We start from the raw sequence: 86,821 nt of genomic DNA, 5'->3' as shown, positions 1-86,821 counted from the left end.
CATATATGCACCTCTTACTCATGTTATGCCCGAACACAAAATTTCTGACACCCTCGACCGTTTCTTCGCAGTAAGTGCGAAAGGTTTCCCGTCTGACGCCGGAGTTCGCAAGAATATTCACGCCTGGCCCTCGTATCATTCCCCCAGTAAACGCCGAGAGCTTTCCAATGAACCCAATAAAAACGTGGTGGGACATCAGCCCGCCCTTGAGCACTGCCACCCCGACCTGGCCCGGGGACACGCCGTTCCAGGAAGAACGCGTGTGGCAGTTGGGCCCGCAGTGCCCGGTGAATGTCGGGCGCATTACCTTGTCGCCGCACACCGGTGCCCACGTGGATGCGCCGCTGCACTACAGCGCCGACGGCGCGCCCATTGGTGAAGTGCCGTTGGATGTGTACATGGGCCCTTGCCGGGTGATCCATTGCCTGGGCAGCGGCGCGCTGGTGCAGCCGCAGCAGTTGGAAGGCCACCTGCACCACCTGCCGGAGCGCGTGTTGCTGCGCACTTATCAACAGGCCCCGCTGACCACCTGGGACCCGAACTTCACCGCCATCGCCCCGCAGACCATCGAGTTGCTGGCCAGCCTTGGCGTGCGCCTGATCGGCATCGACACACCGTCCCTGGACCCGCAGCAGTCCAAGACCATGGCGTCGCACAACGCCGTGGCCCGCCATGGCATGGCGATCCTGGAAGGCATCGTCCTCGACGACGTGCCCCAAGGCGATTACGAGTTGATCGCGCTGCCCCTGCGTTTTGCCCACCTCGATGCCAGCCCGGTCCGGGCCATCCTCCGCTCGCTCAAGGAGCCCACGCGATGAGCCAGTGCCCTTTTTCCCCCGATTACTCGCCGCCGGAAGAGTGGCATGACGCCGAGCTGAATTTTTCCGAGGCCATGAGCTACGGCGACTATCTGGACCTGGGAAAAGTCCTCAGCGCCCAGCACCCGCTGTCACCGGACCACAACGAAATGCTCTTTATCATCCAGCACCAGACCTCGGAGCTGTGGATGAAACTGATGCTGCACGAACTCAAGGCCGCCCGCGAACACGTGCGTCTGGGCGAGCTGCCACCGGCGTTCAAGATGCTGGCGCGGGTGTCGCGCATCTTCGATCAACTGGTGCATGCCTGGGCCGTGCTGGCGACCATGACGCCGTCGGAGTACAAGGCGATTCGCCCGTTCCTTGGCCAGTCCTCGGGCTTCCAGTCGTTTCAGTACCGTGAGATCGAATTCATCCTTGGCAACAAGAATCCGGCGCTGTTGCGGCCCCATGCTCATCGGCCGCAATCGCTCGAAGAGTTGCAGGTGGCCATCGCCACGCCGTCGCTGTACGACGAGGCGATCAACCTGATGGCCAAGGCGGGCCTGAGCATCGACCCGCAGCGCGCCGCGCGCGACCCCAAGGCGCCCACCGTTCACGATGACTCGGTGGAAGCCGCGTGGCGCGAGGTGTATCGCGACCCGGGCCGCTATTGGGATTTGTACCAGTTGGCCGAAAAATTCATCGACCTGGAAGACTCGTTCCGCCAATGGCGCTTTCGCCATGTGACCACGGTGGAGCGCATCATTGGCTTCCAGCCCGGCACCGGCGGCACCGAGGGCGTGGGTTACCTGCGCAAGATGCTCGACACCGTGCTGTTCCCTGAACTGTGGCGCGTGCGCTCATCGCTCTGAGCGCGGCCTTGCTCGTTCCCAGGCCAGGCGTGGGAACGAGCGAAACGGCGTCAGGCTTTTTTGCGGCGTAGCCCGTACGCCACAAAAATGATCAGCAGCCACACGGGGATCGCATACACCGACTTGTTGATGCCGGGAATCGCCAGCATCACGCCGATGATCATCACCATGAACGCCAGGCACAGGTAGTTGCTGAACGGAAACCAGAACGTCTTGAACGACGGCGTCACGCCTTGCTCACCCATGGCCTTGCGAAACTTGATGTGCGTCAGGCTGATCAACGCCCAGTTGATCATCAACGAAGCCACCACCAGCGCGAACAGCAACTCCAGCGCGTCATGCGGCGCGACGTAGTTGATCACCACGCACAGCAGCGTCACCAGTGCCGAAATCCCCAGCGCCCGCAGCGGTACGCCTTGCTTGTTGAGTTTCATCAGCGCCTTGGGCGCGTCGCCCTGCTCGGCCAGGCCGTAGAGCATGCGGCTGTTGCAGTACACGCCGCTGTTGTACACCGACAGCGCCGCGGTCAGCACCACGAAGTTGAGGATGTGCGCGGCGGCGTCGTTGCCGATCAGCGAGAAGATCTGCACGAACGGGCTGCCGCTGTAGGCATCGCCGGACGCGCCAAGGGTTTGCAGCATCTGGTCCCACGGGTACAGCGACAGCAGCACGGTCAGTGCGCCCACGTAGAAAATCAGGATGCGGTACACCACCTGGTTGATCGCCTTGGGGATCACCTTGCGCGGCTCGCTCGCTTCGGCTGCGGTAATGCCCACCAGCTCCAGGCCACCAAAGGAGAACATGATGAACGCCATGGCCATCAACAGCCCGGTGCCACCGTTGGGGAAGAACCCGCCGTGGTCCCACAGGTTGCTCACCGAGGCCTGCGGGCCGGCGGCGCCGCTGAACAGCAGGTAGCAGCCGAGCACGATCATGCCGACAATCGCCACCACCTTGATGATCGCGAACCAGAACTCCGTCTCGCCAAAGAATTTCACGTTGAAGGTGTTGATCAGGTTGACCAGCACAAAGAACACCACAGCGCTGACCCAGGTCGGCACCTCGGGCCACCAGAACTGGATGTACTTGCCCACCGCCGTCAACTCGGCCATGCCCACCAGCACGTACAGCACCCAGTAGTTCCAGCCCGCGAGAAACCCCGCATAACCGTTCCAGTACTTGTGCGCGAAGTGGCTGAAAGAGCCCGCCACCGGCTCCTCCACGATCATCTCGCCGAGCTGGCGCATGATCAAAAAGGCGATGAACCCCGCGATCGCGTAGCCCAGGATCATCGACGGCCCCGCCGACTTGAGCACGCCTGCCGAGCCCAGGAACAGCCCCGTGCCAATCGCCCCTCCCAAGGCGATCAGCTGAATATGCCGGTTCTTCAGGCCTCGCTTGAGGCCCACCGGGTTAACCATGTCATCCGCCATTAACAGTCCCTTCTACTGGTTGTTGTCAGGGTTGATTGCACGCCGCACCAGCCCCTCACACTTGCCGAGGGCTCAGATAGTACTCTCGGTGAACTTTTCGTAATACAGCTGAACGCCATCAAGTGCCTGATTCAGCAGCCATTGCTTGATGGATTCGACCATCGCAGGCGGCCCGCACACGTACATATCCGCCGAACTGTCCCGCAATTCGGCCAGGTCGAAATGCTCGGTGAGGTAGCCGCGCTTGCCCGGCCAGTCGGGTGGCGGGTCGCTCAGCACCTGGGTGTAGCGAAAACCCGCGATCGTTTGCCCATAGGCTGCGATGCGCTCGGCCTCGCACAGGTCCGCCGCGCCCCGCACGCCGTAATACAAATGCACCGGCTGATCACAGCCGTTCGCCGCCAGCCCGTCGAGCATGCCCAGCAGCGCCGACAACCCGGTGCCGCCCGCCACCAGCACCAACGGGCGGCTCACGTGCCGCAGGTAGAACGCTCCCAGCGGCGCCTCCAGCAATACCGCGTCGCCGACCTGGCAGCGTTCGCGCAGGTAGTCGCTCATCACGCCGCCGGGCAGCAGGCGGATCAAAAACTGCACACGCTGGCCGGGCAGGTTGGCAAACGAGTACGCGCGCCAGCTGTCCGTGCCCGGCACCGCCACGCGGGCGTATTGGCCGGGCAAAAAGTCCAGCGGCTGCGCCAGTTGCAGGTAGAGCATCGCCGTGCTGTCCGACACCTGCCGCACCTGGCTGACCGTGCCGCGCACCTGCACCGGCCCCGGGGCGTTGCACTGGCTGGAGTCGAAGTCGAAGTAAAACGCCGCGTCGGACTGTACCCGCGTCTGGCAACTGAGCATCTTGCGTTGCTGCAAGTCGAGGCGGGAGAGGGCCTCGTCATCGACATAATCCTGGGTGTAGTCGCCCGACTCGCAGCGGCCCTGGCACGTGCCGCACACGCCTTCGCGGCAATCCAGCGGGATCTTGATGCCGTTGCGCAGCGCCGCATCCAGCAGGATCTCGCCCGCGCCCACGGGGAAAAACAGGGTCTTGCCGTCGGCAAAACTGAAAGCCACTTTGTGATTCATGTGAGGGTCCCGCTTATTCAACCAGAGTGTTTTCCCGAAAGCGGGGGTCAGAGGTGATAGAAATCCAGCACCGAATTGATGGTGTCGTTGAGCAGCAGCACGTGCTTGCGGGTGATCACCCAACTGTCCCCCGACGGCTTCAACGCGTACGTGGCATGGCCGTAGAACTGCTCTGACGTGGCCAGGCGGTAATACAGCGTGTGCCAGTTGAGCTTGACCTCAAGCGTGCCGTCGGCCTGCTCGGCGATGCGCACGTTGTTGATCTGATGCAGCGTGCGCGGCATCGGCGTGGCGGAGGCGGCCTTGCCGGTGCGCAGGCGGAAGACGCGGTCTTCCAGGCCCGAACGGTTGGCGTAGTAGATCAGCGACATCTCGCGCTTGGGATCGCGGGTGTAGACGTGTTCGGCGTCCCATTGCGGCAGGTGGAATTCGCTGTGGGGGTCGAACAGCTGCACATAGGCGTCCCAGTCCTGGGCGTCGCACAGCGCGGACTTGCGGTAAAAGAATTGCTCGATCCGATACTGCAGTTGCGCGTCCATTACTCCACCTCCCGCAGGGCCAGGGCCTGGCGGTTCAGACCATCGAGCAGGCATTTTTGCCAGTGGCGGTGCTGGTTCACATAGAGGCCTTCGTGGGTGAACTCGGTGCCGGTCATGGCCGGTGCAATGCCCAGAGTTTCGCTGTTGCGGGTGGGGCCGGTGGCCCAGCGGTGGCTGCCCCGGGAGATGTCGCTCCAGCGCTCCAGGCGGCCCTGAAAACCCCGCTGGGCTTCGCGAAACTCCACTAGGTCATCAGGGGTGCCCATGCCGGACACGTTGAAGAAGTCCTCGAACTGGCGGATGCGGTTTTCGCGGTCGGCGTCGGACTCGTTTTTCACCCCCAGGCACTGGCTGATGATCTCGGTCTTGTTCCACGCCAGCGGGCGGATGATGCGCAGTTGGGAGCTGATCTGGTCGAGAAAAAACAGGCTGGGGTACACGTTGAGGTTGCGCAGTCGGTGCATCATCCATTCGGCCTTTGGCTGGCCGTGCTCGGCCACCAGGCGCGGCATGATGGTGGCGTAGCCCGAGCGGACGGCGGGGTTGGGCATGTCGCTGAACAACAAGCTGTGGCCGTTGTTAAAGGCAAACCAGCCGTCATCGGTGTCGGCATCACCGGCGCCGAGCTTGCTGTAGTCCAGGGTCGAGCTGGAGGCGCTGCCGTTTTCGCTGTTGACCTGTTGGCGATGCTGCACCGTGGCCACGTAGTTGTAGTGCACGGTGCTCACGTGATAACCGTCCAGGCCGTTTTCGTTCTGCAGTTTCCAGTTGCCGTCGTAGGTGTAGGCGGACTTGCCCGGCAGCACCTCCAGCTCGCCGGTGGCGGACTGGGCCACCATCATGTCGAAAAACACTTTGGCGTCGCCCAGGAAGTCTTCCAGGTGATCGGTGCCGTGCACGTCCAGGCTGATGAACACAAAGCCCTTGTAGCTCTCGATGCGCGCCTTTTTCAGGCCGCGCGTGGCCTTGTCGAACCCTTCGGGGTATTCCCCCGGCGCCTTGACCTTCACCAGCCGCCCATCGCTCTTGTAGCACCAGGCGTGGAAGGGGCAGGTGAAGGTGGACTGGTTGCCCTTGCCCACGCGGGTCAGGGTGGTGCCGCGGTGTTGGCAGGCGTTGATCAACGCGTTGAGCCGGCCCTCGCCGTCACGGGTGATGATCATCGGCTGGCGCCCGGCGCGCATCGTTACAAAGTCATGGGGGTTGGCCAGCTCGCTTTCGTGGCAGGCGTAGATCCAGTTCTTTTCAAAGATCAGTTCCATCTCCAGGTCGAACAGCTGCGGTTGCGTGAACATGTCCCGGGCGATGCGGAACACTGCGTCTGCCGGGCGAAAATCCAGGCAGCCTTCGATAAAGCTTTTCCACTGCTCGACGCTTCTTGCACCACTCATGGGAGGCACCTTGTGTTGTGGCTAATCGGTGCCTCATTAGAGGCGGTGCGGCGGGCGGCGGGCTATCCGCTTAGTGGGGCAATACGGGCCGCAAAGTTGGGCAGGAAATACCCACGCCGGTGCGCGGTGGGCTACTGTCTTGCACGGCAGGCAGGGCCACGGCTACGGGTTTATCCACTTAATCGACGGTTGTTATCCACCCAGTGGCATTGCGGTGGGCGTGGCGTAAAACTTGCCTTGTTCTACCGCACGCGCCGCCAGAGCGCGCTGGTCATAACCGCCGTGGGTGCCCCTGATGAGTAGCCAAACACGCGACATCCGGATCGACCGTTTCGACCTTGAAGGCGCCCGCAGCTGGATGTCCGGCATCTGCGGGCCCCATAGCCTGACCACCGCCACGCCTGAGCGCATTCGCTTTCATCACAGCGCCAATGTGTTCAAGTCCCGGGCGACCACGCTGGGCGTCATCGAGTACGGCACCGAGGTGACCATCGACATCGAAGACGCCGAGCACTTCAGCAGCTACAGCCTGAGCCTGCCCCTGGTGGGCGAGCAGGAGCTGAACAGGGGCGGCGAACGCCTGAGCTCCAATCGCGACCAGGGCGTGATCATTTCACCCCACGAAAACCAGTTGCTGGCGATCTCCGCAGACTGTCGCAAATTGCAGGTGGTGATCACGGCAGCGGCGATGAGCGAATCGCTCGAAGGCCTGTTGCAACGGCCCTTCGACGCGCCGCTGCGTTTCGAGGCGGTGATGGACGCCGTGGACGGCGCCTCTGCGTCGTGGTGGCGCATGGCGCGTTATTTCATCGCAGAGCTGGCGTGCGGCAGCGAGCTGTACGAGCAGGCGGCGTTTACCCGCGACCTTGAAGGCGCGTTGATCAAGGGGCTGATCCTGGCCCAGCCCAACAACTACTCCGAAGAACTGCGCGGCGTGCTGGGAGTGAAGTTGCCGCATTACCTGATCCGCGCGCGGCAGTACCTGCACGAACATGCACGCGAGGCCGTGCACCTGGAAGACCTGGAAGCGGCGGCGGGGGTGTCGCGGTTCAAGCTGTTTGATGCGTTCAGGAAGTACTTTGCGTTGTCGCCAATGGCGTATTTGAAGAAGCACCGCTTGAGTGCCGTGCGCCAGGCGATCCTGGAGCAGGGCACCACCCGCACCATTTCCGAGATCGCCCTGGCGTGGGGCTTTACCCACCTGGGGCGGTTTTCGGCGCAGTACCGCCAACTGTTCGACGAGTCCCCCAGCCAGACCTTGCAGCGCCACGACGCCCGGCGCAGGCGCAGTGGCTGACCCTATGCCTGTGCGATCAGCGCGTCGACCAGTTGCAGGCAATGGCTGAGGCCCGGCGATTGGTCGTGCACGCGTCGGCTCAGGATGATCGGCGAGGTCGCAGTGGTTTCCACCACTGGCGTGTAACCGATGTCGGCCCGGTGCAGCACTTGCACCGAGGCGGGCACCAGCGTCACGCCCATCCCGGCGCCCACCAGCCCGATGGCGGTCTGCAGTTCGTTGGTCCATTGCGCCACGTTAAGGCTCAGCCCGTGGGCATCGAACAGCGCGATCACATGGTCGGCATAACTGGGCCGTGGGTTGCCGGGGTACAGCACAAACGGCTGCGCGGCCAATTGCGCGAGCGTCGCCGGGGCGCCGAGCAACGCATGGCCAGCGGGCAACACAGCCACCAGCCGGTCTTGCACCAATACCCGCTGCACGATGGCCGGGTCGTCGATGCGAATGCGCCCGAAGCCCACGTCGATCCGCCCGGCCTTGAGCGCGTCCACCTGCTGCAAGGTGGTCATTTCCGACAAGCCCAACTCCAGTTCCAGCGACTCATGGCTGCGCAGGCGGCGGATCAGCTCCGGCAACACGCCATACAAGGTCGACGGCGCAAAGCCGATGCCCAGCCAGGTCTTTTGCCCCAGGCCGATGCGGCGGGTGTTGTCACAGGCCTTGCCCAGTTGTTCGAGCAACACAGTGGCGTGCTCATAAAAAAATCGCCCGGCTTCGGTGAGCCGCAACGGGCGACCGCGTTCAAGCAACAGCACCCCCAGCTCGTCTTCCAGTTGCTGGATCTGGCGACTCAACGGCGGCTGGGCGATGTGCAGGCGCTCGGCGGCGCGGGTGAAGTTGAGGGTTTGAGCCAGCACTTGGAAATACCGCAGGTGACGCAACTCCATGAAACCTCCCTTGATACCTTACAGGTATTGTTCAAGACCCATTCTATATTGGTAGCGCAAAAGCAGGGGGAGCAGAATCGGCCAAACCCTACAAAGAACCCAGCGGGTATCACCATGCCGATTTGCGCCATCGAGTCGATCGACACCGTCATTGTCGACCTCCCCACCATTCGCCCGCACACGCTGGCGATGCACACCTTGCAAAAGCAGACGCTGGTGATCATCCGCATCCGCTGCGCCGACGGTATCGAAGGCATTGGCGAGGCCACCACCATCGGCGGGCTGAGCTACGGCAACGAAAGCCCCGACAGCATCAAGGTCAACATCGACCGGCACGTTGCACCGCTGCTCATCGGCCAGGACGCCAGCAACATCAACGCCGCCATGCGGCGCCTGGAGCGCAGTATTCGCGGCAATACGTTCGCCAAGTCGGGCGTGGAAACCGCCTTGCTCGACGCCCTGGGCAAACGCCTCAACCTGCCAGTGAGCGAACTGCTCGGCGGGCGCGTGCGTGACGCGTTGCCGGTGGCCTGGACCCTGGCCAGCGGCAACACCGGAAAAGACATCGCCGAGGCCGAACAGATGCTCGACCTGCGCCGCCACCGCGTCTTCAAACTGAAGATCGGCGCCGGTGAAGCCGAGCGCGACCTGGCCCACGTCATCGCCATCAAAAAAGCCCTGGGCGAGCGCGCCAGCGTGCGGGTGGACGTTAACCAGGCGTGGGACGAAGCCGTGGCACTGCGTGCCTGCAAGGTGCTGGGCGAGCAGGGCGTCGACCTGATCGAGCAGCCCATCTCGCGCCACAACCGCGCAGGCATGGCGCGGCTCAACCTGGCCAGCCCGGCACCGATCATGGCGGACGAGTCCATCGAATGTGTCGAAGACGCCTTCAACCTGGCCCGCGAAGGCGCGGCCTCGGTGTTTGCCCTCAAGATCGCCAAGAACGGCGGCCCGCGCGCGGTCCTGCGTACGGCGGCGATTGCGCAGGCGGCGGGCATCGGCCTGTACGGCGGCACCATGCTGGAGGGCGGGATCGGCACGCTGGCGTCGGCCCATGCGTTCCTCACGCTGGACACCCTGGCGTGGGGCACCGAGCTGTTCGGCCCGCTGCTGCTGACCGAAGACATCCTGGCCGAGCCGCCGCTGTACCGCGATTTTGAATTGCACCTCTCCCATGCGCCGGGCCTGGGCCTGGCGATCGATGAAGAGCGCCTGGCGTTCTTCAGCCGTGACCAATGACCCGAGGACGCCTGCGATGTTGTTCCACGTAAAAATGACCGTGAACCTGCCCGTCGACATGGACCCCGAGCGCGCCGCAGCCCTCAAGGCCGAGGAAAAAGCCCTGGCGCACCACCTGCAGGCGCAGGGCAAATGGCGCCACCTGTGGCGCATCGCCGGGCACTACGCCAACTACAGCGTGTTTGACGTGGGCAGCGTGCAGGAACTGCACGATGTGCTGATGCAATTGCCGCTGTTCCCCTACATGACCCTCGAAGTGGATGCCCTGTGCCGACACCCTTCGTCGATCCATGCCGACGATCGCTGAGCCTGATTCCAGCCCCATAACGACAAGATGAGGAATGCCCCATGTCCATCCGACTTTCCCAGACAGCCCATGCCCAGCGGTTTCTCGAACAAGCCAGCGGCCATTTCAATGACGGCGGCAACCCACGGGCCAAGGCGCTGATCTACCGGATCCTGCGGGACACGGTCAACCTCATCGAAGATTTGGAGGTGACCCCCGAAGAGTTCTGGAAGGCGGTCAACTACCTCAACGAGCTGGGCAAGAACCAGGAAGCCGGGCTGCTCGCCGCAGGCCTGGGCCTTGAGCATTACCTGGACATGTTGATGGACGCCGCCGACGCGCAGGCCGGCAAGACCGGCGGCACGCCGCGCACCATCGAGGGCCCGTTGTATGTGGCGGGTGCGCCGCTGTCCCGGTTTGAGGCGCGGCTGGACGACGGGCAGGACGCAGCGCTGCCGCTGTTCATGCGCGGTCAGGTGCGGGGCCCCGATGGCACGCCGTTGGCGGGGGCGATTGTGGACGTGTGGCAGGCCAACAGTGGCGGCACCTATTCGTGGTTCGACAGCACGCAGTCCGCATTCAACCTGCGCCGGCGCATCGAAACCGACGCCCAGGGCAACTACCGCTTTCGCAGTATCGTGCCGTCGGGCTACGGCTGCCCGCCGACCGGCTCCACCCAGCAACTGCTCGACCAGTTGGGCCGCCACGGGCAGCGGCCGGCGCACATTCACTTCTTTATTTCGGCGCCGGGGTATCGGCACCTGACCACGCAAATCAACCTGTCGGACGACCCCTACCTGCATGACGATTTTGCCTATGCCACGCGTGACGAATTGATCGCGCAGATTCGCTTCAGCGACGACCCGCAACTGGCGCGGGAATTTGGCGTGGAAGGCCGGTTTGCGCAGATCGACTTTGACTTCGAGCTGCAATCGGCCGCAGCGCCCGTGGAGCAAACACGCCAGCCGCGCGTGCGCGCCCTCGAAGGCTGACCCGCACCTGGCGCGGGGTTATTTGCGGATGACCAGGTCCAGCACTTCGTCGCGGTCCTTGATCTTTTGCAGCACGATCTCCGAGCGGATATCCATGACCCCCGCCGTGCGGTTGAGGTGGTTCACGATGAAGTCAGAAAAATGCTTCAAGTTGCGCGCCTGCACCCGCAACACGTAATTGCTCGCGCCGGTGATCACGTAGGCGCTGGCCACCTCCGGCCAGCCCTGCACCTTCTTGATAAACGTCTCGTGCCAGTCCTCCACGTCCTGCCTCAGTGACAGGTGCACGATGGCCTCAAGCTCGATCCCCAACTGTTCGGCATTGAGCACCGCGCGGTAGCCGCTGATGATGCCTTCGCTCTCCAACAGGCGCAGGCGGCGCAGGCAGGCCGAGGGGGACAGGGCGACTTTTTCGGCGAGTTCCTGGTTGCTGATGCGGCCGTCCTGTTGCAAGAAATGCAGGAGGCGCAGGTCCGTGGCGTCGAGAATCATGCTTAGAACAAATCCCTGTTTTTGGAAGGTAACGTCGAATTTTCTACGGCTTAATTAGCCTTTTGCGCGGCACTTTGCACGAAAATTCTCTAAAGCTTCGTTCATTATTGAGGCCATCGTCACGCATAAAAACAGGACCGACATGACCTCTCGCCCCCACTGCCAAGCCCTCGACGCCCAGGATCCGCTGGCGCCGTTGCGCGCACAATTCGCCTTGCCCGACGGCGTGATCTACCTCGACGGCAACTCCCTGGGGGCCCGCCCGGTGGCGGCGCTGGCGCGGGCGCAGGCGGTCATTGCGCAGGAGTGGGGCAACGGCCTGATTCGCAGTTGGAACAGCGCCGGCTGGGCCGACCTGTCGCAACGGCTGGGTGACCGCCTGGCCCCGCTGATCGGCGCGGGCGAAGGGGAAGTGGTGATCACCGACACCACCTCCATCAACCTGTTCAAGGTGCTCAGCGCCGCGTTGACCGTGCAGCGCCAACGCCAGCCGCAGCGCAAGGTGATCGTCAGCGAGGCGAGTAATTTCCCCACCGACCTGTACATCGCCGAGGGCCTGGCCGAGTTGCTGCAACAGGGCTATGCCCTGCGCCTGGTGAACAGCCCGGACGAGGTGGTGCAAGCGATCGACGCTGACACGGCGGTGGTGATGCTCACCCACGTCAACTACAAGACCGGCTACCTGCACGACATGCAGGCCGTCACTGCGTTGAGCCATGAATGCGGCGCGCTGGTGATCTGGGACCTGGCACATTCGGCGGGCGCGGTGCCGATCGACCTGCATCAGGCGGGCGCCGACTACGCCGTCGGTTGCACCTACAAATACCTCAATGGCGGCCCCGGTTCGCAGGCGTTCGTGTGGGTCAACCCGGCGCTGGTGGACGTGGCGCGCCAGCCGTTGTCGGGCTGGTTCGGCCACCGCCGCCCGTTTGAGATGCAGCCCCACTATGCGCCGGGTCAAGGCATTGCCCGCTACCTGTGCGGTACGCAGCCGATCACCTCGCTGGCGATGGTGGAGTGCGGCCTGGAGATTTTTGCCCAGACCGACATGGCCGCCCTGCGCAAAAAATCCCTGGCGCTGACCGACCTGTTCATCGCGCAGGTGGCGTCGCGCTGCGCCGCCCACGGCCTGGTCCTGATCACCCCGCGTGAGCATGCCCGGCGGGGCAGCCATGTGAGCTTTGAACACCCGCACGGGTATGCGGTTATCCAGGCCTTGATCGCCCGGGGCGTGATCGGTGACTACCGCGAGCCGCGCATCATGCGCTTTGGTTTTACCCCGCTGTACACGCGCTTTACCGAGGTGTGGGACGCCGTGGAGATCCTGGCCGAGATCCTCGACCAGAACACTTGGGACCAGCCGCAATTCAAGGTGCGCAACAGCGTCACCTGAGCCTTCGCGTTACGCGGTTTTCGCCGGAGGCATCGCCAAGGCGTCGACCAAGGCGTTGGCATACCCGGGCAGTTGGTCGAACGCCCGTGCGCACAGCAGCAGCGTGCGCCGGGCCCAGTCCTCGCTCAGCGGGTGGGCGTGAAGGCTGTGCGCCAACGGCCCGCGGTCCAGGGCGGCCTGCGGCACGATCCCCAGCCCGGCGCCGCGGGCGACCATGCGGATCACGCCGTCAAAGCCGTGTGCGCGGATGCGCGTCTGCAAACGAAAACCTGCGTGCAGCGCCTGTTCCTCCAGGTACACCGCCAGCGCGCTGTTGGCCGCCAGGCCCACGAAGTCGTACTGCAAACTGTGGATAAAACTGGCCGGGCCGCTTGCCAGCGGGTGGTCGCGTGGCGCGATCAGCACCAGTGGGTCGTCGCGAAAGGGCAGGGTTTGCAGGCCGTGGGTGTCTACCGCGTCAGAGATAATGCCCAGGTCCGCCGTGCCCTGGCGCAAGGCATGGGTGATGCGCAGGCTGGGCAGTTCCAACAGGTCGATGTCGAGGTGGGGGTGCCCGTGCAGAAAGTCCGCCAGCAACTCGGGCAGGTATTCGCTCAGTGCGGTGGTGTTGCACAACAGGCGCACCTGGCCTTTGACGCCGTGGGCGTATTCGGCGAGGTCGTGTTGCAGGCGTTCGGTCTGCTGCAACAACAACCGCGCATGGCGGGCCAGGGCCTTGCCCGCGACGGTGGGCGTGACGCCCCGGCGGCCACGCTCGAGAAAGGCCGTGCCCAGCGAGGCCTCCATCGCCCGGATGCGCGCACTGGCGGCGGCCAGGGACAAATGGCTGCGCGCGGCGCCTGCGGTGATGTTGCCGCTGTCGAGAATGTGCAGGTACAGGCGCAGGTCGGTCAGGTCGAAGTGCATGGCGGTTACCCAAGGTTTTAAGGTGTGACACACCCACGGCAGGGCGCGGGCGTACTCGCGATGACGGTGACAGCCTCTTGCTAGACAAGAGGCTGGCTCAGTATATGGCGAATGTTCAACCCTGGAGCAAACCCGCAGAATCACCCCATGACGACCTTACTTGGCTTTTACCACCACCTCGGACCTGTCCTGACCCTGCTGGTGATCGGCACCTTTGTGCTGGCTGGCGCGGTCAAGGGCGTGATCGGCCTGGGCCTGCCCACCGTCGCCATGGGCCTGCTCGGTCTGGCTATGCTACCGGCGCAGGCTGCGGCGTTATTGATCATTCCGTCCACCGTCACCAACCTGTGGCAACTGGCATTCGGCGGCCACTTGAGGCTGTTGGCCCGGCGCCTGTGGCCGATGCTGGTGCTGATTTTTCTCGGCACGGGCCTGGGCAGCCTGTGGCTGGGCATGGAGGGCGGGGCGTGGGTGGTTCACGCGCTGGGCGCCGCGTTGTTGCTGTATGCCTTGACCGGGTTGCTACTGCCCACCTTTACGGTGGCCCCGGCCACCGAGCGTTGGCTGGGCCCGTTGTGCGGCCTGGTCACGGGGCTCGTCACCTCGGCCACCGGCGTGTTCGTGATTCCGGCGGTGCCGTACCTGCAAGCACTGGGGCTCAATCGCGATCAACTGGTGCAGGCGCTGGGCCTGTCTTTTACCGTGTCCACCCTGGCCCTGGCGGCGGGCCTGTTCTGGCGCGGCAACCTGGGCGGCGGCGAGCTCAATGCCTCGCTGCTGGCGCTGATCCCGGCGCTGCTGGGGATGTGGCTGGGCCAGGTGCTGCGCCAGCGCATCAGCGCCGCGGTGTTCAAGCGCGTGTTTTTTATCGGCATGGCCTCGCTCGGCGGCCATTTGCTGATCAGCGGCTAGCCGACGACGGGCTGAGCATCTCGATGGCACGAATGTCGAAATCCCGCTCCAGGTACGTCATGCGCTGGTCATGGAACTGCTTCATGTGCGCCAGGCCGGAATGCTCGTCCAGCGCGGCCTGCGAAGCCCAGATCTCATAAAAGATAAACAGCGTGGGGTCTTGCTGGTCGCGCAGCATGTGGTACTCGATGCAGCCCGGTTCCTGTCGGCTGGGCTCGACGTAGGCACGAAACAGCGCCTCGAAGTCGGCGGCCTTTTCGGGACGGGTCTTGGCGTGGAGGATGAAGCCTACGGGTGCGGTCATGGGCGGGATCTCAAAAAGGTGATCGAAAAGTCTATTGCAACAATCGAGAGGGGATTCGTGCGTTTTGCTCAAATGTATTTTGCCGCCCGCCTACTTATTGTCGCGCGGGCGGGCCCGTACCGTGGCGGCAATTTCCCACCTTGAGGCCCTGCCCATGAAAAAAGTCCTGCTGCTCAACGGCGCCAAACAATTTGCCCATTCCGACGGTCGCTACAACGCCACCCTGCACGAGGCGGCCGTGGCGGTGCTGGACCGTGGCGGCGTGGACGTCAAAGTCACCCACATCGACCAGGGGTATGACGTGGCCGAAGAAGTCGCCAAGTTTCTGTGGGCCGATGTGATCGTGTACCAGATGCCCGGCTGGTGGATGGGCGCCCCGTGGATCGTCAAGAAGTACATCGACGAAGTCTTCACCGAAGGCCACGGCAGCCTCTACGCCAGCGATGGCCGGACCCGCTCCGATGCGTCACAAACCTACGGCAGCGGCGGGCTGATCCAGGGCAAGCAGTACATGTTGTCGCTGACCTGGAACGCCCCGCAGCAAGCGTTCGACGACCCGGCCGACTTCTTTGAAGCCAAGGGCGTGGACGCCGTGTACTTCCCGTTCCACAAGGCCAACGCGTTTCTGGGGATGACCGCGCTGCCCACCTTCCTGTGTGTGGACGTGATGAAGCGCCCGGCCATCGAAGCCGATGTGGCGCGTTATGAGCAGCACCTGGCGCAGGTGTTCCAGCTCTCGGTGTAAGCTTGCGCGACCCCCACGAGAGAGGACTGTGTGTGAAAGCCCGATCCGATGAGCTACAGGTGTTTGTCTGCGTGATCGAATGCGGCTCGATTTCCGCCGCCGCCGAGCAACTGGGCCAGACCCCCTCGGCGGTCAGTCGCACGCTGTCGCGCCTGGAGGCCAAGCTCGACACCACGCTGATCAACCGCACCACAAGGCGCATGGACCTGACCGAAGAGGGCAAGTATTTCTTCGGCCAGGCCAAGGTGATTCTGGAGCAGATGGAGGAGCTGGAAGAGCGCCTGTCGTCCCGCCAGAAAAACCCGGCAGGCCGCTTGCGCATCAACGCAGCCGTGCCGTTCATGCTGCACGGGATCGTGCCGCACATCGCCGAGTTTCGCCGGTTGTACCCCGACATCCAGCTGGAGCTCAACAGCGACGACCTGATCATCGACCTGCTGGAGCAGAGCACCGACATTGCCATCCGTATCGGCACGCTGGCCGACTCCACGCTGCACGCCCGCGCCTTGGGCTGCACGCCGCTGCACATCCTCGCCAGCCCCGACTACCTCAAGCAGCACGGCACCCCGGCCACGGTAGCCGAGTTGGCGGGCCACACGCTGCTGGGGTTTTCCCAGACCGACACCCTCAACCATTGGCCGCTGCGCCATGTGGAAGGCGACCGCTGGCTGATCCAGCCAAGCATCGCCGCGTCCAGCGGGGAAACCGTGCGCCACCTGGCGCTGGAGGGGCAGGGGATTGCCTGCCTGTCGAACTTCATGACGATTGCCGACATGGACGCCGGGCGTCTGGTGCCGATTCTCGAAACGTTCAACAGCGGTTACCGCCAGCCGATCCACGCGGTGTTTTACCGCAACTCCCAGCTGGCGCTGCGCATCCAGTGCTTCCTGGATTTCATCCAGCACAAATTGGCGCGGTATGCCTGCTGATTCGTGATCCCGGCGCAAGAGTGAATTGGGCAAGACGGGCTTATTCAGCGGGCAGGTGTCCGCAATACTGGGCCCATCACTTACCCATTCAGGAGCGACTTTCATGCACGTATTCGTTACCGGCGCCGCCGGTTTTATCGGCGGCTCCATTGCCACGGGCCTGGTCAAAGCAGGCCACCGCGTCACCGGCCTGGTGCGCAGCGCCGAACAGGCCCAGGAAATGACGGCACTGGGCATCACCCCGGTGATCGGCACCCTGGACGACAGCGCCGTGCTCAGCGAGCAGGCCCGGCAGGCCGATGCGGTGATCAACGCGGCGAGCAGCGACCACCGGGGCGCCGTCGAAACCCTGCTGGCGGCCTTGCGCGGTTCCAACAAGGTGTTTTTGCACACCAGCGGTTCGAGCATCGTTGGCGATGCGTCCGGCGGTAAAGGCAGTGACGTCATCTACTTCGAAGACAACCTGCCCGAGCCAACCGTGGACAAGGCCGCCCGCGTGGCCATCGACAACCTGATTCTGGCGGCTGGCCAGGAGGGTGTGAATTCGGCGGTGATCTGCAACACGCTGATCTACGGCCACAGCCTGGGCGTGAAGCGCGACAGCGTGCAATTGCCGCGTCTGCTCAAGCAGGCGCGCAAGAGCGGCGTGGTGCGGCACGTGGGCCCGGGGCAAAACATCTGGTCCAACGTACACATTGAAGACGTGGTGGCCCTGTACCTGCTGGCCCTTGAAAAGAACGTGCCGGGCACCTTCTATTTCGTCGAAAGCGGTGAAGCGGCGTTTGTGGACATGACCACCGCGATTGCCCAGGCACTGAACCTGGACGCACCGCAGGACTGGCCGCTGGCCGACGCCGAAGCCGAGTGGGGCTATGAAATGGCCAACTACGGCCTGGGCTCCAACAGCCGGGTACGCGGCAAGCATGCTCGCGAGCAATTGGGATGGGCGCCCCAGCGCACCAGTGTGGTGGAGTGGATCCGCCACGAGATGGTGTAAGGCGCGCTTGAAACCGCGTTGAAATGATCGCGGGCCAGCCCGCTCCCACAGCTGTTGAGCCGCGAATACGCTCACGGGTGGGGGCAGGCTGACCTGCAATAGCGCAGCCCCTACTGGCCCCCCCTCGCGCATTTTCGTACCATCCCCCGCCTTATCCTCGCAATTCCCCGGTACTTCGATGAACCTCACCCGTCTGCGCGCCGACACCCTGGCCGGCCTCACCACGTCGTTTGCCTTGCTGCCCGAGTGCATCGCCTTCGCCCTGGTGGCCCACCTCAACCCGCTGATGGGCCTGTACGGCGCGTTCATTATTTGCACCCTCACCGCCCTGTTCGGCGGGCGGCCGGGCATGGTGTCGGGTGCGGCGGGTTCGATGGCGGTGGTGATCGTCGCGCTGGTGGTGCAACACGGTGTGCAGTACTTGCTGGCCACGGTGCTGCTGGGCGGGCTGATCATGGTCGCCTTCGGCCTACTGCGCTTGGGCAAGCTGGTGCGCATGGTGCCGCACCCGGTGATGCTCGGCTTCGTCAACGGCCTGGCGATCATCATTGCGCTGGCGCAACTGGAACACTTCAAAAGCGGCGACACCTGGCTGAGCGGCACGCCGCTGTACGTGATGACCGGCCTTGTCGTCGCGACCATGGCCATCGTCTACCTGCTGCCGCGCCTCACCCGCGCCGTGCCGCCCGCACTGGTGGCCATCCTTGGCGTGGGCCTGGCCGTGTACCTGCTGGGCCTGCCCACCCGCACGCTGGGTGACATGGCCCACATCGCCGGCAGCCTGCCGACGTTCGCGCTGCCGCAGGTGCCCTTCACCCTGGACACGCTGCACATCATCGCGCCCTATGCCTTTTTGATGGCGATGGTCGGCTTGCTGGAAACCCTGCTGACCCTGAACCTCACCGACGAAATCACCGAAACCCGTGGCTACCCCGACCGCGAAAGCGTGGCGTTGGGCGCGGCGAACATGGTGTCTGGCCTGTTTGGCGGCATGGGCGGCTGCGCGATGATCGGGCAGACCGTGATCAACCTCAGTTCCGGCGGGCGCGGGCGGTTGTCCGGGGTGGTGGCGGGGGTGTTGATCCTGCTGTTCATTCTGTTTTTGTCACCCTTGATCGAGCGGATCCCGCTGGCGGCGCTGGTGGGGGTGATGTTTGTGGTGTCGCAGCAAACGTTCGCGTGGGCCTCCTTGCGGGTGATCAACAAGGTGCCGCTCAACGATGTGCTGGTGATTGTGGCGGTGACGGTGATCACGGTGTTCACCGACCTGGCCACGGCGGTGCTCTGCGGCATCGTGATTGCCGCGCTCAATTTTGCCTGGCAACAGGCGCGCGAGCTGTACGCCGATGAGCACCTGGAAGCCGATGGCAGCAAATTGTACCGGGCTCACGGCACGTTGTTTTTCGCCTCGACCACGCCGTTTCTCAACCGCTTCGACCCGGCTAACGACCCGGCCCAAGTGACGCTGGACTGTCGTCACCTGAGTTTTGTCGATTATTCGGCGATTGCCGCCTTGATGACCCTGCGCGAGCGTTACGCCAAGGCCGGCAAGCACCTGCGCGTGCTGCATTTGTCGGAGCGCTGCAAAAAACTGCTCAAGCGCGCCCGGGTGCAGCACGACTGATCAGAGCGGCAACAGGCTTTCCAGTTCGTCGGCGCGGGTCTGGGTCATGCTGAGCACGCAGCTGATACCGTTGACCTGGTCGATGCTGCCACCGGTGGCCGAGCCCATGAAGCCGCAGTTGGCGTCGCGGTATTTGATCCACAGCCGCTGCACGTCCTGCAGTTGGTCCTTCTGCTTGCCTTGCTGGATTTTGATCGCGGCCTGGTAGGCCTTGTTCAGGCGGGCGTCCTGGATCTTGGCTTCGGTGGCGTTGCACGCCACCATCGCGGCGTTGGTGCTGGCGCCATCCAGGCATTTCTTCAGCGCCGGGCTGTCCTCGGCCGACGCGGTGCCGCACACGCCCAGGAGCAGGGCGCTGGCGGCGAAAGGAACAAGCAGGGATAGACGATTCATGGTGATTTTTCCTGGTTGGGGGTCAGACGGTGTGTCGTCCGGTTTTTAAGACTGGAGCTGTCGTTTCTAGTTTCCGGCCCTGCACAAATTTCATGTAAGAACGCCCCCCGGATTTTCATGCGCGACGCACGGGCATATCCCTGAGCGACAGCGCTTGCCTGTGGGCGAAAGTTACTTTCATAAAAATTGAAAAATACCCTCGGTAATGATTTATGAGTTTCACCTATAACGCGACGTGACCCTTTTTGAGGAGTACCGCATGGCAACATCACCGGGGTTCTGGCTGTTGGCGTACGCCGCCATCGCCATCATTGCATTGATCGTGCTGATCGCACGTTACCGGCTCAACCCGTTCATCGTCATCACCCTGGTGTCCATTGGCCTTGCGCTGATGGCCGGGATGCCCGCGGACACCATCATGGGGTCCTACGAGGCGGGCGTGGGCAAGACCCTGGGGCACATTGCCCTGGTGGTGGCGCTGGGCACCATGCTGGGCAAGATGATGGCCGAGTCGGGCGGCGCCGAGCAGGTGGCGCGTACCTTGATTGCCCGTTTTGGCGAGCGCAACGCGCACTGGGCGATGGTGTGCATTGCGTTCCTGGTGGGGTTGCCGCTGTTTTTCGAGGTCGGGTTTGTATTGCTGGTGCCCATCGCGTTTACCGTGGCCCGGCGGGTGGGGGTGTCGATCCTGATGGTCGGCCTGCCCATGGTCGCCGGGTTGTCGGTGGTGCATGCGCTGGTGCCGCCGCACCCGGCGGCGATGATGGCGGTGCTGGCGTATAACGCCTCGGTGGGGCAGACCGTGCTGTACGCGATTCTGATCGGTATCCCCACCGCCATCATCGCCGGCCCGGTGTACGCCAAGTTCATCGTGCCGCACATTCACCTGCCAGCCGAAAACCCGCTGGAGCGCCAGTTCATCGACCGTGAACCGCGCACCCGCCTGCCCAGCTTCGCGTTGACCATGGGCACCATTCTGTTACCGGTGGTGCTGATGATGATCGGCGGCTGGGCCAACCTGATCGCCACGCCCGGCACGGCGTTCAACCAGTTCCTGCTGTTTATCGGCAACTCGGTGATCGCCCTATTGCTGGCCACGCTGGTGAGCTTCTGGACGCTGGGCCTGGCGCAAGGGTTTAACCGCGAGTCGATCCTCAAGTTCACCAACGAATGCCTGGCGCCGACCGCCAGCATCACCTTGCTGGTGGGCGCAGGTGGCGGCCTCAACCGCATTCTGGTGGACGCCGGGGTGACCAACGAGATCCTGAGCCTGGCCCATGCTTTTCACCTGTCGCCCTTGGTGATGGGCTGGTTGTTCGCCGCGCTGATGCGCATCGCCACCGGCTCCGCCACCGTGGCAATGACCACTGCCTCGGGGGTGGTGGCGCCCGTGGCCATGGGCCTGGGTTATCCACACCCGGAATTGCTGGTGCTGGCCACTGGGGCGGGTTCGGTGATCTTTTCCCACGTCAATGACGGCGGCTTCTGGCTGATCAAGGAATACTTCAATATGACGGTGATCCAGACCTTCAAGACCTGGACCGTACTGGAGACGTTGATTTCTCTGGTGGCGTTCGGTCTGACCTACGGTCTGTCCTGCCTTTTGTAACCGGAGTGTTCATGGACATCCTCTACCAGATCCGCGCCCGCCAGGGCTCGTTCAGCGCCGGCGAAGGGCGTATCGCCAAGCTGATGCTCGACGACGTGGGCTTTGCCGCGTCGGCCAGCCTGGAGGCGTTGTCCCAGCGGGCCGAAGTGAGCACCGCCACCCTGTCGCGGTTCGCCCGCAGCGTGGGTTGCCGCGACCTGCGCGACCTGCGCCTGCAACTGGCGCAGGCCAGCGGCGTGGGCAGCCGGTTTCTCGACCCGGGCGGGTTGCCTGAACAGTCGGCGTTTCACCGGCAGATCCTGGGCGACATCGAGACGACCTTGCGCCAGCACCTGTCGGGCTTTGATCAGCGCTGTTTTGCCGACGCGGTCAAGCTGCTGGGCCAGGCCCGCATGATCCACGCGTTCGGTATGGGCGGTCCGTCGAGCCTGTGCAGTGACGAGTTGCAGGTGCGCCTGGTGCGCCTGGGCTACCCGATTGCGGCCTGTCACGACCCGGTGATGATGCGCGTCACGGCGGCCACCCTGGGCCCGGAGCAGGCGCTGATCGTGTGCTCGCTCACCGGCATCACCCCCGAATTGCTTGACGCCGTGGCCCTGGCTCGCGGCTACGACGCCCGCGTCATCGCCATCACCCTGGCCGACTCGCCACTGGCGCAGCTGGCAGACGTGGTGCTGGCGCTGCAACCGGCCGAAACCAGTTTTATCTACAAGCCAACGGCGGCGCGGTACGGAATGCTGCTGGCCATCGACCTGCTCGCCACCGAACTGGCCCTGGCCAGCCCGGACGACAACCAGGAGCGCCTGCGAAGGATCAAGCTGGCCCTGGACGATTATCGCGGCGGCGCCGATGCCCTGCCGCTGGGAGACTGACATGACGTTCCACACGCTGATCCGCAACGCCCTGGTCATCGACGGCAGCAACACACCCGGCTACCTCGCCGATGTGGGGGTGAGCGAGGGGCGTATCGAGAAGATCGGCGACTTGTCCACAGCCCGCGCCGAGCACCTGATCGACGCGGCCGGGCGGGTGCTGGCGCCGGGGTTTATCGATGTGCACACCCACGACGACACGGTAGTGATCCGTTATCCACAGATGCTGCCCAAGCTCAGCCAGGGCGTGACCACGGTGATCGTCGGCAACTGCGGCATCAGCGCCTCGCCGGTCAACCTGCGCGGCAACCCGCCGGACCCGATGAACCTGCTGGGCACTGCCGAAGCCTTCGCCTACCCCCGTTTTTGCGATTACCGCGCCGCCGTGGACGACGCCCGGCCTGCGGTGAACGTGGCGGCGCTGATCGGCCACACGGCGCTGCGCAGTAACCACATGGAAGACCTGCACCGCACCGCCACTGCGTGCGAGATCACCGCGATGCGCGAGCAATTGCGTGAAAGCCTGGAACACGGCGCCCTCGGCTTATCCACAGGCCTGGCATACGCCAGCGCATTCAGCGCCGAAACCGATGAAGTGCTGCAACTGAGCGAAGAACTCACGGCGTTTGGCGCGGTGTACACCACTCATTTGCGCAGCGAATTCGAGCCGGTGCTGCACGCCATGGACGAGGCATTCCAGATCGGCCGACACGCCCGCGTGCCGGTCATCATTTCGCACCTCAAATGCGCCGGGGCCGGTAACTGGGGGCGCAGCCCGCACTTGCTCGCGTCCCTGGAGCAGGCGGCGAAGAGCCATCCGGTGGGCTGCGATTGCTACCCGTACGCAGCCAGTTCTTCCACGCTGGACCTCAAGCAAGTCACCGACGCCTTTCGCATCACCATCACCTGGTCCACGCCGCACCCGCAAATGGGCGGGCGCGATTTGCAGGACATCGCCGCCGAGTGGGACGTTTCGCTGATGGACGCGGCCCGTCGCCTGCAACCGGCGGGGGCGGTGTATTACGGCATGGACGAAGCGGACGTGCGGCGCATCCTGGCGCACCCGCTGTCGATGGTGGGGTCGGACGGGCTGCCCGAAGACCCGTTCCCCCACCCGCGTTTGTGGGGCGCATTTCCCCGGGTGCTGGGGCATTTCAGCCGTGACGTCGGGCTGTTCCCGCTGCACACCGCCGTGCACAAGATGACCGGCTTGTCGGCGGCGCGTTTCGGGCTGGCCGGGCGTGGCGAGATCCGCGAAGGGCATTGGGCGGACCTGGTGTTGTTCGACCCTGCGCGGGTGCGTGATGTCGCCGACTTCAAGGACCCCCAACGCGCGGCCGAAGGGATTGACGCGGTGTGGGTCAACGGCGTGCTGAGCTACCGTGACGGGCAGGCGAACGGTGAGCGGCCGGGGCGGTTTCTGGCGCGCAACGGGGATTTGCGCAAGGGGTTTGGCGGGGTGTGAGGGCTGTCATTTATCCACAGGTGGCCCTTATCATGGCCACCTTCAGACAAGGAGTCCGCCATGCAGCTAGGTCACGTCACGCCCATCCTGCGCAGCTTCAATGAAGCCAAGACCCTGGAGTTCTACGTGGACTTCCTCGGCTTCAAGGTCGATTGGCAACACCGCTTCGAGGCCAACTTTCCGCTGTACCTGCAACTGTCCCTGGGCGAGTGCGTGTTGCACGTGTCCGAGCATCACGGCGACGGTTCGCCCGGCGCCGCGGTGCGTATCCAGGCGGTCGGGCTGGCCGATTACCAGCAACGACTGCTCGCCAAGGACTACCGCTACGCCAAGCCCGGGCTTGAAGAAACGGCCTGGGGCACGCGGGAAATGAGCCTCAGCGATCCGTCGGGAAACCGCTTGGTGTTTGTCGAGGACCTGGCGGGCTAAGGCGTTTTCAGGGGCGCTAAAAAACCGCCAGGATCAGGCGGTTTTTTAGCCGCGTTTTACACCCGAAAGTGGCTGACCATCTGTTGCAACTGGCCGCCCAGGCGCGCCAGTTCCACGCTCGACCTGGCGGTTTCGTGGCTGGCGGTGGCGGTCTGTTCCGACACGTCGCGCACGTTGACGATGCTGCGGCTGATTTCTTCGGCCACCGCACTTTGCTGGTCGGCCGCGGCGGCGATCTGCTGGTTCATCGACTGGATATTGGACACCGTGCGGGTGATGTTTTCCAGGGACACCCCAGCCTTGCGCGTAAGCTCCACGCTGCTGTCGGTGAGGCTGCGGCTGTTGTTCATCACCTGGGCCACCTGCTGGGTGCCGCTCTGCAAGCCGGCCACCAGTTCTTCGATTTCCTCGGTGGACTTCTGAGTGCGCTGGGCCAAACCGCGCACTTCGTCGGCGACCACCGCGAACCCGCGTCCGGCTTCACCGGCGCGTGCCGCTTCGATGGCCGCGTTGAGCGCAAGCAGGTTGGTCTGCTCGGCCACGGCCTTGATCACGTCCATCACGCTGCCGATCTTGTGGCTCTCTTGTTGCAGGTGCGCCATGGCGTCGGTGGAGCGGGCCACTTCGTTTGCCAGGCGTTCGATCTGGGCGATGGCTTCGGCCACCACCTTGTCACCGGCGCGGGCTTCGCCGTCGGCGGCAGCGGCGGCCTGGGAGGCTTGTTCGGCATTGCGCGCCACTTCCTGCACGGTGGCGGTCATCTCGTGCATGGCGGTGGCCACCTGGTCGGTTTCGACTTTCTGGCTGTTGACCCCGGCGCTGGTCTGTTCGGTGACGGCCGAGAGTTCTTCTGCCGCGCTGGCGATCTGGGTGACGCCGTCGCGAATGCCGCTGATCAGGTCACGCAGGGTGGCGCCCATGCGCTGGATGCCTTGTTGCAACACGCCCAGTTCATCGCGGCGGGTCACTTGCAGGTTATGGCTCAAATCGCCGGAGGCGATGCGTTCCACCACGGCCAGGGTTTGTTGCAGCGGGCGGGTGATCTGGCGGGTGATGACCAGGGCGGCCATGATGCCCACCAGCAGGGCCAGCGCAGTGCTGATCAATTGCAGGGTGCGTGCCTGGGCGCTTTCGAGGTCGCGGCGTTGCAGTTGCAGGTCGTACAGGGCTTCGCTGCGCGAGACGATGTCGGTGCCTTGGACCGTCAACTCCTGACGGGCCTGCGCGATGTTGGCGTTGGCGGTTTTGTAGGCCTGCACCGCGCTGCGGTAGGCGCCAAAACTGCTTTGCAAGGAGGCCACTGCACTTTGCTGGCTGGCGCCCAGGACCTGGCCCAGCGTATTCAGGCTCTGGATGGCGGCTTCGATCTGCTTGAAAGCACGCGTTTCGGTATCGGCGTTGACGTTGCCGGTGTAGCCGCGCACGTCATAGCGGGCCAGTTGCAGTTGTTCCCTGGCGTGGCTGACGGCGTCGAACTGCGCGAAGCGTTCGGGGCCGTCGGGCATGTCGCGCACACTTTTGTCCAGGGCATCAATCACCTGCGCGGCCGCGTGGGCGCGGTCGGTCATGGTCTGGCGGGCGGCGTTGCCGGTGCGGTAGGCCTCGCGCATTTTGTTCAGTGACAGTTGGTAGGCCCCGATGATCGCCTTCTGCTCGTTGAGCAACTTGAGGTTTTCCGGGCTCTTGAGGGTGTCCAGCAGCTTTTGTTGCTGTGCGGCAAACGCGTCGAGGTTGGTCTGTACGTTTTGCGCGGTGGTTTCGTCGCCGTTGGCCAGCATGTATTGCAGGCGGGCCACGCGCAGCTTGGTCAGGGACGCATTGAGCTGGGTGATGTCACTCATCCAGTTACTGCGGTCGATGAGGCTGCCCAGGCTGGTCCAGCCGGTGAGGGCCAGAAGGGAGGTGAGGACCAAGACCAGGCCGAAACCCAAGCCCAGTTTGAGGTTGACGCTGATGTTACCGAACCAGCTATTCATCGAAAGCTCCGCAAAAATGATGGGTGTGCTGGGTGGTGTTGTTCTTGAAGCCAGCTGAAAAGGTGCAGGGTTATATCGGCGGCAACCCTGGAAGCTGAAATACCTTTTGTCAGACAGGATCCAATGCTGCCCCGCCCGCGGTGCGGGCAGGGTAGCGGTGGACGGTTACAGGACCGGTGTCAGGTGGATCTGGACCCTGAGCGCCTCGAGCAGCTGGGACTGAAACATGAAACGCTTGTCGCGGATCTTCTCCCAGCGGTCGATGAAGAACTGGCCCTGGTCATCGACTTGAATCGGCGTGACCACGATCTCTCCGCTGTTGGACCGGTGCACCAGGTTCGTCTCGGCCGAAGACGGGCGTTCGATCAAGAAGAACCCTTTGGTGGTCAACCGCGCGCGGCTTGGCGAGGTTGGAGGCGGGATCGCCCGTCGACCGCTCACGCCTACTTCAAGGACAAAGTCGCTGCGCAGGGCCGGGTGATTGAATTCATCGACTTCCCAGCCGCCCACCCTGAGCTTGCGGCCACTGGAGGCGGCTGCATCGCGCACATGCAGGCTGGCGGCGTCCTGTAGCTGCACAAGGCCGGGCACTCGCATGTTGAGGTCGGTGTGGCTGCTGCCCACAAAGGCCACCCATTTGTGCGGCCCGTAGGCGGCCTGGTCGGCCTTGATCACCTGATTGGCGAAGTAACTGAACAACGTGTTGCGCGGGGTATCGGCGCGTAGGCCCTTGACGTGATAGCTGGCCGTGCAGTCCAGCGCCCGGACCCGAATCCCGTACTTGTTGGCCGCCTTGACCACGTTGGTGTAGGTATTGGGCCCTTGATAATCGAACATCTGGCCACGGTCCTGGCGCTTGAGGTAGTCCTTGAGTTCGCCTGGCATGTTCAGCGTGTCATGGAAAAGATCCAGCTCGCGCTGATGCAGGTCGGTGAGCAGGTGCTCGATGTAGAGGGTTTTGACCCCTTGTTTTTTCAACAGCTTCATGTGGTTGATCAGGAACTGTTTGCTCGACTGCGCACTGTGCGCCTCGCCCACCACCAGCCCGGTTTTTTGCCGGTAAAGCCACTCGATGAACACCACCTCGTCGCTGAGGGTGGTCAGTGCGTGCAGTGGCGGGCGCGGAGTGGCCGTGTAGGTGTTAAAAAATGCGGCGGCGCGCTCTTGTAAGCGCTGACGAATACGCACGAACTCGATAAACGCGTTATTGCGCGGGTCGCCGTACCGCAGTGAATAGCGGGTGTCCAGGCCTCGGTGCGAGTACGTCAGTTGCCGGGCATGGCTGCGCAAGGCGGCGGGCATGTCGAACTCGTCAAAGTGAGCCGCTGCCGCCACCGGGGCGGTGCCGGGTTGGGGGCGGGCCTGGGAGCGGGTGGCCATGGCGAGTGTGTAGTGCCCTCGCGACTGGCTGGCGGCGAGTGTGTCGGGCCAGATGCCCTGCGGTTGCTCGGGCGTCACATCTTCGACGCGCAACGCCTGGGCGTTTTGCAGGTCGGCCAGGCCAGGGATGCGTTCATAGGTGCCCACGCGGTCTTTTTCCACCAGCGCCATCCAGCCCGCATCCGTGTGCTTGGCCGCGTTGCGCTCGATCATTTTATGGGAGTAGAAGTTTCTCAAGCGGCTGTTGCGCGGGATAAAACGTTCGCCGTCGCTCAGCTCCAGCAGGTGTTCCATGTGGTAGGAGGCGGTGACATCCAACCCGTCGATGGCCACGTTGTGCCGGTGGGCCTGCAGTACCAGCTGGCGAAACGTGAACGGGGCGTCGGGCGCGTAGCCCAGCGCATGGTCGACGTTGGCAAAGTGTTTTTCGATGCGTTGCAAGGCCACGGTGAGGTTGCCTTCGGCCTCGCGGTTGATGATTTTCAAGGTTTTGGCAAACAGGTCGACGGGCAGGTTCTCCAGGTACAGGCGCTTGTAGCCCAGGTCGGCGAGGGTCTGCATGTTTTCGATCAACAATTGCTTGCTGGCGATGGAGGCATTTTGCGCGCCGACGATCAGTGGCTTGCCCTGGCCGCGCAGAGCGGTGAACACCTCGCCAGGCCGGGCATGTACGTCGATGTGCGGCAGCGGTGGCCGAACCGGCAGCGGTGGCGGGGCATTGAAAAACGCGGCGGCGTCCTGGGTCAGCTTCTCCACCTGGGCGGTGTACGCGTCGTGCAGGGGGCGCAATTGCCGTATGGCGTTGTCCTGGAAAACGTCTACGACGCCCACTTCCCAGTCTTGGGTCAGCTTTTGCTTGAAGGTCGGGTCGAGTACGGCGCGAAAATTCTTGCTGTGCGTGGCCGGTATTTCGTAGGCCGCCAGCGCGTCGTCGACCTCTTCTGTGAGCACCTGGTAACTGTCGCGCCCGCCACCGGCGAGCCCCGAGCGTACCCAGTGGCCTTGGGCGTTCTGGTTCACCAGGCGGCCTGTGGACAGCATTTGCCCGCTGGCCAAGTCTTGGCGGTAGAGCAAGTGCCTGCCCAGGGCATCCGGTGCCGGGGTTGTCCACAGCGTGCGGCCTTCGAATATCACCGGCTGCCAGGCGTGGGGCGGGGTGGCGTGCAGTTGAAGGAGCGGCGCGGTGTCGGCGGTGTTTTTCGCGCTTTTGAGCAGCGGGCGCACCGGCGACAAGGTATTGAACGGCCCGACGAGGGCCGGGCGCAGGTCAAACAACAGGGCGCCGCCCAGGTTCGCCAGGTAGCCGATGAAGTGTTGCAGGGCCGCGTTTTTGTCGCCCTGCTGGTAGGCGCTGAGCGCGAGCATGGCGTCCTTGAACGCCAGCAAGCCGCCCAGGCTCAGGCTCAGGATTGGGAAGGGAATGGTGGCGATCGCGGTGACCCATTCCACGCAGCTCCACACAATGGCGCTGATCATTTGCAGGCGATGGGTCGTGGTGGCGTGCACGTCGTCGATCTTGCGTTGCAGGGCCATGTTGTAGAACTCATGGCGCAAGTCGGTCAAGGGGCGGGTGAGGGGGGCGTAGCGGGCGGGGCTCGGCGCGCTGCGATCGAGGTGCTGCGGCAGGCCTTTTTGCACGTCGATCAAAAACTGTTTGACGCGCACCTGGGCCTGCACGCCGACCCGGTCGCTGAAGTAGGCCTGCAGGCCGTTGTCTTGCTTGACCAGGTAGTTGAACAGGCGGGCCTCGCGAAAGCCGATCCCGTCTGGCGCGTTAGGGGTGTAGAGCAGCACGGGATCATCGCCGTGCCGGAACAGGTAACAGCCGATCACCCAGTCGCCATCGATGGACAATCGGTGCACCGCATAGGTCGTGCGGGCCGCGCCCGAGGTGTCGGGCAGGCTGTCGATGGCGCGGTCCAGCCAGGCCAGGTCGGCGCTGGCGATATGGCCTTGCAGGCGCGCCTCCAGCGCCGCGCTCTTCATCTGCAAGCCAATGATTGCCAGGGTCGCGTCGCGCCGTGAGGTATAGCCCGGGCTGTCGGCGGCGAGCAGCCGTCGGCGGACTTCGTCGGTGTAGCGCTGGCCGATCCACACGCCGGTGACCGAGCGGGCGACCTTCTGTGGCGTCAGCGCACTCAGGTCGACACCCGGTGGGCCACGAAAGGTGGCGGAGGCGGAGAATTTCTCATCGAGAAAACCGATGCCGTCTTCGTAGCCGTCGCGGTACAGCTTCGTGTAGGACAGCGGCGCCGGGCCCTTGCCCAGCAACGGTTTGGCGGCGTAGGCAAAAACGCTGTCGGGGTCGATATCGGCGCTACGTCGGCCCAGCAGGGCGTTGAGGCTGAGCCGGGCCTGATCATGCAGGTAGGCGTCGAATGTCGGGAAACGCGCTTCGGCGTCCGGCCGGTCGTTGTAGCTGTGCAGGGCACCGGCGGCATGGTTGCTCAAGGTGGTCAGGCGCGTGCGGTCCGCCGACGACGCCGAGCGATACCAGAGCGGCGTGCCGTGTTCGTAGTCGTCCACCTGTTGCCCGTCGAGCAAATGCGAGGCCATCGCGTCGAGGCATTCGGTGTGGTTGCACGGTTTGCCGAAGGTCACGTCCAGGTGTTCGCCCGCGTCGGGCTTGAACCCCAGCGACTGCAGCAGGGTGGCCATGCTGGGACGAAAGCGCAGCGGGAGCTGTTCGAGCAAGTAATCGCTCATGGTGCGCCCCGCGTAGCGCTGGGGGTCGTCAGCCCAGCCGATGAGGTGGGTCTGGCATTCGCGCACGCTGGTGAAGGCGGTGAATGAGCGGCCGCGGGGCGATTGCGGGGTGCACAGGAGCAGGCGTTTGACTTGGCCCCCGGCGTCTTCCTCGCGCAGCAGCCAGAGGTCGCGCAATTGCGCGCCGTGCAGCGAAACGCTCTGGGCACACAGGTGGGGTTGCGGGTGTTCACGCAGGTGCTCGAACAACTGATGATCGGCTTCGCTCAGGTGCCCTTGCAGCCTGGCGATGAAGGCCAGCATCACCAGCCGTTGATCGAGCATGGCACGGGCGGCCTGGCGCGTGTCTGGCCAGGCTTTTTGCACCCGGGCAAAGTCCAGGCGCGGTTGCAGGTCGTGCAACAGCGTCAGCACGCTGGCCGGGGTAAGGGCGGCATGCGCAGGGCCTAGCGGCGCGGCGGCATAGGTGAGGCGGGTGTGTTGCAGGAACGTCGAACCGGGTTTTTCATCGTCGGTGTGCAGGCCGCGCAGGCTCAGTTCCACCAGGCTCTGGCGCTGCGCGTAGGTGCCCACATTGGGGGCTGAGCGTTGGGTGGTGACGGTCAGTTGGGCGGGGTCCAGGTCGTGGATGTCCAGGGTTTCGGCCAGCCGCTCCACCAGGTGCGCATGCGCCAGGGTGGCCGGTGTGGCGGCGGGGCCGAGCAGGTCGAGAAAGGCCTGGCGGGCGGCGTTGTAGTGCTGCACGTGCTGGTTCAGCGTGTGTTGATGCGCGGCCGAGGCGCTGCGATACCAGTCGGGCAGGCTGTGGTAGAGGTTCAGTTCCAGCAGGCGTTGGGCGCGCAGGTCCAGGCGCGGGGTGAGGTCGGGCAGCGAGTCGGCCAGGGCCTGGTCCAGGCGCTGGGTGCGCTGTTGTACATCGCCGCGCACGGCGTCTTCTACGTCCTGGCGACGTTTGTCGAGCACTGCATTCCAGGTGTGTTCAAACAGCGGTTCGGCGTCGATCGGTTGCAGTTCCAGCGGCCAGATCCCTGCCACATCCAGCGCCTGATAGCGCACGGGTAGGTGGCGGATAAATTCCCGGTGCCCGGCTGGCTGCGTCATGGCCGCGAGCAGGGCCTGGTCCAGTTCGGCCAGCGAGGCAAACGCCTCCAGCCCCCGGGAGGGGGTGAACAGCAAGACTGCGCCAACGTCTTCGCCGCCGGTAAGCTCGCTGATTATCGGGCTGGCCTTGCGCGTGAGTACGAACGCGCCGGCAAATTCCACCTGTTGTTCCTGATACGTGAAGGTCAGCGCATACAGCCCCGGGCGCAGGCCGGGGCCCAGGCGTGTGTCTTCGACCATTTGTTGATCCGAGGGCGCCAGCAGGCCGTCGGCGACGTTCAGGCGGGCCTCGTGCTCCACGGCGGTGCTGCCCGCGGTGAAGGCCATGAAGGTTTTGCGGCCCTGGCCGTCGATGCCGGTGATGTCGTCCAGGTGCTGCAAGGCGCTGTTCAAGTCGGGCTGTTGATACAGGGCGCGGGCCTTGGCGAGCCAGTCGGTGTTGGCCTGCTGGAGGGTGGCGTTGAGCGTTTCCAGCGCCAACAAGGGGGCGGGCAGCGCGACAGGGCGTGGGAGGCGCGTGCGCAGCGTTGGGTCGATCTCCAGCAAATGGTGTTCTATGGCCTTGAAAGGCGCGTGGTCTGGTGTGCTCATTGGCACAGCCCCCTGGTGATGAAGTGGATCACCAGCATGGCGCGAGGGTGGCAAACGGCGGCGGTAGATAGGTATGGGCGGGCGGCGGTGCGGGCTGATCACAGCCAGGTGTTCTGTGCTAGTCTGCTGGCCCTTTTAGTTCAGGCGGCTGGCGAACGGACGGCACCCGTGTCGGTTTTTCAGCGCAGCCCTACAGCGGAGCTTTTTTGCATGTCCGAAGTCAATTTGTCCACCGACGAAACCCGCGTCAGCTACGGTATTGGCCGTCAATTGGGCGACCAACTGCGCGACAACCCGCCACCGGGCGTAAGCCTGGACGCGATCCTGGCGGGCCTGACCGACGCGTTCGGCAACAAGCCAAGCCGTGTTGACCAAGAGCAAATGGCGGCGAGCTTCAAGGTGATCCGCGAAGTGATGCAAGCAGAAGCCGCAGCCAAGGCCGAAGCGGCCGCAGGCGCAGGCCTGGCCTTCCTGGCTGAAAACGCCAAGCGCGATGGCATCACCACCCTGGCATCGGGCCTGCAATTTGAAGTGCTGACCCAGGGCGAAGGCGCCAAGCCGACCCGTGAAGACCAGGTGCGTACCCACTACCACGGCACTCTGATCGACGGCACGGTGTTCGACAGCTCCTACGAGCGTGGCCAGCCAGCCGAATTCCCGGTGGGCGGCGTGATCGCCGGTTGGACCGAAGCGCTGCAACTGATGAATGCCGGCAGCAAATGGCGCCTGTACGTGCCGAGCGAGCTGGCTTACGGCGCTCAAGGCGTTGGCAGCATCCCGCCGCACAGCGTGCTGGTGTTTGACGTCGAGCTGCTCGACGTTCTGTAAGACCCGGTGGCACAAGCACAGGCTTTATGTGGGGCAGCATCACCTCGGTAGCAGGGTTGGCCGGGGTGTTTGCGTCGCGGGCGAGCCCGGCGACTGCATAAAGCCTGTGTGCCCAGGGTTCAGGCGGTGGTTCATGGGTGGAACTTGCCCTGCAGGTCCGGCACCGGGCGCAACGCTCGTGCATAGCAAAACAGAAACAGGTTTCGCACCACTTCCTTCAGCACCCCAGGCTCGCTGGAACTCAAGCCATTGACGTCCAGGTCGCCCTGGTCTTGCAGTTCATGCAGCGCTTCTTCTTCCAGTACCGCACACACCTCGCCGGTTTCGCGATGCAGGATGCGCAGGTAAGGGTGCGGGCGGTCCAGCCAGGCATCAATCAAATAAGTCATGGGTCGCATCTCCTTGATGGGTTTCAATGAGAATAATTCTTATTCGCTGAATAGCAAGTGCCTATTGGCGGATTTGTGATTTTTCTGCGGGGAGGGGCGGGTGCCATCCCGTGTCGGGCACGAGATGGCGGCGGGCGGGTCAGACCTTGCGCACGAACTCGGACTTGAGTTTCATCGGGCCGATGCCGTCGATCTTGCAGTCGATGTCGTGGTCGCCATCGCACAGGCGGATGTTCTTGACCTTGGTGCCGACCTTGACCACCAGCGAGGTGCCCTTGACCTTGAGGTCTTTGATCACGGTGATGGTGTCGCCGTCTTGCAGCACGTTGCCCACGGCGTCTTTCTTCACGGTTTCATCGCCCGTGGCCTGGGCTTCGCCGGTGGCGGACCACTCGTGGGCGCATTCCGGGCAGACCAGCTGGGCGCCGTCTTCGTAGGTGTATTCAGAGTTGCATTGGGGGCAGGGTGGCAGCGTGCTCACTAAGGCTCCTAGTGGGTCAGGATGGCTAAAGGGCGCACATTGTATAGGGTTTTAGGCGGGAGAGGGGGATGCGGGCCAGCGTGCTGGCCCGGCAGGCGGTCATCAGTGGGTGCGGGCGACCGCAAATTCGCTCAGTTCAACCAGCGCGTCGCGGTATTCGCTGGCGGGCAGGGCTTCCAGGCACTGGATGGCGCGGGCCACGTAATCGCGGGCCAGTTGGGCGGTGTAGTTGAGCGAGCCCGAGGCTTCCACGGCTTCGCGGATGCTTTCCAGGTCTTCGATGCCGCCTTTCTGGATGGCCTTGCGCACCAGGGCGGCCTGTTCCGGCGTGCCTTCGCGCATGGTGTAGATCAGCGGCAGGGTCGGCTTGCCTTCGGCCAGGTCGTCACCCACGTTCTTGCCCAGGGTCTGGGCGTCGCCGCGGTAGTCGAGCAGGTCGTCCACCAGTTGGAAGGCCACGCCCAGGTGGTCGCCAAAGGTGCGCAGCGCCTGGGCCTGCTCGTCGGTGGCGCCACACAGGGCGGCGGCGCTGTGGGTCGAGGCCTCGAAGAGCATCGCGGTCTTGCCGCGAATCACTTCCATATAGGTTTCTTCGGTGGTGCTGGCGTCGCGCACCTTTGACAGCTGCAACACTTCGCCTTCGGCAATGATGCGGGTGGCTTGTGAAAGAATCTTCATCACCGGCATCGAGCCCAGTTCGACCATCATTTCGAACGAGCGCGAGTACAGGAAGTCGCCCACCAGCACGCTTGGCGCGTTGCCCCACATGGCGTTGGCGGTTTCGCGGCCACGGCGCATGCCGGACATGTCGACCACGTCGTCATGCAGCAGGGTGGCGGTGTGCAGGAACTCGATGGTGGCGGCCAGCAGGCGCAGGTTGTCGCCTTCCTGGCCCAGGGCCTTGCCGCACAGCAGCACTAATAAAGGACGCAGTCGCTTACCGCCTGCCGAGGTGATGTAGTCGCCAATTTTGGAGACCAGCGGCACTTTGGAAGTCAGCTGCTTCTTGATGATGCCGTCAACGGCGCTAAAATCGTCCGCGACCGCGCGGTAGAAGGCTTGGGGTTGCATCAGCGACAGTCGCTCCAGAAGGGTTGCGCGGCATGCTAGGACCCTCACCCCCGGGTGTCAAGGCGCGATAGACGGCCCCTTGCAACGCATCCAAGGCTTGCGTACAATCGCGCACCCTGAACTTCCTGGGCAGCACCTGCCTTACGCAATTGCATTCGGGACGTCCATCCCATGCAGCCATGCCAGCCAATACCTTTTCTTATAAAGCGCTGGGTGAGCAGGATTATCGGAGAAATACCATGTCGTACGCAGTAATCGTTACTGGTGGCAAGCAATACAAGGTCGCCCCGGGTGAATACCTGAAGATCGAAAAACTGGAAGTCGCTACCGGCGAATCCGTTACCTTTGATCGCGTTCTGTTGGTCGCCAATGGCGATGACGTGAACATCGGCGCTCCAGTTGTTGCTGGCGCCACTGTTGTGGCTGAAGTGATCTCCCAAGGTCGTCACGATAAAGTCCGCATCATCAAGTTCCGTCGTCGTAAGCACCACATGAAGCGTATGGGCCACCGCCAGTGGTACACCGAGATCAAAATCACCGGTATTCAGGCTTAATTTCAGCCTAATTCCTCACTAGGAGAATTGACTCATGGCACACAAAAAAGCTGGTGGTAGTACCCGTAACGGTCGCGACTCAGAAGCCAAACGCCTTGGCGTGAAGATGTACGGCGGCCAGAAAATCATCGCGGGCAACATCATCGTGCGTCAGCGCGGTACCCAATTCCACGCTGGCTACGGCGTTGGCATGGGTAAAGATCACACCCTCTTCGCGAAAATCGAAGGCGTGATCAAGTTTGAAGTAAAAGGCGCGTTCAACCGCCGTTACGTGAGCGTTGTCGCAGCTTAATTGCGAGATCGCTGGAAAAGCCCTGTCTTGCGACGGGGCTTTTTCGTTTATGGAGTGAGTCTCTTGCAAAGCTGTCTGTAATGAGCTCAAGCGCTGTACGTGCGGTCGTTGATTGAGGTCGCTGCGCTCATTTTTGCAAGAGTCTTATGTCTTGGTTTCTTAAGCTCGTCCGTGCGGCGAGAGGCGTTTTGTTATGAAGTTCGTTGATGAAGTTTCCATCCGAGTAAAAGCTGGCGACGGCGGTAACGGTTGCATGAGTTTCCGTCGCGAAAAGTTCATCGAAAACGGTGGCCCCAACGGCGGTGACGGCGGTGACGGCGGTTCCATCTACATGATGGCCGACGAAAACCTCAACACCCTGGTGGACTACCGCTACACCCGTCACTTCGACGCCGAGCGCGGCTCCAACGGTGGCAGCACCGACTGCACCGGCAAGAAGGGCGAAGACCTGATCCTGCGCGTGCCGGTCGGCACCACAGTGATCGACTCCGCCACCCAGGAAGTCATCGGCGACCTGACCAAGGCTGGTCAGAAGCTGATGGTGGTACAGGGCGGCTGGCACGGCCTGGGCAACACCCGTTTCAAGTCCAGCACCAACCGTGCGCCACGCCAGACCACGCCGGGCAAGCCGGGCGAGCAGCGTGACCTGAAGCTGGAAATGAAAGTACTGGCCGACGTGGGCCTGCTGGGCTTGCCGAACGCGGGCAAAAGTACGTTTATCCGTTCGGTATCGGCCGCCAAGCCGAAAGTGGCCGACTACCCGTTCACCACCCTGGTGCCTAACCTGGGCGTGGTCAGCGTGGACCGCTGGAAAAGCTTTGTGATCGCCGACATTCCCGGCCTGATCGAAGGGGCTTCGGACGGCGCAGGCCTGGGGATTCGCTTCCTCAAGCACTTGGCCCGTACCCGTTTGCTGCTGCACCTGGTGGATATGGCGCCGCTGGACGACAGCAGTGCACCGGACGCGGCTGAAGTGATCGTCAACGAGCTGGCCAAGTTCAGCCCGTCGTTGGCCGAGCGTGACCGCTGGCTGGTGCTGAACAAGTGCGACCAGATCCTGGAAGAAGAGCACGAGGCCCGTGTCAAGGAAGTGGTGGAGCGCCTGGAGTGGACCGGCCCGGTCTACGTGATCTCGGCCATCGCCAAAGACGGCACCGAACGCCTGACCCGCGACATCATGCGCTACCTCGAAGACCGCGCCGACCGCCTGGCGGCCGACCCGGTGTTCAAGGCCGAGCTTGCCGACCTCGACCAGCGTATCGAAGACGAAGCCCGTGCCCAGTTGCAAGCGCTGGATGACCAGCGTGCCCTGCGTCGCAGCGGCGTGAAGTCGGTGCATGACATCGGCGACGACGATTGGGACGAAGAAGACGTGGATGATGAAGATGGCCCGGAAATCATTTACGTGCGCGACTGATTCGTTGCAGTAGACTTAAGCGCCGCTCACTCGAGCGGCGTTTTGGTATCTGGAAATCGGTAGTCACGAATAACGTTATGGGCGGCGCTGGGTCGCGCGGCCCTCACTCTAAGGTTGAAGATGATGCGGAGCAAAGTGACGGGTGCGCAGCGCTGGGTCGTAAAGATCGGCAGTGCGCTGCTGACGGGCGACGGCAAGGGGCTGGACCGTGCCGCCATGGGCGTGTGGGTCGAGCAGATGGTGGCCTTGCACGAGGCCGGTGTGGAGTTGGTGCTGGTATCGTCCGGGGCGGTTGCCGCCGGGATGAGCCGCCTGGGCTGGACCGCGCGACCCAGCGCGATGCACGAGCTGCAGGCGGCCGCTGCGATCGGCCAGATGGGGCTGGTGCAGGCCTGGGAGTCGAGCTTTGCCCAGCATGGCCGCCACACCGCGCAGATCCTGCTGACTCACGACGACCTGTCCGACCGCAAGCGCTACCTCAATGCCCGCAGCACGTTGCGCGCGCTGGTGGAACTCAAGGTGATCCCGGTGATCAACGAGAATGACACTGTGGTGACCGACGAAATCCGGTTTGGCGACAACGACACCCTGGCCGCGCTGGTGGCCAACCTGGTGGAAGCCGACTTGCTGGTGATCCTCACCGATCGCGACGGCATGTTCGACGCTGACCCGCGCAATAACCCCGATGCGCAACTGATTTACGAAGCCCGTGCCGATGACCCGGCGCTGGATGCGGTGGCCGGCAGCGTCGGCGGTGCGCTGGGGCGTGGCGGCATGCAGACCAAACTGCGTGCGGCCCGGCTGGCGGCCCGCTCGGGGGCGCACACCATTATTGTCGGCGGGCGCCTTGAGCGTGTGCTGGACCGCCTCAAGGCCGGCGAGCGCCTGGGCACGTTGCTGTCGCCGGAGCGCGGCATGCTGGCGGCGCGCAAGCAGTGGCTGGCGGGGCATTTGCAGACCCGTGGCACGCTGGTGCTGGATGACGGTGCGGTGTCGGCGTTGTCCCAGGGCAACAAGAGTTTGCTGCCGGTGGGCGTAAAGCAGGTGCAGGGCGGCTTCCGTCGCGGCGAGATGGTGGTGTGCGTGGCGCCGGACGGTCGGGAAATCGCCCGCGGCCTGGCCAACTACAGCGCGCTGGAAGCGCAGAAAATCATCGGGCAATCGTCGGATGCGATTGTGGGACTGTTGGGCTACATGGCCGAACCTGAGCTGGTTCACCGCGATAACTTGATCCTGGTTTAAACGAAGGGAGTACACGATGCGCATCATGAAAGGATTGCTCGGCCTGCTGCTGACCCTGCCGCTGTTGGCGTCGGCCGAAGAGATTGGCCAGGTGTCGACGGTGTTCAAGTTTGTCGGGCCCAATGACCGCATCGTGGTCGAGGCATTTGACGACCCCAAGGTGGACGGCGTGACCTGCTACCTGTCCCGCGCCAAGACTGGCGGTGTCAAAGGCGGGTTGGGCCTGGCCGAAGACCGCGCCGAAGCCTCGATTGCCTGCCGCCAGGTGGGGCCGATCCGCTTCAAGGGCGAGCTCAAGGATGGCGACGAGGTGTTCAAGGAGCGCACCTCGCTGGTGTTCAAGACCATGCAGGTGGTGCGCTTTCTCGACAAGAAGCGCAACACCCTGGTGTACCTGGTGTACAGCGATCGCCTGATCGAAGGCAGCCCGCAGAACGCGGTAACGGCCATTCCGATTCTGCCGTGGCCGACGGCGCAATAAGCGCACGCGACTTTTTTAACCGGCATCTATGATTGCAGGCCTCGCGGCGCTACTCTCGGACGGCCGTTTTGCAAAAACATGGGATATCTGGAGTTTGTGATGAGCGCTTTCCACGACCTGAAACTTAAAGCCCTGGATGGTCAGGAACTGCCGCTGGCGCCCTTCAAGGGCCACGTGGTGTTGGTGGTCAACGTGGCCTCCAAATGTGGCTTGACCCCGCAATACGCAGCACTCGAAAACCTCTACCAGCAGTACAAGAACCAGGGGTTCACCGTACTCGGGTTGCCGTGCAATCAGTTCGCGGGGCAGGAACCCGGCACGCAAGAGGAGATTCGCGAGTTCTGCAGCCTCAACTACGGCGTGACCTTCCCGCTGGGCAGCAAGCTTGAAGTCAACGGGCCCGATCGTCATCAGCTCTACCGCCTCTTGGCGGGCGAGGGTGCCGAGTTTCCCGGGGACATCACCTGGAATTTCGAGAAGTTCCTGCTGGGCAAAGACGGCCGCGTCCTGGCCCGCTTCTCGCCGCGTACCCCGCCGGAAGACCCTTCGATTGTTTCGGCCATCGAAAAAGCCCTGGGCTGATACCGGGCTCCACGGGGGCGGGCCTGCTCGCCCCCGTGGAGATCGTTGCCCTTTTACCGCTTAATCACCCAGATCAATAGTGCTATCGCGTAACGGGCACGTTTAATATTATCCACGTCATAAATCCTGCCTGTCGTGGAGTGCCCTTATGCCCGTCCAAGCGTTGTTCAAGCCGTTTCAGCTCGGCACCTTGCAATTGCCCACCCGTGTGGTCATGGCCCCCATGACCCGTTCGTTTTCCCCGGGTGGCGTTCCCAATTCAAGCGTCATTGAGTACTACCGCCGCCGCGCCGCGGCCGGTGTGGGTTTGATCATCACCGAAGGCACGGTGGTCGGGCACCCGGCTTCCAACGGTTATCCGAATGTGCCGCACTTTTACGGCAAGGCGGCGTTGGCCGGCTGGAAAAAAGTGGTAAAGGCGGTGCACGCCGAGGGCGGCAAGATCGTCCCGCAGCTGTGGCATGTGGGTAACGTGCGGCGCCCGGGCACCGAGCCAGATGCCAGCGTGCCGGCCTATGGCCCGGTCGAGAAACTCAAGGACGGTGAGGTCGTGGTGCATGGCATGACCACCGAAGACATCCAGGCGGTCATCGCCGCGTTCGCCCAAGCCGCCAAGGATGCCCAGCGCATCGGCATGGACGGCGTGGAGATCCACGGCGCCCACGGTTACCTGGTGGACCAGTTCTTCTGGGAAGGCAGCAACCCGCGCACCGACGAATACGGCGGCGACCTGGCCCAGCGCTCGCGCTTCGCCATCGAGCTGATCCAGGCCGTGCGTGCGGCGGTCGGCCCGGACTTTCCGATCATCTTGCGGTTCTCCCAGTGGAAGCAGCAGGACTACACCGCGCGCCTGGTGCACACCCCGCAAGCCTTGGGTGAATTCCTGCAACCGCTTTGCGACGCGGGCGTGGATATTTTCCACTGCTCCACCCGTCGTTTCTGGGAGCCGGAGTTCGAAGGTTCCGACCTGAACCTGGCTGGCTGGACACGCAAGCTGACCGGCAAGCCGACCATCACCGTGGGCAGCGTGGGCCTGGACGATGAGTTCCTGCAGTTCATGGTCAAGACCGACAAGGTCGCTCAGCCAGCGAGCCTGGAAAACCTGCTGGAGCGCCTGAACAACGAAGAGTTCGACCTGGTGGCGGTAGGCCGTGCGCTGCTGGTGGACCCGGATTGGGCGGTGAAGGTGCGTGACGGGCGTGAAGGCGACATCCTGCCGTTCAGTCGTGAGGCATTGACGACTCTGGTGTAAACGCCAGCAGGGCGGGCGTTGGTAGCTCGCTCTCGCACACCACGCGCAGTTGATGTTCAAACGCCTCGATAATCGCCGGCCACCCTTGGCGGCTGGCGTGCTGCCGGGCATTGAGGCGCACCCTGCGCAGGCTTTCGCTGTCTTCGAGCAGCCAGTTGGCCGCATCGCAAAATGCTTCTTCGTCGCCCGGCATCGCCAGCACGCCGTTGTAGCCGTGGCGAATGTGCTGGGTCGCGGCCGCCTGGTCGTAAGCCACCACGCCCAAGCCTGAAGCCATGGCTTCAAGCACGACGTTGCCGAAGGTTTCGGTGAGGCTGGGAAACAGGAACAGATCGCCCGAGGCGTAATGCCGGGCCAGGTCTTCACCGCGCAGGGTGCCGCAGAAAATCGCGTCTGGCAGTTGGTGCTCCAGTATCGAGCGCTGCGGCCCGTCGCCGACGATGATCAGTTTCATCGGGCGCAGCGGGTAAGTGTCTTGCAGCACGTCAAAGCAACGTTTGATCAGCCCGAGGTTTTTCTCTTGAGCCAGACGGCCCACGTGCAGCACCGCCGTTTGATCGTCGGCCAACCCCCAGCGTTCGCGCAGGCGCGCGTCCCGCTTGGCGGGGTGAAACAGTTGGCTGTCGACACCGCGTGCCAACAGCCCCAGGCGCTCGAAATGCCGACGCTCCAACTCCATATGCTGACTGGCGCTGGGCACCAGGGTCAGGCTTGAGCGGTTGTGAAACCAGCGTAGGTAGTGAGTGAGCAACCGGCTCAACAGGCTCAGGCCGTACTGGTTGGAGTACTGCTGGAAGTTGGTGTGAAAACCGCTGACCACCCGAATGCCCAGGCGCCGCGCCGCCCGCAAGGCCGACAGCCCCAGCGGCCCTTCGGTGGCGATGTACAGCACGTCGGGACGGTGACGTTTCCAGCGGCGCAGCAATTTGTGCATCGACGACTGGCCCCATTGCAAACCCGGGTAGCCCGGCAGCGGCCAGCCCCGGCACAGCAGCAACCCGTCATCGCTGGGCCGGGTCTGGTCGGCACCCTGGCGCGGCCGAACCAATTCCACCTGGTGCCCGCGTGCGCGCAACCCGTCACACAGGCGGCCAAGGGTATTGGCCACCCCGTTGATCTCTGGCGGGAAGGTTTCGGTGATGAGGGTGATGTGAAGCGAGGCGGTCGTCATGCCCTACAGTGTGGCTGTGGGGCATGTCGTCATTGTGTCGCCAGGATGATGGATTTATGACGTGGCGACGTTTTTGAGGGCGTCGCTACCCTGCTCGCGCACCCAGAACAGCGTGGCCCCGGCCACGGCGGCGGGCATCATCAACAGGTTGACCACCGGCACCAGCAACACCAGGTAAACAATCGCGCCAAAGCTCATGCTCTGCCAGCGCTTTTGCCGCAGCCAGGCGAGCATTTCGTTCCAGCCCAGCTTGTGGTTGTCGGCGGGGTAGTCGATGTACTGAATGGCCATCATCCACACCCCGAACAGCAGCCACAGCGGCGCCGCCACCAGGTTGACCACGGGAATGAACGACAGGATGAACAGGCCGATGGCCCGTGGCAGAAAGTAGCCCAGCTTGCGCATTTCCCGGGCCAGGGTGCGGGGCACCATGGCCACCAGTTCACCCCAGCTGAACGCCGGGAAATCATCGGTGCCGCGTACCACCACTTCGACCTTTTCCGATAAAAACCCGTTGAACGGCGCGGCGATGATGTTGGCGAGCATCGTGAAAGTAAAAAACACCATCAGCACCACCAGCACCACGAACAGCGGCCACAGGATGTAACTGAGAAACCCCAGCCAGCTGGGCAGGGTGGGCATCAGCGCATCGACCCACAGGTGGAACTGGTGGCCAGCGAAGTAGATCAATCCGACGAACAGCACCAGGTTGATCAACAAGGGCAGCAGCACAAACAAACGCAAACCGGGGCTCAGGACCAGTTTGAGTCCTTCGCGCAGGTACTGTGGGCCTGAGAGAACAGGGGCGGGCATGGATAACTCCGGGCTGTGGGACGAACGCGCCGACCTTACCGGCTTTGCCGACGGGACGAAAGCGCGGCGGATAACGCGACATTAACGGTAACAAACCTGTCGATTAATAAGCAGGGCAGCATAGAGACCTCCTATGAGCTGGATTGTTATTGCGTATTTCCTTAATCTTGCGTCCCTCGATACGCTGCACCCCATTATTTTCAGGGCCTGCGAGTTCAAGCCTTCCCCAAGTGCTTCGCGGTCCTTTTTTATTCCAGCCGCTCTGTTTTCCGGGCGGTCGACAGGAGTGAGTCATGACTGATACCCGTCATTCGCGCGTGATTATTCTCGGTTCCGGCCCTGCCGGTTACAGCGCTGCGGTCTACGCTGCCCGGGCCAACCTCAAGCCACTGCTGATCACCGGCATGCAGGCGGGCGGTCAGTTGACCACCACCACGGAAGTCGACAACTGGCCGGGCGACGTCCACGGCCTGACCGGCCCGGTGCTGATGGAGCGCATGAAAGAACACGCCGAACGTTTTGAAACCGAAATCGTGTTTGACCACATCAATGCCGTCGACTTCTCGAAAAAGCCCTACAGCCTGACCGGCGACAGCGGCGTGTACACCTGTGACGCGCTGATCATCGCCACCGGCGCCAGCGCCCGTTACCTGGGCTTGCCGTCGGAAGAAACCTTCATGGGCAAGGGCGTTTCCGCTTGCGCGACCTGCGACGGTTTCTTCTACCGCAACAAGCCGGTGGCCGTGGTCGGCGGCGGCAACACCGCCGTCGAAGAAGCCCTGTACCTGGCCAACATCGCCAGCACCGTGACCCTGGTGCACCGCCGCGAGACGTTCCGCGCCGAAAAAATCCTGATCGACAAACTGCACGCCCGTGTGGCCGAAGGCAAGATCATCCTCAAGCTCAACGCCACCCTGGACGAAGTCCTGGGCGACAACATGGGCGTGACCGGTGCTCGCCTGAAAAACAACGACGGCAGCTTTGACGAGCTGAAAGTCGACGGCGTGTTCATCGCCATCGGCCACACCCCGAACACCTCGCTGTTCGAAGGCAAGCTGACCTTGAAAGACGGCTACCTGGTGGTGCAGGGCGGCCGTGAAGGCAACGCGACGGCCACCAGCGTCGAGGGCATCTTTGCGGCTGGCGACGTGGCCGACCATGTTTACCGCCAGGCGATCACCTCGGCCGGTGCAGGCTGCATGGCGGCACTGGACACCGAGCGTTACCTGGACGGTTTGAAAGACGCTTCGTTCTAAACCCGTTGCGATAAAAAAACCGGCTTAAAGGCCGGTTTTTTTGTGCGCACGTTCCAGCCAACAGCCTGGTTTTTACAACGCTCAGCGACGCGTCAGTGGTTGCGAAGTGAACGTCACCCCTGCCAACCCATGGGCGATCAACGCACGGATGTTGCCATGGTCACTGCCTTCTGGCGTGGCCAGCACCGAGCGGTAATGTTCGCCAAACGCCAACAGCGTTTCCTGGTCGCTCAAGCCTTCCAGCAACGCCAGGCCCAAGGTCTTGCACGAGCCTTCATTTTGCCCGGCGGCGTTTTCCACGCTGCCGTTGGTGAAGGCCTGCGGCTGGTAGTCGTAACCTGCGGCAATAAACGCCAGGGTGTCGGCAAAAACGTGTTCGCCGCTGGTGAGGCGGGTGCGCAGGGTATTCAGATCGGTCATCGGGTGTGGCCCTTTATGGCGGTGACAAGTGAGGTTCAACAACGAACCTGCAGGCGTGCCCATGGTAAAGGTTTTTGACGCCGTTTTGAGCCGTGTGCACCTGCACGTGAGTGGCTAAGGGACGATCAACACCCGCCCGAATGCCTGACGCGATTGCACGTACGCATGCGCCAAGTGCGCTTCACTCAGCGCAAAGACGCGATCGAGCACCACCTCCAGTTCACCGGCGGCCACACGGTCGATCAAGCTGTTGACCATGGCATGCACCCGGGCATGCTCGGTGTCGAGGCGCGTGGGAAAGAACACGCCATGCAGGCTCTGGTTGCCGCGCCACAGTGTCACCGGGTCCAACTGGTTTGCTTCCCGGCCTGACACCCCGACCGTGACTATCCGACCGCCATACGCCAGGGCCTGGACACCGCGTGCCAGGGTGCTGCCGCCGATGCTGTCGATGATCAGGTCCACCCCGTTCGCGTTGGTGAGCGCCCGGGTGCGTGCCACGAAATCGCTGTCGACATAGTTGATGCCCGCCGTCATGCCGTAGGCCTGCAAGCGCGACAGGCGCTCATCGCTCGACGCGGTCGCGTACACCGTTGCCCCGGCGGCTGCCGCCAATTGAATCGCGGCCAGCCCAAGGGCCCCGGAGCCTGCGTGTACCAATACGGTTTGCCCGCTCTGCAGGCCACCCGTGTGAAACAGGCACTCGTGCGCGGTGCCCCAGGCCACGGGCACGGCGGCGGCGTGGGTGAGGGCCAGCGCGTCGGGGACGGGCCAGGTGTCGACCGCAGGCGCCGCTACCCGCTCGGCATGTGAGCCCCAGGCCAAAATGGCGACGACGCGGTCACCCACCTGCCGGTCGTGGACGTGCGCGCCTACCGCGCTGATCACGCCGGCGCATTGGTAGCCGACGATATGGGGCACGCGTGCCAGCGGGCGTATTTCCCGGTTGATCAGGTCGCCGCCCTCCAGGGAAATCGCTTTGATGTCTATCACCACTTCGTCGGGGCCGCAGACGGGATCCTCCACGGTTTCGTAACGGAAGACGTCAGGCCCACCGTTGGTGTAATACACAGCAGCTTTCATCTTGGGTTCTCCCACTCGGGTGTGTGTTATTGAGCGGCAACAGGAATGATCGAGCTGATGCGCCAACCCTGGGGCGTGCGCACCGCGACTTCATAGATGTGGTAAAGGGCGGTGCGTGCATCGGCCGGGGTGTGTCCCAAGGTGATGTGGGTCGGCGCGTACAGTTGGGCCACGTCAGGCGTCAGCGGCACGATGCGCAGCTGAGTCAGGTCGGGCTCGAACGTCCAGACGCCTTTGAACGTCTCCTTAAAGTGCGCCATCAACGCAGGCTTGCCCCAGAACTGATAGGCCCGCGCCACAAAGACAACAGGGTCGGGCGAGCCCTCGGGTGGCGCCAGGAAAACGCTGCTGAAGGCCTCCAGGTCATGGGCGGTCGCCGCTTGCGCCTGCTTGACGAAAACGGCCTGCACGTTTGCCCGGTCCTGTTCACTGAACGCATCGGCGGCCGGGCTTGGCGTGGCATACAAAAAGCCCAGGCACATCAGGCTCATCAAGGTGCAACAGGTTTTACGCGTCATGCGAACACCCCTTTTACTCGGCAGGAACGGGAATGATGGCGGTGAATTTCCAGCCCTTGTCCGTTCGGACCGCGAACTGATTGATCAGGTACTTGCCCGTCACCGCGGGTTTGCCCGGGCCGCCGAGCGTCACGGTGGTGGGGGCATAGAGTTGGGCGGTGTCGTCACTGAGTGCGATCACCTGGATCTGATCGAGCTGCGGGTCAAGGTGCCAGGTGCCGGCGAACGCTTCCTGGAAATGCTTCCTCACGGCGTCCTTGCCCCAAAACCGATAGGCCCGCGCGACGAACGACACCGGCGAGGGGCGATTGCCCGGGGTGTCCGCCAGCACCGTGTCCAGGGTGGCGATGTCATGGGCGTTTTCTGCCGCGACCTGTTTTAGAAAGAGTTCGCGTACCGCCAGTGCGTCGGAAGAGGGCTGGGTTTGGGCAAGCAACGCCTGGGGTTGAAGCAAGGCCAGTGCGGTGAGTGTCGCCAGGAGTGTTTTTGGGTAAATAGACATAAATAGCCTCATATGCCCCTATGGAGTGGAAAAAATCGCCTGTGCACCCCGCTGTGCTGGGGGATGCGACGGGCGGCGGGTTAAAGGTCCAGGCTGGCGATGCGGCTCATGATTCGGCGCATGGCCAGCGCGTCCTCTTTGCCAAAGGCCGACTCGAACCGGCGTTGTGCGTGTTCCCAGGCCACTTTGCCCTTTGCCTCCAGCTCAATGCCTTTTTTGGACAGGATCACCGCCCGTTCTCGGCGGTCACGCTGCCCGACGCGCATTTCCAGCAGCCCGTCCCGTTCCAGGGGGCGCAGGTTGTGCCCCATGGTGGCGCGGTCCATCACGAGTGTTTCGGCCAGCTCCGCAATGGTGGCGCTGCCGCGGGAGGCCAATAAGCTGAGGATGGCGTATTGGGTGCCGCGCAAGCCGCTTTCGGCCAGGCACGTGTCGTAGTAACGCGTTACATACCGCGCCGCTTTGCGCAGCGCGGTGTTGTTGCAAACGCCGGGGGTTGCTTGTGCGCCAGTCATGGAAAGCCCACTGCTTGGGAGGTTCTTCCAGAATATAGGGGCATATGCCCTTATGTCAACGCCAGCGCAGCCGCAGGCTGTAAAGCGCTCGATCAGCGCTTAGGCGTGGGGTTTCCCTTGGGCAAATGCGGCTTGTTGTTCGGCGCTGGCTTCTTGCTGGTAGCGGGCTTTCCAGTCGGCGTACGGCATGCCGTAGACCACTTCGCGGGCGTCATCGAGGCTGATGTCGACCTGGCGCTCGTCGGCCTCGGCCTTGTACCACTTGGACAGGCAGTTGCGGCAGAAGCCGGCGAGGTTCATCAGGTCGATGTTCTGGACATCCTTGCGGCTGTCCAGGTGGGCCACCAGGCGACGAAAGGCAGCGGCTTCAAGTTCAAGGCGTTGTTGATCAGTCATAAAAAGGCTCTTGAGGCAGCGTTGCGCGACAGGCTCACGCTGCACGTTGGAATCAGTAGGGGCTGGTTGACCGCTAGCGGCTTGCCGCCAGTGTAATCGAGACCGATTCGGCAAAGCGCAGCGCGTGAGGTTTGTCTACTTCGACTTCGGCATGCAGCACCGACGGGTGGGTCATCACCAGGTCCAGCAGTTCCTGGGTCAGGCGCTCCAGCAGGGCAAAACGGTTGCCCTCCACGTGGGCAATGATTGCCTTGGTGAGGGTGCGGTAGTTCAGCGCGTGGTCGATGTCATTATCGCGCACGGCTTCACGGGCGGCATACAGCACCGTCAGGTTGATCCGCACATCCTGTTTGTTGAGGATCTCGTCTTCGTTGATCCCGATAAACGTGCGCAGGCAAAGATCCTTGACCCGGATGCGTGCCATGCCTGGTTGAAGTTGTGGCATCTATTGGCTCCCTCCCATTGATTGCAGGGACGTGCGGTGACGCTGTAAGCCCCCTGCACTGAAATATAGACAGCGCCCGCACAAACGGCCTACCGGATATGCCGGCCGCCATTAACGGTCAGCGTGGTTCCGGTCACATACGGGTTGTCGAGCAAGTAACGTACGCTCTGGTAGATCACCTCGGGCCCGGGTTCCAGGCCCAGGGCCGATTTGGCCAGCACCCGGGCGCGGTACGCGGCATCGTCGCCCTCGTTGAACATCACCATGGCCGGGGCAATGCCGTTGACCTTGATGGCCGGTGCGTACCGGGCGGCGAACGACAGGGTCAGGCTGTCGAGCCCGGCCTTGGTGGCGCAGTAGGCCATGTGGTGCTGGCTGCCCTGGCGCGTGACGTCATCGCTGATGTGGATGATATCGGCGGGGGACGTGCGGTGTAGCAGCTCGGCACAGTGCAGGTTGATCAGGTAGGGCGCGAGCATGTGCACGCTGAACAGGTCAATAAACGCGTTGCTTTCATTGCCCGGCGTGTCGGCTTGCCAGGTCGAGGCGTTGTGGATGATCGCTCGCAGGTGGTGGGTGTGGGTTTTCAAGTCGGTGATGAACGCGAGGATGCCTGCCTCAGAGGAAAAGTCGGCAAACAACCCGATCGCGCCCCGCTCGCGCAGGGCCTGCACGCCTTGGCGTTCGCTGCGGTAGCTGAAGATCACCGGTTGCCCCTCGTCCAGCAAACGCTGCGCGCAGTGCAGGCCGACACGCTGGCCGGCACCGGTGATCAGGATCGGAGCGGGGGTAGGCTTCATGAGCGGCTCGAGTCGCTGGCAGATGGAGACTATACCAGCGAGTGGCCACCCCTGTACTTAGGCGGTCGCTTCGTCAGACTTCAGCCGCGCCGGTGGCGGATTCAGCCAGTTGGCCAGCAGGTGTGTGGACAGCGGAATGAAGAAAAACACCATCAACGGTGTCAGCACCAGGGTGCTGCAAAACACGCGGCTGAGCAGGCTTAACTCGCCCAGCAACGGCCCCAATATGAAGTTGAACAGCAGCGACACCGGAAAAAACGCCAGCCAGATGGCCACGCTCTGTTTCCAGCGTGGCGGGCGGGCATGTGCGGCGCCGAACCAGCCGTCGATGCCGCGCACGCGACGTTCGCAAGGGTGGGCAAACAGCTCGCTGCCCCGGCTCAGCCAGGCGCTGCGCGAGTTGGAAAATTCCCAGGCCTGCAGCGTCTGCTCGTCGGCGAAGCGGAAAATAATCTGAAATTCATCATCCAGAGGGGGCGGCGCCAGTACGCCGGAGCCCAGGTAACCGGGAAAGTCCGTGGCCAGTTGCTCGCCTTCGCGCAGCCAGGCCATCAGTTCTTCATAACGCCCGTGGGCCACGCGGCGCGCAACCATCAGGGTAACGGGGGAGGTAGACATTGTGTATCTCCATAATGAATCGGTACGCCGAGCCGGGTAGGTGGCGCACAAACGTTGCCGCGGGTAGGGCGGCAGCGTAGACAAGCAAGGGTTGTGCCCGGAGGGGCAAAACAGGCCAACGGCGTTGACCCTATCAGCGGGCGCTTGAAAAGGACAGATCGAAACGCGTTAAATGGGATCCAAATTTTAGCGAGTGTTTGCGCCACGATGCCAGTGATAACGCTTCCTTTTCACGCGCAAACGCCTGTCGGCCCGGCTGATGGCGATGAGCTGTTTCCCATTCGTGAAGTGGCAAGATTGACAGGTGTCAACCCGGTGACATTGCGGGCCTGGGAGCGCCGCTACGGGTTGATCCAGCCCGTGCGCACCGACAGTGGGCATCGTTTGTACTCGTGCGCCAATATCGACACTGTGCATCGGATCCTCGAGTGGATCGAACGCGGCGTGTCGGTGAGTAAAGTGGGCAAGATCCTCGCCCGCGACGCCGGTCAGGCCGAGGGCGTGCGCAGGGTTCAGGACCCCTCAGGCAACGTCCCCTGGCCGCAGTGGCAGGCCCGGTTGCTGCAGGCCATCAACGCCTTTGATGAGCGCCAACTGGGCCATCTCTACGGCCAGATCGTGGACGCGTATCCCGCAGGTGTGGTGTTTCAAGACATCCTCGTGCCGCTGTGGTCCGAGTTGTCTCGCCACCAGGGCCATTTTGGCCAGGCCAGTGAATGGCTGTTCTTTGACGAGTTCCTGCGGGCCCAAGCCCTGCAACAGCTGCGCACGGCCCGCACGCCTGCCGCGCCGCGTGTGGTGCTGGCGGCGATCCCCGGGGAGTGTCGCAAGCTGGAACTGCTGGTGGCGGGCCTGTTGATGGGCGGCGATGCACTGGCGGTGCAGGTGCTCGGCATGGGGCAGCCCCTCGATGAGTTGACGCTGGTCTGCGAAAAAATCCAGCCGCAGGCACTGGTGGTGTTTTCCAATCATTGCCAGGGGCAGGATTTATCCCGGCGGTTGAATCGCCTGGCGCTCACGCTCGATTGCCCATTGTTGCTGGCGGGCGAAGCCTGTGAGCTGGCCCAGGAACAACTCGAGGGCTCGGCCATCGGGTGCCTGGGAAACGACGGGGGCTTGATGCAGCAACGGCTCCAGCAGTTTCTTGGCGGGAACCTGGATACCTGAGCTCAGGCGTGGACTTCGGGGTGAAACAGGCGATGCTGCTGCAAGATGAACTGGCGCAGACGCTCGGTTTCATCCACATCGCTCTGGCTCAGGCGATACGCGAATAACCCGCGGGCGGTTTCACGCTCCAGCGTACCGCGCACGGCAATGCGTTCGTAGCCCGACGGGCTGAACCACAGGGAGAACGTCTTGGGCGGCTTGATCCGGCCGCGAACGTCCACCAGCAACCCCTTGAACGACACTTCGTGCACCCACAAGGCGCCGGGTTGCCCCTTGATGTTTTCCAGGGCCACCGGCTCTTCGAGCGCCAGGCGCCACGGGCGAATCATGGGGCCGTCTTCAAAAATGCTCGGCACGCCCAGGCGCAGGTGCACGGCGTGGAATTCGTCTTCCACCAGTTGCAGCGGGAACGTCATCTGCTGGTTGTCGAACTGCGCTTGCAGGGTCACGTGGTCGTGGGCGGCGAGGCGGGTGAGCAAGTCGCGGATCTGCGCCCCGCCATTGACGGTCAAGCTCGACGTCACATCCCGCACATTCAACTGCGGGTTGTGGTGCATGGTCTGAATAAAATCCAGCTCGTCTTGCGTCAACAGCGTGTCGCGGTGCATTGAGGGTGCTCAACAAAAGGGGTGTTAAAGTGCCATTATCTCCTCTAAAGACCGCGTTTTCTAAGCTTTGTTAGATCCGCTCGTCGCCTTGACGGCGGCGAGTTCGGCCTTTAATTCGGCCACCTGCGCTTCCAGTTGCGTAACCCGTTGTTGTGCCTTGATTTGAACCGTGACGTCCTTTTGCACGCCCACAAAATAAGTCTGCTTGTCGGCGGGGTTGTAGACCGATGACAGCGAGAGCTCATTCCAGAAGTGCGTGCCGTCCTTGCGGTAATTGCGCAGCACTTCGCGGCAGGCGCCGCCGCTGTCCAGGGCTTCGCGGATGGCCATCAGCCCCGGCTGGTCGCGGTCGCCCGCCTGCAAGAAGCGGCAATCCTGGTAGAGGATTTCGTCGAGGGTGTAGCCGGTCAGGCGCTCAAAGGCCGGGTTCACGTAAATCAGCGGTTTGTCCTTGCCTTCGCGTTCTGCAACCACGATGCCGTCATTGGAAGCGTTCACCACCATTTGCAGCAGTTTGGCGTTGATCATTGGGCGGAGTTCCTGCGTGTTTCTGAAAGTTTCAGTTTAAAACAGGTAGGACGGGTTGCAGGGCGAGCGCGGAAATATTCTCGCCAGCTGTTAATATCCCAGGCTTTCAGTCAACTACAGGATCAGATTGATGAAAGTCGCCATCCTTTCGGGCTCGGTGTACGGCACGGCGGAAGAAGTCGCCCGGCATGCCGCCAAAATCCTCAACGCCGCAGGGTTTGAAACCTCGTACAACACCCGGGCCACCTTGGCGGACATCCAGGCCTTCGGCCCTCAAGTGTTGCTGGCCGTGACCTCGACCACCGGCATGGGGGAGTTGCCGGACAATCTCCAACCGCTGTATTCGACCCTTCGCGACCAGTTGCCCGCCGCCTTGCGGGGCCTGCCCGGTGCAGTGATCGGCCTGGGGGATGCCAGCTATGGCGACACGTTCTGTGGCGGCGGTGAGCAAATGCGCGAACTGTTTGGCGAGCTGGGCGTGCGCGAAGTGCTGCCGATGCTTCGCCTGGACGCCAGTGAAAGCGTCACCCCCGAAGCCGACGCCGAGCCCTGGCTGGCCGAATTGATCAGCGCACTGCGCGCTTGACCGGGTACTCGCGCAGCAACGCCAGCCAGGCCTGGGCGGCCTTGGACAGGTAAGCGCCCTCACGCCAGATAAACGCGATGTCCCAGCGCAGGTACTCCGGGGCCTTGAGCGTCAGGCGGACCACGCCGGGGCGCACAAGGCCCCGCGCCACGATGCTGGGCAGCAACACCACGCCTTGCCCGGCCGCCACCAGGGCCGCCAGAAAATCCGCCTGGCCACTGCGCCCGCTTTCCTTGGGCGTAAACCCCAGTTGCTGGCACGCCTTTAACAGAAGGTCGTTGAGCACAAAGCTGCGCTGGTACATCAAGAACGGGGTGTCTGCCAATTCCTCCAGGCGGATCTGCGCGTTGTCGGCCAGCGGGTGGTCCATGGGCAGCAAGGCGTCCAGCGGCTCGTCGCAGAACGGCTGCCAGGCGAACGCCGGGTTGCTGGGCATCAGGCAGCCGCCCACTTCCAGTTCGCCGGTGAGGATGGCGTGTTCGATGCTACGGCTGCCACCTTCCAGCAACTGGATGGTGATGTTGGGGTAGCGGCGGCGGTATTCCGCGAACAGCCCGGCAAACAGCGCTTCGCCGCCCAATTGCGGCAGGCCCATGCGCAGTTCGCCCCGGGTGAGTTGTTCCAGGTCATCGAGTTCGCTGTGCAGCTCGCTTTGCATGCGCAGCATGGCCTCGGCGCGTTGCAAGACCACCTGGCCCGCCGCGGTCAGGCGAACCTGAGAGCCCAGCCGGTCCAGCAACGGTGTGGCCAGGCTTTGCTCCAGCTGCGCCACCTGTTTGCTCACGGCGGACTGGCTGATGTGCAAGGTTTTGGCGGCTTGGGTAAAACCGCCCCGGTGGATCACTTCGACAAAGCTGCGCAGCTGTTTGAATTCCATGGGCCCGATTCCAGTTTGGAATGAGGGGGAGTCTAACAATTCGCTGTGGGGATGCGGGAGCGCTCTTTAAACTGAATGCCCTGCGAGGACCCAAAGCTCATGAAACGTTTCAACTTCAAACGCGTCGGTCGGTTCGTTGTTGAACTGAGCGTGTTGTTGGCTATTTATTTTCTCGGCTGCCAATTAGCCGTTTGGCTGCCGTGGCCGATCCCCGGTGGCGTGGTGGGGCTGGGGCTGTTGTTGTTTACCTTTGCCACCGGCCTGGTCAAACCCGCCGCCCTGCAATTGGGTGCCGGGGTGTTGATGGCGGAGATGCTGTTGTTCTTTATTCCCGCCTTGATGAGCCTTCTGGACTACGGCGGCCTGGTGCGGCATGAAGGCTGGCGAATCATGCTGGTGATCTGTTTAAGCACCCTGACGGTGATGCTGGTGACCGCCTTCACCGTGGAAGCGGTGTGCCGCTGGAAGCTGCGTCATGAAGCTTGAGCTGATGCCGCTGTTCTGGCTGGCATTGACCCTGGGCGCCTACGGTGTGAGCCGCCTACTCTACCGGCGCACCGGGCGCTATGTGTTTTCACCGCTGATCCTGGCCCCGGCGCTGTTGCTGGCGGTGGCCGTGCCCCTGAAGACGGGCTACGCCGAATACGCCACCGACACCCACTGGCTGATGCTGGTGCTGGGCCCGGTGACGGTGGCGTTCGCGATTCCTATCTGGCAGCAGCGGGCCTTGCTCATGCGCCATTGGTCGGCCTTGTTGCTGGGTATGGTGGCGGGCAGCCTGGCGTCCATCGGCACCTCGTTTGGCCTGGCCCGGGCGCTGGCGCTGGACACGTCGGTGACGCTGTCGCTGGTGCCACGCTCCATCACCACACCGTTCGCTATGCCGGTGTCGTCCGACTTGGGCGGCGTGCCCGAACTGACCGCCGTCTTTGTGATGTTCACCGGCGTGTTCGGCGCAATGCTGGGCGGCATCCTGCTCAAGTGGCTGCCCTTGCGCACACCGCTGGCGCGCGGCGCGCTGTTTGGCGTGGGGGCCCACGGGGCGGGCGTCAGCCGGGCTCGCGAGGTGGGCGGCGAGGAAGGCTCAGTGGCCGGCCTGGTGATGGTGCTCACAGGCTTGCTCAACCTGTTTGCCGCGCCTTTATTGGCGTCGCTTATCTGACACCTTTTGTGCCAATTGTAACTATGCTCAGGACTGACCCGCTCGGTCATCAAGCTGGCTGCCAAGGCAACTACGGCATCCTCGTGGTCTGATTAGACTGGCTCCCCCTAGCCCCGAATAATCAGTAAAAAGCCCCAGGAGGTCGTTGCCATGAGCCAGGCCACCCTTCAAGCGATGCCCCCCAAAGGGAACGAGCACTGATGCCGATTGCCGAGATCCCGTTGCGCGTGTGGCGCAAACGCGCCCGCAGCTTCGTCTTTCGTGGCCAGACCATTCGCTATTGGGTGGCCGGGCAGGGCGAGCCCCTGCTGTTGATTCACGGTTTTCCTACGGCCAGTTGGGACTGGCACTACCTCTGGCAACCCCTGGCCCAGCGTTACCAGGTGATCGCTTGCGACATGCTCGGCTTTGGCGACTCGGCCAAGCCGCTGGCCCACCGTTACTGCCTGCTGGAACAGGCAGACCTGCAACAAGCCTTGCTGGAGCACCTGTGGGTGGAACAGCCGGTGCATGTGCTGGCTCATGATTACGGCGACAGCGTTGCCCAGGAACTGCTCGCCCGGCATCACGAGGGCCGATTCCAGATGGGCAGTGCGGTGTTTCTCAATGGCGGCCTGTTTCCTGAAACCCATCGCCCGGCGCTGGTGCAAAAACTGTTGCTCAGCCCGCTGGGCTGGATGATTGGCCGCACGTTCGGGCGCAACGCGCTGGCCAACAGTTTCCAGCAGATTTTTGGCCCCCAGACCCGGCCCAGTGAAAGCGCCCTGGACGACTTCTGGAGCCTGATCGAGAGCCAGGACGGCCCGCGTATCCTGCACAAACTGATCGCCTACATCCCCCAGCGGCGGCATCAGCGTGAGCGCTGGGTGGCCGCCCTGCAGCGCGGCGGGGTGCCGTTGCGGGTGATCGACGGCGCGGTGGACCCGATTTCCGGTGCCCACATGGTGGCGCGTTACCGCGAGCTGGTGCCCCACGCCGACACGGTCTTGCTGAGCAACATCGGCCACTACCCGCAGATCGAAGCGCCGGTGCAGGTGCTCAAGCACTACTTTGCGTTCCGCGACGGTATTGCACCTGTGGTGACGCACGTCGCCTGTTCCTGATTATCCCCGCGCCTTATTGCGCACCATTCAGACCTCGCCGTGTTGATTGTGACCGCCTGCCCCGTGTCTGACACTCCACGCATCGCCCCTTTTGCCCCTGGAGTTTCAAATGAGTGAGCCTGTGCAGTGCCAAGACAAAGTCGTGATCGTCACCGGGGCCGGCGGTGGCCTGGGCCGGGCGCACGCGCTGCTGTTCGCCCGGCATGGCGCCAAAGTATTGGTGAACGACCTGGGCGGCTCGGCCCAGGGTGAAGGCGCCAACGCGTCGGCGGCGAACCGCGTGGTGGCCGAGATTCGTGAGGCGGGCGGCATTGCCGAGGCCAATCATGACTCGGTGACCGAGGGCGAAAAAATTGTGCAAAACGCACTCGAGGCGTTTGGCCGGGTGGACGTGGTGGTGAACAACGCGGGGATCCTGCGCGACAAAACCTTCCACAAAATGGACGACAGTGACTGGGACCTGGTGTACCGCGTGCACGTCGAAGGGGCTTATAAAATCACGCGCGCGGCCTGGCCTCATCTGCGGGAGCAGGCGTATGGCCGGGTGATCTTTACCGCCTCCACCTCGGGTATCTACGGCAATTTTGGCCAGTCCAACTACGGCATGGCCAAGCTGGGCCTGTACGGTTTGACCCGCACCCTGGCGCTGGAGGGGCGCAAGAGCAATATTTTGGTCAATACCATCGCGCCCACGGGGGGCACGCGCATGACAGAAGGCTTGATTGCGCCGCAGGTGTTCGAGCAACTCAAGCCGGAACTGGTCAGCCCGCTGGTGGTGTACCTGGGCAGCGAGGCGTGCCAGGAAACGTCCGGGTTGTTTGAAGTGGGCGGCGGCTGGATCGGCAAGACCCGCTGGGAGCGCAGCCTGGGGGTGGGGTTTGACCCGCGCGCGGGGTTCTCGCCCGAGGACGTGGCCGCGCACTGGCAGCAGATTTGCGACTTTGACGGCGCGGTTCACCCCGCGGACAACCTTGAAGCCTTGAAACAAATGATGGCCAACCTGCAGCGCTACAGCCTTTGATCGTTGCATAAGGCTATTTAATCAAGGTGCGATGCCCCGGCGCGATGCGTTATTGGAAGCATAAAAAAAGCCGCTGCAAGGGCAGCGGCCGAAGTCAGACGTTGGGTTGAGGAGCGACAAATCAACGTCGGTTTGCACGGGTAATAGATTGAAAATAAAAAACAATCTATTGAAAACGGGCTTTGCTTCACGCTTTTGGGAAGCGGGCGGTGTGCCCTGAAAGCCCAGCCAGCATAGATCTTTGTAACAAATTGAAAAATAGCGATTCACGACAAGGACTGTTACGGAAGTGGCAACAGTCGTTGTGACGCGTTTTAGCCCAGGAACGCCTGCCGATAGTCCCCGGGCGTTGCGCCCATGGCCTGGCGGAAGCGGTGGGTAAAGTGGCTGGCGCTGGAGAACCCGCACATCAACCCAATCTCGCCCAGTGGCAGGGCCCCGGTGCGCAGCAACACCTGCGCGCGCGCCAGGCGGCGGGCCAGCACGTACTGGTGGGGCGGCAGGCCGAAGCTTTCGCGAAACATGCGGGCAAAGTGGTATTCGGACAGCGCGCACAGGCCGGCCAGTTGGCCGAGGCTGATCGGGGTGTCCAGGTACTGATCGATGTATTCCGCCAGTTGCCGACGCTGGTGCGCTGCCAGCCCGCCTTTGAGCCGCAGGCCTTGGCGCAGGCCCACCTGGTTGAGCAAGGTGTGGCTGAGCACGTCATGGGCCAGGCTGCTGGTGAGCAGGCGCTCGGCCGGTTCGCTCCAGTCCAGGCGGATCAGTTGATGAAAGCGCCGGGCCTGTTGTTCATCGTCCAAAAAGGTGCTTTCGCGCAGTTGCAGCTCGCGGGGCTCGCGGTCCAGCAGGGTGACGCAGCCAAGGGCGAACTGCTCCGGGCTGAAATACACATGGGCCAGGCGGATCTCGCCGTTGATCACCCAGGCCGACTGATGGTCGGCGGGCAGCACGCACAGTTTGTCGGGGCCGCCCTTGGTGTGGGGCCGGTCGCGGCGAAACGTGCCGGTGCCGCCGCCCACATAACAGGACAAGGTGTGATGGCTGGGCGCTTCGTAGTCCTGGGCATCGTGATGGTTGCTCCACAGGGCCGCAGACAAGCCGTCACCGAGCTCGGCACTGCGCTCCAGGCGAGCGTTGGGCGAGCGGTTGAGGGCTTGAAAGACGTGCAGCGATTCCAGTGGGGACATGTTCGTACTCTCCGACGGCTTGCATCCTACTCCCGGCGCGGCCTCAAGTGAGCCCCGAGGCGACAAAAGCGCAAGAATCTGCAAGCGCGGTACACGGTGTTGGCGTGACACTGGGGTTCAACCTGTGGGAGCCCGTCATGAACCTGTCTTTGTACCTACTCACCGTGCTGATCTGGGGCACCACCTGGATTGCCCTCAAATGGCAGTTGGGCGTGGTGGCCATTCCCGTGTCCATCGTCTATCGCTTCGGGCTGGCGGCGCTGGTGCTGTTTGGCGTGCTGTTGCTCAGCCGCAAATTGCAGATGATGAACCGGCGTGGGCACCTGATCTGCCTGGCCCAGGGCTTTTGCCTGTTTTGCGTGAACTTCATGTGTTTTTTGCACGCCAGCCAGTGGTTGCCCAGCGGCCTGGTGGCGGTGGTGTTTTCCACGGCAACCTTGTGGAACGCGCTGAATGCCCGGGTGTTTTTTGGCCAGAAGGTCGCCCGCAACGTGTTGATGGGCGGTGGCCTGGGCCTGCTGGGGCTGGCGCTGTTGTTCTGGCCGGAACTGGTGGGGCATACCGCCAGCCCTGAAACCTGGCTGGGCCTTGGCTTGGCGCTGCTGGGCACCCTGTGCTTCTCGGCGGGCAATATGCTGTCCAGCCTGCAACAGCGCGCGGGGCTCAAGCCGTTGACCACCAACGCCTGGGGCATGGCGTACGGCTCGGCGATGCTTGCGATGTATTGCGTGGTGCAAGGTATTCCTTTTGAGATGGACTGGAGCACGCGTTACGTCGGCGCGTTGTTGTACCTGGTGATCCCGGGGTCGGTGATCGGCTTTACCGCCTACCTCACCCTGGTGGGCCGCATGGGGCCGGAGCGGGCGGCGTATTGCACCGTGCTGTTTCCGGTGGTGGCGCTGAATGTGTCGGCCTTTGCCGAGGGCTATCAATGGACGGCGCCTGCGCTGGCCGGCCTGGTGCTGGTGATGGCGGGCAACGTGCTGGTGTTTCGCAAACCCAAGCCCGCCCCGCCGGTGAGCGCCCCCTTGAAGGCAACGTGAACCCCTGGGGGTTACTTAAGGCCCAGGCGTTTGGCCATGCGCCCCAGGTTGGCCCGGTCCAGCCCCAACTCGCGGGCAGCGCTCGCCCAATTGTGCTGCTGGCGCTCCAGGCACGCGCTGATGACCTGGCGTTGGTAGTGTTCGGTGGCCTGGCGCAGGTCGCCGGTGACGGGCGCCGCGTCGGGTTGATGGTCAATCAGCGGTGCCGAAACGTCGGGCAAGTCCAGGTCTGGGGCGCTCAGGCTGAGAATTTTTGGCCGCTCGGGGCAGTTGCCCAGAGCCTTCAGCGCGCTGCGGCCAATCAAGTGTTCCAGCTCACGCACATTGCCCGGCCAGGCATAGGCCAGCAGCGCGGCTTGCGCGTCGCTGGTCAGGCGCAGGCTGCCCAGGCCCATGCGTGAGCGGTTTTGCTCCAGGAAAAACCCCGCCAGCAGCAACACATCGCGCCCGCGTTCGCGCAGGGCCGGGACTTGCAGCGGGTACACGCTCAGGCGGTGATAGAAGTCGGCCCGGTAGCGCCCCTCACGCACTTCGGTGGCCAGGTCGCGGTTGGTGGCGGCGATCAGGCGCACGTCCACCCGGTGTTCGCGGTCCGAGCCCAGGCGCTGCAACTGGCCGCTTTGCAGCACCCGCAACAGCTTGGCCTGCACGGTCAGCGACAACTCGCCCACTTCATCGAGAAACAGCGTGCCGCCGTTGGCCAGTTCAAACTTACCCCGGCGTTCGTTCACCGCGCCGGTAAAGGCGCCGCGCACATGGCCGAACAGTTCGCTTTCCACCAGCGTGTCGGGCAGGGCGGCGCAGTTGAGGCTGATCAACGGTTTGTCGGCACGCGGCGATGCAGCGTGCAGGGCTTGGGCCACCAGTTCCTTGCCCACGCCGGTTTCGCCGGTGATCAATACGGTGAGGTCGCTGCCGCCCACCAGCTGGATCTCTTCCACCAGGCGCTTGTGGGCCTTGCTCTGGCCGATCATTTCATTGTGCTGCTGGCCGCTGGCCTGACGGTAGATTTCGGCCCGCTGATGCTCGTCTTCAGCGCGCAAGGCCAGGCGCTCGATGCGTTCGGCGACCTTGACGGTGGCGGCGGCGAGGCTTGCAAAGGCTTGCAGGGCGTCCAGTTCGACGCGCTCGAAACGTTCGTTGTCGAGCGCGTCGAGCGTCAGCAAACCCCAGGGGCGGTCATCGATAAAGAGCGGGCAGCCCATGCAGTCGTGGACTTCCAGGTGACCGTGCACGCCGTCGACCAGGCCGTCGTAGGGGTCGGGCAATTGGCTGTCGCTGTCGAACCGCGTGGGGCCGGGGCTGGCGAGCAGCACGCCGAAGCGGGGGTGTTCGCTGACGTTGAAACGCCGCCCCAGGGTGTCGGGGCGCAGGCCGTCCACCGCCAGCGGGACCAGCCATTCACCGTCCAGGCGCAGCAGTGCGGCGGCGTCGCAGGGCAGCAAGGCGCGCATGGCCTGGAGCAGGCGGCGGTAACGTTCGCCTTCGGGCAATTCGCGGGACAGGTCGGCGACCAGGGGCAGCAGGGTGGTGAGCAGGGGTTGCGCAGTCATAATGACTCCTTGTAGTCCTTATGACTATAAGGTGTAGGAGGTTAAACTGACTACACATAAAATAACTTATTGAATTTAAAGGGTTTATTAGTTGGCATGAATGATGAGTACACCAGGGTCATGAATCAAACGACCCAGGAGTCTCCCATGCTGAGTGCCCAAGACCGTGCCATCGTCAAATCCACCGTTCCCCTGCTGGAAAGCGGCGGCGAAGCGCTGATCACCCATTTTTACCGGATGATGCTGGCGGACTATCCCGAGGTTCGCCCGTTGTTCAACCAGGCCCACCAGGTCAGCGGCGACCAGCCTCGGGCGCTGGCCAACGGCGTGCTGATGTACGCCCGGCATATCGACCAGTTGGACCAACTGGGCGACCTGGTGGCCAAGATCATCAACAAGCACGTGGCCTTGCAGATCCTGCCGGAGCATTACCCGATCGTCGGCAAATGCCTGTTGCAGGCGATTGCCGAAGTGCTGGGCAGTGAAATCGCCACCCCCGAGGTACTGAGTGCCTGGGGCGCGGCGTATGGCCAGCTGGCCGATATTCTGATCGGCGCGGAAGCGGCCATTTACACCGAAAAAGCCCAGGCCCCGGGCGGCTGGCGCGGCGCACGGGCGTTTACGCTGGTGAAACGGGTGGAGGAAAGTGCGGAAATCACCTCGTTTTATTTCGAGCCTGTGGATAAAGGCGCGATCCTGGTCGCCGAGCCCGGCCAGTACATCGGCATGAAACTGCGGGTGGACGGCGAGGAAGTGCGCCGCAACTATTCCCTGTCGGCCCTCAGCGATGCTGGCCAGTACCGCATCAGCGTCAAGCGTGAAGCGGGCGGGCGGGTGTCCAACTTCCTGCATGACCAGTTCCCGGTCGGCGCGACCCTCGACCTGTTTCCGCCTTCGGGCGAATTCACCCTGGCGGCCGGTGACAAGCCCCTGGTGCTGATCAGCGGCGGGGTGGGCATCACCCCCACGCTGCCAATGCTGGAAGCGGCCCTGGCCAGCCAACGCCCGGTGCATTTTATCCACTGCGCCCGTAACGGTTCGGTACACGCGTTCCGCGACTGGGTCGACACCCTGGCGGCCCAACACCCGCAGCTCAAGCGCTTTTACTGCTACGCCGAAGATGACGGCGTGAGCGCGGCAGCGGACAAGATCGGCCAACTGAGCCAGGAACAACTGGCCGCGTGGTTGCCGCCCCAGCGCGACGTGGACGCTTACTTTTTGGGCCCCAAGGGCTTCATGGCCGCAATCAAGCACCACCTCAAGGCCCTGGGCGTTCCGGAGCAGCAAAGCCGGTACGAATTCTTCGGCCCGGCCTCGGCACTGGAATAGGCTTGCCTTCCCATTAATCCGCCGTTAACGCTGTTCTGTTTAAACCCTGTGACGGGCTGCGTGTAGACTTGCAGCCCTTGGCACATACCGAAACGGGTAAAGGGATACGGGGATGAGTGACGAATTGCGGTTGGGCAGGGAGCGGCGCTTTCTGGTGTTGCTGGGCATTATCTGCCTGGCGCTGATTGGCGGGGCGCTGTACATGCAGGTGGTGCTGGGCGAGGCGCCGTGCCCGCTGTGCATCCTGCAGCGTTATGCCTTGCTGTTGATCGCCGTCTTCGCCTTTATCGGTGCGGCGTTGCGCACACGGCGCGGTGTGACGATTTTTGAAGGGCTGGTGGTGCTCAGTGCCCTGGGCGGCGTGGCGGCGGCTGGTCACCATGTGTTCATCCAGTTCTTTCCAAAAGTCAGCTGCGGCATTGATGTGCTGCAGCCGATTGTCGATGACCTGCCGCTGGCCAAGCTGTTCCCGCTGGGGTTCCAGGTGGATGGTTTCTGCGAGACGCCGTACCCGCCGGTCCTCGGGTTGTCGCTGGCGCAGTGGGCGCTGGTGGCGTTCGTGCTGACGGTGATTTTGGTGCCGCTGGGCATCTATCGGAATCGCCAACGCGCCGCCTGATCGGTTTTAACCAGACGCCCCGACCCTCTTCGATGTAGGGCGGGGCGTTTTCGTTTGTAGGCATTTTGTGAAGGGCCTGTGACGAACGGCAAATTTTGCGGTGCGCACCGTGCGACATGTTGTCACACAGATGCTGTCGCAGGAGATTTCTGACACCCGAGCACGCGCCATAAATTTGCACAAACCGCCCGAATGTGGCTGTCAGTTCGTGGTTTGGCCAACGCCACGCGCTGCGTGAGGTGGGTGCGTTTGCGTGCTGTCGCAATGCCTTGTTTTTAGGGGGCTTGGATCCGTTTCTGATGACCTTACGGGCTGTAAGGGCAGCGGTGCGGCGTCCAATAGCACGGCATTTTTTGTGGTTTTTGTTGAGAATCAAACGCGATAGGATCGCGAACCGTTGCAATAATGGTGAAGGATTATTGCTGGCTACGATAAAAATTATTTCTCGATAAGACATGGTTTCTACATCGTTAGCTCACTACAATCGCCCGCACTGAATGTCCGGTGCTGTTCAAACTTTGAGCATGTGGGCGGTCGAGAGGCAGAAGGAACGGCTTCATGCGACCCCAGGTTCCGGCAGCCTTTCAACTATCCGCACCAAATGGAATTGGTCTGTAACAAGGCCTTTAACCACGAAATCGAATAAGAACTCACCGCAGGTCCGTGACATGCCCCGTTTGCCGGCATGGCGGGCAGGCTCTTATTCAGTCGAAGAGAAATGCCAACCCTTGGCAGGGTGAAGTGTTGGCGATCAAAACCCAACTGCATTGCGCAAGCTGCTTTAGAGGTCGTGAGATGAGTAAAAACAGGTACCCCCGATTACTAGGCTTTTTGCCGCTGCTTGGCATGTTGTTAATGCTGGGAGGCTGCAAGTGGACCTTGCTCGACCCAAAAGGACAGGTCGGTCTGGATGAACGAAACCTGATCATCACCGCCACCCTGCTGATGCTGCTGGTCGTGGTCCCTGTGATCATCATGACCTTCGCCTTCGCCTGGAAATACCGCGCGTCCAACACCAGCGCGACCTACGCGCCGAAGTGGTCGCACTCCACCAAGATCGAAGTCGCGGTGTGGCTGGTCCCGATTCTCATCATCATTGCCCTGGGTTATGTGACCTACAAGTCCACCCACGCGCTGGACCCTTACCGTCCGCTGGAATCGGACGTCAAGCCGATTACCATCGAAGTGGTCGCGCTGGACTGGAAATGGCTCTTCATCTACCCGGACCAGGGCATCGCGACCGTGAACAAGATCGTGTTCCCGGAGCACACCCCGGTTAACTTCAAGATCACCTCTGACGCTGTGATGAACTCGTTCTTCATCCCTGCGCTGGGCGGCCAGATCTACGCGATGGCGGGCATGCAGACCAAACTGCACCTTATCGCGAACCAGAAAGCTGAAATGGAAGGCATCTCCGCCAACTACAGCGGCGCTGGCTTCACCGGCATGAAATTCAAAGCGATCTCGACGAGCCAGGCAGATTTCGACGCCTGGGTAGCCGACGTCAAGGCCGCACCTAAACAGCTTGACCAAGCTGAATACGAAGCGCTTGCCAAACCGAGCCAAAACAACCCTGTCGCGCTGTACTCCACGTACACGCCGGACCTGTTCCAGAAGATTCTCGACAAGTATGAAGGGATGAAACCAGGCAAGCCGGTCAAGCACGAGAAGAAAGAAGTGGCCGCGGTTGAAGGTACTGACATGAGCTCGCATTCAGCTGCTGGGGCAGAGGAGTAAACGATGTTTGGTAAATTAAGTCTGGACGCGATACCGTTCCACGAGCCGATCGTCATGGTGACCGTTGCCATGATTCTGCTCGGTGGTCTGGCGCTTGTCGCGGGTATCACCTACTTCAAGAAGTGGTCCTACCTGTGGACCGAGTGGCTGACGTCGGTCGACCACAAGAAAATCGGCGTCATGTACGTTGTTGTTGCCATGGTCATGCTGCTGCGTGGCTTTGCCGACGCCATCATGATGCGTACCCAGTTGGCCATGGCCACCGAGGGTTCGCCTGGCTACCTGCCACCTGAACACTATGACCAGATCTTCACCGCGCACGGTGTGATCATGATCATCTTCATGGCGATGCCTTTCTTCACCGGCCTCATGAACCTTGCGCTGCCGCTGCAGATCGGCGCACGTGACGTGGCGTTCCCGTTCCTGAACTCCCTGAGCTTCTGGCTGCTGGTGTCTGGCGTGGTGCTGATCAACCTGTCCCTGGGCGTCGGCGAATTCGCCAAGACCGGCTGGGTTGCGTATCCACCGTTGTCGGGCCTGCAGTACAGTCCGGGCGTGGGTGTGGACTACTACATCTGGGCGCTACAGCTATCAGGGCTTGGGACGACGCTGACGGGGGTCAACTTCCTGGCCACCGTCCTGAAAATGCGCGCCCCTGGCATGAAGCTGATGGACATGCCGATCTTCACCTGGACCTGCACCTGGGCAAACGTGCTGATCGTGGCTTCGTTCCCGATCCTGGCCGCTACCATGGCGCTGCTGTCGCTTGACCGTTACCTGGATTTCCACATTTTCACCAACGAACTTGGTGGCAATCCAATGATGTACGTGAACCTGTTCTGGGCATGGGGTCACCCTGAGGTGTACATCCTGATCCTGCCAGCGTTCGGTATCTTCTCCGAAGTGATCTCGACCTTTACCGGCAAGCGCCTGTTCGGTCACCACTCGATGGTCTACGCCTCTGGCGCGATCTCGGTACTGGGCTTCATGGTGTGGCTGCACCACTTCTTCACCATGGGTTCGGGCGCCAGCGTCAACGCCTTCTTCGGTCTGGCGACGATGCTGATCTCCATCCCGACGGGGGTGAAGCTCTTCAACTGGCTATTCACGATCTACCACGGCCGTTTGCGCATCACCAGCCAGGTTCTGTGGACCCTGGGCTTCATGGTGACCTTCGCCATCGGCGGCATGACCGGCGTACTGCTGGCCATCCCGGGTGCTGACTTCGTGTTGCACAACAGCCTGTTCGTGATCGCGCACTTCCACAACGTGATCATCGGCGGTGCGGTATTCGGTTACATCGCAGGTTTCAGCTTCTACTTCCCGAAAGCGTTCGGCTTCAAGCTGCACGAAGGCTGGGGCAAGGCTGCTTTCTGGTTCTGGATCTCGGGCTTCTTCGTCGCGTTCATGCCGCTCTATGCACTGGGCTTCATGGGCATGACCCGTCGTCTGAACGCCACCACCAACCCTGAGTGGGTGCCGTACCTGTACGTCGCCATGTTCGGTGCGGTGATGATCGCGGTGGGTATCGCCTGCCAGCTGATCCAGCTGTACGTCAGTGTGCGTGACCGCAAGCAGAACGAATGCGTGTCGGGCGACCCATGGAATGGCCATACCCTGGAATGGTCGACCTCTTCGCCACCACCGTTCTACAACTTCGCCGTGATCCCTACCGCGAACACCATTGATGCGTTCACCGAAGCCAAGGAAGACGGTACTGCGTACCAGAAGCCCAAGCACTACGAACCGATCCACATGCCCAACAACACCGCCACTGGCGTGGTGATGGGCGCGCTGTTGACCGTGTTCGGTTTCGCGATGATCTGGCACATCTGGTGGCTGGCGATCGTGAGCCTGGTGGGCACCATCGGTTACTTCATCGTTCACGCTGCCCGTGACGATCAAGGCTACATGGTGCCGGTCGACGTGATCGAACGCATCGAAGCCGAGCAACACGCTCGCCTGGTAGCCGAGAAGAAGATTCCGGCCAACCGTGTTGAAACCTCGTTGGAACAGGCTTAAACCATGTCGAACTTAGTGACCAATGCTGGACACGCCCATGTCGATGACCATGGGCACGATGACCATCACCACGACTCGGGGCCAATGACCGTTTTCGGTTTCTGGCTCTACCTGATGACCGACTGCATCCTGTTTGCGTCGATCTTCGCGGTGTACGCGGTACTGGTAAACAACGTAGCGGGTGGCCCGTCGGGCCACGACATCTTCGAACTGCCTTACGTGCTCGGCGAAACCGCCTTGCTGTTGTTCAGCTCGATCACCTACGGCTTCGCCATGTTGGCCTTCTACAAGGGCAACAAGAAAGGCGTACTGAGCTGGTTGGCCCTGACCTTCCTGTTCGGCCTGGGCTTTATCGGCATGGAGGTCAACGAGTTCCACCTGCTGATCTCCGAAGGTTACGGCCCGCACCGTAGCGGCTTCCTGTCGGCGTTCTTCACGCTGGTCGGGACCCACGGTCTGCACGTAACCGCCGGTCTGATCTGGATGGCGACCATGATGTATCAGGTCAACAAACACGGCCTGACCAACACCAACAAGACCCGCCTGAGCTGCCTGAGCCTGTTCTGGCACTTCCTGGACGTGGTCTGGATCTGCGTCTTCACCGTTGTCTACCTGATGGGGACCCTGTAATGGCTAATTCGCACTCCCATGACAGCCATGATGCGAGCCACGGTAGCGTCAAGTCCTACGCGATCGGCTTCATCCTGTCGGTCATCCTGACGCTGATTCCGTTCGGCCTGGTGATGTACCCGACCCTGCCTAAGTCGATCACGCTGATGATCGTGCTGGCCTTCGCGATCATCCAGGTGCTGGTTCACCTGGTGTACTTCCTGCACCTGGACCGCTCCGAGGCCCAACGCGAGAACGTGATTGCGTTCGTGTTCGCAGGTCTGGTGATCGTTCTGCTGGTTGGCCTGTCGCTGTGGATCATGTTCAGCATCCACACGTTCATGATGGCGAAGTGAGGTAAGACCCGATGTCGCTTAAGCACTTTATCCAAATCACCAAACCGGGGATCATTTTCGGTAACGTGCTTTCTGTGGCAGGCGGCTTCTTCCTGGCCTCCAAAGGGCATGTCGATCTGGCCATTTTCCTGGCCGCCATGATCGGCACGTCCCTGGTGGTTGCTTCCGGTTGCGTGTTCAACAACTGCATCGACCGCGACATCGACTTCAAGATGGAGCGCACCAAGAATCGCGTGCTGGTCCAGGGCCTCATCTCCCTGAAACTGGCACTGATCTACGCGACTGTCCTGGGTGTCGCTGGCGTGGCGTTGTTGTACAAAGTGGCCAATCCCTTGGCGGCGCTGTTTGCCGTGATCGGCTTTGTCATCTACGTCGGCTTCTACAGCCTGTACCTCAAGCGCAAGTCGGTTCACGGCACGCTGGTGGGCAGTCTGTCGGGGGCGATGCCGCCGGTGATTGGTTACGTTGCCGTGACCAACAGCTTCGACATGGCCGCGCTGACGCTACTGGTGATGTTCAGCCTGTGGCAGATGCCGCACTCCTATGCCATTGCGATCTTCCGCTTCAATGACTACCTGGCTGCCTCGATTCCGGTCCTGCCGGTCAAGCGGGGCATCCGCGTGGCCAAGAAACACATCTTGCTCTACATCCTGGCCTTCCTCGTGGCGACCTTGATGTTGACCTTCAGTGGCTACGCCGGCATGAGCTACCTGGCCGTTGCGGCCGCCATGGGCATGTACTGGCTGTACATGGCCTGGACCGGCTACAAGGCGGTGGACGACACCGTCTGGGCTCGCAAGCTGTTTGTGTTCTCGATCTTCACCATCACCGCGCTCAGCGTGATGATGTCGGTGGATTTCCAAGTGCCCAAAGAGCTGTTGCTGACCTACGCCCACTAAAGGCCCATGCTGTTGAAAAACCCCGCCTTCGAGAGAAACGCGGGGTTTTTTATTGGGCGTTGTCCGGCGGGATGTTTAAAATGCGCCACTTATCAAACCGAGTGCAGGAAGCAGCATGTCGAAGAAAAAAGCCGTTGTGGTGTTCAGTGGCGGGCAGGACTCAACCACGTGCCTGATCCGCGCGCTGGGCCAGTACGACGAAGTGCATTGCATCACGTTTGATTACGGCCAGCGCCACCGTGCAGAAATCGAAGTGGCCCAGCAGTTGGCCAAGCAATTGGGCGCCACCGTGCACAAGGTCATGGACACGTCCCTGCTCAACGAACTGGCCATCAGCAGCCTCACCCGGGACAACATCCCGGTGCCGGCGGTGAACAGTTCCGGCGAAAGCCTGCCCAGCACTTTTGTGCCCGGGCGCAACATTCTGTTTTTAACCCTGGCGTCGATCTATGCCTACCAGGTCCAGGCCGAGACGGTGATTACCGGGGTGTGCGAAACCGACTTCTCCGGCTACCCCGATTGCCGCGACGAATTCGTCAAAGCCTTGAACCAGGCACTCAAGCTGGGCATGGAATATGACGTGCGCCTGGAAACGCCGCTGATGTGGCTCAACAAGGCCGAGACGTGGGCCATGGCCGATTACCACCAACAGCTGGACCTTGTCCGTGAGCAGACCCTGTCGTGCTACAACGGCATCGTCGGCAGTGGTTGCGGCAACTGTGACGCCTGCAACCTGCGCGCACGGGGCCTGGCGGATTACCTGGGCAACAAGGCCCAAGTGATGAGCAGCCTGAAAAGCAAACTGCACCTGAGCTGATGCACGGGCCGACCAGGCGCATTGCCTGGTCGGCGCCACGCCCCGCTTACGTGGGCTGGGTGCTGGGGATATAACGCTTGAACAACGAGCGTGCGCCGTAGGCCGGCAGGATGTTGAAAAACGCGAAGCAGACTTTGATCGCGATCTGGACGTAGATCATGGTGAGGATGTCGCTGTTTTGCATGCTGCCGTAAAAGGCGATGTAGCAGAACAGGAAACTGTCGATGATCACGGCAAACAGCGTGCTCAAAAAGATGCGCAGGAACAGGAACCGGGAGTTGGTCAGTTCTTTGATCTTGCACAGCAAGTACGAGTTGATGTTTTCCGAGAACAGGAACGACACCGAGGACGCGACCAGCACCGACGACACCTGACGGATCACATCGTTATAAGGCCCGTCGAGTTTCCAGCCCGGCAACCCCGGCAGAAAGGTCGAGGCCTGGAGCAGGATGATAATCATCGCGTTGCTCAGGAACGCGAACAGGATGGCCCTCCTGGCCAGCCTGAGGCCGAAGTTTTCATTGAGCAAGTCAACGATCAAAAACGTCAGCGGGTACAGGAACGTGCCCGGGGTCACGATGATGTCCAGGCTTTCCAAATAAATCGGTTTGGTCGCGGCGATGCTGGTGAAGATATAAAAAGTGAACAACAGCAGGTTCAAGATGATGTAAATCATCCATGAGTTTTCATGCCGGTCGCTGAGGTCGTAGGCGGTGAGCGCGCCGCCTTGGGAATAGAACTTTTTGTACACGCTCTTGATTTCCATTTTGTTCAAGTTGTCCATGATTTCGCTGTTCAGCACTTCATTGAGTTTGATCTTGATGACCTTGCCGGTGGCAATGATCATGATCACCGCCAGGCTTTTATCATTCTCAAACCCCAGCAATTTGTACTTGCTGTTCTCCAGTTCGCTTTCATGCGCGGTCATTGAAGCGCTCCTCGATGATATCGCCCACGACACACAGTCGTTCGTTGCTGGAGCAGGGGTCACGGGTGATGAACAGCGCTTGGGTGGTTCGGTCGTACACGAGCTTTTCCTTGTCGTCGCTCGATGAGCCTTTTTGCACGATCAACAGATCGCCCGGCTCATTCATGCCTTTGATTTCACGTTCCAGACGCACCGCGATCAAGTTGTACGAGGTGCCAAAGTAGTAAGTCAGCGGGAAGAGGGTGGCCAACTCACCGATGCGTTTTTGCAGGTTGGGGATGACCTGGCTTTCCTGGATGATCGGCACGGCGGCCGGGTTCATGTTGCCTTGCGGCGAGATACTGCTGTCGATCGTTTCTTTTTCTTCAAAGTCCAGCGTCTCCATTTCTTCATAGGACACGCCAAAGAAGTCGCAGATTTTGCGCACGGTGGAATGTTGTACATTCACCACCTTGCCTTCCAGGATGTTGTAGATCGTGGTGCGCGTCAGGCCACTGGCCGCGCACAACGACAGTTGTGTTTCACCCCGGCTTTTTATCAAGTACTTGATGTTGCTCTTCAAATACTCGGTTCGTTCTTTTCTGTGTATCAAATGCCCACCACTTCCTTATAGCTGCACCCGGATAAAAGTCGTTTATGCCCGCCCGCTCATAGGCGCGCCACACCTATTGGCGAGGCACGGTCGATGCGAACAGTTAGGTGAGGTGTTAGCCCAACGTCTACCACGCGCTAGTGCTCCTTTAGCCAGCCTACATCCGTCCTGTGATGTGTCGCTGCGGGTAGAGGGATCAAATTGCTGACGGTGCCCGGTCGGCGGCACTACAGGCCCGCCCGGCGCGCAAGTGTTGCATGCCGCCGGTAGAAGAATAAAGCCCCGACCCGTGAAAGCGTCGGGGTTAAATCAGACGTACGGCCCAAAAAAGAATCATTTAATTTGGAAAATGTTTAATTTTCTGATTAATTGCCAGGTGCCTCACGACATCCGGACCACGGTCGACGGGGAAAACCTACAGACGAACGTCGGGCGAACCAGGGAAGGGGCACCGAAACATGGCAGTCAGCACTCAATCACTTTCACGTCAGGCCGATTTGCTCAGGCATGGTCTGGCGGACCTGCGCGCCGAAGACCCCGAGCTTGCGAACATCCTGGACGCCGAAGTGCTGCGCCAACACCGCACGCTGTCGCTGGTGGCGTCCTCCAGCGCAGTGGCGCCGCGCACCCTGGCGGCCTCGGCCTCGACGCTGGTCAACGTGACCGCCGAAGGCGCGCCCGGCAAGCGTTATCAGGCCGGTTGCGAGAACGTCGATCGGGTCGAGTCCCTGGCCATCCGCCGCGCGTGTGAGCTGTTTGGCGCCCAATACGCCGGGGTGCAACCCCATTCCGCGTCCACCGCCAACTACCAGGTACTCTCGGCGCTCATGGAGCCTGGGGACACGGTGCTCGGCATGGCCCTCGACCACGGCGGCCACCTCACGCACGGCAGCCCTGTCTCCTTCACCGGCGCCAACTACAAGGCGCTCCGCTACGGCACCACCGCCCAGGGCCTGATCGATTACAAACAAGTGCACGCGCTGGCGATGGCGCACCGCCCGCGCATGATTCTCTGCGGTGCCACGGCTTACTCGCGTGTCATCGACTTCGAACAGCTGCGCCGGATTGCCGATGAGGCTGGCGCCATCCTGCTTGCCGATATTTCCCATATCGCAGGGCTGGTGGCCACGGGTCGGCACCCCAGCCCCATCGACGCCGCGCACGTCACCACCCTGTGCACGCACAAACAGCTCGCAGGCCCGCGTGGCGGGCTGATTCTGTCGGGACGCGACGCCGACGAAAAAGTGCCGGGCCTCAAGGCCAGTTTCAGCCGGGTGTTGGACCAGGCGGTGTTTCCGCACATGCAGGGCGCGCCCGCGGTCAACATGATCGCCGCCAAAGCCGCCGCGCTGGGTTATGCGATGTCGCCCGCGTTCGATGCGTGCATGCAACGCGTGCGCAGTTGCGCCGATGAAATCAGCCAGGCGTTCATGGCCCATGACTACGAGTTGATGGGCGGGCGCAGCGAGAACCACACAGTCTTGATTCGCCTGCGTTCGGGCATCACCGGGTCCATTGCGGAGTCGGCGCTGGAGCGTTGCGGGATTATCGTGAGCAAGCACCGCGCGCCGGGGGAAACGCGCCCGTCGTTTATCGCCAACGGGTTGTGCATTGGCACCGGCTCGCTGGCACAACGTCGTTTTGACGCCAAAGGTTGCAGGCAAGTGGTGGGGCTGGTCTGCCGGATCCTTGATCAGGTCACGCCGCTCGGCGGGCTGAAGTACCGGCTGGAGCCCGACCTTCAGGAGCAGTTGCGCCTAGAGGTCGAGGCCTTGTGTGCCAGGTATCCGCTCGAGGACTACCGCGAGCGTTGAGGCGGGTTATTGCTGCGTGATGCTGTAGCCATCAAACGCGGTCTGCTGTTGCAGGGCGGTAATGATGCTCTTGCGGGTCAGGGGCTGCTCGAGGCCTGCGTTGTCCAGGAACGTCTCGCTTTGCAGCTCGGCCTCATCACCTTCGCCCACAAAACTGAACCCCAGGAACTCGAACGCTTCGCGGTCCATGTTCGGCTTGGAGCGTGGGGTGCGCAGTGGCAGGGTGACGCTGATGCCGTCCTTGCTGATCGCAAACACTTCGGCGTCCTTTTTCACCCGTGCCGCCTTGCCCTTGCTGGCGTTCGGGTTGCTGATGGCCTGGTGGGTCTGGTTGAGCACTTTAAGGGCCAGGCCGTAGACCAGCTCCTGGAACTGCGGATCGTCCTTGAAGCTGGACAGGATACGGCTGATGGAAAACTGGCTGCTCAAGTTTTCGAGCGCGGCGCTGTCGGCGGCTTCGGCATCTTTGAGTTGCTTGAGCTGGCCCATCAGCTCATAGGCCTGGTCGTCGTCGAAGGCGTCATGGGCGCGACGCACGGCGGCACGCAGCTCGCGGATCTGGTCGCTCTCTTTGGAGGTGTGAAAGGCGTCCAGCACCATTTCACTGATGCTCTTGGCCGCCGGCACGTGCTGTGAAAGATGGATGGCGTTTTCGTACTCGGCCTTGGCGGCCAAGGCGACTACGGAGTCTTCGAGGGGGGAATCAGACATTGAAATTTCACTACTTTTTGTAAACGGGAAGACGGGAAAAGCGTCGGGCATTTTCAGCGGGGAGGGGGGCAAGGTCAAGGCAGCACAATGCCTGCCTGTGCCTGGCGCGTCGCCTGAAGCCCTTCGACAAACCCGGCAATCCGGCGGCAGGCGTCCTTGAGGGTATGATCGGCGACGGTGAAGGACACCCGCACAAACCCCTCGGCACTGCGGCCAAAGGCCCTTGCGTCGAGCACCGAGACGCCGGTGGCGCGAAACAACTGCCAGGCGAAGTCCATGCCCGACAGCCCGGTGCGGCGCACATCCACCAGCATGAACATGCCCGCCTGGGGCACGCGGCATTCCAGCCCGGCGATGCCGCTCAAGCCTTCCACCACCAGGTCCCGCCGCCGCCGGTACACCGCCCGTGCCTCCTCGACCAGCGTGTCGTCCATTTCCAGCGCCTTGATCGCCGCCTCCTGGATAAACCCCGGCAAGCCATAAATCATGCACAACAGCAGGTTATCCAGATGGCCGATCAAGGCCGTTGGCCCCACCACCCAGCCCACGCGCCAGCCGGTCATGGCGTGGCTTTTGGACAGGCTGTTGAGCACCACGGTGCGCTCGGCCATGCCCGGCAGCGAGGCGATGCTCTGGTGAGCGTGGTCATAGGTGATCTGCCCGTAGACCTCATCGCAAATCACCCACAGGTCATGTTGACGCGCAAGCTCGGCCACCTGCTCCAACTCTTCACGGCTGTAGACATTCCCGGTGGGGTTGCACGGCGTGGCCAGGGCGATGCCACGGGTCTTGTTGGTGATCGCCGCTTGCAGCGCCGCGCGGGTCAGGCGAAAGCCTGTGGCCGCCGGTTGCTCGACGGTCGTGATGCGCGCGCCAGTGGCATGGATACAGGCTTCGTAGGTGAGGTACATCGGCTCCGGCACCAGCACTTCATCACCGTGGCCGAACAGGCACAGCGCGGTGGCGAACAGGCCGTTTTGCGCGCCGGCCACCAGGGCAATGTTGTCGGCGTGAACGGCATTGCCTTGCAGGCGAGTTTGCTTGGCGGCGATGGCTTCGCGCAGTGCCGGGCGACCGAGCACGTGGGTGTAGTGGGTGTCACCGGCACGCAGCGCGTCCACGGCGGTTTGGCAGATGGCCTGGTCGGTGGCGAAGTCCGGGTCGCCCACACTCAGCAGGATCACGTCCTCACCCCGGTGCTGGGCCTCCACGGCGTTGTAGTGAATATCCCAGGCAGTGACCGAGTCGCCACCAATGCGCTCGACAAAAGGGGAATAACGCATCCTTGTTCTCCTGAATCCAGAGGGGCCGGCGCAGTGTCGCTCGAAGGTTCTGACACTGTAGATCAATGAGGGGGGATTGTATCGATGCAATCGGGGGCGAGGGTCGAGCGGCCTGCATTCGGCAGCCCGTACCGACTCACGTCAACTGCGCCAGGCACGCCTGCAGAATGTCCAGCCCTTCTTCCAGCACGGCAGGCTCGATGGTCAGCGGGGCCAGCAGCCGAATGATGTGCCGCGATTTGCCGCTGGGCATCAGCAGCAAGCCGGCATCGCGGGCCAGGCTCAGCAGTTGGGTCAATTGTTGCGGCGCCGGGGTGCCGTCGGGGTGGGCCAGTTCCAGGCCACGCATGGCGCCCACGCCGGTCAGGCGCCCGAGGAAAGGCGACAGTGATTGCGCTTGCCAGGCGGCGTAGCGGCGGGTGATGGCTTCTGCCTGCTGCGCGCCCCAGGCGTGCACGTGCGCGTCGGTCATCAGGTCCAGCGTGGCCAGTGCGGCGGCGCAGGCGATAGGGTTGCCCGAATACGTGCCGCCCAGCCCGCCCTTGGGCAGGTTGTCGAGCAGTGCCTGGCGGCCCACCACCGCGCCCAGCGGCATGCCGCCAGCGATGCTTTTGGCCAGCAGGATCAGGTCGGGCTCTATGCCCAGGCGAGAGAAGGCGAAACGCTGGCCGGTGCGGCCAAAGCCGGACTGGATCTCATCGGCGATCAGCAGGATCTGGTGGGCGTCGCAGAAACGGCGCAGGGCCTGGGCGAATGCCACGTCCAGGGCGAGGAAGCCGCCTTCACCTTGCACCGGTTCGATGATGAAACAGGCGACGTCATTCACATCGATTTCTACGCTGAACAAGCGCTCCATCGCCTTGAGTGCGTCCTCGCACGTCACGCCGTTATCAGCGCTGGGGTAGGGCAAGTGGTACACGGGGCCTGGTAGCACGCCGACCTTTTGCTTGTAGGGCGCTACCTTGCCGTTGAGGTTCAATGTGGCCAGGGTGCGGCCGTGAAAGGCGCCGTCAAAGGCAATCACCGCGCTGCGGCCGGTGGCGCCGCGCACGATCTTCAGGGCGTTTTCCGCCGCTTCTGCGCCGCTGTTGGTGAGCATGCCGCTCACCGGGTAGTCCACTGGAATAAACGCGGTCAGGCGGTCCATCAGTTCGAGGTAGGGCGTATGCGGTACGGCGTTAAACGCGTAGTGGGTGAGTTGCGTCGCCTGGTGTTGAATCGCCGCGACGATCTGCGGGTGGCAATGGCCCAGGTTGAGCACGCCGATGCCGCCGACAAAGTCGATGTAACGCTTGCCGGTGGTGTCCCACACTTCGGCATTTTTGCCGTGGCTGAGGTGAATGGGGTGAACGGTGGAAATCGACTGGCTGATGGTTTGGCGGCGCATAAAACCTGGGCTCGAAAAGGGGAGGCGTGCGCGTATCTAAGCCGTGCGCCGCACACCGCCGCAAACGAAATAAAGTCGCCGGGTCATTATTAAAAATCGCGATGTGCCGCGACGTACGCCACCATCCAGGCAAGGAACGCCTTCACTTTGGGGATCTCGCCGGCGTGTTCGGCATGGGCGATAAAGTGCGCGCCCGCGCTGGGCATGCGGTACTCCCAAGGGATCATCAAACTGCCGCCGGCGAGTTCTTCGGCCACCAGGTAGTGCGGCACCAGCGCGACGCCATAACCCGATTGCGCCGCACGGATGCACATGTAAAACGTGTCGAACCGGGGCCCGTGGTAGCTGTTTTGCGAGTGCAGGCCCTGCTCCAGAAACCAGGCGTGCCAGGCCTCGGGGCGGGAGGTGCATTGCAGCAGGGTGTGTTGGGACGAGGCATCGCTGCCGTTGGCGACAAACCCCGGCGCGCAGACCGGCACCACCGCCTCACGAAACAGCTCGGTGCACACAGCCCCTGGCCACGTGCCCTGGCCGAAGAAAAACGCGATGTCCGCCTTGGCCTGCAACAGGTCGAAGGGCTCCAGGGCGTTGCGCACATCCAGGTGAATATTGGGATGCTTTGCCGCGAAGTCCTTGAGTTTGGGCACCAGCCAGCGGTCGCCGAAGGTCGGCTGGGTGGCGATGCGCAGCACTTCGGTTTCACCGCCGTAGGTCAGGATGTAGCGGCTGGAAATGTCCACCTGGTTGAGGATCTTGCGCACCTCCTCCAGGTACAGCGCACCGGCGGGCGACAGGTACAGACGCTGGCGCACGCGCTCGAACAGGTTGTGGCAGAGCATTTCTTCCAACTGCGCCACCTGCTTGCTCACCGCACTTTGGGTCAGGTGCAGCTCTTGGGCGGCGCGGGTGAAACTCAGGTGGCGGGCGGCGGCTTCAAAGCATTGCAGGGCGGTCATCGAAGGCGTCAGGCGTTTGGAGATCACGGGGTGGGCAATCCTTATCAAGGCCCAGTTCATTCCAAATCGGAAGGAGCCCAAGCTTAAACGTCGTTTGTGGCACAGCTTGAAAACCGCTGATACTGGCCGGCAACACTATAAACCGGCGCGGGTTGGCAGCGCCGAATAATAAAGATCGACAGGGAGTGCCTCGCATGAAAAACGTGACATCCATTCTGGCTGCATTCACCGCCGCCGCCCTCGTGGGCTTGAGCGCCACCGCGCACGCGGGCGCCACGCTGGACGCCATCCAGAAGAAAGGGTTTATCCAGTGCGGCGTCAGCGACGGGTTACCCGGTTTTGGTGTGCCGGACAGCAAGGGCAAGATGACCGGCATCGACGTGGACGTGTGCCACGCGGTGGCCGCCGCCCTGTTCGGCGACGCCTCGAAAGTGAAGTTCAGCCAACTGACCGCCAAGGAGCGTTTTACCGCGTTGCAGTCGGGCGAGATCGACCTGATTTCGCGCAACACCACCTGGACCAGCTCCCGTGACGCGGGCATGGGCCTGGTGTTCACCGGCGTGACGTACTACGACGGCATCGGTTTTCTGGTGAGCACCAAGCTTGGCGTGACCAGCGCCAAACAACTGGACGGCGCGACCGTCTGCATCCAGGCCGGCACCACCACCGAACTGAACGTGTCGGACTATTTCCGCGCCAACAGCCTCAAATACACCCCCATCACGTTTGACACCGCCGATGAAAGCGCCAAGGGCCTGGAGGCCGGGCGCTGCGACGTGCTCACCACCGACCAGTCGGGCCTGTATGCGCAGCGGATCAAAATGGCTCACCCGGACGAATTCGTCGTGCTGCCGGAAGTGATCTCCAAGGAGCCCCTGGGCCCGTTGGTGCGCAAGGGCGACGATGAGTGGTTCAGCATCGTCAGGTGGACCCTGTTTGCCATGCTCAACGCCGAAGAAATGGGCATCACCTCGCAAAACGTCGAAGAGCAGGCCGCGTCCAGCAAAAGTCCCGACGTGGCGCGCCTGCTGGGGGCCGACGGTGAATATGGCAAGGACCTGAAGCTGCGCAAGGACTGGGTGGTGCAGATCGTCAAGCAGGTGGGCAACTACGGCGAAGTGTTCGAGCGCAACATCGGCCAGGGCAGCGTGCTGAAGATCAAGCGCGGCCTCAATGCCTTGTGGAGCGACGGCGGTATCCAATACGCGCCGCCGGTGCGCTGAGCGCTACTCGGACACCGCGTCCTTGCCCATCGCCTTGGCGCGGTACAACGCCTGATCGGCCCTGGCCATCAGGCTGGCGGGCGACTCGTCGTGGCGCCGCTCCACCACGCCCTGGCTGAGGGTGACCTTGAAGTCGCCCACCGCAGGCATGGCCTTGAGTTCATCGCGCATGCGCCCGGCCAATGCCCGGGCGCTGTCCAGCGGGCTCTTGGGCAGGATCACCATGAACTCGTCGCCGCCCCAACGTGCCAGCAGGTCATCGTGACGCAGGCAGGCTTCCAGGCATTCCACGATGCGCACCAGGGTTTGATCGCCGACGGCATGCCCGTGTTGGTCGTTGATCGGCTTGAAGTCATCCACGTCCATGGCGATCAACGACAGCGGCACGCGAAAACGCTGGGCGCGCTCGCATTCTTCCAGCAGGGTTTTTTCCAGGCGATAGCGGTTGGCGATCCGGGTCAACGCGTCGCGCTCGGCCAGCGAGCGGTTTTCGTCCAGTTGCAGCTGTAATTGTTGATTGACCCGGCGCAGCTCCCGCGTGCGCTCGGCCACCAGCGCTTCCAGGGACTGATTACGCTGTTCAAGCCGCTCCATCGAATGCTTGCGCGCCTGAATACTGCGATGGGCGCCCAGCATGCGGGCCACCGACCCGTCCTCGTTGCGGGCGATGACGTAGCCACGGTCTTCGATCCACAGGTAGGAACCGTCCTGTTTGCGGCAGCGATATTCGGCTTGATAGTGCGGGGCACGGCGGTTGATGTAGGCATCGAACAATGCCATCACCTGCGGGTAGTCCTCGGGGTGAATCACGTTTTCCCAGGTGAAGACGCTGTTTTCCAGGGAGTGCGGCGTGTACCCGAGCATCTCGTACCAGCCGGGGTTGCGGTAGACAAAGCCGGTGTTGGCGTTCCAGTCCCAGATCCCGTCGCTGACCAACTCCATGATGGCGTGGAGCATGTCGACGTTGAAGTCGGAAAAGTCGTTGCGCAACGGTTCTGTGGCGGACGTATCGTTCATGGCGCGCTCCCTGCGTGGCCTGGCGCAAGGGCCAGCCGAAAGTTATCGCCGATACTCCGTGGCTGGGCGGTACTGTACAACGGGGCTTTGGCGGTTAGATAGGGGGGCTTGGGTCGAAGAGGGCTTACAAGCTATTGATCAGTTGAGTGCTTGATGATCGGCGCGTTATAAACGCCTTGCGTCAAACCATTACCCCAACCCTGCAAGGTCCGGATCCCCATGAGAGCACCCAACCACCTCAACGCCCTGCGTGCGTTTGAATCCGCCGCGCGGCATTTGAGTTATGTCGGGGCGGCGCAGGAGTTGAATGTTACGCCCGCGGCCATTGGCCAACTGGTGCGTGGGCTGGAGGACACCCATGGCGTGGTTCTTTTCCATCGGGCACGTACGGGGCCGGCCCGGCTGGAGTTGACCGACGCGGCGCAGGCCGTGCTGGCAGACCTGCAGACCGGCTTTGATTTTTTGGCCTCGGCGGTGGAAAAACTCAAACGTTCGCGGGACACCGCCAGTATCACCGTGACCGTGCCGCCCGCGTTTGCCGACAAATGGCTGCTGGCGCGAATCGAGGCTTTCCAGGCATTGCACCCCCATGTCGAGTTGCGCCTGGACACCAATGGCAGCCTGGTGGATTTCACCGCCCAGCGGATCGACGTGGGGATTCGTTTCGGCAGCGGCCAATGGCCGGGGCTGAGCAGTACGTTTTTGATGGGCGAGACGTTTTTTCCGGTGTGCAGCCCGTCATTGCTCACCGGCGCCCATCCGTTGACTGACATCGATGCGCTTAAACATCACCCGCTGATCCACGACGTTTCCATGCGTGACAGCCGTGCTTTTCCTACCTGGAAACACTGGTTGCAAGCGGTCGGCTATGATGCGAGTGCGGCGGGGCGAGGGTTGCAGATCAACGATTCGGCGGCGGTGATGCAGGCGGCCATCGCTGGCAATGGCGTGGCGTTGGGACGCAGCAGCCTGGTAGCGGGGGATCTTGCGGCGGGGCGTCTGGTGCGGCCGTTCGGCGCGGCGCAACCGTGTGAGCTGGCGTATTACCTGGTGCAGCGCGAGGGTGTGGCCCCGACGCCCGCGGTCGAAGCCTTCAAGGCCTGGGCGTTGACCCAGGCCCATTGAAGCGGCGGGTTAAAAGTGCGACAAGCCGCCGTCCACGATCACTTCTGAACCTGTCATGAACGATGAGTCGTCACTGGCCAGGAACACCACGGTGCGGGCCACTTCGGCCGCTTCGCCAAACCGGCCCAGCGGTATCTGGCTTTCGATACTGGCGGCCACGGCCGACAGGTCGGTTTCAGACAACCCCAGCTTGCTGTGAAACGGCGTGCTGATGGGCCCCGGGCTCACGGCGTTGACGCGAATCCCGCGCGGCGCCAGTTCTGCTCCCACGGTCAGGGCCAATGAGCGCACGGCGGCCTTGCTTGCCGACAGAATCGACATCCCCGGCGCCCCCACCCGGTTCAAAAACGAGGTGGTCAGGATCACGCTGCTGCCCTTGACCAGCAGCGGCGAAGCTTTTTGCAGGGTGAAAAATACCCCGCTGAAGTTCAGCGAAAACTGCTCGTCGATCTGCGCCTGGGTCACCGCCTCCAGCGGCGCCGCAGTACCAGCACCGGCGTTGGCGAACAACACGTCTAGACGGGCGTAGCGGCTGCTGATGGTCGACATAACCCGGTCCAGGTCGTGCGGGTTACGTAGGTCGGCACGGATGACCAGGGCCTTTGGCCCCAGCTCCCGGGTGGCGGCCTCCAGGCGTTCGGGGTTGAGGCCGGTGACGATGACGTTCGCGCCTTCGGCAACGAATTGGCGAGCGGTTTCCAGGCCGATGCCGGAGGTGCCGCCGGTAACCAGTGCCACTTTATCGCGCAGTTTCATGGGTGTTCTCCAAGGGTTGCCCCGACGACTGCCGGGGCCTTGGAGTGACTATCGCGGATGACGCTCACGCGTGCGACGCACAAGAAATCAGCTGGTGGGATAGAAAATCTATCCCGCCGCCGCGCTATGGCAACCGATGCTCAGGTGGGCGATTCTTCTGCCGCCTTGGGCACGGTGAAACGGAACTCGCTGCCCCGGCCCAATTCGCTCTGCGCCTCGATCCGCCCGCCATGGGCCTGGACAATCCCCTGGGTGATGTACAGCCCCAGGCCGCTGCCGGTGGGGTTGTTTTCCGTTTGGGTCCAGTAGCGGTCAAACACGTGGGGCAGTTGATCGGGCGCGATGCCTTCGCCGGAGTCGCGCACGCAAAACACGATCTCTTCGCCGTTGGTCATGGCGCTGATGCCGATATTGCCCTGGCGCGGGGTGAACTTGATGGCGTTGCCGATCAGGTTCGACAGCACCTGAAACAACCGCTCGGGGTCGGCCTGGATGTGCAGCCCGGGTTCGGCGTTGAACGACAGGTCGATCCCTTTTTCCATCGCCAGCGGCGCCAGCAGCGAATAGGCCTCTTCGAAAATCTGGCCCACGTCCAGCGGCACCGGCTTGACGGTGTAGCGCCCGGCTTCGATTTTCGAGGTGTCCAGCAGGTCTTCCAGTAACACGTTCATGCGCCCGGCGGCTTGTTGCATGGTGTCGATCGCCGAGGAAATCCGCCGCGAGGTGTGGGGGCCGTCGGAGCTGAAGGCCTTTTGCATCATGCCGCAGAGCATCGAGATGACGGTCATCGGGTTGCGCAAATCGTGGGACACCACCGCCACCAGTTCGTCCCGCGCCCGCACGGCCTGTTGCTCGCGCAGCACTTGGCGGGCCAGGTCGTTTTCCAGTGCGGAGCGGCGCAGGTCATCGGCGGCGAAGCGGTCACCGTGGCTCCATTTGGTGGAAATGCCGGCCATTTCCACCTTCCAGATTTCAAACGAAGTGCGTGGGCGAAGGCGCAGGCCGGTGTCGGATTTTTCCAGGTTCAGCGGCTTGCTCGGGTCGCCGCTCCAGCTGATGTTTTCTTTGACCTCGGGGCGAAACCACAACACACCGTTATCCACAGGCTTGGGCAGGCTCATGGCCAACAGCCCGCTGGCGACCTGTTGATAATCGGCGGCTGGCGGGTACACCGAGGCCAGGTTGTGGCTGGCAAACACCGCTTGCCCGCCTTCTTGCAACCATTTGTGCAGGGCACGGATTTGCGCGGGCTCCGGGCAGTCGCCGTAGCGGTGCAGTTGCTTGTCTTCGATGATTGCCACACCGCCAGCCTGGGTCAGCTCCATGAGCAATTGCGGGCGCTGCGCCAGGCCGTCAAAGACGTTTTCGGTGGAGGCCTGCATGGCGTGTTTGAGCAGCGCCAGGGCGTCGAGTTTCTCGTCGCGCTGCTGGCTTAGCTCCAACGCTTCCATCGCGCTGATCTGCAAAGACAGCACCTGGCCGATGGTCTGGCAGGCGATCCGCAGGTCGTTGGGCACCTGCAGCGGTTGCCGATTGCCGCAACTGATCAGGCCCCACAGCTTGTCGCCCTTCATCAGGGAAATGCTCATGGACGACAGCACCCCCATGTTCTGCATGTACTGGCAGTGAATCGGCGACACACTGCGCAGGGTGGCAAAGCTCAAGTCCAGCGGCTGGCCGGTGTCGGGACGCAGCTTGGGGACCAGTGGCACCGGTTCATAGGCCGCGTTCGGGATGATGCGCAGCCAATTGGTGCGGTACAGCTCCCGGGCTTGTTCGGGGATGTCGGACGCGGGGAAGAACAGCCCGTTGAACAGTTCCATCGACGGGGCAGACGCTTCGGCGATGACCTGACCGTGCCCCTCGTCTTCAAAGCGGTAGATCAGGACCCGGTCGTAGCCGGTCATGGCCTGGATCTCGTTGACGCTGGTTTCGTACAGGGCCTGCAAGGTTTTTGCCGACTGCAAACGGTGCAGCATCTTGCTCAAGTCACTGGTGCGGCCGTTGAGCACCTTGGGGGTGAATGCCTTGAGGCGGGGCTCGAATTCCAGTACCAGCACGTCCTGATGACGGTGCAGCAGCGCTTCGAATTCGGCGCCGTTGAAGCTGACATACAGCGGGGCGGCGTCAAAGAAATTGTCCTGTTCCACCATCGCCTGGATGGCCTTGACAGGGCCTTCGCCGAGCAAGCGGATGAGTGGCTGGCCCAGCCAGGACTCAACCGGGGAGCCGAACAGTTCGCCCACATTCGCGCTCACTTGTTGCACCTGCAAATCTGCCCCGGCCAGTGTCATCAACACGCCGTGGGGCTGGATGGCGCCCGGGAAGCGGATGGGTTCGTCGGCGCAATTGGCCAGCAGTTCTTCGAAGTCTTCAGGGTTCATAGCAATACCTCCTGGCTGTCGAGCCATTGCTCAAAGCAACTGAACGTCGAGCGAGCGGCATCCACGGCCCATTGTCTGGCGTGTGCGTGCAGCGGCACGGCGTTCAGGTAGTCGAGGAAATCTTTCCAGCGCCGGCCGGTTTCAGCGCCGTATACGCTCAGAAACGCAGCGCCGGTGTGGGCGTCCAGGCCCAATGTGCGGCCTATTTCCCGGCGCAAGATCTGGCCGCCCAATGTCGCGCCCTCCAGCACATAAAGCGTGCCGAGGCAGGCGGCGGGTGTGTCCAGTGCCGGCAGCGACCGGCAGCGGGGCAGTGCGGCAATCGCCAGATCATCCAGGCCCAGTGCGCGCAGGTCCTGCACCAGAGTGGGTGTTTTCAGACGCAGCGCTGGGTCAAGTCCGTCAGGGATCAAGCCGTTTTCATACAACTGTGTTTCCAGTGGGTGGTAGAAGCCGTAGTAGGCCTGGAGCAGGCGCCGGTAGCTGCCAGCGTCCAGGCCCGGAGAGAAAAACGGCAGGCGTTTTTCCAGGGCAACGTGTAATTCAGCTGTACCGCAGCGCAGTGCTTCAAGTACAGAGGGCGCACCGACGTCATGGGCCTGTGAATGCATTCAGTCAACTCGAACGGGGGCCTGCCAGCCATGGATGACCCGGGGTAGAAAAATTACCAATGGGAAACAATTGACCGCAGGAGGCGCGCTGAAGTTCGCGTGAAGTGATATCGCGAGGCTATCGTGGCATCGACGTACCTTGTGTTAATGCGGCCTGTACGCACTCGACCAGGCCCTCGTTACTCCACGGCTTGGGCAAAAAGCGCACGCTTGTGCCCAGTTGCGCAGCCATGGCCGTGTTGCCGGATGTCAGCACCACCGGCAGCGACGGCCAGCGGTGGGCCACCACCTTGCTCAAGTCAAAGCCGTTGAGCAGGCCGGGCATCTGGATGTCACTGACAATCAGGTCTACAGGGTCGCTCGTGCGTTCCAGGTAAATCATGCCTTCATCGGCTGAGGGAAACGACGTCACCAGGGCGCCGAAGTCTTGCAGTACGTCCACCATCAACGCGCGAATGATCTCGTCGTCTTCCAATACCAGAATCGATGGCTGAGCCATGATTACTACTCCTCCATCAGGGTTCAGATAGATGGAGTAGGGGCGGTAGGAAATGGTTCGATTGGATGTGTATTTTGTAAACATTCCTGCGTCAACCGCGCTTTCTTCCGCGGCGGGGCGTGTCCGTTGCCGGTGTGGCTGAGCGCCTGGCAGCGGGCGCGTGCGAGGAGTATGGTTTCGGTTTTGCGCCGGACAGAGAGCGTGTATGAAACCGATCGCCGTATTGACCCTGGCGCTGATCTTTAATGCCGCCCCCGCACTGGCGGCGGGTGATGCGCAGGCCGGTGGCCAGTTGTTCACCAAGACCTGTGGCGGGTGCCACAGCATCGGCGAAAACGCCCGGCCGGGTTTTGGGCCGCAGCTCAACGGCATCATCGGCAGGCCCGCGGGGACGTCCGAGAATTATCAGTATTCGGACGCGATGAAAAACTCCGGCGTGACCTGGACCCGTGAAACCCTGGCCGCGTACATCGAGGCGCCAAAGAAGGTGGTGAGCGGTACGCGGATGATTTTCTGGGGCATCAGCGATCAGCAAAAGATTGATGATTTGCTGGCGTACCTGGCGACGTTCAGCGCGCCGTAGCGCAGGCTCACCCAGTACCGGTGAGCCTGCGCCTTTCAAGCCGGGTTGCGTCTCAGTGCTTTGCCACGCTGAACCCGGAAAACAGGCTAACTGCCGGTTTGTGGTCGCCTTCGTTGCGGTATTGACCAAATTTGGCGTAGGAATCGCTGCTGTGCGTGTTGAACATGGTCGAGATGTTCTTATCGTTGAACAGCTTTTGGCCGTTTTTACTCACGGTAATTTCACCGTTGCCCACCCCGCGTTTGAAGTCGATCTGGAAGTCGGCCCACTTGCCGACGTCTTTCGCCGCATCCCCGGGCTTGCCGATGTTGATGACTTTTGAGGGCGCGTTGCTGTCGTCGCTGGTCTTGAGGTGCAACTGGTACTGCCCATCTTTGGTGGCCAGCCAGGCGCGCGGGCTGGGTTTAGCGTTGTTGTGGTCGAGCACCTGAAAGAACGTGCCGTCGTTGTTGGACTCACGCTTCATGCCGAACTTGAAACTGTACGGTTGGCCTTCTTTGAGCGGGGTGCCGTCCTTGATCTCGGCCCGCGGGCTGGTGGAGTGCTCGGTGTAGAGGCCTTTTTGGAAGTCCACCTTGATCACATTGCCGCGCTCAGGGTCATTGACCATGCCGACGTTGTCCTGCGGTGACTTTTGCACGCTCAACTGATTGCCCAGTGAGTGCTCGTTGAAGTTGCCATTGACTGGTGGCGCATTGTCGACCTTGCCGGGTGACTGAGCCCCCGTCGCGCCGCCGGGTTTGTTGGCAGCGGAGTGGCCTGCACTTGCACCTGCCCCCCCGACCTTCCCGCCGCCGGACTCGCCAGGGCCCTGCGCGCCCCCCGTGTTGCCCTGCAACATGGCTTGCAGACGCTGCATGAGCTCCTGAATCAGCGTCATCAATTGCGCCATCGGGTCCGCCGAGTCGCTGGCACCGGCCGGTGTACTGCTTTGCGGCGCGTGGTGGGCATTGCCCGGCCCGCCGAAATTGACCGGGGACGCCTCTGCGCCGCACTTGAACGACACGTGCGAATGCCCACCGCCAGCGGGTGCGGCGTTGCCGTTTTGCGAATCGGAGGGGGAAAAAGGCTGGAAATGCGACGGGTCAATCGTCGGGGTGCGGGGCAGTGAGTGAATGGGGGTCATGGTCGTATCCTGTCCTGGGAAGCACGAGGGTGAAAGCTCGGGGTAAGGTGTGAGTGGTTACAGGTCGGTGGGTGGTTCCCATTGGGGGGATTGGTGGGGATTGGCGGGGGATTGATGCGATCAGTGGCTGAACCCCAGCGCATTGATATCGTTGACAAAAAAGACAAACCTCCCGCGTTACGGCTGCTGGTGGACATTCCAGGGACGTTGGCCAACGAGAGCGCCGTGAAGGTTGTGACCGTGCATGCAGAGCGGAGCTCGCAAGAGACTGCTGGCCCAGTCAGTTTTTTGAGCCCGCATTCGGGCCAAGAGGCGGGGGGAGGTTGGCGCTGCGTTTACCCAGGCCGGGTTGAACGGCGTGGTGAGCAGAACCAGAAGGCCGTTCTAGTGGCGTACCTGTGAATGGGCGTTGCCGTGGAGGCTCATCACAGGCGGTCCCGTTTCCATGCGCGGCGTACTAAAGAATGGCTTTCAAATAATGCTTGAGTGCATCAACAGCCGGTTCAAGCTGCTCAAGGCTTCGTGCGTTTTGCACCTCGACAGCCAAGCGCTGGAGCTCGCGGCCCATGACGGTGGTGGGGCCGCCCAGGGCTGTCAGCGCCTGCGTCACGCACTCATCTATTTTGCGCTGCAGGGCGAGTACGTCGCCCTGGCGCACCAGCAGGCCGAAGACTTCGCGGTCGTAGCCGTCCATCACCGGGTCATCGCGCAATACCGGGCTGCCATCGTCTGTTTCGTGCACCAGCTTGAGTGCGAAAAGTGCCACAGCTTCCAGCGTCAATTCCACGGTTCCGGCTCCTCTGCGCGGCGCTTGCGACTTTTTTTCGGGCGAAAAAAAGACCTTGGATTTTAAGGTCTTTTTTTAAGATGGTGCCCCGAGAGAGATTCGTGCGTTCCATATAATTCGTGCCTTGCGAGCGGATTATAGGGGTAGGGGTACGTTCGGGGATACGGGCTTTTGATGAGCCCCGGGGGTCGTAGTCACCTTACGACTGTTTCGTGACGGGAAGCAGTCTCTGGCTGAACGTCAGAGCTAATGGATGGTTGCTGACTGTCGAGAACTGCAGCAACTGGCAGTGTCAGCTAAACAGCTGATCGGGAAGATGAAACCCATCACCGGATAGTAAACGCCCGCCTATTGGCGGGTTGTGAGTTCAAGCAGTTGAATCGAGCGCTGACTCTCTATTACTGCCGTACTGGGCAGCTTGTTGATGCATCCTGAAGTGCCCGGTTGTAGTCAACATAGGTAGCGGGATCATACGGCTGCGTCGTCACGGTGAAGACGGATTTCCCATCGTGTCGAATCCACTGGTTAACCCTCAGCGCCCAAGACCGATTGGCATATTTAGCAATCAAATCGAACGTGTGCGCGCGCAAATCGCTTGAGTCATCCAAGCCCGAATAAAGGTAACGAAGACCACGATACCAATCACGATCACCCGTGATCGCACGCAGAGCCTCCCGCGCTGGCTGTTCATCCTCTTCCTTCAGATAGGCATTACCAATGGTGAGTTTACCGGTCGTCTCCAGCTCAGCAAACGGCACTGGCAGCGGCTTACGATTGATCAGCCGTGAATTACGGCAGTCGAAAACCCATTGACCCGTTTTCACGTAGTCATCGGCATAGACAACGACACCGTTGCCATCATCCTGTTTGTAAACACTCGTCATGACCTTGAACCCATAATTGCCAACGACCAACAGCACACCAAACGCAATAATCAGGGCAAACAACCGCCCTTTATTTTGGCGAAAATTCAAAGAAACCTCCGGGCACAGCTAAGGATGGTCTGAAGTAGGCCACTATGTTTCGACAGCCGAGCCATAGACGCTT

88 protein-coding genes and 1 pseudogene are annotated in these 86,821 nt (G+C 62.4%); 44 read left to right on the top strand and 45 right to left on the bottom strand.

Going from position 1 to position 86,821, the window contains the following annotated elements:
- The first annotated feature begins 167 nt into the window (after positions 1-167).
- Together kynB and kynA are read left to right on the top strand one after the other, a co-directional pair.
- On the top strand, positions 168-818 hold the full coding sequence (kynB, locus tag ACW9H9_RS12985) for an arylformamidase (RefSeq protein WP_457343599.1): 651 nt from the start codon (positions 168-170) through the stop codon (positions 816-818).
- A complete protein-coding gene (kynA, locus tag ACW9H9_RS12980) occupies positions 815-1,672 on the top strand; it encodes a tryptophan 2,3-dioxygenase (RefSeq protein WP_457343598.1) in 858 nt (285 codons plus the stop codon). The genes kynB and kynA overlap by 4 nt, the downstream gene beginning before the upstream one ends.
- 50 nt (positions 1,673-1,722) lie before the next feature.
- Here kynA and ACW9H9_RS12975 read toward each other — a convergent pair whose 3' ends face one another.
- From ACW9H9_RS12975 to antA, 4 genes are all read right to left on the bottom strand, one after another.
- Complete coding sequence (locus ACW9H9_RS12975; RefSeq protein ID WP_457343597.1) at positions 1,723-3,105, bottom strand: amino acid permease; 1,383 nt, start codon at positions 3,103-3,105, stop codon at positions 1,723-1,725.
- Between the two features lie 72 nt (positions 3,106-3,177).
- Positions 3,178-4,185, bottom strand: a complete 1,008-nt coding sequence (gene antC, locus ACW9H9_RS12970; protein ID WP_457343596.1) for an anthranilate 1,2-dioxygenase electron transfer component AntC — start codon at positions 4,183-4,185, stop codon at positions 3,178-3,180.
- Positions 4,186-4,232: 47 nt separating this feature from the next.
- Positions 4,233-4,724 (bottom strand): anthranilate 1,2-dioxygenase small subunit, encoded by a 492-nt coding sequence (gene antB, locus ACW9H9_RS12965; protein ID WP_457343595.1) that lies wholly within the window; start codon positions 4,722-4,724, stop codon positions 4,233-4,235.
- Entirely contained in the window at positions 4,724-6,115 is a 1,392-nt protein-coding gene (gene antA / locus ACW9H9_RS12960; RefSeq protein WP_457343594.1) for an anthranilate 1,2-dioxygenase large subunit, read from the bottom strand. The genes antB and antA overlap by 1 nt, the downstream gene beginning before the upstream one ends.
- Positions 6,116-6,410: 295 nt before the next feature.
- On the opposite strand from antA, the gene ACW9H9_RS12955 reads away from it, so the two are divergent.
- Positions 6,411-7,412, top strand: a complete 1,002-nt coding sequence (locus ACW9H9_RS12955) for an AraC family transcriptional regulator (protein ID WP_457343593.1) — start codon at positions 6,411-6,413, stop codon at positions 7,410-7,412.
- A gap of 2 nt (positions 7,413-7,414) precedes the next feature.
- Here ACW9H9_RS12955 and ACW9H9_RS12950 read toward each other — a convergent pair whose 3' ends face one another.
- A complete protein-coding gene (locus ACW9H9_RS12950) occupies positions 7,415-8,299 on the bottom strand; it encodes a LysR family transcriptional regulator (protein WP_457343592.1) in 885 nt (294 codons plus the stop codon).
- Positions 8,300-8,413: 114 nt separating this feature from the next.
- Between ACW9H9_RS12950 and ACW9H9_RS12945 the strand changes: the two genes are divergently transcribed.
- The 3 genes from ACW9H9_RS12945 to catA are packed head-to-tail and all read left to right on the top strand — an operon-like array spanning position 8,414 to position 10,816.
- Complete coding sequence (locus ACW9H9_RS12945; RefSeq protein WP_457343591.1) at positions 8,414-9,538, top strand: muconate cycloisomerase family protein; 1,125 nt, start codon at positions 8,414-8,416, stop codon at positions 9,536-9,538.
- A 16-nt stretch (positions 9,539-9,554) separates the two neighbouring features.
- On the top strand, positions 9,555-9,845 hold the full coding sequence (gene catC, locus ACW9H9_RS12940; RefSeq protein ID WP_457343590.1) for a muconolactone Delta-isomerase: 291 nt from the start codon (positions 9,555-9,557) through the stop codon (positions 9,843-9,845).
- A 41-nt stretch (positions 9,846-9,886) separates the two neighbouring features.
- Positions 9,887-10,816, top strand: coding sequence for a catechol 1,2-dioxygenase (gene catA / locus ACW9H9_RS12935; protein WP_457343589.1), 930 nt, complete (start codon positions 9,887-9,889; stop codon positions 10,814-10,816).
- 18 nt (positions 10,817-10,834) lie between these two features.
- Here the strand turns inward: catA and ACW9H9_RS12930 are convergent, their stop codons facing one another.
- Positions 10,835-11,308 carry an Lrp/AsnC family transcriptional regulator gene (locus ACW9H9_RS12930; protein WP_016974903.1) on the bottom strand — a complete coding sequence of 158 codons (474 nt, stop codon included), beginning with the start codon at positions 11,306-11,308 and terminating at the stop codon, positions 10,835-10,837.
- A 142-nt stretch (positions 11,309-11,450) separates the two neighbouring features.
- Here ACW9H9_RS12930 and kynU point away from each other — a divergent pair, with 142 nt between their 5' ends.
- Entirely contained in the window at positions 11,451-12,701 is a 1,251-nt protein-coding gene (kynU, locus tag ACW9H9_RS12925; protein WP_457343588.1) for a kynureninase, read from the top strand.
- Between the two features lie 9 nt (positions 12,702-12,710).
- Here the strand turns inward: kynU and ACW9H9_RS12920 are convergent, their stop codons facing one another.
- Complete coding sequence (locus tag ACW9H9_RS12920; RefSeq protein ID WP_457343587.1) at positions 12,711-13,607, bottom strand: LysR substrate-binding domain-containing protein; 897 nt, start codon at positions 13,605-13,607, stop codon at positions 12,711-12,713.
- 147 nt (positions 13,608-13,754) lie between these two features.
- On the opposite strand from ACW9H9_RS12920, the gene ACW9H9_RS12915 reads away from it, so the two are divergent.
- A complete protein-coding gene (locus ACW9H9_RS12915) occupies positions 13,755-14,519 on the top strand; it encodes a sulfite exporter TauE/SafE family protein (protein ID WP_457343586.1) in 765 nt (254 codons plus the stop codon).
- On the opposite strand, the gene ACW9H9_RS12910 is transcribed toward ACW9H9_RS12915, so the two are convergent.
- On the bottom strand, positions 14,509-14,823 hold the full coding sequence (locus ACW9H9_RS12910) for a putative quinol monooxygenase (RefSeq protein WP_457343585.1): 315 nt from the start codon (positions 14,821-14,823) through the stop codon (positions 14,509-14,511). The two genes, ACW9H9_RS12915 and ACW9H9_RS12910, sit on opposite strands and share 11 nt — an antisense overlap.
- Before the next feature lie 154 nt (positions 14,824-14,977).
- On the opposite strand from ACW9H9_RS12910, the gene ACW9H9_RS12905 reads away from it, so the two are divergent.
- The 4 genes from ACW9H9_RS12905 (at position 14,978) to ACW9H9_RS12890 (ending at position 19,118) form a co-directional block, all read left to right on the top strand.
- Complete coding sequence (locus ACW9H9_RS12905) at positions 14,978-15,568, top strand: NAD(P)H-dependent oxidoreductase (protein ID WP_457343584.1); 591 nt, start codon at positions 14,978-14,980, stop codon at positions 15,566-15,568.
- Positions 15,569-15,600: 32 nt separating this feature from the next.
- Complete coding sequence (locus ACW9H9_RS12900) at positions 15,601-16,497, top strand: LysR substrate-binding domain-containing protein (protein WP_457343583.1); 897 nt, start codon at positions 15,601-15,603, stop codon at positions 16,495-16,497.
- 103 nt (positions 16,498-16,600) lie between these two features.
- Positions 16,601-17,494, top strand: a complete 894-nt coding sequence (locus ACW9H9_RS12895; protein WP_457343582.1) for an NAD-dependent epimerase/dehydratase family protein — start codon at positions 16,601-16,603, stop codon at positions 17,492-17,494.
- Between the two features lie 178 nt (positions 17,495-17,672).
- On the top strand, positions 17,673-19,118 hold the full coding sequence (locus ACW9H9_RS12890; protein ID WP_457343581.1) for a SulP family inorganic anion transporter: 1,446 nt from the start codon (positions 17,673-17,675) through the stop codon (positions 19,116-19,118).
- Here ACW9H9_RS12890 and ACW9H9_RS12885 read toward each other — a convergent pair whose 3' ends face one another.
- Positions 19,119-19,511, bottom strand: a complete 393-nt coding sequence (locus tag ACW9H9_RS12885; RefSeq protein ID WP_457343580.1) for a lysozyme inhibitor LprI family protein — start codon at positions 19,509-19,511, stop codon at positions 19,119-19,121.
- Between the two features lie 259 nt (positions 19,512-19,770).
- On the opposite strand from ACW9H9_RS12885, the gene ACW9H9_RS12880 reads away from it, so the two are divergent.
- Genes ACW9H9_RS12880 through ACW9H9_RS12865 form a run of 4 tightly spaced genes read left to right on the top strand, consistent with a single transcriptional unit; the run spans position 19,771 to position 23,886 of the window.
- Positions 19,771-21,120, top strand: a complete 1,350-nt coding sequence (locus tag ACW9H9_RS12880; protein ID WP_457343579.1) for a GntT/GntP/DsdX family permease — start codon at positions 19,771-19,773, stop codon at positions 21,118-21,120.
- 11 nt (positions 21,121-21,131) lie between these two features.
- Positions 21,132-21,992, top strand: a complete 861-nt coding sequence (locus ACW9H9_RS12875) for a MurR/RpiR family transcriptional regulator (protein ID WP_457343578.1) — start codon at positions 21,132-21,134, stop codon at positions 21,990-21,992.
- Position 21,993: 1 nt separating this feature from the next.
- Positions 21,994-23,457 carry an N-acyl-D-amino-acid deacylase family protein gene (locus ACW9H9_RS12870; RefSeq protein ID WP_457343577.1) on the top strand — a complete coding sequence of 488 codons (1,464 nt, stop codon included), beginning with the start codon at positions 21,994-21,996 and terminating at the stop codon, positions 23,455-23,457.
- A 60-nt stretch (positions 23,458-23,517) separates the two neighbouring features.
- Positions 23,518-23,886: a glyoxalase superfamily protein gene (locus ACW9H9_RS12865; RefSeq protein WP_457343576.1), complete on the top strand. Its 369-nt coding sequence runs from the start codon at positions 23,518-23,520 to the stop codon at positions 23,884-23,886.
- Between the two features lie 56 nt (positions 23,887-23,942).
- Here ACW9H9_RS12865 and ACW9H9_RS12860 read toward each other — a convergent pair whose 3' ends face one another.
- The 3 genes and pseudogenes from ACW9H9_RS12860 to ACW9H9_RS12850 form a co-directional block, all read right to left on the bottom strand.
- Entirely contained in the window at positions 23,943-24,647 is a 705-nt protein-coding gene (locus ACW9H9_RS12860) for a methyl-accepting chemotaxis protein (RefSeq protein WP_457343601.1), read from the bottom strand.
- A gap of 198 nt (positions 24,648-24,845) precedes the next feature.
- Positions 24,846-25,727: pseudogene (locus tag ACW9H9_RS12855) on the bottom strand (methyl-accepting chemotaxis protein); the annotation flags it as partial.
- A gap of 300 nt (positions 25,728-26,027) precedes the next feature.
- Entirely contained in the window at positions 26,028-31,640 is a 5,613-nt protein-coding gene (locus ACW9H9_RS12850; RefSeq protein ID WP_457343575.1) for a dermonecrotic toxin domain-containing protein, read from the bottom strand.
- 210 nt (positions 31,641-31,850) lie between these two features.
- Between ACW9H9_RS12850 and ACW9H9_RS12845 the strand changes: the two genes are divergently transcribed.
- Positions 31,851-32,468 carry an FKBP-type peptidyl-prolyl cis-trans isomerase gene (locus ACW9H9_RS12845; protein WP_457343574.1) on the top strand — a complete coding sequence of 206 codons (618 nt, stop codon included), beginning with the start codon at positions 31,851-31,853 and terminating at the stop codon, positions 32,466-32,468.
- Positions 32,469-32,599: 131 nt separating this feature from the next.
- On the opposite strand, the gene ACW9H9_RS12840 is transcribed toward ACW9H9_RS12845, so the two are convergent.
- The 3 genes from ACW9H9_RS12840 to ACW9H9_RS12830 all read right to left on the bottom strand — a co-directional run bounded on the left by ACW9H9_RS12840 (position 32,600) and on the right by ACW9H9_RS12830 (position 34,409).
- Entirely contained in the window at positions 32,600-32,857 is a 258-nt protein-coding gene (locus ACW9H9_RS12840) for a PA4570 family protein (RefSeq protein WP_457343573.1), read from the bottom strand.
- 139 nt (positions 32,858-32,996) lie between these two features.
- The gene (locus ACW9H9_RS12835) at positions 32,997-33,338 is read right to left on the bottom strand and encodes a zinc ribbon domain-containing protein YjdM (RefSeq protein ID WP_457343572.1); all 342 of its coding nucleotides are present in this window, start codon (positions 33,336-33,338) and stop codon (positions 32,997-32,999) included.
- Between the two features lie 102 nt (positions 33,339-33,440).
- Positions 33,441-34,409: a polyprenyl synthetase family protein gene (locus tag ACW9H9_RS12830; protein ID WP_457343571.1), complete on the bottom strand. Its 969-nt coding sequence runs from the start codon at positions 34,407-34,409 to the stop codon at positions 33,441-33,443.
- A 239-nt stretch (positions 34,410-34,648) separates the two neighbouring features.
- Here ACW9H9_RS12830 and rplU point away from each other — a divergent pair, with 239 nt between their 5' ends.
- From rplU to ACW9H9_RS12795, 7 genes are all read left to right on the top strand, one after another.
- Complete coding sequence (rplU, locus tag ACW9H9_RS12825) at positions 34,649-34,963, top strand: 50S ribosomal protein L21 (protein WP_007950961.1); 315 nt, start codon at positions 34,649-34,651, stop codon at positions 34,961-34,963.
- Positions 34,964-34,997: 34 nt separating this feature from the next.
- Positions 34,998-35,255, top strand: coding sequence for a 50S ribosomal protein L27 (rpmA, locus tag ACW9H9_RS12820; protein ID WP_457343570.1), 258 nt, complete (start codon positions 34,998-35,000; stop codon positions 35,253-35,255).
- A gap of 193 nt (positions 35,256-35,448) precedes the next feature.
- Positions 35,449-36,672 carry an Obg family GTPase CgtA gene (gene cgtA / locus ACW9H9_RS12815; protein ID WP_457343569.1) on the top strand — a complete coding sequence of 408 codons (1,224 nt, stop codon included), beginning with the start codon at positions 35,449-35,451 and terminating at the stop codon, positions 36,670-36,672.
- A 123-nt stretch (positions 36,673-36,795) separates the two neighbouring features.
- Positions 36,796-37,914: a glutamate 5-kinase gene (proB, locus tag ACW9H9_RS12810; RefSeq protein WP_457343568.1), complete on the top strand. Its 1,119-nt coding sequence runs from the start codon at positions 36,796-36,798 to the stop codon at positions 37,912-37,914.
- 16 nt (positions 37,915-37,930) lie between these two features.
- The gene (locus ACW9H9_RS12805; protein WP_457343567.1) at positions 37,931-38,395 is read left to right on the top strand and encodes a CreA family protein; all 465 of its coding nucleotides are present in this window, start codon (positions 37,931-37,933) and stop codon (positions 38,393-38,395) included.
- 99 nt (positions 38,396-38,494) lie between these two features.
- The gene (locus ACW9H9_RS12800) at positions 38,495-38,977 is read left to right on the top strand and encodes a glutathione peroxidase (protein ID WP_457343566.1); all 483 of its coding nucleotides are present in this window, start codon (positions 38,495-38,497) and stop codon (positions 38,975-38,977) included.
- A 148-nt stretch (positions 38,978-39,125) separates the two neighbouring features.
- Positions 39,126-40,229 carry an NADH:flavin oxidoreductase gene (locus ACW9H9_RS12795; RefSeq protein WP_457343565.1) on the top strand — a complete coding sequence of 368 codons (1,104 nt, stop codon included), beginning with the start codon at positions 39,126-39,128 and terminating at the stop codon, positions 40,227-40,229.
- Here ACW9H9_RS12795 and ACW9H9_RS12790 read toward each other — a convergent pair.
- Positions 40,198-41,400, bottom strand: a complete 1,203-nt coding sequence (locus tag ACW9H9_RS12790) for a glycosyltransferase family 4 protein (protein WP_457343564.1) — start codon at positions 41,398-41,400, stop codon at positions 40,198-40,200. The two genes, ACW9H9_RS12795 and ACW9H9_RS12790, sit on opposite strands and share 32 nt — an antisense overlap.
- A 54-nt stretch (positions 41,401-41,454) precedes the next feature.
- Positions 41,455-42,213, bottom strand: coding sequence for a sulfate transporter CysZ (gene cysZ, locus ACW9H9_RS12785; protein WP_457343563.1), 759 nt, complete (start codon positions 42,211-42,213; stop codon positions 41,455-41,457).
- A 293-nt stretch (positions 42,214-42,506) separates the two neighbouring features.
- Here cysZ and trxB point away from each other — a divergent pair, with 293 nt between their 5' ends.
- Entirely contained in the window at positions 42,507-43,469 is a 963-nt protein-coding gene (trxB, locus tag ACW9H9_RS12780) for a thioredoxin-disulfide reductase (RefSeq protein WP_457343562.1), read from the top strand.
- Between the two features lie 81 nt (positions 43,470-43,550).
- On the opposite strand, the gene ACW9H9_RS12775 is transcribed toward trxB, so the two are convergent.
- From ACW9H9_RS12775 to ACW9H9_RS12735, 9 genes are all read right to left on the bottom strand, one after another.
- The gene (locus ACW9H9_RS12775; RefSeq protein ID WP_457343561.1) at positions 43,551-43,889 is read right to left on the bottom strand and encodes a HopJ type III effector protein; all 339 of its coding nucleotides are present in this window, start codon (positions 43,887-43,889) and stop codon (positions 43,551-43,553) included.
- Positions 43,890-44,003: 114 nt separating this feature from the next.
- Complete coding sequence (locus ACW9H9_RS12770) at positions 44,004-44,972, bottom strand: quinone oxidoreductase family protein (protein ID WP_457343560.1); 969 nt, start codon at positions 44,970-44,972, stop codon at positions 44,004-44,006.
- A 26-nt stretch (positions 44,973-44,998) separates the two neighbouring features.
- Entirely contained in the window at positions 44,999-45,490 is a 492-nt protein-coding gene (locus ACW9H9_RS12765) for a YybH family protein (RefSeq protein ID WP_457343559.1), read from the bottom strand.
- Positions 45,491-45,503: 13 nt separating this feature from the next.
- Positions 45,504-45,992 carry a YybH family protein gene (locus tag ACW9H9_RS12760; RefSeq protein WP_457343558.1) on the bottom strand — a complete coding sequence of 163 codons (489 nt, stop codon included), beginning with the start codon at positions 45,990-45,992 and terminating at the stop codon, positions 45,504-45,506.
- Positions 45,993-46,072: 80 nt separating this feature from the next.
- On the bottom strand, positions 46,073-46,507 hold the full coding sequence (locus ACW9H9_RS12755) for a MarR family winged helix-turn-helix transcriptional regulator (protein WP_457343557.1): 435 nt from the start codon (positions 46,505-46,507) through the stop codon (positions 46,073-46,075).
- Positions 46,508-46,606: 99 nt separating this feature from the next.
- On the bottom strand, positions 46,607-46,903 hold the full coding sequence (locus tag ACW9H9_RS12750) for a DUF1244 domain-containing protein (protein WP_457343556.1): 297 nt from the start codon (positions 46,901-46,903) through the stop codon (positions 46,607-46,609).
- Positions 46,904-46,976: 73 nt separating this feature from the next.
- The gene (folX, locus tag ACW9H9_RS12745) at positions 46,977-47,348 is read right to left on the bottom strand and encodes a dihydroneopterin triphosphate 2'-epimerase (RefSeq protein WP_457343555.1); all 372 of its coding nucleotides are present in this window, start codon (positions 47,346-47,348) and stop codon (positions 46,977-46,979) included.
- An 89-nt stretch (positions 47,349-47,437) separates the two neighbouring features.
- On the bottom strand, positions 47,438-48,148 hold the full coding sequence (folM, locus tag ACW9H9_RS12740; protein WP_457343554.1) for a dihydromonapterin reductase: 711 nt from the start codon (positions 48,146-48,148) through the stop codon (positions 47,438-47,440).
- Positions 48,149-48,205: 57 nt separating this feature from the next.
- A complete protein-coding gene (locus ACW9H9_RS12735; protein WP_457343553.1) occupies positions 48,206-48,766 on the bottom strand; it encodes an antibiotic biosynthesis monooxygenase in 561 nt (186 codons plus the stop codon).
- A gap of 207 nt (positions 48,767-48,973) precedes the next feature.
- On the opposite strand from ACW9H9_RS12735, the gene ACW9H9_RS12730 reads away from it, so the two are divergent.
- Positions 48,974-49,933, top strand: coding sequence for a MerR family transcriptional regulator (locus tag ACW9H9_RS12730; protein WP_457343552.1), 960 nt, complete (start codon positions 48,974-48,976; stop codon positions 49,931-49,933).
- 2 nt (positions 49,934-49,935) lie between these two features.
- On the opposite strand, the gene ACW9H9_RS12725 is transcribed toward ACW9H9_RS12730, so the two are convergent.
- Positions 49,936-50,541 carry a hypothetical protein gene (locus ACW9H9_RS12725; RefSeq protein ID WP_457343551.1) on the bottom strand — a complete coding sequence of 202 codons (606 nt, stop codon included), beginning with the start codon at positions 50,539-50,541 and terminating at the stop codon, positions 49,936-49,938.
- A gap of 60 nt (positions 50,542-50,601) precedes the next feature.
- The gene (locus ACW9H9_RS12720; RefSeq protein WP_457343550.1) at positions 50,602-51,069 is read right to left on the bottom strand and encodes a PAS domain S-box protein; all 468 of its coding nucleotides are present in this window, start codon (positions 51,067-51,069) and stop codon (positions 50,602-50,604) included.
- A 130-nt stretch (positions 51,070-51,199) separates the two neighbouring features.
- Here ACW9H9_RS12720 and ACW9H9_RS12715 point away from each other — a divergent pair, with 130 nt between their 5' ends.
- Positions 51,200-51,655 (top strand): flavodoxin, encoded by a 456-nt coding sequence (locus ACW9H9_RS12715; protein WP_457343549.1) that lies wholly within the window; start codon positions 51,200-51,202, stop codon positions 51,653-51,655.
- On the opposite strand, the gene ACW9H9_RS12710 is transcribed toward ACW9H9_RS12715, so the two are convergent.
- Complete coding sequence (locus ACW9H9_RS12710) at positions 51,636-52,532, bottom strand: LysR family transcriptional regulator (protein WP_457343548.1); 897 nt, start codon at positions 52,530-52,532, stop codon at positions 51,636-51,638. The two genes, ACW9H9_RS12715 and ACW9H9_RS12710, sit on opposite strands and share 20 nt — an antisense overlap.
- 99 nt (positions 52,533-52,631) lie before the next feature.
- On the opposite strand from ACW9H9_RS12710, the gene ACW9H9_RS12705 reads away from it, so the two are divergent.
- The 4 genes from ACW9H9_RS12705 to ACW9H9_RS12690 all read left to right on the top strand — a co-directional run bounded on the left by ACW9H9_RS12705 (position 52,632) and on the right by ACW9H9_RS12690 (position 55,818).
- Positions 52,632-53,018 carry a CidA/LrgA family protein gene (locus tag ACW9H9_RS12705; protein WP_457343547.1) on the top strand — a complete coding sequence of 129 codons (387 nt, stop codon included), beginning with the start codon at positions 52,632-52,634 and terminating at the stop codon, positions 53,016-53,018.
- Positions 53,008-53,694 carry an LrgB family protein gene (locus tag ACW9H9_RS12700; protein WP_457343546.1) on the top strand — a complete coding sequence of 229 codons (687 nt, stop codon included), beginning with the start codon at positions 53,008-53,010 and terminating at the stop codon, positions 53,692-53,694. The genes ACW9H9_RS12705 and ACW9H9_RS12700 overlap by 11 nt, the downstream gene beginning before the upstream one ends.
- 200 nt (positions 53,695-53,894) lie before the next feature.
- Positions 53,895-54,797, top strand: a complete 903-nt coding sequence (locus ACW9H9_RS12695) for an alpha/beta fold hydrolase (protein ID WP_457343545.1) — start codon at positions 53,895-53,897, stop codon at positions 54,795-54,797.
- 109 nt (positions 54,798-54,906) lie between these two features.
- Entirely contained in the window at positions 54,907-55,818 is a 912-nt protein-coding gene (locus ACW9H9_RS12690; protein WP_457343544.1) for an SDR family oxidoreductase, read from the top strand.
- A 314-nt stretch (positions 55,819-56,132) separates the two neighbouring features.
- On the opposite strand, the gene ACW9H9_RS12685 is transcribed toward ACW9H9_RS12690, so the two are convergent.
- Positions 56,133-57,008: a helix-turn-helix domain-containing protein gene (locus ACW9H9_RS12685; protein ID WP_457343543.1), complete on the bottom strand. Its 876-nt coding sequence runs from the start codon at positions 57,006-57,008 to the stop codon at positions 56,133-56,135.
- Between the two features lie 137 nt (positions 57,009-57,145).
- Here ACW9H9_RS12685 and ACW9H9_RS12680 point away from each other — a divergent pair, with 137 nt between their 5' ends.
- The gene (locus ACW9H9_RS12680; protein ID WP_457343542.1) at positions 57,146-58,051 is read left to right on the top strand and encodes a DMT family transporter; all 906 of its coding nucleotides are present in this window, start codon (positions 57,146-57,148) and stop codon (positions 58,049-58,051) included.
- Between the two features lie 11 nt (positions 58,052-58,062).
- Here ACW9H9_RS12680 and norR read toward each other — a convergent pair whose 3' ends face one another.
- The gene (gene norR, locus ACW9H9_RS12675; RefSeq protein WP_457343541.1) at positions 58,063-59,604 is read right to left on the bottom strand and encodes a nitric oxide reductase transcriptional regulator NorR; all 1,542 of its coding nucleotides are present in this window, start codon (positions 59,602-59,604) and stop codon (positions 58,063-58,065) included.
- 147 nt (positions 59,605-59,751) lie between these two features.
- Here norR and hmpA point away from each other — a divergent pair, with 147 nt between their 5' ends.
- The 8 genes from hmpA to queC all read left to right on the top strand — a co-directional run bounded on the left by hmpA (position 59,752) and on the right by queC (position 67,992).
- Entirely contained in the window at positions 59,752-60,933 is a 1,182-nt protein-coding gene (gene hmpA, locus ACW9H9_RS12670; protein WP_457343540.1) for an NO-inducible flavohemoprotein, read from the top strand.
- Between the two features lie 112 nt (positions 60,934-61,045).
- The gene (locus tag ACW9H9_RS12665) at positions 61,046-61,552 is read left to right on the top strand and encodes a disulfide bond formation protein B (RefSeq protein ID WP_457343539.1); all 507 of its coding nucleotides are present in this window, start codon (positions 61,046-61,048) and stop codon (positions 61,550-61,552) included.
- 795 nt (positions 61,553-62,347) lie between these two features.
- A complete protein-coding gene (gene cyoA, locus ACW9H9_RS12660; protein ID WP_457343538.1) occupies positions 62,348-63,289 on the top strand; it encodes a ubiquinol oxidase subunit II in 942 nt (313 codons plus the stop codon).
- Positions 63,290-63,292: 3 nt separating this feature from the next.
- On the top strand, positions 63,293-65,311 hold the full coding sequence (gene cyoB, locus ACW9H9_RS12655) for a cytochrome o ubiquinol oxidase subunit I (RefSeq protein WP_457343537.1): 2,019 nt from the start codon (positions 63,293-63,295) through the stop codon (positions 65,309-65,311).
- A 3-nt stretch (positions 65,312-65,314) separates the two neighbouring features.
- Positions 65,315-65,941, top strand: coding sequence for a cytochrome o ubiquinol oxidase subunit III (locus ACW9H9_RS12650; protein WP_088424137.1), 627 nt, complete (start codon positions 65,315-65,317; stop codon positions 65,939-65,941).
- A complete protein-coding gene (gene cyoD / locus ACW9H9_RS12645; RefSeq protein ID WP_457343536.1) occupies positions 65,941-66,276 on the top strand; it encodes a cytochrome o ubiquinol oxidase subunit IV in 336 nt (111 codons plus the stop codon). Before ACW9H9_RS12650 ends, cyoD begins: the two co-directional genes overlap by 1 nt.
- Positions 66,277-66,287: 11 nt before the next feature.
- Complete coding sequence (gene cyoE / locus ACW9H9_RS12640; RefSeq protein ID WP_457343535.1) at positions 66,288-67,175, top strand: heme o synthase; 888 nt, start codon at positions 66,288-66,290, stop codon at positions 67,173-67,175.
- A gap of 115 nt (positions 67,176-67,290) precedes the next feature.
- Positions 67,291-67,992 carry a 7-cyano-7-deazaguanine synthase QueC gene (gene queC / locus ACW9H9_RS12635; protein ID WP_457343533.1) on the top strand — a complete coding sequence of 234 codons (702 nt, stop codon included), beginning with the start codon at positions 67,291-67,293 and terminating at the stop codon, positions 67,990-67,992.
- 46 nt (positions 67,993-68,038) lie between these two features.
- Here the strand turns inward: queC and ACW9H9_RS12630 are convergent, their stop codons facing one another.
- The gene (locus ACW9H9_RS12630) at positions 68,039-68,920 is read right to left on the bottom strand and encodes a queuosine precursor transporter (protein WP_457343532.1); all 882 of its coding nucleotides are present in this window, start codon (positions 68,918-68,920) and stop codon (positions 68,039-68,041) included.
- Positions 68,907-69,512 carry a helix-turn-helix transcriptional regulator gene (locus tag ACW9H9_RS12625; protein ID WP_457343531.1) on the bottom strand — a complete coding sequence of 202 codons (606 nt, stop codon included), beginning with the start codon at positions 69,510-69,512 and terminating at the stop codon, positions 68,907-68,909. The genes ACW9H9_RS12630 and ACW9H9_RS12625 overlap by 14 nt, the downstream gene beginning before the upstream one ends.
- A 458-nt stretch (positions 69,513-69,970) precedes the next feature.
- On the opposite strand from ACW9H9_RS12625, the gene ACW9H9_RS12620 reads away from it, so the two are divergent.
- Positions 69,971-71,326: a serine hydroxymethyltransferase gene (locus ACW9H9_RS12620; RefSeq protein ID WP_457343530.1), complete on the top strand. Its 1,356-nt coding sequence runs from the start codon at positions 69,971-69,973 to the stop codon at positions 71,324-71,326.
- 6 nt (positions 71,327-71,332) lie between these two features.
- On the opposite strand, the gene ACW9H9_RS12615 is transcribed toward ACW9H9_RS12620, so the two are convergent.
- The 4 genes from ACW9H9_RS12615 to ACW9H9_RS12600 all read right to left on the bottom strand — a co-directional run bounded on the left by ACW9H9_RS12615 (position 71,333) and on the right by ACW9H9_RS12600 (position 75,687).
- Positions 71,333-72,037 (bottom strand): hypothetical protein, encoded by a 705-nt coding sequence (locus tag ACW9H9_RS12615; RefSeq protein ID WP_457343529.1) that lies wholly within the window; start codon positions 72,035-72,037, stop codon positions 71,333-71,335.
- A gap of 74 nt (positions 72,038-72,111) precedes the next feature.
- Complete coding sequence (locus tag ACW9H9_RS12610; RefSeq protein ID WP_457343528.1) at positions 72,112-73,320, bottom strand: pyridoxal phosphate-dependent aminotransferase; 1,209 nt, start codon at positions 73,318-73,320, stop codon at positions 72,112-72,114.
- Positions 73,321-73,456: 136 nt separating this feature from the next.
- Positions 73,457-74,707, bottom strand: coding sequence for a 2-aminoadipate transaminase (locus tag ACW9H9_RS12605; RefSeq protein ID WP_457343527.1), 1,251 nt, complete (start codon positions 74,705-74,707; stop codon positions 73,457-73,459).
- 89 nt (positions 74,708-74,796) lie between these two features.
- Positions 74,797-75,687 (bottom strand): LysR substrate-binding domain-containing protein, encoded by an 891-nt coding sequence (locus ACW9H9_RS12600; protein WP_457343600.1) that lies wholly within the window; start codon positions 75,685-75,687, stop codon positions 74,797-74,799.
- A gap of 170 nt (positions 75,688-75,857) precedes the next feature.
- On the opposite strand from ACW9H9_RS12600, the gene ACW9H9_RS12595 reads away from it, so the two are divergent.
- On the top strand, positions 75,858-76,886 hold the full coding sequence (locus ACW9H9_RS12595; RefSeq protein ID WP_457343526.1) for an amino acid ABC transporter substrate-binding protein: 1,029 nt from the start codon (positions 75,858-75,860) through the stop codon (positions 76,884-76,886).
- Between the two features lie 3 nt (positions 76,887-76,889).
- Here ACW9H9_RS12595 and ACW9H9_RS12590 read toward each other — a convergent pair whose 3' ends face one another.
- Positions 76,890-77,903: a sensor domain-containing diguanylate cyclase gene (locus ACW9H9_RS12590; protein ID WP_457343525.1), complete on the bottom strand. Its 1,014-nt coding sequence runs from the start codon at positions 77,901-77,903 to the stop codon at positions 76,890-76,892.
- A 219-nt stretch (positions 77,904-78,122) separates the two neighbouring features.
- On the opposite strand from ACW9H9_RS12590, the gene gcvA reads away from it, so the two are divergent.
- A complete protein-coding gene (gene gcvA / locus ACW9H9_RS12585; RefSeq protein ID WP_457343524.1) occupies positions 78,123-79,028 on the top strand; it encodes a transcriptional regulator GcvA in 906 nt (301 codons plus the stop codon).
- A 9-nt stretch (positions 79,029-79,037) separates the two neighbouring features.
- Here gcvA and ACW9H9_RS12580 read toward each other — a convergent pair whose 3' ends face one another.
- From ACW9H9_RS12580 to ACW9H9_RS12565, 4 genes are all read right to left on the bottom strand, one after another.
- Entirely contained in the window at positions 79,038-79,784 is a 747-nt protein-coding gene (locus tag ACW9H9_RS12580; RefSeq protein ID WP_457343523.1) for an SDR family oxidoreductase, read from the bottom strand.
- A 140-nt stretch (positions 79,785-79,924) separates the two neighbouring features.
- Complete coding sequence (locus ACW9H9_RS12575) at positions 79,925-82,168, bottom strand: ATP-binding protein (RefSeq protein ID WP_457343522.1); 2,244 nt, start codon at positions 82,166-82,168, stop codon at positions 79,925-79,927.
- Positions 82,165-82,779, bottom strand: coding sequence for a biliverdin-producing heme oxygenase (locus ACW9H9_RS12570; protein ID WP_457343521.1), 615 nt, complete (start codon positions 82,777-82,779; stop codon positions 82,165-82,167). The genes ACW9H9_RS12575 and ACW9H9_RS12570 overlap by 4 nt, the downstream gene beginning before the upstream one ends.
- Positions 82,780-82,897: 118 nt before the next feature.
- Positions 82,898-83,278, bottom strand: a complete 381-nt coding sequence (locus tag ACW9H9_RS12565) for a response regulator (RefSeq protein WP_457343520.1) — start codon at positions 83,276-83,278, stop codon at positions 82,898-82,900.
- Positions 83,279-83,483: 205 nt separating this feature from the next.
- On the opposite strand from ACW9H9_RS12565, the gene ACW9H9_RS12560 reads away from it, so the two are divergent.
- Positions 83,484-83,861, top strand: coding sequence for a c-type cytochrome (locus tag ACW9H9_RS12560; RefSeq protein WP_457343519.1), 378 nt, complete (start codon positions 83,484-83,486; stop codon positions 83,859-83,861).
- Positions 83,862-83,913: 52 nt separating this feature from the next.
- On the opposite strand, the gene ACW9H9_RS12555 is transcribed toward ACW9H9_RS12560, so the two are convergent.
- The 3 genes from ACW9H9_RS12555 to ACW9H9_RS12545 all read right to left on the bottom strand — a co-directional run bounded on the left by ACW9H9_RS12555 (position 83,914) and on the right by ACW9H9_RS12545 (position 86,748).
- Entirely contained in the window at positions 83,914-84,987 is a 1,074-nt protein-coding gene (locus ACW9H9_RS12555) for a heparin lyase I family protein (RefSeq protein ID WP_457343518.1), read from the bottom strand.
- 457 nt (positions 84,988-85,444) lie between these two features.
- Positions 85,445-85,774 (bottom strand): hypothetical protein, encoded by a 330-nt coding sequence (locus ACW9H9_RS12550; RefSeq protein ID WP_457343517.1) that lies wholly within the window; start codon positions 85,772-85,774, stop codon positions 85,445-85,447.
- A 398-nt stretch (positions 85,775-86,172) separates the two neighbouring features.
- On the bottom strand, positions 86,173-86,748 hold the full coding sequence (locus ACW9H9_RS12545; protein ID WP_457343516.1) for a hypothetical protein: 576 nt from the start codon (positions 86,746-86,748) through the stop codon (positions 86,173-86,175).
- Positions 86,749-86,821 lie beyond the last annotated feature (73 nt).

Source organism: Pseudomonas sp. SDO5215_S409 (genome assembly GCF_054071325.1).
Note: the sequence above shows the minus strand (reverse complement) of the source record. Positions and strands in the feature narration are given on the sequence as shown.

Excerpts from the sequence above, each read along its gene's own strand:
- ACW9H9_RS12690 (WP_457343544.1), top strand. The coding sequence starts at position 54,907 with ATGAGTGAGCCTGTGCAGTGCCAAGACAAAGTCGTGATCGTCACCGGG.
- ACW9H9_RS12895 (WP_457343582.1), top strand. The coding sequence starts at position 16,601 with ATGCACGTATTCGTTACCGGCGCCGCCGGTTTTATCGGCGGCTCCATT.
- ACW9H9_RS12695 (WP_457343545.1), top strand. The coding sequence starts at position 53,895 with ATGCCGATTGCCGAGATCCCGTTGCGCGTGTGGCGCAAACGCGCCCGC.
- ACW9H9_RS12800 (WP_457343566.1), top strand. The coding sequence starts at position 38,495 with ATGAGCGCTTTCCACGACCTGAAACTTAAAGCCCTGGATGGTCAGGAA.
- ACW9H9_RS12860 (WP_457343601.1), bottom strand. The coding sequence starts at position 24,647 with ATGACCGCCACCGTGCAGGAAGTGGCGCGCAATGCCGAACAAGCCTCC.
- cyoE (WP_457343535.1), top strand. The coding sequence starts at position 66,288 with ATGTCGCTTAAGCACTTTATCCAAATCACCAAACCGGGGATCATTTTC.
- ACW9H9_RS12630 (WP_457343532.1), bottom strand. The coding sequence starts at position 68,920 with ATGACCGCGCATGAAAGCGAACTGGAGAACAGCAAGTACAAATTGCTG.
- ACW9H9_RS12905 (WP_457343584.1), top strand. The coding sequence starts at position 14,978 with ATGAAAAAAGTCCTGCTGCTCAACGGCGCCAAACAATTTGCCCATTCC.
- catC (WP_457343590.1), top strand. The coding sequence starts at position 9,555 with ATGTTGTTCCACGTAAAAATGACCGTGAACCTGCCCGTCGACATGGAC.
- ACW9H9_RS12915 (WP_457343586.1), top strand. The coding sequence starts at position 13,755 with ATGACGACCTTACTTGGCTTTTACCACCACCTCGGACCTGTCCTGACC.
- ACW9H9_RS12610 (WP_457343528.1), bottom strand. The coding sequence starts at position 73,320 with ATGCGTTATTCCCCTTTTGTCGAGCGCATTGGTGGCGACTCGGTCACT.
- ACW9H9_RS12790 (WP_457343564.1), bottom strand. The coding sequence starts at position 41,400 with ATGACGACCGCCTCGCTTCACATCACCCTCATCACCGAAACCTTCCCG.
- ACW9H9_RS12805 (WP_457343567.1), top strand. The coding sequence starts at position 37,931 with ATGCGCATCATGAAAGGATTGCTCGGCCTGCTGCTGACCCTGCCGCTG.
- ACW9H9_RS12765 (WP_457343559.1), bottom strand. The coding sequence starts at position 45,490 with ATGACGCGTAAAACCTGTTGCACCTTGATGAGCCTGATGTGCCTGGGC.
- ACW9H9_RS12930 (WP_016974903.1), bottom strand. The coding sequence starts at position 11,308 with ATGATTCTCGACGCCACGGACCTGCGCCTCCTGCATTTCTTGCAACAG.
- ACW9H9_RS12865 (WP_457343576.1), top strand. The coding sequence starts at position 23,518 with ATGCAGCTAGGTCACGTCACGCCCATCCTGCGCAGCTTCAATGAAGCC.
- ACW9H9_RS12650 (WP_088424137.1), top strand. The coding sequence starts at position 65,315 with ATGTCGAACTTAGTGACCAATGCTGGACACGCCCATGTCGATGACCAT.
- trxB (WP_457343562.1), top strand. The coding sequence starts at position 42,507 with ATGACTGATACCCGTCATTCGCGCGTGATTATTCTCGGTTCCGGCCCT.
- catA (WP_457343589.1), top strand. The coding sequence starts at position 9,887 with ATGTCCATCCGACTTTCCCAGACAGCCCATGCCCAGCGGTTTCTCGAA.
- ACW9H9_RS12590 (WP_457343525.1), bottom strand. The coding sequence starts at position 77,903 with ATGAACGATACGTCCGCCACAGAACCGTTGCGCAACGACTTTTCCGAC.
- ACW9H9_RS12875 (WP_457343578.1), top strand. The coding sequence starts at position 21,132 with ATGGACATCCTCTACCAGATCCGCGCCCGCCAGGGCTCGTTCAGCGCC.
- ACW9H9_RS12580 (WP_457343523.1), bottom strand. The coding sequence starts at position 79,784 with ATGAAACTGCGCGATAAAGTGGCACTGGTTACCGGCGGCACCTCCGGC.
- ACW9H9_RS12715 (WP_457343549.1), top strand. The coding sequence starts at position 51,200 with ATGAAAGTCGCCATCCTTTCGGGCTCGGTGTACGGCACGGCGGAAGAA.
- kynA (WP_457343598.1), top strand. The coding sequence starts at position 815 with ATGAGCCAGTGCCCTTTTTCCCCCGATTACTCGCCGCCGGAAGAGTGG.
- ACW9H9_RS12555 (WP_457343518.1), bottom strand. The coding sequence starts at position 84,987 with ATGACCCCCATTCACTCACTGCCCCGCACCCCGACGATTGACCCGTCG.
- antB (WP_457343595.1), bottom strand. The coding sequence starts at position 4,724 with ATGGACGCGCAACTGCAGTATCGGATCGAGCAATTCTTTTACCGCAAG.
- ACW9H9_RS12880 (WP_457343579.1), top strand. The coding sequence starts at position 19,771 with ATGGCAACATCACCGGGGTTCTGGCTGTTGGCGTACGCCGCCATCGCC.
- rpmA (WP_457343570.1), top strand. The coding sequence starts at position 34,998 with ATGGCACACAAAAAAGCTGGTGGTAGTACCCGTAACGGTCGCGACTCA.
- norR (WP_457343541.1), bottom strand. The coding sequence starts at position 59,604 with ATGACTGCGCAACCCCTGCTCACCACCCTGCTGCCCCTGGTCGCCGAC.
- ACW9H9_RS12595 (WP_457343526.1), top strand. The coding sequence starts at position 75,858 with ATGAAAAACGTGACATCCATTCTGGCTGCATTCACCGCCGCCGCCCTC.
- antC (WP_457343596.1), bottom strand. The coding sequence starts at position 4,185 with ATGAATCACAAAGTGGCTTTCAGTTTTGCCGACGGCAAGACCCTGTTT.
- ACW9H9_RS12560 (WP_457343519.1), top strand. The coding sequence starts at position 83,484 with ATGAAACCGATCGCCGTATTGACCCTGGCGCTGATCTTTAATGCCGCC.
- ACW9H9_RS12845 (WP_457343574.1), top strand. The coding sequence starts at position 31,851 with ATGTCCGAAGTCAATTTGTCCACCGACGAAACCCGCGTCAGCTACGGT.
- ACW9H9_RS12775 (WP_457343561.1), bottom strand. The coding sequence starts at position 43,889 with ATGACCGATCTGAATACCCTGCGCACCCGCCTCACCAGCGGCGAACAC.
- ACW9H9_RS12615 (WP_457343529.1), bottom strand. The coding sequence starts at position 72,037 with ATGTCTGATTCCCCCCTCGAAGACTCCGTAGTCGCCTTGGCCGCCAAG.
- ACW9H9_RS12850 (WP_457343575.1), bottom strand. The coding sequence starts at position 31,640 with ATGAGCACACCAGACCACGCGCCTTTCAAGGCCATAGAACACCATTTG.
- ACW9H9_RS12840 (WP_457343573.1), bottom strand. The coding sequence starts at position 32,857 with ATGACTTATTTGATTGATGCCTGGCTGGACCGCCCGCACCCTTACCTG.
- ACW9H9_RS12760 (WP_457343558.1), bottom strand. The coding sequence starts at position 45,992 with ATGTCTATTTACCCAAAAACACTCCTGGCGACACTCACCGCACTGGCC.
- ACW9H9_RS12945 (WP_457343591.1), top strand. The coding sequence starts at position 8,414 with ATGCCGATTTGCGCCATCGAGTCGATCGACACCGTCATTGTCGACCTC.
- ACW9H9_RS12755 (WP_457343557.1), bottom strand. The coding sequence starts at position 46,507 with ATGACTGGCGCACAAGCAACCCCCGGCGTTTGCAACAACACCGCGCTG.
- ACW9H9_RS12565 (WP_457343520.1), bottom strand. The coding sequence starts at position 83,278 with ATGGCTCAGCCATCGATTCTGGTATTGGAAGACGACGAGATCATTCGC.
- ACW9H9_RS12575 (WP_457343522.1), bottom strand. The coding sequence starts at position 82,168 with ATGAACCCTGAAGACTTCGAAGAACTGCTGGCCAATTGCGCCGACGAA.
- ACW9H9_RS12830 (WP_457343571.1), bottom strand. The coding sequence starts at position 34,409 with ATGCAACCCCAAGCCTTCTACCGCGCGGTCGCGGACGATTTTAGCGCC.
- ACW9H9_RS12890 (WP_457343581.1), top strand. The coding sequence starts at position 17,673 with ATGAACCTCACCCGTCTGCGCGCCGACACCCTGGCCGGCCTCACCACG.
- antA (WP_457343594.1), bottom strand. The coding sequence starts at position 6,115 with ATGAGTGGTGCAAGAAGCGTCGAGCAGTGGAAAAGCTTTATCGAAGGC.
- cysZ (WP_457343563.1), bottom strand. The coding sequence starts at position 42,213 with ATGCCCGCCCCTGTTCTCTCAGGCCCACAGTACCTGCGCGAAGGACTC.
- ACW9H9_RS12750 (WP_457343556.1), bottom strand. The coding sequence starts at position 46,903 with ATGACTGATCAACAACGCCTTGAACTTGAAGCCGCTGCCTTTCGTCGC.
- ACW9H9_RS12605 (WP_457343527.1), bottom strand. The coding sequence starts at position 74,707 with ATGCGCCGCCAAACCATCAGCCAGTCGATTTCCACCGTTCACCCCATT.
- ACW9H9_RS12975 (WP_457343597.1), bottom strand. The coding sequence starts at position 3,105 with ATGGCGGATGACATGGTTAACCCGGTGGGCCTCAAGCGAGGCCTGAAG.
- cgtA (WP_457343569.1), top strand. The coding sequence starts at position 35,449 with ATGAAGTTCGTTGATGAAGTTTCCATCCGAGTAAAAGCTGGCGACGGC.
- ACW9H9_RS12705 (WP_457343547.1), top strand. The coding sequence starts at position 52,632 with ATGAAACGTTTCAACTTCAAACGCGTCGGTCGGTTCGTTGTTGAACTG.
- ACW9H9_RS12885 (WP_457343580.1), bottom strand. The coding sequence starts at position 19,511 with ATGAATCGTCTATCCCTGCTTGTTCCTTTCGCCGCCAGCGCCCTGCTC.
- cyoD (WP_457343536.1), top strand. The coding sequence starts at position 65,941 with ATGGCTAATTCGCACTCCCATGACAGCCATGATGCGAGCCACGGTAGC.
- folX (WP_457343555.1), bottom strand. The coding sequence starts at position 47,348 with ATGCCACAACTTCAACCAGGCATGGCACGCATCCGGGTCAAGGATCTT.
- queC (WP_457343533.1), top strand. The coding sequence starts at position 67,291 with ATGTCGAAGAAAAAAGCCGTTGTGGTGTTCAGTGGCGGGCAGGACTCA.
- ACW9H9_RS12950 (WP_457343592.1), bottom strand. The coding sequence starts at position 8,299 with ATGGAGTTGCGTCACCTGCGGTATTTCCAAGTGCTGGCTCAAACCCTC.
- gcvA (WP_457343524.1), top strand. The coding sequence starts at position 78,123 with ATGAGAGCACCCAACCACCTCAACGCCCTGCGTGCGTTTGAATCCGCC.
- cyoB (WP_457343537.1), top strand. The coding sequence starts at position 63,293 with ATGTTTGGTAAATTAAGTCTGGACGCGATACCGTTCCACGAGCCGATC.
- folM (WP_457343554.1), bottom strand. The coding sequence starts at position 48,148 with ATGAAGCCTACCCCCGCTCCGATCCTGATCACCGGTGCCGGCCAGCGT.
- ACW9H9_RS12680 (WP_457343542.1), top strand. The coding sequence starts at position 57,146 with ATGAACCTGTCTTTGTACCTACTCACCGTGCTGATCTGGGGCACCACC.
- ACW9H9_RS12910 (WP_457343585.1), bottom strand. The coding sequence starts at position 14,823 with ATGACCGCACCCGTAGGCTTCATCCTCCACGCCAAGACCCGTCCCGAA.
- ACW9H9_RS12735 (WP_457343553.1), bottom strand. The coding sequence starts at position 48,766 with ATGTCTACCTCCCCCGTTACCCTGATGGTTGCGCGCCGCGTGGCCCAC.
- ACW9H9_RS12710 (WP_457343548.1), bottom strand. The coding sequence starts at position 52,532 with ATGGAATTCAAACAGCTGCGCAGCTTTGTCGAAGTGATCCACCGGGGC.
- cyoA (WP_457343538.1), top strand. The coding sequence starts at position 62,348 with ATGAGTAAAAACAGGTACCCCCGATTACTAGGCTTTTTGCCGCTGCTT.
- ACW9H9_RS12725 (WP_457343551.1), bottom strand. The coding sequence starts at position 50,541 with ATGCACCGCGACACGCTGTTGACGCAAGACGAGCTGGATTTTATTCAG.
- rplU (WP_007950961.1), top strand. The coding sequence starts at position 34,649 with ATGTCGTACGCAGTAATCGTTACTGGTGGCAAGCAATACAAGGTCGCC.
- ACW9H9_RS12920 (WP_457343587.1), bottom strand. The coding sequence starts at position 13,607 with ATGCACTTCGACCTGACCGACCTGCGCCTGTACCTGCACATTCTCGAC.
- ACW9H9_RS12620 (WP_457343530.1), top strand. The coding sequence starts at position 69,971 with ATGGCAGTCAGCACTCAATCACTTTCACGTCAGGCCGATTTGCTCAGG.
- hmpA (WP_457343540.1), top strand. The coding sequence starts at position 59,752 with ATGCTGAGTGCCCAAGACCGTGCCATCGTCAAATCCACCGTTCCCCTG.
- ACW9H9_RS12770 (WP_457343560.1), bottom strand. The coding sequence starts at position 44,972 with ATGAAAGCTGCTGTGTATTACACCAACGGTGGGCCTGACGTCTTCCGT.
- ACW9H9_RS12955 (WP_457343593.1), top strand. The coding sequence starts at position 6,411 with ATGAGTAGCCAAACACGCGACATCCGGATCGACCGTTTCGACCTTGAA.
- ACW9H9_RS12720 (WP_457343550.1), bottom strand. The coding sequence starts at position 51,069 with ATGATCAACGCCAAACTGCTGCAAATGGTGGTGAACGCTTCCAATGAC.
- ACW9H9_RS12685 (WP_457343543.1), bottom strand. The coding sequence starts at position 57,008 with ATGTCCCCACTGGAATCGCTGCACGTCTTTCAAGCCCTCAACCGCTCG.
- ACW9H9_RS12870 (WP_457343577.1), top strand. The coding sequence starts at position 21,994 with ATGACGTTCCACACGCTGATCCGCAACGCCCTGGTCATCGACGGCAGC.
- ACW9H9_RS12665 (WP_457343539.1), top strand. The coding sequence starts at position 61,046 with ATGAGTGACGAATTGCGGTTGGGCAGGGAGCGGCGCTTTCTGGTGTTG.
- kynB (WP_457343599.1), top strand. The coding sequence starts at position 168 with ATGAACCCAATAAAAACGTGGTGGGACATCAGCCCGCCCTTGAGCACT.
- ACW9H9_RS12795 (WP_457343565.1), top strand. The coding sequence starts at position 39,126 with ATGCCCGTCCAAGCGTTGTTCAAGCCGTTTCAGCTCGGCACCTTGCAA.
- ACW9H9_RS12700 (WP_457343546.1), top strand. The coding sequence starts at position 53,008 with ATGAAGCTTGAGCTGATGCCGCTGTTCTGGCTGGCATTGACCCTGGGC.
- proB (WP_457343568.1), top strand. The coding sequence starts at position 36,796 with ATGCGGAGCAAAGTGACGGGTGCGCAGCGCTGGGTCGTAAAGATCGGC.
- ACW9H9_RS12730 (WP_457343552.1), top strand. The coding sequence starts at position 48,974 with ATGCCAGTGATAACGCTTCCTTTTCACGCGCAAACGCCTGTCGGCCCG.
- ACW9H9_RS12570 (WP_457343521.1), bottom strand. The coding sequence starts at position 82,779 with ATGCATTCACAGGCCCATGACGTCGGTGCGCCCTCTGTACTTGAAGCA.
- kynU (WP_457343588.1), top strand. The coding sequence starts at position 11,451 with ATGACCTCTCGCCCCCACTGCCAAGCCCTCGACGCCCAGGATCCGCTG.